The 115,343-nt window shown below is 41.4% G+C and carries 114 protein-coding genes, 4 tRNA genes, 1 other RNA gene, 13 pseudogenes and 1 other annotated feature (1 of these 133 running past the window's edge); of the genes and pseudogenes, 77 read left to right on the forward strand and 55 right to left on the reverse strand.

All coding sequences use genetic code 11. The features are described from left to right. Positions 1-199: 199 nt before the first annotated feature. From JCM19038_RS02805 to panD, 11 genes and pseudogenes are all read right to left on the reverse strand, one after another. Positions 200-469, reverse strand: coding sequence for a pro-sigmaK processing inhibitor BofA family protein (locus JCM19038_RS02805; RefSeq protein ID WP_042414393.1), 270 nt, complete (start codon positions 467-469; stop codon positions 200-202). Between the two features lie 104 nt (positions 470-573). Next, positions 574-771: a DUF2508 family protein gene (locus JCM19038_RS02810; protein ID WP_042414396.1), complete on the reverse strand. Its 198-nt coding sequence runs from the start codon at positions 769-771 to the stop codon at positions 574-576. After that, the gene (recR, locus tag JCM19038_RS02815) at positions 768-1,364 is read right to left on the reverse strand and encodes a recombination mediator RecR (RefSeq protein WP_042414398.1); all 597 of its coding nucleotides are present in this window, start codon (positions 1,362-1,364) and stop codon (positions 768-770) included. Before recR ends, JCM19038_RS02810 begins: the two co-directional genes overlap by 4 nt. 13 nt (positions 1,365-1,377) lie before the next feature. Beyond that, on the reverse strand, positions 1,378-1,689 hold the full coding sequence (locus JCM19038_RS02820; RefSeq protein WP_042358010.1) for a YbaB/EbfC family nucleoid-associated protein: 312 nt from the start codon (positions 1,687-1,689) through the stop codon (positions 1,378-1,380). A gap of 13 nt (positions 1,690-1,702) precedes the next feature. Then, positions 1,703-2,089: a hypothetical protein gene (locus JCM19038_RS24810; protein WP_307189934.1), complete on the reverse strand. Its 387-nt coding sequence runs from the start codon at positions 2,087-2,089 to the stop codon at positions 1,703-1,705. Further along, positions 2,077-2,457: a hypothetical protein gene (locus JCM19038_RS24815; RefSeq protein WP_307189935.1), complete on the reverse strand. Its 381-nt coding sequence runs from the start codon at positions 2,455-2,457 to the stop codon at positions 2,077-2,079. The genes JCM19038_RS24810 and JCM19038_RS24815 overlap by 13 nt, the downstream gene beginning before the upstream one ends. Continuing rightward, a complete protein-coding gene (gene dnaX, locus JCM19038_RS24820) occupies positions 2,412-3,434 on the reverse strand; it encodes a DNA polymerase III subunit gamma/tau (protein WP_307189936.1) in 1,023 nt (340 codons plus the stop codon). The genes JCM19038_RS24815 and dnaX overlap by 46 nt, the downstream gene beginning before the upstream one ends. A gap of 124 nt (positions 3,435-3,558) precedes the next feature. After that, an RNA gene (gene ffs, locus JCM19038_RS21560) (signal recognition particle sRNA large type) lies at positions 3,559-3,824 on the reverse strand. A gap of 26 nt (positions 3,825-3,850) precedes the next feature. Continuing rightward, a pseudogene (gene tadA / locus JCM19038_RS02830) lies at positions 3,851-4,341 on the reverse strand (tRNA adenosine(34) deaminase TadA). Between the two features lie 78 nt (positions 4,342-4,419). Continuing rightward, positions 4,420-4,512, reverse strand: a tRNA-Ser gene (locus JCM19038_RS02835). Between the two features lie 145 nt (positions 4,513-4,657). Further along, a complete protein-coding gene (panD, locus tag JCM19038_RS02840; protein ID WP_042415097.1) occupies positions 4,658-5,041 on the reverse strand; it encodes an aspartate 1-decarboxylase in 384 nt (127 codons plus the stop codon). A gap of 227 nt (positions 5,042-5,268) precedes the next feature. On the opposite strand from panD, the gene JCM19038_RS02845 reads away from it, so the two are divergent. The 3 genes and pseudogenes from JCM19038_RS02845 (at position 5,269) to JCM19038_RS25305 (ending at position 8,092) form a co-directional block, all read left to right on the forward strand. Next, entirely contained in the window at positions 5,269-5,790 is a 522-nt protein-coding gene (locus JCM19038_RS02845) for a hypothetical protein (RefSeq protein ID WP_042414401.1), read from the forward strand. 134 nt (positions 5,791-5,924) lie between these two features. Further along, positions 5,925-7,558, forward strand: a pseudogene (locus JCM19038_RS02850) (malate synthase G); the annotation flags it as partial. A gap of 6 nt (positions 7,559-7,564) precedes the next feature. Next, positions 7,565-8,092 carry a hypothetical protein gene (locus tag JCM19038_RS25305; protein WP_373902409.1) on the forward strand — a complete coding sequence of 176 codons (528 nt, stop codon included), beginning with the start codon at positions 7,565-7,567 and terminating at the stop codon, positions 8,090-8,092. 109 nt (positions 8,093-8,201) lie between these two features. Here JCM19038_RS25305 and opp4C read toward each other — a convergent pair whose 3' ends face one another. The 10 genes and pseudogenes from opp4C to guaB all read right to left on the reverse strand — a co-directional run bounded on the left by opp4C (position 8,202) and on the right by guaB (position 19,384). After that, complete coding sequence (opp4C, locus tag JCM19038_RS02855) at positions 8,202-9,089, reverse strand: oligopeptide ABC transporter permease (protein WP_042415100.1); 888 nt, start codon at positions 9,087-9,089, stop codon at positions 8,202-8,204. Positions 9,090-9,127: 38 nt separating this feature from the next. After that, positions 9,128-10,084, reverse strand: coding sequence for an ABC transporter permease (locus JCM19038_RS02860; protein WP_042414404.1), 957 nt, complete (start codon positions 10,082-10,084; stop codon positions 9,128-9,130). A gap of 66 nt (positions 10,085-10,150) precedes the next feature. Further along, positions 10,151-10,732, reverse strand: coding sequence for an ABC transporter substrate-binding protein (locus tag JCM19038_RS24195; protein ID WP_255343341.1), 582 nt, complete (start codon positions 10,730-10,732; stop codon positions 10,151-10,153). Beyond that, positions 10,618-11,856 carry an ABC transporter substrate-binding protein gene (locus JCM19038_RS02870; protein WP_042414410.1) on the reverse strand — a complete coding sequence of 413 codons (1,239 nt, stop codon included), beginning with the start codon at positions 11,854-11,856 and terminating at the stop codon, positions 10,618-10,620. Before JCM19038_RS02870 ends, JCM19038_RS24195 begins: the two co-directional genes overlap by 115 nt. A 92-nt stretch (positions 11,857-11,948) precedes the next feature. Continuing rightward, a complete protein-coding gene (locus JCM19038_RS02875; protein WP_042414416.1) occupies positions 11,949-12,968 on the reverse strand; it encodes an ABC transporter ATP-binding protein in 1,020 nt (339 codons plus the stop codon). After that, positions 12,931-13,968: an ABC transporter ATP-binding protein gene (locus JCM19038_RS02880; RefSeq protein WP_042414419.1), complete on the reverse strand. Its 1,038-nt coding sequence runs from the start codon at positions 13,966-13,968 to the stop codon at positions 12,931-12,933. Before JCM19038_RS02880 ends, JCM19038_RS02875 begins: the two co-directional genes overlap by 38 nt. A gap of 189 nt (positions 13,969-14,157) precedes the next feature. Further along, on the reverse strand, positions 14,158-14,607 hold the full coding sequence (locus tag JCM19038_RS02885) for an Lrp/AsnC family transcriptional regulator (RefSeq protein WP_042358023.1): 450 nt from the start codon (positions 14,605-14,607) through the stop codon (positions 14,158-14,160). 233 nt (positions 14,608-14,840) lie between these two features. Continuing rightward, positions 14,841-16,112 (reverse strand): serine--tRNA ligase, encoded by a 1,272-nt coding sequence (gene serS, locus JCM19038_RS02890; protein ID WP_042414422.1) that lies wholly within the window; start codon positions 16,110-16,112, stop codon positions 14,841-14,843. Positions 16,113-16,153: 41 nt separating this feature from the next. Then, positions 16,154-16,382 (reverse strand) — a binding site (T-box leader). A 53-nt stretch (positions 16,383-16,435) separates the two neighbouring features. Beyond that, complete coding sequence (locus JCM19038_RS02895) at positions 16,436-17,782, reverse strand: D-alanyl-D-alanine carboxypeptidase family protein (RefSeq protein ID WP_238554259.1); 1,347 nt, start codon at positions 17,780-17,782, stop codon at positions 16,436-16,438. A 145-nt stretch (positions 17,783-17,927) separates the two neighbouring features. Beyond that, a pseudogene (guaB, locus tag JCM19038_RS02900) lies at positions 17,928-19,384 on the reverse strand (IMP dehydrogenase). A gap of 166 nt (positions 19,385-19,550) precedes the next feature. Here guaB and JCM19038_RS02905 point away from each other — a divergent pair. Further along, complete coding sequence (locus JCM19038_RS02905; RefSeq protein ID WP_042414427.1) at positions 19,551-20,276, forward strand: YaaC family protein; 726 nt, start codon at positions 19,551-19,553, stop codon at positions 20,274-20,276. Positions 20,277-20,315: 39 nt separating this feature from the next. Here JCM19038_RS02905 and gyrA read toward each other — a convergent pair whose 3' ends face one another. The 7 genes from gyrA to dnaA form a co-directional block, all read right to left on the reverse strand. Then, positions 20,316-22,880: a DNA gyrase subunit A gene (gene gyrA, locus JCM19038_RS02910; RefSeq protein WP_042414429.1), complete on the reverse strand. Its 2,565-nt coding sequence runs from the start codon at positions 22,878-22,880 to the stop codon at positions 20,316-20,318. Between the two features lie 37 nt (positions 22,881-22,917). Continuing rightward, positions 22,918-24,825, reverse strand: a complete 1,908-nt coding sequence (gene gyrB, locus JCM19038_RS02915) for a DNA topoisomerase (ATP-hydrolyzing) subunit B (protein ID WP_042414432.1) — start codon at positions 24,823-24,825, stop codon at positions 22,918-22,920. Between the two features lie 93 nt (positions 24,826-24,918). Further along, positions 24,919-25,203, reverse strand: coding sequence for an extracellular matrix regulator RemB (remB, locus tag JCM19038_RS02920; RefSeq protein WP_042414434.1), 285 nt, complete (start codon positions 25,201-25,203; stop codon positions 24,919-24,921). A 32-nt stretch (positions 25,204-25,235) separates the two neighbouring features. Then, positions 25,236-26,351 carry a DNA replication/repair protein RecF gene (gene recF, locus JCM19038_RS02925; RefSeq protein ID WP_042414437.1) on the reverse strand — a complete coding sequence of 372 codons (1,116 nt, stop codon included), beginning with the start codon at positions 26,349-26,351 and terminating at the stop codon, positions 25,236-25,238. A 15-nt stretch (positions 26,352-26,366) separates the two neighbouring features. Further along, positions 26,367-26,597, reverse strand: a complete 231-nt coding sequence (yaaA, locus tag JCM19038_RS02930) for a S4 domain-containing protein YaaA (protein ID WP_042358313.1) — start codon at positions 26,595-26,597, stop codon at positions 26,367-26,369. A 160-nt stretch (positions 26,598-26,757) separates the two neighbouring features. After that, a complete protein-coding gene (dnaN, locus tag JCM19038_RS02935; protein WP_042414440.1) occupies positions 26,758-27,897 on the reverse strand; it encodes a DNA polymerase III subunit beta in 1,140 nt (379 codons plus the stop codon). 221 nt (positions 27,898-28,118) lie between these two features. Further along, positions 28,119-29,486, reverse strand: a complete 1,368-nt coding sequence (gene dnaA / locus JCM19038_RS02940) for a chromosomal replication initiator protein DnaA (protein ID WP_042414443.1) — start codon at positions 29,484-29,486, stop codon at positions 28,119-28,121. Positions 29,487-30,094: 608 nt separating this feature from the next. Between dnaA and rpmH the strand changes: the two genes are divergently transcribed. From rpmH to JCM19038_RS03005, 13 genes and pseudogenes are all read left to right on the forward strand, one after another. Next, positions 30,095-30,232: a 50S ribosomal protein L34 gene (gene rpmH, locus JCM19038_RS02945; RefSeq protein ID WP_042358041.1), complete on the forward strand. Its 138-nt coding sequence runs from the start codon at positions 30,095-30,097 to the stop codon at positions 30,230-30,232. A 98-nt stretch (positions 30,233-30,330) separates the two neighbouring features. After that, positions 30,331-30,675, forward strand: a complete 345-nt coding sequence (gene rnpA, locus JCM19038_RS02950) for a ribonuclease P protein component (protein WP_042415103.1) — start codon at positions 30,331-30,333, stop codon at positions 30,673-30,675. 69 nt (positions 30,676-30,744) lie between these two features. Then, on the forward strand, positions 30,745-31,515 hold the full coding sequence (gene spoIIIJ / locus JCM19038_RS02955; protein WP_042414445.1) for a YidC family membrane integrase SpoIIIJ: 771 nt from the start codon (positions 30,745-30,747) through the stop codon (positions 31,513-31,515). Beyond that, on the forward strand, positions 31,512-32,135 hold the full coding sequence (jag, locus tag JCM19038_RS02960; protein ID WP_042358045.1) for an RNA-binding cell elongation regulator Jag/EloR: 624 nt from the start codon (positions 31,512-31,514) through the stop codon (positions 32,133-32,135). The genes spoIIIJ and jag overlap by 4 nt, the downstream gene beginning before the upstream one ends. A gap of 641 nt (positions 32,136-32,776) precedes the next feature. After that, positions 32,777-34,153 carry a tRNA uridine-5-carboxymethylaminomethyl(34) synthesis GTPase MnmE gene (gene mnmE, locus JCM19038_RS02965; protein ID WP_042414448.1) on the forward strand — a complete coding sequence of 459 codons (1,377 nt, stop codon included), beginning with the start codon at positions 32,777-32,779 and terminating at the stop codon, positions 34,151-34,153. 14 nt (positions 34,154-34,167) lie between these two features. Further along, positions 34,168-36,047: pseudogene (mnmG, locus tag JCM19038_RS02970) on the forward strand (tRNA uridine-5-carboxymethylaminomethyl(34) synthesis enzyme MnmG). 57 nt (positions 36,048-36,104) lie between these two features. After that, positions 36,105-36,818 carry a 16S rRNA (guanine(527)-N(7))-methyltransferase RsmG gene (rsmG, locus tag JCM19038_RS02975; RefSeq protein ID WP_373902298.1) on the forward strand — a complete coding sequence of 238 codons (714 nt, stop codon included), beginning with the start codon at positions 36,105-36,107 and terminating at the stop codon, positions 36,816-36,818. Between the two features lie 80 nt (positions 36,819-36,898). Further along, positions 36,899-37,771: a nucleoid occlusion protein gene (noc, locus tag JCM19038_RS02980; protein ID WP_042414453.1), complete on the forward strand. Its 873-nt coding sequence runs from the start codon at positions 36,899-36,901 to the stop codon at positions 37,769-37,771. An 80-nt stretch (positions 37,772-37,851) separates the two neighbouring features. Next, positions 37,852-38,640: a ParA family protein gene (locus JCM19038_RS02985; protein WP_373902300.1), complete on the forward strand. Its 789-nt coding sequence runs from the start codon at positions 37,852-37,854 to the stop codon at positions 38,638-38,640. After that, the gene (locus JCM19038_RS02990; RefSeq protein WP_042414456.1) at positions 38,633-39,490 is read left to right on the forward strand and encodes a ParB/RepB/Spo0J family partition protein; all 858 of its coding nucleotides are present in this window, start codon (positions 38,633-38,635) and stop codon (positions 39,488-39,490) included. Before JCM19038_RS02985 ends, JCM19038_RS02990 begins: the two co-directional genes overlap by 8 nt. Before the next feature lie 48 nt (positions 39,491-39,538). Further along, positions 39,539-40,243: a DUF554 domain-containing protein gene (locus JCM19038_RS02995; RefSeq protein WP_042414458.1), complete on the forward strand. Its 705-nt coding sequence runs from the start codon at positions 39,539-39,541 to the stop codon at positions 40,241-40,243. Positions 40,244-40,471: 228 nt separating this feature from the next. After that, a complete protein-coding gene (locus JCM19038_RS03000) occupies positions 40,472-41,155 on the forward strand; it encodes a YitT family protein (RefSeq protein ID WP_238554260.1) in 684 nt (227 codons plus the stop codon). Between the two features lie 134 nt (positions 41,156-41,289). Continuing rightward, positions 41,290-42,612 (forward strand): aspartate aminotransferase family protein, encoded by a 1,323-nt coding sequence (locus JCM19038_RS03005; protein WP_042414460.1) that lies wholly within the window; start codon positions 41,290-41,292, stop codon positions 42,610-42,612. An 84-nt stretch (positions 42,613-42,696) separates the two neighbouring features. Here the strand turns inward: JCM19038_RS03005 and yyaC are convergent, their stop codons facing one another. Next, positions 42,697-43,341: a spore protease YyaC gene (gene yyaC, locus JCM19038_RS03010; protein ID WP_052361000.1), complete on the reverse strand. Its 645-nt coding sequence runs from the start codon at positions 43,339-43,341 to the stop codon at positions 42,697-42,699. A gap of 90 nt (positions 43,342-43,431) precedes the next feature. Here yyaC and JCM19038_RS03015 point away from each other — a divergent pair, with 90 nt between their 5' ends. From JCM19038_RS03015 to ychF, 3 genes are all read left to right on the forward strand, one after another. Then, positions 43,432-44,457, forward strand: a complete 1,026-nt coding sequence (locus JCM19038_RS03015) for a membrane protein (protein WP_042414463.1) — start codon at positions 43,432-43,434, stop codon at positions 44,455-44,457. 99 nt (positions 44,458-44,556) lie between these two features. Further along, on the forward strand, positions 44,557-44,751 hold the full coding sequence (locus JCM19038_RS03020; RefSeq protein WP_042358055.1) for a DUF951 domain-containing protein: 195 nt from the start codon (positions 44,557-44,559) through the stop codon (positions 44,749-44,751). Between the two features lie 16 nt (positions 44,752-44,767). Then, complete coding sequence (gene ychF / locus JCM19038_RS03025; RefSeq protein ID WP_042415114.1) at positions 44,768-45,868, forward strand: redox-regulated ATPase YchF; 1,101 nt, start codon at positions 44,768-44,770, stop codon at positions 45,866-45,868. Positions 45,869-45,921: 53 nt separating this feature from the next. On the opposite strand, the gene JCM19038_RS03030 is transcribed toward ychF, so the two are convergent. Together JCM19038_RS03030 and JCM19038_RS03035 are read right to left on the reverse strand one after the other, a co-directional pair. Beyond that, the gene (locus JCM19038_RS03030; protein ID WP_042414466.1) at positions 45,922-46,380 is read right to left on the reverse strand and encodes a DUF4188 domain-containing protein; all 459 of its coding nucleotides are present in this window, start codon (positions 46,378-46,380) and stop codon (positions 45,922-45,924) included. After that, complete coding sequence (locus JCM19038_RS03035; RefSeq protein WP_042414468.1) at positions 46,365-46,901, reverse strand: PadR family transcriptional regulator; 537 nt, start codon at positions 46,899-46,901, stop codon at positions 46,365-46,367. Before JCM19038_RS03035 ends, JCM19038_RS03030 begins: the two co-directional genes overlap by 16 nt. 472 nt (positions 46,902-47,373) lie before the next feature. Here JCM19038_RS03035 and JCM19038_RS03040 point away from each other — a divergent pair, with 472 nt between their 5' ends. The 10 genes and pseudogenes from JCM19038_RS03040 to JCM19038_RS03085 all read left to right on the forward strand — a co-directional run bounded on the left by JCM19038_RS03040 (position 47,374) and on the right by JCM19038_RS03085 (position 57,334). After that, entirely contained in the window at positions 47,374-47,946 is a 573-nt protein-coding gene (locus tag JCM19038_RS03040; RefSeq protein ID WP_042414471.1) for a hypothetical protein, read from the forward strand. 438 nt (positions 47,947-48,384) lie between these two features. After that, positions 48,385-48,672, forward strand: a complete 288-nt coding sequence (rpsF, locus tag JCM19038_RS03045; RefSeq protein WP_042358059.1) for a 30S ribosomal protein S6 — start codon at positions 48,385-48,387, stop codon at positions 48,670-48,672. Positions 48,673-48,698: 26 nt separating this feature from the next. Next, entirely contained in the window at positions 48,699-49,211 is a 513-nt protein-coding gene (gene ssb, locus JCM19038_RS03050; protein ID WP_042414474.1) for a single-stranded DNA-binding protein, read from the forward strand. A 20-nt stretch (positions 49,212-49,231) separates the two neighbouring features. Then, positions 49,232-49,459, forward strand: a complete 228-nt coding sequence (gene rpsR / locus JCM19038_RS03055) for a 30S ribosomal protein S18 (RefSeq protein WP_042358060.1) — start codon at positions 49,232-49,234, stop codon at positions 49,457-49,459. Between the two features lie 152 nt (positions 49,460-49,611). Next, complete coding sequence (locus tag JCM19038_RS03060) at positions 49,612-50,562, forward strand: YybS family protein (protein ID WP_042414476.1); 951 nt, start codon at positions 49,612-49,614, stop codon at positions 50,560-50,562. Between the two features lie 4 nt (positions 50,563-50,566). Further along, positions 50,567-52,534, forward strand: a complete 1,968-nt coding sequence (locus tag JCM19038_RS03065; protein ID WP_042414479.1) for a DHH family phosphoesterase — start codon at positions 50,567-50,569, stop codon at positions 52,532-52,534. Further along, positions 52,531-52,974, forward strand: coding sequence for a 50S ribosomal protein L9 (gene rplI / locus JCM19038_RS03070; protein ID WP_042414482.1), 444 nt, complete (start codon positions 52,531-52,533; stop codon positions 52,972-52,974). The genes JCM19038_RS03065 and rplI overlap by 4 nt, the downstream gene beginning before the upstream one ends. A gap of 20 nt (positions 52,975-52,994) precedes the next feature. Then, positions 52,995-54,355 (forward strand): annotated as a pseudogene (gene dnaB, locus JCM19038_RS03075) (replicative DNA helicase). A gap of 184 nt (positions 54,356-54,539) precedes the next feature. Further along, positions 54,540-55,828 (forward strand): annotated as a pseudogene (locus JCM19038_RS03080) (adenylosuccinate synthase). A 96-nt stretch (positions 55,829-55,924) separates the two neighbouring features. Further along, positions 55,925-57,334: an NAD-dependent succinate-semialdehyde dehydrogenase gene (locus tag JCM19038_RS03085; protein ID WP_042414485.1), complete on the forward strand. Its 1,410-nt coding sequence runs from the start codon at positions 55,925-55,927 to the stop codon at positions 57,332-57,334. A gap of 50 nt (positions 57,335-57,384) precedes the next feature. Here the strand turns inward: JCM19038_RS03085 and JCM19038_RS03090 are convergent, their stop codons facing one another. Continuing rightward, positions 57,385-57,879, reverse strand: coding sequence for a GNAT family N-acetyltransferase (locus tag JCM19038_RS03090; RefSeq protein WP_052361005.1), 495 nt, complete (start codon positions 57,877-57,879; stop codon positions 57,385-57,387). Positions 57,880-58,057: 178 nt separating this feature from the next. On the opposite strand from JCM19038_RS03090, the gene JCM19038_RS03095 reads away from it, so the two are divergent. The 19 genes and pseudogenes from JCM19038_RS03095 to JCM19038_RS03180 all read left to right on the forward strand — a co-directional run bounded on the left by JCM19038_RS03095 (position 58,058) and on the right by JCM19038_RS03180 (position 71,828). Next, complete coding sequence (locus JCM19038_RS03095; protein WP_042414488.1) at positions 58,058-58,534, forward strand: transcriptional regulator; 477 nt, start codon at positions 58,058-58,060, stop codon at positions 58,532-58,534. Positions 58,535-58,625: 91 nt separating this feature from the next. Then, on the forward strand, positions 58,626-59,174 hold the full coding sequence (locus tag JCM19038_RS24200) for an MFS transporter (protein WP_052361007.1): 549 nt from the start codon (positions 58,626-58,628) through the stop codon (positions 59,172-59,174). Then, positions 59,174-59,881, forward strand: a complete 708-nt coding sequence (locus tag JCM19038_RS24205; RefSeq protein ID WP_052361008.1) for an MFS transporter — start codon at positions 59,174-59,176, stop codon at positions 59,879-59,881. The genes JCM19038_RS24200 and JCM19038_RS24205 overlap by 1 nt, the downstream gene beginning before the upstream one ends. Positions 59,882-60,024: 143 nt before the next feature. After that, positions 60,025-60,100: transfer RNA gene (locus JCM19038_RS03105), tRNA-Lys, on the forward strand. Between the two features lie 110 nt (positions 60,101-60,210). After that, a tRNA-Asp gene (locus JCM19038_RS03110) sits at positions 60,211-60,286 on the forward strand. 8 nt (positions 60,287-60,294) lie between these two features. Next, positions 60,295-60,370 (forward strand) — tRNA-Phe (locus tag JCM19038_RS03115). 199 nt (positions 60,371-60,569) lie between these two features. Continuing rightward, entirely contained in the window at positions 60,570-61,274 is a 705-nt protein-coding gene (yycF, locus tag JCM19038_RS03120) for a response regulator YycF (protein ID WP_042414492.1), read from the forward strand. Positions 61,275-61,282: 8 nt separating this feature from the next. Then, positions 61,283-63,136: a cell wall metabolism sensor histidine kinase WalK gene (walK, locus tag JCM19038_RS03125; protein WP_042414495.1), complete on the forward strand. Its 1,854-nt coding sequence runs from the start codon at positions 61,283-61,285 to the stop codon at positions 63,134-63,136. Further along, complete coding sequence (locus JCM19038_RS03130) at positions 63,120-64,454, forward strand: YycH family regulatory protein (RefSeq protein WP_042414498.1); 1,335 nt, start codon at positions 63,120-63,122, stop codon at positions 64,452-64,454. The genes walK and JCM19038_RS03130 overlap by 17 nt, the downstream gene beginning before the upstream one ends. Continuing rightward, complete coding sequence (gene yycI, locus JCM19038_RS03135; protein WP_042414501.1) at positions 64,441-65,301, forward strand: two-component system regulatory protein YycI; 861 nt, start codon at positions 64,441-64,443, stop codon at positions 65,299-65,301. Before JCM19038_RS03130 ends, yycI begins: the two co-directional genes overlap by 14 nt. Before the next feature lie 9 nt (positions 65,302-65,310). Continuing rightward, entirely contained in the window at positions 65,311-66,108 is a 798-nt protein-coding gene (locus tag JCM19038_RS03140) for an MBL fold metallo-hydrolase (protein WP_042414504.1), read from the forward strand. Between the two features lie 222 nt (positions 66,109-66,330). Next, positions 66,331-67,550, forward strand: a pseudogene (locus tag JCM19038_RS03145) (S1C family serine protease). A gap of 153 nt (positions 67,551-67,703) precedes the next feature. Next, positions 67,704-68,183: a 23S rRNA (pseudouridine(1915)-N(3))-methyltransferase RlmH gene (gene rlmH / locus JCM19038_RS03150; RefSeq protein WP_042414507.1), complete on the forward strand. Its 480-nt coding sequence runs from the start codon at positions 67,704-67,706 to the stop codon at positions 68,181-68,183. A 14-nt stretch (positions 68,184-68,197) separates the two neighbouring features. Next, complete coding sequence (locus JCM19038_RS03155) at positions 68,198-69,004, forward strand: hypothetical protein (protein ID WP_042414511.1); 807 nt, start codon at positions 68,198-68,200, stop codon at positions 69,002-69,004. 32 nt (positions 69,005-69,036) lie between these two features. After that, complete coding sequence (locus JCM19038_RS03160) at positions 69,037-69,711, forward strand: uracil-DNA glycosylase (protein WP_042414513.1); 675 nt, start codon at positions 69,037-69,039, stop codon at positions 69,709-69,711. 18 nt (positions 69,712-69,729) lie between these two features. Beyond that, a complete protein-coding gene (locus JCM19038_RS03165) occupies positions 69,730-70,755 on the forward strand; it encodes an AbrB family transcriptional regulator (RefSeq protein ID WP_042414516.1) in 1,026 nt (341 codons plus the stop codon). Between the two features lie 65 nt (positions 70,756-70,820). After that, positions 70,821-71,012, forward strand: coding sequence for a hypothetical protein (locus tag JCM19038_RS03170; protein WP_042414520.1), 192 nt, complete (start codon positions 70,821-70,823; stop codon positions 71,010-71,012). A 136-nt stretch (positions 71,013-71,148) separates the two neighbouring features. Then, complete coding sequence (locus tag JCM19038_RS03175; protein WP_042414522.1) at positions 71,149-71,439, forward strand: DUF5327 family protein; 291 nt, start codon at positions 71,149-71,151, stop codon at positions 71,437-71,439. A 14-nt stretch (positions 71,440-71,453) separates the two neighbouring features. Continuing rightward, positions 71,454-71,828 (forward strand): DUF423 domain-containing protein, encoded by a 375-nt coding sequence (locus tag JCM19038_RS03180; protein WP_042414525.1) that lies wholly within the window; start codon positions 71,454-71,456, stop codon positions 71,826-71,828. A gap of 3 nt (positions 71,829-71,831) precedes the next feature. On the opposite strand, the gene JCM19038_RS03185 is transcribed toward JCM19038_RS03180, so the two are convergent. Next, positions 71,832-72,581, reverse strand: a complete 750-nt coding sequence (locus JCM19038_RS03185) for an STAS domain-containing protein (RefSeq protein WP_042414527.1) — start codon at positions 72,579-72,581, stop codon at positions 71,832-71,834. A gap of 162 nt (positions 72,582-72,743) precedes the next feature. Here JCM19038_RS03185 and JCM19038_RS03190 point away from each other — a divergent pair, with 162 nt between their 5' ends. Beyond that, entirely contained in the window at positions 72,744-73,061 is a 318-nt protein-coding gene (locus JCM19038_RS03190; RefSeq protein WP_238554261.1) for a helix-turn-helix domain-containing protein, read from the forward strand. Between the two features lie 41 nt (positions 73,062-73,102). Here JCM19038_RS03190 and JCM19038_RS20345 read toward each other — a convergent pair whose 3' ends face one another. Then, positions 73,103-73,681, reverse strand: a complete 579-nt coding sequence (locus JCM19038_RS20345; protein ID WP_052361010.1) for a small multi-drug export protein — start codon at positions 73,679-73,681, stop codon at positions 73,103-73,105. Positions 73,682-73,939: 258 nt separating this feature from the next. After that, positions 73,940-74,176 (reverse strand): ferredoxin family protein, encoded by a 237-nt coding sequence (locus JCM19038_RS03200; protein ID WP_042358088.1) that lies wholly within the window; start codon positions 74,174-74,176, stop codon positions 73,940-73,942. Positions 74,177-74,408: 232 nt separating this feature from the next. Between JCM19038_RS03200 and JCM19038_RS03205 the strand changes: the two genes are divergently transcribed. Continuing rightward, positions 74,409-74,987: an ATP-dependent Clp protease proteolytic subunit gene (locus JCM19038_RS03205; RefSeq protein WP_042414528.1), complete on the forward strand. Its 579-nt coding sequence runs from the start codon at positions 74,409-74,411 to the stop codon at positions 74,985-74,987. Between the two features lie 5 nt (positions 74,988-74,992). Further along, on the forward strand, positions 74,993-75,604 hold the full coding sequence (locus JCM19038_RS03210) for an RNA polymerase sigma factor (protein WP_042414530.1): 612 nt from the start codon (positions 74,993-74,995) through the stop codon (positions 75,602-75,604). On the opposite strand, the gene JCM19038_RS03215 is transcribed toward JCM19038_RS03210, so the two are convergent. The 8 genes and pseudogenes from JCM19038_RS03215 to JCM19038_RS03245 all read right to left on the reverse strand — a co-directional run bounded on the left by JCM19038_RS03215 (position 75,556) and on the right by JCM19038_RS03245 (position 83,424). Then, positions 75,556-77,334, reverse strand: coding sequence for an ABC transporter ATP-binding protein (locus JCM19038_RS03215; RefSeq protein WP_042414533.1), 1,779 nt, complete (start codon positions 77,332-77,334; stop codon positions 75,556-75,558). The genes JCM19038_RS03210 and JCM19038_RS03215 overlap by 49 nt on opposite strands. Positions 77,335-77,468: 134 nt before the next feature. Further along, positions 77,469-77,951 carry a spore coat protein GerQ gene (gene gerQ, locus JCM19038_RS03220; protein ID WP_238554262.1) on the reverse strand — a complete coding sequence of 161 codons (483 nt, stop codon included), beginning with the start codon at positions 77,949-77,951 and terminating at the stop codon, positions 77,469-77,471. A gap of 24 nt (positions 77,952-77,975) precedes the next feature. After that, on the reverse strand, positions 77,976-78,398 hold the full coding sequence (locus JCM19038_RS03225; protein WP_042358091.1) for a cell wall hydrolase: 423 nt from the start codon (positions 78,396-78,398) through the stop codon (positions 77,976-77,978). Between the two features lie 100 nt (positions 78,399-78,498). After that, positions 78,499-80,775: pseudogene (gene metE / locus JCM19038_RS03230) on the reverse strand (5-methyltetrahydropteroyltriglutamate--homocysteine S-methyltransferase). Between the two features lie 118 nt (positions 80,776-80,893). After that, positions 80,894-81,642 (reverse strand): annotated as a pseudogene (gene hemQ / locus JCM19038_RS03235) (hydrogen peroxide-dependent heme synthase). Positions 81,643-81,744: 102 nt separating this feature from the next. Continuing rightward, positions 81,745-81,870: a hypothetical protein gene (locus JCM19038_RS24210; RefSeq protein ID WP_255343333.1), complete on the reverse strand. Its 126-nt coding sequence runs from the start codon at positions 81,868-81,870 to the stop codon at positions 81,745-81,747. A 136-nt stretch (positions 81,871-82,006) separates the two neighbouring features. Continuing rightward, the gene (locus JCM19038_RS23285) at positions 82,007-82,495 is read right to left on the reverse strand and encodes an enoyl-CoA hydratase/isomerase family protein (protein WP_238554263.1); all 489 of its coding nucleotides are present in this window, start codon (positions 82,493-82,495) and stop codon (positions 82,007-82,009) included. Between the two features lie 98 nt (positions 82,496-82,593). Beyond that, on the reverse strand, positions 82,594-83,424 hold the full coding sequence (locus JCM19038_RS03245) for a lipoate--protein ligase family protein (protein ID WP_052361012.1): 831 nt from the start codon (positions 83,422-83,424) through the stop codon (positions 82,594-82,596). Between the two features lie 116 nt (positions 83,425-83,540). On the opposite strand from JCM19038_RS03245, the gene JCM19038_RS03250 reads away from it, so the two are divergent. The 5 genes and pseudogenes from JCM19038_RS03250 (at position 83,541) to JCM19038_RS03270 (ending at position 86,967) form a co-directional block, all read left to right on the forward strand. Further along, positions 83,541-83,771 carry a hypothetical protein gene (locus JCM19038_RS03250; RefSeq protein ID WP_042414541.1) on the forward strand — a complete coding sequence of 77 codons (231 nt, stop codon included), beginning with the start codon at positions 83,541-83,543 and terminating at the stop codon, positions 83,769-83,771. Then, complete coding sequence (locus tag JCM19038_RS03255) at positions 83,737-84,375, forward strand: pentapeptide repeat-containing protein (RefSeq protein WP_052361014.1); 639 nt, start codon at positions 83,737-83,739, stop codon at positions 84,373-84,375. Before JCM19038_RS03250 ends, JCM19038_RS03255 begins: the two co-directional genes overlap by 35 nt. A 110-nt stretch (positions 84,376-84,485) precedes the next feature. Further along, positions 84,486-85,774: pseudogene (locus tag JCM19038_RS03260) on the forward strand (HD domain-containing protein). A gap of 13 nt (positions 85,775-85,787) precedes the next feature. After that, positions 85,788-86,315 carry a YwgA family protein gene (locus JCM19038_RS03265; protein WP_042414543.1) on the forward strand — a complete coding sequence of 176 codons (528 nt, stop codon included), beginning with the start codon at positions 85,788-85,790 and terminating at the stop codon, positions 86,313-86,315. A 106-nt stretch (positions 86,316-86,421) separates the two neighbouring features. After that, positions 86,422-86,967, forward strand: a complete 546-nt coding sequence (locus tag JCM19038_RS03270; RefSeq protein WP_042414545.1) for a YwhD family protein — start codon at positions 86,422-86,424, stop codon at positions 86,965-86,967. A 145-nt stretch (positions 86,968-87,112) separates the two neighbouring features. Here JCM19038_RS03270 and JCM19038_RS24825 read toward each other — a convergent pair. The 4 genes and pseudogenes from JCM19038_RS24825 to JCM19038_RS23290 all read right to left on the reverse strand — a co-directional run. Then, positions 87,113-87,484 (reverse strand): annotated as a pseudogene (locus tag JCM19038_RS24825) (penicillin acylase family protein); the annotation flags it as partial. After that, entirely contained in the window at positions 87,451-89,520 is a 2,070-nt protein-coding gene (locus tag JCM19038_RS03275) for a penicillin acylase family protein (RefSeq protein WP_307189937.1), read from the reverse strand. The pseudogene JCM19038_RS24825 and the gene JCM19038_RS03275, both read right to left, overlap by 34 nt. Positions 89,521-89,649: 129 nt before the next feature. After that, entirely contained in the window at positions 89,650-91,032 is a 1,383-nt protein-coding gene (locus JCM19038_RS03280; RefSeq protein ID WP_238554264.1) for a transglycosylase domain-containing protein, read from the reverse strand. Continuing rightward, positions 91,029-91,745 (reverse strand): transglycosylase domain-containing protein, encoded by a 717-nt coding sequence (locus JCM19038_RS23290; RefSeq protein WP_238554265.1) that lies wholly within the window; start codon positions 91,743-91,745, stop codon positions 91,029-91,031. Before JCM19038_RS23290 ends, JCM19038_RS03280 begins: the two co-directional genes overlap by 4 nt. 198 nt (positions 91,746-91,943) lie before the next feature. On the opposite strand from JCM19038_RS23290, the gene JCM19038_RS23295 reads away from it, so the two are divergent. The 4 genes and pseudogenes from JCM19038_RS23295 to JCM19038_RS21570 all read left to right on the forward strand — a co-directional run bounded on the left by JCM19038_RS23295 (position 91,944) and on the right by JCM19038_RS21570 (position 93,612). After that, positions 91,944-92,084: a hypothetical protein gene (locus tag JCM19038_RS23295; RefSeq protein ID WP_238554266.1), complete on the forward strand. Its 141-nt coding sequence runs from the start codon at positions 91,944-91,946 to the stop codon at positions 92,082-92,084. After that, positions 92,039-92,299, forward strand: coding sequence for a rhodanese-like domain-containing protein (locus JCM19038_RS21565; protein WP_238554281.1), 261 nt, complete (start codon positions 92,039-92,041; stop codon positions 92,297-92,299). Before JCM19038_RS23295 ends, JCM19038_RS21565 begins: the two co-directional genes overlap by 46 nt. 97 nt (positions 92,300-92,396) lie before the next feature. After that, a complete protein-coding gene (locus JCM19038_RS03290; RefSeq protein WP_042414547.1) occupies positions 92,397-93,053 on the forward strand; it encodes a hypothetical protein in 657 nt (218 codons plus the stop codon). 179 nt (positions 93,054-93,232) lie between these two features. Next, a pseudogene (locus JCM19038_RS21570) lies at positions 93,233-93,612 on the forward strand (peroxiredoxin family protein). A 27-nt stretch (positions 93,613-93,639) separates the two neighbouring features. Here JCM19038_RS21570 and JCM19038_RS03300 read toward each other — a convergent pair. Further along, complete coding sequence (locus JCM19038_RS03300) at positions 93,640-94,176, reverse strand: shikimate kinase (RefSeq protein WP_042414549.1); 537 nt, start codon at positions 94,174-94,176, stop codon at positions 93,640-93,642. Between the two features lie 191 nt (positions 94,177-94,367). Between JCM19038_RS03300 and aroD the strand changes: the two genes are divergently transcribed. The 4 genes from aroD to JCM19038_RS22580 all read left to right on the forward strand — a co-directional run bounded on the left by aroD (position 94,368) and on the right by JCM19038_RS22580 (position 96,969). Beyond that, the gene (gene aroD / locus JCM19038_RS03305; protein WP_042414551.1) at positions 94,368-95,141 is read left to right on the forward strand and encodes a type I 3-dehydroquinate dehydratase; all 774 of its coding nucleotides are present in this window, start codon (positions 94,368-94,370) and stop codon (positions 95,139-95,141) included. A 221-nt stretch (positions 95,142-95,362) separates the two neighbouring features. Further along, the gene (locus JCM19038_RS03310) at positions 95,363-96,127 is read left to right on the forward strand and encodes a hypothetical protein (protein ID WP_152549325.1); all 765 of its coding nucleotides are present in this window, start codon (positions 95,363-95,365) and stop codon (positions 96,125-96,127) included. A 137-nt stretch (positions 96,128-96,264) separates the two neighbouring features. Then, positions 96,265-96,660, forward strand: a complete 396-nt coding sequence (locus JCM19038_RS03315; RefSeq protein WP_152549326.1) for a hypothetical protein — start codon at positions 96,265-96,267, stop codon at positions 96,658-96,660. A gap of 141 nt (positions 96,661-96,801) precedes the next feature. Further along, on the forward strand, positions 96,802-96,969 hold the full coding sequence (locus JCM19038_RS22580) for a hypothetical protein (RefSeq protein WP_193745024.1): 168 nt from the start codon (positions 96,802-96,804) through the stop codon (positions 96,967-96,969). Positions 96,970-97,093: 124 nt separating this feature from the next. Here JCM19038_RS22580 and JCM19038_RS03320 read toward each other — a convergent pair whose 3' ends face one another. From JCM19038_RS03320 to JCM19038_RS03335, 4 genes are all read right to left on the reverse strand, one after another. Continuing rightward, a complete protein-coding gene (locus JCM19038_RS03320) occupies positions 97,094-98,125 on the reverse strand; it encodes a ribonucleotide-diphosphate reductase subunit beta (protein ID WP_042358318.1) in 1,032 nt (343 codons plus the stop codon). 1 nt (position 98,126) lies between these two features. Continuing rightward, the gene (locus JCM19038_RS03325; RefSeq protein ID WP_042414560.1) at positions 98,127-98,564 is read right to left on the reverse strand and encodes a flavodoxin domain-containing protein; all 438 of its coding nucleotides are present in this window, start codon (positions 98,562-98,564) and stop codon (positions 98,127-98,129) included. Further along, the gene (locus JCM19038_RS03330) at positions 98,564-100,867 is read right to left on the reverse strand and encodes a ribonucleoside-diphosphate reductase subunit alpha (RefSeq protein WP_042414563.1); all 2,304 of its coding nucleotides are present in this window, start codon (positions 100,865-100,867) and stop codon (positions 98,564-98,566) included. The genes JCM19038_RS03325 and JCM19038_RS03330 overlap by 1 nt, the downstream gene beginning before the upstream one ends. Before the next feature lie 385 nt (positions 100,868-101,252). Then, on the reverse strand, positions 101,253-101,753 hold the full coding sequence (locus JCM19038_RS03335; protein WP_042414565.1) for a hypothetical protein: 501 nt from the start codon (positions 101,751-101,753) through the stop codon (positions 101,253-101,255). Between the two features lie 238 nt (positions 101,754-101,991). Here JCM19038_RS03335 and JCM19038_RS03340 point away from each other — a divergent pair, with 238 nt between their 5' ends. From JCM19038_RS03340 to JCM19038_RS21580, 8 genes are all read left to right on the forward strand, one after another. Then, positions 101,992-102,459, forward strand: a complete 468-nt coding sequence (locus JCM19038_RS03340; RefSeq protein WP_042414568.1) for a nucleoside deaminase — start codon at positions 101,992-101,994, stop codon at positions 102,457-102,459. Between the two features lie 154 nt (positions 102,460-102,613). Next, complete coding sequence (locus JCM19038_RS03345) at positions 102,614-103,054, forward strand: DUF1934 domain-containing protein (protein ID WP_042414570.1); 441 nt, start codon at positions 102,614-102,616, stop codon at positions 103,052-103,054. Between the two features lie 3 nt (positions 103,055-103,057). Then, entirely contained in the window at positions 103,058-104,731 is a 1,674-nt protein-coding gene (gene argS / locus JCM19038_RS03350; RefSeq protein WP_042414572.1) for an arginine--tRNA ligase, read from the forward strand. 121 nt (positions 104,732-104,852) lie between these two features. Beyond that, complete coding sequence (locus tag JCM19038_RS03355) at positions 104,853-105,626, forward strand: alpha/beta fold hydrolase (protein ID WP_042414574.1); 774 nt, start codon at positions 104,853-104,855, stop codon at positions 105,624-105,626. A gap of 140 nt (positions 105,627-105,766) precedes the next feature. Beyond that, the gene (locus JCM19038_RS22585) at positions 105,767-105,940 is read left to right on the forward strand and encodes a hypothetical protein (protein ID WP_193745025.1); all 174 of its coding nucleotides are present in this window, start codon (positions 105,767-105,769) and stop codon (positions 105,938-105,940) included. Positions 105,941-106,061: 121 nt separating this feature from the next. Continuing rightward, positions 106,062-106,844: an ABC transporter ATP-binding protein gene (locus tag JCM19038_RS03360; RefSeq protein ID WP_042414576.1), complete on the forward strand. Its 783-nt coding sequence runs from the start codon at positions 106,062-106,064 to the stop codon at positions 106,842-106,844. Between the two features lie 81 nt (positions 106,845-106,925). Then, positions 106,926-107,345, forward strand: a complete 420-nt coding sequence (locus tag JCM19038_RS21575) for an SDR family NAD(P)-dependent oxidoreductase (protein ID WP_238554282.1) — start codon at positions 106,926-106,928, stop codon at positions 107,343-107,345. A gap of 32 nt (positions 107,346-107,377) precedes the next feature. Beyond that, a complete protein-coding gene (locus JCM19038_RS21580) occupies positions 107,378-107,836 on the forward strand; it encodes a hypothetical protein (RefSeq protein ID WP_081831575.1) in 459 nt (152 codons plus the stop codon). A 25-nt stretch (positions 107,837-107,861) separates the two neighbouring features. Here the strand turns inward: JCM19038_RS21580 and JCM19038_RS03370 are convergent, their stop codons facing one another. Both JCM19038_RS03370 and JCM19038_RS03375 read right to left on the reverse strand, forming a co-directional pair. After that, the gene (locus tag JCM19038_RS03370; RefSeq protein ID WP_042414579.1) at positions 107,862-109,028 is read right to left on the reverse strand and encodes a M20 family metallopeptidase; all 1,167 of its coding nucleotides are present in this window, start codon (positions 109,026-109,028) and stop codon (positions 107,862-107,864) included. Then, positions 109,025-109,966 (reverse strand): LD-carboxypeptidase, encoded by a 942-nt coding sequence (locus JCM19038_RS03375; RefSeq protein WP_042414581.1) that lies wholly within the window; start codon positions 109,964-109,966, stop codon positions 109,025-109,027. Before JCM19038_RS03375 ends, JCM19038_RS03370 begins: the two co-directional genes overlap by 4 nt. An 84-nt stretch (positions 109,967-110,050) precedes the next feature. Between JCM19038_RS03375 and JCM19038_RS03380 the strand changes: the two genes are divergently transcribed. Then, positions 110,051-110,473: a pyridoxamine 5'-phosphate oxidase family protein gene (locus JCM19038_RS03380; RefSeq protein ID WP_042414583.1), complete on the forward strand. Its 423-nt coding sequence runs from the start codon at positions 110,051-110,053 to the stop codon at positions 110,471-110,473. Between the two features lie 44 nt (positions 110,474-110,517). Here the strand turns inward: JCM19038_RS03380 and JCM19038_RS03385 are convergent, their stop codons facing one another. Then, positions 110,518-111,720 (reverse strand): phosphatidylserine/phosphatidylglycerophosphate/cardiolipin synthase family protein, encoded by a 1,203-nt coding sequence (locus tag JCM19038_RS03385; protein WP_042414585.1) that lies wholly within the window; start codon positions 111,718-111,720, stop codon positions 110,518-110,520. A gap of 149 nt (positions 111,721-111,869) precedes the next feature. Between JCM19038_RS03385 and JCM19038_RS03390 the strand changes: the two are divergent. The 3 genes and pseudogenes from JCM19038_RS03390 to JCM19038_RS03400 all read left to right on the forward strand — a co-directional run. After that, positions 111,870-113,974 (forward strand): annotated as a pseudogene (locus tag JCM19038_RS03390) ((Fe-S)-binding protein). A gap of 60 nt (positions 113,975-114,034) precedes the next feature. Beyond that, positions 114,035-115,225 (forward strand): acetyl-CoA C-acetyltransferase, encoded by a 1,191-nt coding sequence (locus JCM19038_RS03395; RefSeq protein WP_042414589.1) that lies wholly within the window; start codon positions 114,035-114,037, stop codon positions 115,223-115,225. Positions 115,226-115,301: 76 nt separating this feature from the next. Then, positions 115,302-115,343 carry the beginning of an acyl-CoA dehydrogenase family protein gene (locus tag JCM19038_RS03400; protein WP_042414591.1) on the forward strand. It continues 1,095 nt past the right edge of the window, so 42 of the gene's 1,137 nt are visible here — the first part of the coding sequence; the start codon lies at positions 115,302-115,304; its stop codon lies off the right edge, out of view.

The following is a 115,343-nucleotide window of genomic DNA, read 5'->3' on the forward strand; positions in this document are numbered from 1 at the left end:
CTGTTGCTGTCGTTGTGACAGCGACTTTATTATCTTATCATCTCTTGCCGTCCGCGTCAATAACTTTTTTTAAAAAGTTTTCGTTGTGATCGTTTGTGTTTCGCGATCTCTTGCGGCGACTCTTAGTATATTATCAGGGTTCTATTAGACTGTCAACAAATCTAGTAATATTTTTTAAAAATATTTCGTGCTCCTATTTTTAAAATGGAAGCACGAAAAAATGAACGGCAAAAAGCATTAGAACTCCTGGTATACCAAGGAATCCAGCGATAGAGGCTGTGAACAAGTTGATAGGCATGTGAATGCCAGCTAAGTTTCCGAATAAGTTTATAAGAAACAAAGCAACTGCCCCTAATACCAATCGGATCGCTCCATTACCAATCCATTTCACTGGTTTTAACGAGACTCCTACAAACATTAATATAAAAACTGCCACTCCAATAATCGATACAAGTACAATGGGTTCCATCTTTATATCCCCTCTTTCTTTCTAGTTTTCACCATTGTATGCTTGTACTCGTTTAGACTTTCCTTGTTTCTAATAAAAAAGAAGAACCTTGGAATCGGCTCTTCTTACGTCATTCTTCTCGCTTCTTTTAAATATAAACGATACTTCGTTTCTTCTACTTTCACATACGTGAGTGCTTCATGACTTGGATCGATACTTTTCTCAATATGTTTCTTCTGTCTATGAAGTTTTTCTTTTTGTTGTTCAAGTAAATGGTAGATTCGTGCTTTTTCTCGTTTATAAACCTTTTTCTTTTGCTTCAAAGTTCTCGACGTCCTTCCACTGCTCTAGACAGTGTCACTTCATCTGCATACTCTAAATCTCCACCGACAGGTAAGCCATGCGCAAGTCTTGTTACACGTATTCCTGTTGGTTTAATCATTCTTGATAAATACATCGCTGTTGCTTCTCCTTCTATTGAAGGGTTTGTGGCAACCATAACTTCTTTAATCGTATCATCTTGCAGACGCTTAATTAATTCTGCCATGCGTATATCTTCAGGCCCAATACCATCCATTGGTGAAATGGCTCCATGTAAAACGTGGTATTGACCACGATACTCTTGCATTTTCTCAAGAGCCATCACATCTTTAGAGTCTTCGACAACACAGATGACTGAACGATCCCGCTGACTATCATCACAAATCAAGCAAGGGTCTTTATCTGTAATATAGTAACAAACAGAACAATGCGTGAGATCTCGCTTTGCATTGACGAGCGCCTTTGCAAATTCAAGAACATCGTCTTCTTTCATATTCAAAACATGAAACGCCAAGCGACTCGCCGTTTTCGGACCAATGCCTGGCAATTTCATAAATCCTTCGATTAACTTAGAAATCGGTGCAGGGTATTGCACGAATTCATTCCTCCTACATTAGGCCAGGAATATTCATTCCCTTCGTGAACTTACCTAAATCTTCCTCAACAAGCTTGTCTACTTGTTGCAAAGCGTCATTTGTTGCAGCAAGTACGAGGTCTTGTAGCATTTCTACGTCTTCAGGATCGACAACTTCCTCATCCATGATAACTTCCAAGATACGCTTATCCCCAGAAGCAACAACTTTAACAGCCCCGCCTCCAGCTGTTGCTTCAACAGTCTTTTCTTTTAGTTTCTCTTGCGCCTCAGCCATTTGCTTTTGCATTTTTTGCATTTGCTTCATCATGTTACCCATGTTTTTCATCGTAAAATCCTCCTTAAGAATTGGACGGCGAGTCGTCAATGACATGCACAAACTCTTCACCGACAAGTTTATGCGCCTCTGTAATTAGGCGATCTTCTTCCTCTTTCACTTCTGCTTGCTCTGTTTCTTGCGTCGAGTTCTGATCTTCATCAGATTGGTTAGATCTAAAGTTCGATTTGAGCTCTTCCCATTGATGATTTAAAAGCGTAATAATTTGGTAGCTATGATCATTATTAGATGCAATAGCCCTTTCCGTCAATGTTCGAAATTTGTCATCGATCATTCCACGATGCATTTCATTTTGAAAAACGAGAATCATTGCATCTGTACTAGCAGCTACCGGCTTTGCATCATTGATCCACGCAGAAGCAGGAACACTTTCTTGCTTTATCGTGCGCAAGACATCTGCCACTTGCTTTCAACTTTCGCTCGCTCTTCTTTTGATGCTTGTTGAAGCATTCGTGCGGCTTGTTTAACGGACGCCCCGTTTTGTGCCGTTGGCTGTGGCCTTCGTTTCGGAGGAGCTTTTTGATGTTGTTCTTCTCCAGAAGCTGCAGGTGATTGTGTTTTCACAGAATGAAGTTCTTTTTGCAACTGGGATAGTTGCTCTTTAAGTTGAGATACTTCACCTTGGTCAAACGCTGGTGCGGTTGTACTCCCGCCTGCTTTCGCTGCATGAATTAACGCCATCTCAAGAAAAATCTTCGGATGAGATGATCCTTTCATTTCACGTAACTCTCCGTGAAGACGTTCAATGCTATCATACACCATGTGCTCTCCACTCGCTCTGCCATCGATACAAATGCATCATCAGCTTGAACACGATCTAATAGTGTATTAAGAGACGGTGCGGTTTTATAAAGCATTAAATCACGTAAATAGTAAATTAAGTCTTCCATAAAACGAAGAGGATCTTTCCCCTCTCGAATTAATGCATCCGCAGCTTGAACAGCTTTTTCAGCATCTCCATCAATAATAGCCTCTACAGCGTCCGCCAAGAAACCTTGAGATACCGCTCCAGTAATTGCAAGCACATCTTCTGTACGAATCGTGTTATCTTCTGAAAATGATAATGCTTGATCAAGCAGACTCAATGCATCACGCATCCCGCCTTCTGCTACTCGAGAAATAAGGTGCAAAGCATCCTCTTCACATTCTGCTCCTACTTGTTCAAGAATGTAAGACATACGCTTGATTAATGTCTCCGGACCAATTCGCTTAAAATCAAATCGTTGTGTTCTTGAGATGATCGTCAACGGAATTTTATGAGATTCTGTTGTTGCTAAAATAAAGATCGCATGAGCTGGAGGCTCTTCGAGCGTTTTAAGTAATGCGTTAAATGCTCCTGTAGAGAGCATGTGAACCTCGTCAATAATATATACCTTATACTTTACATCTCGAGGTGCTGCGATGACATTATCACGAATGTAGCGAATTTCATCTACACCATTGTTCGACGCTGCATCAATTTCTATTACGTCAACGACCGCTCCACTCTGGATCCCTTTGCAAGCATCACACGTATCACATGGCTCAGCAACCGGCGCATGCTCACAGTTCACAGCTTTCGCCATAATTTTTGCAGCGCTCGTTTTCCCCGTTCCTCTCGGACCACTAAACAAGTAGGCGTGCGCTACCTTTTGTTGGATGAGGGCGTTTTGCAATGTTTTCGTGATGTGATTTTGACCCGCGACATCTTCAAGTCGCTTCGGTCTCCAAACGCGATATAATGCTTGATAGCTCATAGCTTCTGCCCCCTCCTTTCCAGTCCTTTGACGCTTTGTTTCTATTATACTGTTTTAAAGTGTCTTTTTCAAAATGAAAAAAGCCCCTCTAGTAAAGAGAGACTTCAATAGCTATGTTATGTAACCGCGCACCTTCCGTCGATCTATGCACCACAAGCGTTACCTAAGCAGTTGGCTCGATTCAGGCAACTCCACGGCACACGAAAGGTCATGCTTACTGCTGCTTCCTTCCGGACCTGACAGGGTTCACATGTTTCCGTTGCGTAGAACCCAAACGTCAACACTACTTACAAAGGGCAGACCTCGCAGCGCATAAACCTCGGGAAGGGATTCAGTCTTGCTATAGCGGATTGCAAGTACAGGGCACCGCTAATTCCCCACCTAGCACGGCATGTTAAAGTATATCTGATCAGTTACTAGAAATCAATGGACTTGTTTAATTTCTTTCTCATCCGAAGCTTTTTGAAAAAGTTCGTCAATAAATCGCTGCATTCATGACCAAGTACATCAGGCTTACAACGCACTGATGGTTTAAGCGTTCATCTTGAAGCACATTGCCGAGTGTCCCGGCGTAACCCGCCTTCGGATCTTTCGCTCCATAGACAACGCGAGGAATCCGCGCTTGCACAATCGCACCTGCACACATCGGACAAGGCTCTAACGTTACATACAACGTGCATTCTTCAAGACGCCAAGACCCAATTACACGATTCCCTTCCAAAATAGCCATACACTCTGCATGGGTAAACGTATGTTGATCATGTTCACGGCGATTATGAGCGCGACCAATGACCTCATCTTCATAAACGAGGACAGCACCAATCGGCACCTCATCAATCGCTTCCGCCTTTTTCGCTTCTTTAATCGCCAAACCCATAAAGTATTCGTCACGTTTTTGTTGTTCCATATGAAACAACTCTTTTCTTTTGAATTTAGACATAAAAAAAGACCACTTCATCATAAAGTAGGTCGTGTTTTAAAAATATGGCGGAGGAGGAGGGATTCGAACCCCCGCGGGGCGTTAACCCCCTGGCGGTTTTCAAGACCGCTCCCTTCAGCCGGACTTGGGTACTCCTCCGTGTGTGATACAACGTGTCCGACAAAAATTATAGTATCACGGACAGATAGAGAAATGCAATAGTTTTTAAGAATTTCTTTTGAAAAACTTTTTCTACTGCACATAACATCTCTGTTCTGCCCATTTTACCATAACGATATACTTCTTACTTAATTGTATGTGCAGGTTCAGTACCTGTTAGCTCAATAATCTTGTTTGATTCATCTAGTATAGCCACTTTTGGTTGATAACCTTTACATTCGGTTTGTTCAATCATTGTATACCCAATAACAATAATAACATCTCCAGGTTGAACAAGTCTTGCAGCAGCCCCATTTAAACAGAACACACCACTCCCGCGCTCACCAGCTATAATATACGTTTCTAGTCGCTCACCATTGTTATTGTTCACGACTTGTACTTTTTCATTTTCGACAAGATCAACGGCATCAAGTAAATCTTCATCGATTGTAATGCTGCCAACATAGTGCAGATTCGCTTCCGTAACGGTCGCTTTATGCAATTTGGCCTTCATCATATAACGGTACATCGCTTGCTCCTTTGAACGGTTTTCTCCATCATTAATGGTCCAAGTTAAATGTTTTTGGCCAAAGAAAAAACAATTCTTCACTAAAAGTACAACTCCTACTAAGGATGTTGTCTAAGCCTAGTATACATAACTGATCACACAGTTGTCATAAACGACTCGCATTTACATGTTTATAACTTCATTACGCGGGAACTATAGCACTATAATTAAAGAAAGGGGCTCATAAAATGGCCAAGAAAGACCTTGAGAATCAGTCGTTACTGTTTGTTAAATTCCCAGAACAAAGTCAAGCATATGAGGCACTATCTGAGCTAAAAAAGCGTTCCCAAGGCCCAGAACATCGCATTGTACAAGCTGCTGTCGTTGAAAAGAGCATTAATGACGATATGGTCTATAAAGATGGATTTACGACAGAACAAGAACATAGCAACGACTGGTTTAAAGGCGGAATGATCGGTGCCGTTGTTGGAATTCTAGGTGGCCCTTTTGGGGTTCTACTAGGTGGTGGAATCGGATCACTCATCGGTGCTGTTGTTACAGGAGACAAAATCAATGATCAAAGTAAAATCATTGATGGGAAATTAGATAGCATTGAAGCAGAAAATCCATTTATTATCGCTCTCATCGATGAAAATGATCAACGCTCATTAGATCAGACCTTTTATGAGATTGACGAACGAATCGTGATTCGTCGTAGCAAAGCTGAAGACGTTGCGAATGAAATTGCAGAGTCAGAAAGTAAGACATAACACATTTGTGTTATGTCTTACTTTACATCGACTATAACTAACAAGCATATTGTTCATTCCAAATATGTATTTCCGTTATTGAATAACAGACGATACACTAAAGGTACATACTTGAAGCTAAAGGAGAGGAAATTATGACGTACAAAGTAGTCGGAAATATAAAAATAGACGATCAACTTTACCGATTTGTAAATGAAGACGTAATTCCCGGAACTGGAATGACTGCTGAATACTTTTGGCAACAATACGATCTTTTACTCAGTGAGTACCAAGCTGAAAACAAAAGCTTACTGCAAGAGCGAGAAACATTACAACAGAAGATAAACGACTGGCACAAACAAAACTCCGGTAAAGAGCACTCCAGTGAATACGTCAATTTCCTTAAAGACATTGGCTACCTTGAAGAGCTAACTGCTCCTATTGAAATTACAACTAAAAATGTCGACACGGAAATTACAAACCAAGCTGGGCCACAGCTAGTCGTCCCTGTTAACAACGCTCGTTATGCGTTAAATGCTGCCAACGCTCGTTTTGGAAGCTTATATGATGCTCTTTATGGAAGCGATATTATCTCGGAAGAAAATGGGGCTACTCAAGGTTCTTCATATAATCCTGTACGAGGCGAGAAAGTCGTTGATTACGCAAAGTCATTCCTCGATCAAGCACTGCCTTTGCAAGATGGAAGCCATAAAGACGTTACATCTTACAGCATTTTAGAACAACAAGTCGTTGCTACGACGGCATCAAAACAAGTCCCGTTAAAGACACCATCACAGTTCATTGGGTTCAATGGAACAGAAGAAGACCCTTCTTCTCTATTATTCCTTAATAACAACAATCATCTTGAGCTTCAAATCGATCGAAATCATCCAATCGGAAAATCTGATTTATCTGGACTTAAAGATGTTATTTTGGAATCGGCAATTACGACGATTATCGACTGCGAAGATTCTGTAACCGCTGTAGATGCAGAAGATAAAGTACTCGTTTACCGCAACTGGCTCGGTCTAATGAAAGGTACTTTAGAGACGACATTTGAGAAAGACGGGAAATCGATCACTCGTAAGTTAAACAATGATCGGAATTATACGAGTCCAAATGGCGCAACGCTTTCATTGCACGGTCGTTCCTTATTATTTATTAGAAACGTCGGTCACCTCATGACAACTGACGCAATTTTAGATGAACATGACAATGAAACACCTGAAGGCATCATGGACGGAATGATTACGAGCCTTATTGCGCTCCATGATCTCAAAAAAACAAACGCTTTCCAAAACTCCAGAACTGGTTCGGTTTATATCGTAAAGCCGAAAATGCACGGATCAAAAGAAGTTGCCTTTACGAATAGCCTCTTTAATCGTATCGAAGATATTCTAAACTTAGATCGCTACACACTTAAAGTAGGGATTATGGATGAAGAACGTCGAACATCTTTGAATCTAAAAGCTTGTATTCAAGCTGCTAAAGAACGAACGGTCTTTATTAACACAGGTTTCCTAGATCGTACTGGAGATGAGATTCATACGTCGATGGAAGCAGGAGCTGTCATTCCAAAAGCCGCAATGAAAGGAAGCACATGGTTAAACTCGTATGAGAAATCAAACGTGCAACACGGGTTAAATAGTGGTTTCCAAGGAAAGGCCCAAATCGGCAAAGGAATGTGGCAATGCCCAACCTAATGAACGCGATGATCGAACAAAAAGGCGGTCAACTACGCGCAGGCGCAAATACAGCTTGGGTTCCTTCCCCTACTGCAGCTACGTTGCATGCGATGCATTACCATCAAATTGACGTTCAATCCATTCAAGAAATATTACTAGATGACCATACCGATTATCTAGAAGACATTTTACAAATCCCAACAACAAAAGAGACGTATAGCCAAGAAAACATTCAACAAGAACTGAACAACAACGCACAAGGTATTCTCGGTTATGTCGTCCGTTGGGTTGAACACGGTGTTGGCTGTTCTACTGTTCCAGACATTAATAATGTCGGTTTAATGGAAGACCGTGCGACACTTCGTATCTCTAGTCAGCACATGTGCAACTGGCTTTATCACGGCTTAACAAATGAAGAACAAGTAATGGAGACGATGAAGCGGATGGCCAAAGTCGTTGATGAACAAAATGCCGACGATCCAGCATACCGTAATATGGCACCAAACTTCGAAGACTCTGTTGCATTCCAGGCTGCATGTGATCTCGTCTTCAAAGGAAAAGAACAACCGAGCGGCTACACGGAACCAATTCTTCATCAACGAAGAAAAGAGGCCAAACAAAAATTAGCCGTCAAATAACAAAAACCCGTAACTAGTAGAGTTAGTTACGGGTTTTTATTTAGGGATTTAACCATATAAAAATCACTTACAACGCTTCTTTCAAAGCATTGTAAGTGAAAGATGGTGTTTATTTCTCAACAACACGAGGGTCTAGTGCATCTCGCAAACCGTCTCCAACAAAGTTAAAACTAAGAACGGTAAGGAAGATCATAAGACCAGGGAAAAGCGGGTACCACCATGCCGTTTGGAAAATCGTCAAGTTTTGTGCTGCAGTTAACATATTCCCCCACGTAGCCGTTGGTGGACTGATTCCAATACCAAGGAAACTTAGCGTTGATTCAGCAATAATAAATTGCCCTACAGCTAATGTCGCCGCAACAATTAATGGCCCAATGGCATTTGGCATGATGTGATTAAAAATGATGCGCCATTTCGAGATGCCTAGCGTTCTTGCAGCTAGTACGAATTCTCGTTTTTTAAGAGATAGCATTTCACCACGAATTAACCTTGCCGTACTCATCCACCCTAATACGGCAAAAGAGACAATCAGCCAAAAAGGGCTTGGACGGAACAATGCTACTAACGTAATCATAAGAAAGATATTCGGAAACGAAAATAGAATATCTACAATTCTCATGATAATGCTATCAATAATACCACCAAAATAACCAGCAATCGCCCCCATCGTTGCGCCAATAAATGTTGCACTTGCCATTGCAGCAAAACCAACAAGTAAGGACATTTGTCCAGCATATAATAATCGACTAAGTAAATCTCGCCCTAATTGATCTGCCCCGAGCGGATATTCAGCACTTGGTTCATGTAGACGAGCTACTAACGTTTGATAGTTTGGATCATGTGGCGCAAGTAATGGTGCAAATACTGCTGAACCGATAATGAGTAAGAGCATCACTAAGCCAAAGACCGCCAATTTATTTTGAAAAAACTTCACAACGAATATTCCAAGCATCGATCGATGTTTTCCGAGATTATCATGATTATTATTAGGGGTCATTGGTTCAGGTTTTCGATGTTGTAATTGGTCCATAGTCTTTAATCCTCCCTATACTCGATCCGTGGATCAACGATTGCATATAGAATGTCGGCAATAAGGTTACCGATAACAACAAGAACGGCTGTTAACATCGTAATAATCATAATAACTGGATAATCTCGTTGGTTAACACTCGTCATAAATAAATCTCCTAATCCTGGCCATGAAAACACGCTCTCTACGACAACAGATCCACCTATTAACGTCGGTAGCATAATTGCAATTAGCGTAATGAGTGGTAATAAGGCATTTCTAAGACCGTGCTTGAGTATTACTTTACTTTCCTTAAACCCTTTCGCTCTCGCTGTACGAATATAATCTTGATTTTTCACTTCTAACATACTCGTTCTCGTATACCGTGTGAGTTGTGCTGTATCGGCAGTGGCCAAAACAAGTGCAGGTAAAAATAAGTGATGCAATCGGTCCATAATATCAAAATCTGCATTGAGTGTTTGTACACCACCCACAGGAAACCACCCGAACTGAACACTTAAAAACATGATAAGCATTAAACCGATCCAAAAGTTCGGAACAGCTACTCCGGCAAATGAGACGAGTGTAATTGCATAATCAGTCTTTGTATATTGACGCACTGCTGAAATAATACCGATTGGTATTGCGATAACAATGGCTAATATCGTTGCCGCTGTCATCAAAATTAACGTATTCGGCAATCGTTCTAAAAGCATGTCGGAAACAGGTCGTTTCGTAATATAAGAATTACCGAAATCTCCTGTGACAACCCCGCTTATCCAACGGGCATATTGCACAGGTAAAGGTTCATTTAATCCCATAGCTTCGATTTGCGCCTCACGAGCCTCAGGTGGAACATTTGGATCAACGTCCAATACTGCCGGGCTCCCTGGTGCAAATTGCATGAGTGCAAACGTGATAATTGAAATTGCAATGAGCAGTGGAATTGTAATTAATAGTCTTCTAATAATATATGTAGTCATGATTCAAATCTCCTTTTATAAAAAAGTGAAGAGAGGCTTCCCCCTCTTCACTTCTTGAATGAAGATTTACTCCTCAATCCACCATTCTTGAACTCGGAATAGACCTGCTCTAGAGTTGTAGCTATGGTTTTGAATGTTGTCACGATACGCTTGGAATTCTGTTGGGTAATACATAAACGTATACACTTGATCTTCTGCTACTTGCATTGCTGCTTGTTGCAACGTTTCCATACGCTCATCAACGTCTAAGATTGCACGGTTATCTGTTGCTAACTCATCAAATTCTTCGCTCTCATAAGCGATGTTATTTTGACCTGATTCGATGTTACTAGAATGGAACAATGACTCCATGTTTGGATCAAGCGATAAACTCCAAGCACCAGCAATGGCATCGAAGTCCCAATTAGGAGGGTTAATACGATCCAAATAAGCACCAAATTCCATTGTTTCAGTCTCTACCTCGATACCAATTTCTCCAAGCATTTGTTGTACAGCTACAATCCAGTCTGTACGAACAAGCGCCTCAGAGTTTGTTAATAGACTAAATGCAAATACTTCACCATCACCATTAGCGAGTTGTCCACTATCATTTTGCTCCCAGCCTTCTTCTGCAAGGAGTTCAAGTGCTCCTTCTTGATCAAAAGGAATGGACTCGATTTCATCAGAATAAATTGGACCTTCTGGCTATGCGGGAACTCTGCTACGGTTCCGTGGCCATCCATAATTCCTTCAATAATTGCTTCACGATCAATGGCCATCGTTAAAGCACGACGAACATTTGCCGACTCGAACAATTCATTACGTTGGTTATAACCAATGTAGTTATAGCCGAATTGTGGCTCTTCTGCCAAATTGTAACCATCGATTGCTTCTACAGTCACAACATCTTGCGGTGCAGCATTCATAATATCAATTTCTCCAGCTTGTAGCATCGCAAGTTGAGCATCTGTATCCCCAATACGCCACGTAATATTTTGAATGTATGGTCCTTCATTGTGGTAATCATCACGTGCTTCATAGTTAATGTATTGACCTACTGTCCAGTCCGTCATTACGTAAGGACCTGCACCGATCACTGCATCAGTAGTACTCGCTTCATGCTCCTCGATCTCTGCATAAGTCTCGAGATCTCCTAGAATGTGCTCTGGCACAATTGGAGCTTGCTCTAAGTTAGCAGTTAGTGCTGCATCAGGTTCGCTCATCGTAAATGTTACTTCATACTCATCAGTTGCTTCTACATCCTCAACACGCTCAAAGAGAGTCGTCGATGTGCCTGCATAATCTTCCATAAGATAAATACCTACAGTAAAGACAACATCATCTGCAGTCACTTGTTCTCCGTCACTAAAAAACACATCATCACGTAGTTGAATAACTTGCTCTAAACCGTCTTCAGAAACTTCCGGTAAATCAACTGCAACGTCTGGCTCTACATCAAACCCCTCTACTGTTTGACGATAAAGAGCAGCATGTACAAGATCATGAGCATCACGCGAAGCTGTATCTGAAACCGTAGCAGGTGTTAAACCATTTGGTTCAGCATCTGAACCAACGATGATTTCGCCACCTTCAACTGGTTCCCCAGTTGCAGCGGAGTCTCCATCCTCACCGTCGCTGTCCTCTACATTGTCGCCATCTGTTTCTTCTGTATCAGGCTCAGTTCCTTCATCAGCGCCAGTTTCTGCGCCTTCATCACTACCTCCACAAGCGGCAAGCAACATCCCCATTGCGAAAATCATTACCAAAAACAACCATTGTGTTTTCTTCACCACTTAAAATCCCCCTTAAATTATCATAATAAGTTCTGAACGACCATACGACCTCACGTTGTTGAAAGATCCCCCTCATATGGAATAAAGCTTCATTAATGCAAATGACAAGCAACAAAATGATCTGGACGTACTTCTTTCATTTCTGGAATTACTTCTTTACAATGATCCATAACAAATGGACAACGTGTATGGAATACACAACCAGTCGGTGGATTAGCTGGACTAGGAATATCTCCTTTTAACAAAATACGTTCCTTTTTCACTTCCCTAGGATGTGAGCGTGGAACTGCCGATAATAATGCTTGAGTATATGGATGTAATGGTTCATCATATAAATCTTTTTTATTTGCAACCTCAGACATATTTCCGAGATACATCACACCAATTCGATCAGAAAAGTGCTTAACGACACTTAGATCATGTGCGATAAACAGATACGTAAGGTCGAATTCATCTTGTAAATCATTTAGTAAATTCAGAACTTGTGATTGGATTGACACATCAAGTGCCGATACAGGTTCGTCACCTACAATTAACTTTGGATTCAATACTAGTGAACGAGCGATACCAATACGTTGTCGCTGACCTCCTGAAAACTCGTGAGGATAACGATTGATAAACGATGGATTTAATCCCACTCTTTCTAGTATAGATTGTGCATACTCCCTACATTCTTTGTGTGTCTTATACATTCGATGTACTTTCAATGGCTCAATTAAGGTCGTCCCTACAGTTTTTCTAGGGTTTAACGATGAATAAGGGTCTTGAAAAACCATTTGCATATTCCGCCGTAAGTTGAACAAGTGTCTCTCTTTCTTTGAAGTAATATTTTCCCCTTCAAAAAATATTTCTCCTTCTGTTGGCTCGTACAGACGAGTTATTGTTCTTCCCGCAGTTGATTTACCACAACCAGACTCACCAACAAGACCGAAAGTTTCACCTTTTCTGATAAAAAAATCAATACCATCAACGGCTTTGATATAACCCTTAGTACGTTGAAGTACTCCTGCCTTTATTGGAAAATACTTTTTTAAATTCCTTACTTCAAGAATTTTTTCAGAATGCTGAATTTTTTCATTGGGTTTGTTTTGAGTGACGATTGATGTCCCCATCCTTACCGACTCCTTCCTCATGTAGAAAACAGCGTACTTTATGTCTCGTTTCTTTCTCTAGTAATGTTGGCTGTTCTTCCGTACACACTTGCATCGCGTATGGACAACGAGTCACAAAGCGGCATCCTTTGGGGAAGTTATCAGGCGTCGGTACCGAACCAGGAATCGATTGTAGACGAGTCTGCTCCTCGTTTAGTTTCGGCATAGAATTTAAAAGTCCTTCTGTATACGGGTGAAGAGGTTTGTCAAAAATTTCGTCAATCTTCGCCTCTTCAACCACTTGTCCCCCGTACATAACAACAACACGTTGTGCAAGTTCAGCGACGACACCGAGGTCGTGAGTTATGAGAATGATCGATGAATCGTAGTCTTTGGATAGCCCTCTCATTAAATCAAGAATTTGTGCTTGTACGGTTACATCCAATGCTGTCGTTGGCTCATCGGCAATGAGTAACTTAGGATTATTGCTCAGTGCCATCGCAATCATAACCCGTTGCCTCATTCCTCCTGATAAACGGTGCGGATATTCACGCATCATTTCCCGCGCTCTTGCAAAGCCCACAATCTCTAACATTTCAATTCCTTTTTCGTGCGCTTCACGTTTGGATAAAGGTTGATGATACATGAGTTGTTCTCGTAATTGTTCGCCAATTGTATAGACCGGATTTAACGACGACATCGGTTCTTGGAAGATCATCGAAATGTCGTTTCCCCGTACTTTATGCATGTCTTTTTTTGATTTCTTAAGTAAGTCTTCGCCATTAAAGATAATTTCTCCGTTCGTAACCTTCCCATTTGGTGCAGGAACGAGTTGCATAATTGAGAGCGACGTCATGCTCTTACCCGAGCCTGATTCCCCTACAATTGCTACTGTTTCTCCTTTTTCAACTGAAAAACTAACGCGGTCAACGACACTTAGTTCTTGTTTACGGCTGAAAAACGATGTCGTTACGTCTTTAAGTTCGATAACTGTTTCTTGCCCCAAAGCATGCACCCCCATTCAGTTAGATCTGTATGTATTTTTACACTTTATTGAATTGATAGATAATTATAAATGTGTAACAAGTGCCCTTGTATGAATGACAATGAAACTACTGAACATTATAAGGGCAGGATTTCAATGATGCAACGTTTTATTTAGTCTATTCTTAATATTTTTGAGATAATATTGTCACAATTCGTAACAATCTTAGCGATCAATATACGAAAACGTATCTTTATACTGCTTTAATTCAACGTTTACATCAACACTAATAATCCCTTCAATTTCTGATAGATCTTGGTTCACAAATGAGACGAGCTCATCGTTATTTTTGAAGTAAGCTTGGATGATTAGATCGTGTTTACCAGAAAACGCACCGATAAATCGAACAGAACCATGACCTTGCAATTGACAAGCAATTGAATCTTGCTTTCCTAATCGCGTCTCAAGTCCAATGATTGCTTGTACGTTTAAACCTACTTTGTTCGGATTCGTATGAATGATAAATTCAAACACATCCTCCTTTAGCATCTTATTGACACGAGAACGAACCGTCCCTTCGCTAACATCAAGAAGACGGGCAATTTCGCTATACGACTGCTTTCCATTTTGTTGTAAAAGAGCCAAAATCCTAAAATCCATTGTATCAAGTTCCATCTGCCCATCACATCGATTTCGTATATTATTTTAAATATTCACTACGCAATCGTTAGAAAAGAGTACTTCTTCTATTGAATTCGTAGAATAATTTAGACTTATTATACGGTGTGCTAGCCATCTATGCAATGGTTTTTTCATACAAGTATTTTCTTTAGAACGTGGCAATACTGATTATTAAACTACGACTTTTTTCATATTAAATAAGAGCACACTTTTGTGCGCTCTTACCGTTAAATCGTTTCTTTTCCACCCATATATGGAATTAATACGTTCGGAACACGAATCGTCCCGTCCTCTTGCTGATAGTTCTCAATAATTGCCGCAATCGTACGACCAACTGCAAGACCAGAACCATTTAACGTATGCACGTACTCTGCTTGAGCCTTTGGTTCTCGCTTAAATTTGATGTTTGCTCTTCTCGCTTGATAGTCTTCACAGTTACTACAAGAAGAGATTTCTTTATAGCTACCATAGCTCGGTAACCACACTTCAAGATCGTACGTTTTTGCAGCTGTAAAACCAATATCACCAGAACATAGATCTAACACACGGTAGGGAAGTTCGAGTTCTTGTAATACACGCTCTGCATGCCCCGTTAACTTCGTTAACGCTTCGTAAGAATCCTCAGGCTTCGTATACATAATGAGCTCGACTTTACTGAACTGATGCTGACGAATAATCCCACGTGTATCTCTTCCTGCAGAGCCTGCTTCAGCTCGGAAACATTGACTATAGGCAACATATTTAAGATCAAGGTCATCACCATGTAGAATTTCATTACGGTGAAGGTTTACGACCGGTACTTCTGCAGTTGGAATTAAATAATACGGTCCATCTTCGAGTGCAAACGCATCCTCTTCAAATTTCGGCAACTGTCCAGAACCAATCATGCTATCACGATGAACAATTTGCGGTGGTAGCGTTTCAATATACCCATGCTCATCTGCATGCAAGTCCATCATCCATTGCATAAGTGCACGCTCTAATCTTGCTCCACCACGTTTATAATACGCGAATCGGCTTCCCGTCGTACGCGCCGCTCGTTCAAAGTCAATAATATCAAGCTCTGTTGCTAAGTCCCAATGCGCCTTCGGTTCAAATTCGAACGTTTTAGGCTCTCCCCACGTTTTTACTTCTACGTTTTGTTCTTCACTTTCACCGATCGGTACAGTTTTATGAACGAGGTTCGGAATTGTTAGCAGTAAATGGTTAAGTTCTTCCTCGACGCCTCGCAGTTCTTCGTCAAATTGTTTCATTGCTTGACTAATTTCTTTTGTTGTTGCTATCAAATCATCCGCGCTTTCTTTCGCACGTTTTCTCTCTGCAACTTGCTTACTAATTTCGTTACGTCTTTGCTTTTGTTCCTCCGTTTTGACGATTAACTCTCGGCGTTTCTCATCAAGCGCAATGGTACGCTCAACTTCTTCTGGATTTCCACCTTGAGACTTGATGTTGGTTTTCACTTCTTCTACATGTTGACGAATGTATTTCATGTCTAACATAGTCATGCCTCCTTTAAAATATAAAAAACCGCCCCTGTAAAAACAGGGACGGTTAAACCGCGATGCCACCCTCGTTGTTGGTCCATAAAAGACCAACCAGCTCAAGCCCAATAACGTAGGGGATACGAAAGAACTTAGTTAAGAAGCAAACACTCCTCGTTCCGCTCTTCACTCAAGGCTGGATTCTTAATCGAATGTTTACCGGTTCGCAGCGACCACCGGCTCTCTGAGAAACTTCCGTTTAATACTATTGCCCGTCAACGTTTTTATTCATAGTGTAGACCATTTGTTCATGATTTACTCATTATAGCATGATTTTAAATTTACGAGAACCATCCACCAATCATGTCAGTTGTACGTCCCCAAAGCCCCGAGAAGAAATCACCGATGCCTCGCATGGAGAGTACGAACCAATTGGAACGTTCAACGTCTTGTTGTGTTACAACTGGTACTCGGTTTTGATTTTCTAATTTTTCATTAAGGTACTCAACGTCTTCTTCACCAGCATAAGAGATTGTTGCATACCCTACAGTTGTTCCTGCTTCAACAGGTGCATCTAACGTGCCGTCTTCATTAAGCACATCTGCTGCAATCGTAAATTCAACATTAAAATTCTCTTCATCTCCAGATGAGACGGGCACTACAATGTTAGAAGCCGTTGCGATCGCTACTTCTTGATCTCGTCCACTTGGAACTTCAATCGTTAACATTTCAGGATCCTGTTGACCCTCTTCTACAATTTCAGCCGTTTCATACGTATCAAACCCATAATCATAGAGCACTTTTGTTTGTTGGAAACGTGCTGAGTTATCTTCTGTTCGCATTACAACAGACAATAAACGAGTTCCGTCTTGCTCAACCGTTCCTGTAAATGCACTTCCTGCGCGCGAAGTTGAGCCTGTTTTTAACCCATCTACGCCTTCATACTCAAATAAATGCCCAGGTAACATCCAATTCCAGTTCGTCATTTCAACGTAATCATTCGTTCCTTCTCGGAACGGCAAGGAAGGAATGTTCGCTGTTTCTAGAATTTCGGGATACTCGGTAATCACGTGGTAAGCAAGTGTTGCCGTGTCTCTTGCTGACATTTCATTCTCAGCATTCTCATCAGTACCCTCAGGGTGAAATCCTTGCATACTCGAATTGTTTAACCCTGTTGAGTTGACAAAGTGTGTATTTGTAAGGCCTAACTCTTCAGCCGTTTCATTCATCAGATCAACAAAGGCTGCTTCACTACCTGCAACCGCTTCTGCTAATGCAATTGTTGAGCCGTTAGCTGAATAAATCGCCATCGCTTCATACATTTCTTCTACAGTATACGTCGTATCCGTACGTAAAAACACGTTTGATAAGGTTCTGTCTTGTGATAATAAGGCTACTTCATCGGTTACTGTTAACTCTTGATCCCACGATAATTCCCCTGCTTCAATCGCACGATTAACAAGGTATTCTGTCATCATCTTAGACATACTTGCCACTGGTAATTGCTCATCAATATTGTCTTCGTATAATAGTACGCCGCTTTCCATATCAACGAGAATTGATGCTTCTGCATCAATTGACGGTTCTTGTGCTGATGCTGGTGTAATAGCAACCGTAGCGAGTAAAGCTGCGGCGGTTAATGCAGTCATTGATTTATATGTATATCGTTTCATATAGGTACTTATCACGTTAACTAACACCCCTTGGTGATCTTGTCTAATCCAGACGTAATTTTACCACAGATGAACCGTAAAAAATAGATGCCTGTAGACAGTTCTTAATTTGTCCCTTTTTAATCAAAAAAAGACCCGGGAAATTTCCGGGAAATGAAAACTATACGCTATAATTCGGAGCTTCTTTCGTAATTTGAACATCATGTGGATGACTTTCTTTTAAAGAAGCACTCGTAATTTTGATGAACTGACCGTGTTCGTGAAGTGCTGCTAGGCTTTCTGTACCGCAGTAACCCATACCAGCACGCATTCCACCCGTCATTTGATAAAGGGTATCCGCTAGAGGACCTTTGTAAGCAATACGACCCTCGATCCCTTCTGGAACGAACTTTTTGTTTTCTTCTTGGAAGTAACGGTCGTTGCTTCCCTTTTCCATTGCTCCGAGTGAACCCATACCTCGGTATACTTTAAATTGACGACCTTGGTATATTTCTGTTTCTCCTGGACTCTCGCTTGTCCCTGCAAGCATGCTTCCGAGCATAACTGCTGAAGCGCCTGCTGCAAGTGCTTTAACGATATCTCCAGAGTATTTAATTCCACCATCAGCAATGATTGGTACGTCGTGTTTAGCGGCTTCTCTTGCACAATCGTAAACTGCTGTAATTTGTGGAACACCTACACCTGCGACGACACGAGTCGTACAGATTGATCCTGGTCCAATACCTACCTTAACAATATCAGCTCCAGCTTCAATAAGTCTTTCGTTCCTTCAGCCGTTGCAACATTACCGACAATCAAGGTGACATCCGGGTACTCATTACGGATCTCAGAAACCGTATCAAGAACTCCTTTAGAGTGACCGTGTGCCGTATCGATAACAAGTGCATCGACACTTGCTTCAACGAGAGCTTTAACACGAACGTTCGTATCTTTAGATACCCCAACAGCTGCAGCTACAAGCAAACGACCTTTTGAATCTTTCGCTGAGTGAGGGAATTCAATCGCTTTCTCAATATCTTTAATCGTAATAAGTCCCTTTAACGTCATATCTTCATCAACGAGAGGAAGCTTTTCAATTTTATGCTTTTGTAGAATTTGTTCTGCTTCATCAAGTGTCGTTCCAACTGGTGCTGTTACAAGGTTATCTTTCGTCATAACATCATCAATAAGAATCGCATAATCTTCGATAAAACGTAAATCACGATTCGTTAAAATCCCAACTAGCTTCTGATCTTCATCAACAATTGGAACACCAGAGATTCGGAATTTACCCATTAAGTGTTCTGCGTCAAACACTTGACGATCACGCGTCAGGAAAAATGGATCGGTAATTACACCGCTCTCCGAGCGTTTTACTCGGTCTACCATTTCTGCTTGTTCTTCGACACTCATGTTTTTGTGAATAACACCTAAACCGCCTTCACGAGCCATGGCAATCGCCATACCAGCTTCTGTAACTGTGTCCATTCCCGCACTAATAATCGGCACATTAAGTGGAAGCTTCTTCGTTAATTGTGTTGAAATGTTTACATTTCTCGGATGAATCTCCGATCTAGCCGGTACAAGCAAAACGTCATCGAACGTAAGTCCTTCTTTGGCAAACTTGTCTTCTCTCATCATTGAAGCTTCACCCTTTCTGGTCATTTCACGTGTATTCTTCGCTAAAACGGGGATAGTAATGCTAAAGATTGTAGAATGTATTTTTCCTATTTTATCACGTTTTTACGCAATGTTTAGGTGCGAACAAGAAGTTCTAACTTTCTAATAAATTGAAAGGAAAAACTTGTATGAACCGCTAAATGATGTCAGACCTTTTCTAGCAGTCGATCCTCTTCAGAAAAGTCTTCTTCGTTATTACATAAGAACTGGACATGAAGAGAAAAAGGCTAATTCCTTCGCTTATCAAAATACTCTACCGTTTCTTCATCGGTTCTTACAAGGAGAACGACTCTTAAATACGCAAGAATCTGCTGATCTTCACATTCAACCTTTGCTTCTTTATTATGGATTTACAGAGTTTCTAAAAGCGATTATATTGTTTTACCAACCTTCCTATCCAGAAACAACATCCGTGCTTGCGCATGGACTTAGTACGAGAAAACGAAAAAAGAAAGATTACCGTTTTATTGACGATGAAGTAAAAACACAACGCAACGGGCTTTTTCCGTTACTTTCTTCAAAAATGTTTCAGCTCACCATCGAAGAAGGAACACGTTTTAAAATGTCCGAGTTATTCATTCAACTACACGATATGGAATCAATCATTCGTCACGATGCACGAATGATCCCGCCGAAAAACATGACTATTGTTCCTGAATTACTTACACACCACATGCTGTTATATAACTTGAGCATGATTAGCCGTTATGAGAGTGAGTGGTGGGGTGAACTAATTACAAGTCGCTTGTCTCAAGACGTGCCTTTGATTGAATTGTATTTACAACAAGCAGGAAATCGTATTCGTACGTTAATTCGTGAAGAAACATTAAAGGGCCTCATAACAATGTAAAAGACCCTCAACTGTATGGTTGAGGGTCTAACTGGTTATTTAAGATTCGTTTTGATCGTTGGAGTCATTTGAATCAACATCACTTGATGTAGATTCGCCTTCTTCTGGTGATTCATTTGTTACTTCTTCTAATGTTTCATTCGAAGTCTCTTCGATCATTTCTTCTATTTCTTCGGCTTCTTCGTCTGGCTCAAAAGGTGCAACAGAGGACACTTCTTCATCATCCGCTACACGTATTAACGTAACACCTTGAGCATAACGACCGAGTGTTGAGATTTCGTCAGCTTTAATTCGAATCAAAACACCCTTAGCTGTGATTAACATTAAATCATAATCATCGGAGATGACACGGAGTGCAACAAGGTGCCCCGTTCGTTCCGTTAGCGTTGAAGCACGTAGCCCTTTTCCGCCTCGATTTTGAATACGGAATTCATCTTCATTCGTTCGTTTTCCGTATCCATTGTTCGACACAATCAGTACCTTTTGACCGGTTCCGACAATATCCATACCAACTACTTGATCGTTTTCATCAAGGTTAATGGCTTTTACACCACCAGCTGTACGTCCCATAGAACGGACATCTTCTTCCTCAAATCGAATCGCCATTGCATTTTTAGTACCGATAATAACATGATCGTCACCATTCGTTAATCGAACCCCATGAAGCTCATCATCATCACGAAGATTAATGGCAAAGAGTCCGCCTTTGCGAATGTTTGCGTATGCTGATAACGGTGTACGTTTTGCAATGCCTTTCTTCGTTAAGAAGAACAGGTAATTGTCGTCGCTAAATTCGTCGATCGGAATGACCGTACTAATTTCTTCGCCTTTTTCAATTTGAAGCAAATTTATGATTGGAATACCCTTAGCTGTACGACTAAGTTCTGGAATTTCGTATCCTTTTAAGCGATACACCTTCCCTTTATTCGTAAAGAAAAGGATTGTTTGGTGTGAATTCGTCGTAAAGAGATGCTCAACAAAGTCACCATCATTCGTTCCCATCCCCTGAATTCCACGACCACCACGACGTTGACTCTTGTATGTTGTAATCGGCAAGCGCTTAATGTATCCTTCATGCGTAACCGTAATAACAATGTTCTCTTGAGGAATTAAGTCTTCATCTTCAAGAACGTTCTCACTCGCATGAATCGCAGTACGTCGTTCATCATTATAACGTTCTCTTACCTCAGCAAGCTCTTCACGAATAAGCGTAAGTACTTTCTCATCATCCGCAAGAATCGCTTTTAACTCAGCAATTTTCGCGATTAACTCGTTATACTCTTGCTCAATCTTGTCTCGTTCAAGACCTGTTAATCGTTGAAGACGCATATCTAAAATCGCTTGAGCTTGTTCATAAGAAAGTTCATAGCTTTCCATTAAGCCATTACGTGCAATTTCAGTCGTCTCAGAACCACGAATGAGCGCGATAATGTCGTCAATATGATCAAGAGCAATTCGAAGTCCCTCGAGAATATGAGCTCTAGCTTCCGCTTTATTCAAATCAAACTGTGTACGACGACGAATGACTTCAATTTGGTGATCCAAGTAATGCTTTAGTGTCTCTTTTAAGTTCAACACTTTTGGCTGACCGCCAACGAGAGCTAGCATATTAATTCCAAACGTCGTTTGTAGTGACGTGAGCTTATAGAGATTGTTCAATAACACATTGGAATTGGTATCCTTACGAACTTCAATGACAATGCGCATACCTTGTCTAGCCGACTCATCACGAAGATCTGTAATTCCTTCGATCTTTTTCTCTCGTACAAGCTCTGCAATTTTTTCAACAAGGCGTGCTTTGTTCACTTGATAAGGAAGTTCCGTAACGATAATTTCTTCCTTACCACTCGGTTTAGTATCAATGTGAACGTTAGCACGAAGCGTAATCGATCCTCGACCTGTTTGATAAGCTTTACGGATTCCACTTCTACCCATAATTAAGCCAGCTGTAGGGAAATCAGGTCCTGGAATGTACTCCATTAATTCTTCAATCGTAATCTCCTCATCTTTGCTATAAGCAAGCAATCCGTCGATCACTTCTCCGAGTTGATGAGGAGGAATGTTCGTTGCCATACCTACGGCAATACCTGAAGCTCCGTTTACGAGTAAGTTCGGGAATCTTGCTGGTAACACGACTGGTTCACGTTCTGCACCATCATAGTTGTCTTGATAGTCGATCGTATCTTTACGAATATCACGAACGAGTTCAGTTGAAATCTTGGACATTTTGGCTTCTGTATACCGCATCGCTGCTGCAGAATCACCATCGACCGATCCAAAGTTTCCGTGTCCGTCAACGAGCATATAACGATAGCTGAAGTCTTGAGCCATACGAACCATCGCTTCGTATACAGCAGAGTCTCCGTGTGGATGGTATTTACCGATGACATCGCCGACAATACGTGCTGATTTCTTGTATGCCTTATCTGGTGTCATTCCTAATTCATTCATGGCGTAGAGAATACGTCGATGAACAGGTTTCATACCATCTCGAACGTCAGGAAGTGCACGGCTAACGATTACACTCATTGCGTAGTCAAGAAATGACGTTTGCATCTCTTGACTAATATTAATTTCATGAATTCTTGATTCCTGGTCTGCCATCCTCTTACCTCCAATTCCTTAAACGAACCAAACTGAATTACACGTCCAAGTTCTTTACATACTCCGCGTTCTCTTGGATAAATTCACGTCTTGGTTCTACACGATCTCCCATCAACGTCTCAAACACTTGGTCTGCAAGCATAGCGTCTTCCAATGTGACCTGTAATAGCGTCCGCTCATCAGGATCCATCGTTGTTTCCCAAAGTTGTTCAGCGTTCATTTCCCCAAGACCTTTGTAACGCTGCACATCTGGTTTTGGTGTTTCTGGCCATTCTTCTAAAGTCGCTTTTAATTGTTTATCAGAGTGCACATAGGCAATTTTTTTACCTTGCTTCACTTGGAACAATGGTGGCTGTGCAATGTACACATAGCCATGTTCGATCAGCGGCCTCATAAAGCGATAGAAAAACGTTAAAATCAATGTTCGGATGTGGGCACCATCGACGTCCGCATCTGTCATTAACATGATCTTATGGTAACGAGCCTTCTCAATGTTGAACTCATCAGCAATCCCTGTTCCTAATGCTGTAATGATCGTGCGAATTTCATTGTTCGCTAAAATCTTATCTAGTCTCGCTTTTTCAACGTTTAGGATTTTACCACGTAACGGCAAGATCGCTTGAAAGTGACGATCGCGTCCCATCTTCGCTGAACCACCAGCAGAGTCACCCTCGACGATGTAAAGCTCACTAATTGATGCATCCCTTGACGAGCAATCCGCCAATTTACCAGGGAGCGCCCCGACTTCTAATGCACTTTTACGGCGCGTTAGGTCTCGGGCTTTCTTCGCTGCTTCTCTTGCTCTTGAAGCTGTAATTCCCTTCTCAACAATCAGTCTTGCCGTGTCTGGATTTTCTGCCAAGAAACGTGCAAATAACAGACTAAACTGTTGATCAGTAGCCGTTCTAGCTTCACTGTTTCCAAGTTTTGTTTTCGTTTGACCTTCAAATTGAGGATCAGGAATCTTAACTGAGATAATAGCCGTTAAACCTTCGCGAACATCTTCACCGACAAGGTTAGGGTCGTTGTCTTTAAATAACTGGTGCTGACGCGCATAGTTATTTATTACACGTGTGAGTGCTGTTTTGAACCCCGACTCATGTGTTCCGCCTTCGTGCGTGTTGATGTTATTCGCAAACGAATAAATGCTACTCGTAAAGCTATCATTGTATTGAACCGCTACTTCAACGGTCATACCATCTTGTTCACTTTCAATAAAGATCGGCGGTTCATGTAACGCTTGTTTGGAACGGTTTATATATTCTACAAAAGAGCGAATACCACCCTCATAGAAATATTCATGTTTCTCTGGCTCATCTTCACGCATGTCTGTGAAAATAATACGTAAACCTTTGTTCAAAAAGGCGAGCTCGCGAATTCGCGTTTTTAAAGTCTCTGCATCATATTCTGTCGTTTCTGTGAAGATAAGTGGATCTGGCTTGAAATGAACACGTGTTCCTGTTAATTCCGTCTCACCAATCACTTCAATGTCATTTTGAATATTTCCTTGTTTAAATGACTGCATATGAACCTTGTTATCACGGTAAACATGAACTTCTAAGTGCTCGGATAAAGCGTTAACAACTGACGCACCTACCCCGTGCAAACCACCAGAAACCTTGTACCCTCCAGCACCAAATTTACCTCCAGCATGAAGAACCGTCATAATAACTTCAAGCGCAGGTCTTCCTGTCTTCTCTTGAATATCTACTGGAATACCACGGCCGTTATCGGTAACCGTAATGCTATTATCTTCTTCGAGTACAATGTTAATCTCATCTGCATAGCCAGCCATCGCCTCGTCGATACTGTTATCAACAATTTCCCATACGAGGTGGTGCAATCCCTTCGGTCCAGTTGAACCAATGTACATGCCTGGACGTTTACGGACTGGATCTAATCCTTCTAGTACTTGTATTTGACTTGCATCGTAAGAGTGTTCCATCGACAATCTGTTCACCTTCACTTCTGTCGGGTTTTTCTACCTAAACCGATCAACGTTCAATCAGTTTCTTAAATTTAAGCCTCGTTCAATAACCTAAGTGTTCGTTGAACCCTCACTTGGCTCATCGTCTTGTAAAGCTTCTAATTCTGTAAGGGAACGTCTCATCAGTGTCATGGAGGAGATCGGTGAATAATAGACTTTGTCATTCGTAACGACGATCGCTTTCGTTGCTTCGTCATTAATATGTGAGACGTACTCAGTAACAGCCTGAGCAAGAAACTCCTCGGTATATGTTGAAGATTCATTCCCGTCATAATTAAGAATTGCAATAACATCTTTGGAGCGTATGACGGTATCTCCGCCTAGATGAAGAAACAAACAATCACCTCCATTAAGTTCGAAAACTACCGTTATGGTTCTGTTCGCACTTTTCCACTGTTTACGTAGAATCGTTTTGCCTGATTTAGCGTCTCGTGTTCAATTCCGGAAACGTTTGTTGTCGTAACAAAGGTCTGAACTTTACCTTGAATCGCGTTTAATAAATGCGATTGGCGAAAATCGTCCAACTCTGACAATACATCATCAAGTAGTAAGATCGGTGGATCAGCCGTTGCCTCTGTAATTAAATCAATCTCTGCCAGTTTCAAAGATAAAGCAGCTGTTCGCTGCTGTCCTTGAGAACCATACACTTGAATTTCTCGTTCATTAACAAAAATAGCAAAGTCCTCACGATGGGGACCGACTAAACTAAGACCTCTGCGAATTTCTTGCTCTTCTTTTTTATGAAAAGCTTCTCTGTATCTTTCTTCTATTGTCGACAAATCTGAGGTTTGAGATACCTCAGCAGTAGAAACATAGTCGAGCCGTAGATCTTCAAGACCTCGACTAATCTGTTCATGTATAGGTGCTGCCCATGATTGTAGTTTATCTAAAAATACAAAACGTCTAGACACTACTTTTGCAGCTGCTGCAATCAATTGCTCTGTTAAAACTTCAAGCATTATTGGGTCTTTTTTTGACCAATAATCTTTCAGCAACTGATTTCGTTGTTTGAGTGTTTTATAGTATTGGGAAAGATCATGTAGGTAAACATTACTAATCTGCCCAATTTCCATGTCGATAAACCGTCTACGCTCTTTTGGACCGCCTTTTACGAGGTTTAAATCTTCTGGAGCAAATAAAACGACATTAAGAGCACCGATATATTGACTAATCCGTTCTTGCTCAAGGCCATTAAGCTTTGCTCGTTTACTGCCTTGCTTTGCAAATTGAACGTCTAACGTTAACGAACTTGTACGCTTTTCAATTTCTCCATGAATGCGTGCATGTTCTTCTCCCCATGCAATGAGTTCACGATCTTTGGATGTTCGATGAGACTTAGCAAAACCGAGCATATACAGCGATTCGATCAAGTTCGTTTTCCCTTGAGCATTCTCGCCGAGAAAAAGTATGACGCTGTTATCAAAAGTGAGCGTTAACGGTTCAAGATTTCGATACCCATTCAAAGAGAGCTTTTGAACGTGCAATCTTCATCGCCCCTTTTACTCGGTGTTATGGTCGTGTTCAATTTGAAACTGGCCAACTTCCTCTACTTCGATCACGTCGCCATCATAAAGCTTCTTTCCTCTTCGAGATTCCAGTTCTCCATTAACAAACACGTCGTATTCAGCTAGGATCATTTTCACCATGCCGCCCGTACTTGCAATAGTAGTCACCTTTAGCAATTGGCCCAATGTGATAAATTCTGTCGATATCTTCACGATTTCTTTCATAATATGAACACTCCCACATAACTTCCTCTCTACGAACATTTCATTCCTCTCTTTATTTTACTAGAAAAAAACGTCTAGCGCCAATCCGTTCAAGTACAACGAATAGTCTTATTAAAAAAAGAGAAGCTCTCAAGAACAAAATGTCCTTGTAGAGCTTTTCCTAGTTTGTTCGTACAGGAGAAAACAAGTGCGTCATTTGATCATGATCGGTTGGTCTGACAACAAATGGACTCATTGAACCTGTGAACATAATCGAGATTGTTTCGCTGTCGATGACTTTTAACGCATCGGAGATATTTTTTCCGTTAAAGGCAATTCGTAGTTCTTCGCCTTCAAAATGATTCGCATGTAATTGCTCTTGTACTTTTCCAGCCTCAGCGGACACGGACGTAATTTCAACTTGTCCACCTGTGGATGCTTTCATGTGAATGACGTTGTTTTTTGCTTCTCGTGACAGCAACATTGCACGATCGAGCGCTTGATTTAATTTTTTTGTGGATAACTCCATCGTTGTTTTACCATTCGTAGGAATCATGTTGTTTGTTAACGGGAACTTCCCATCAAGTAGTCTAGAGAAGAACAAAAGGTTTTCCATCTTAAATAAAACTTGAGTACTCGTTATGACGATTGTTACCGGTGTCTCGTCATCTTTAAGAATTCGACTTAGTTCTACAAGACTCTTACCTGGAATAATAATATTCGTAAATGAAAGTTCTTCATCCCCATCAAAGGTTGCACTTCTAAGCGCCAAACGATGACTGTCTGTTGCTGTTGCTGTTAGTTTTAAGTGCTCAACATCAAAGTTTACTCCTGTTAAAACAGGTCTCGTTTCTTGGTTTGATACAGCAAAAACCGTTTGACGGATCATATCTTTAAGTAAATGTTGTGGAAGAATTAACTGATCCTCTTCAGGAAGTTCAGGGAGCTTTGGATAATCATCTGGATCGTACCCATTTAAATTAAAAACGACTGTATCAGACTCAATTGTAGCTGCCATCTGTCCGTCACGTTGAATTGTTAAGGTTTCACCAGGCATTTTTTTGACGATATCTGTAAAATATCGTTCTTGAAGTACGAGTTGTCCTTCTTCGAAAACTGTCATAAATTCACGTTCTTCATTCCCAAGTGGAATAAACGTTTCAATCGAGATATCAGAATCACTACCTGTTAATGTAACGCCCTCTTGAGTAGCAACGATTTTAATCCCTGTCAAAATTGGAATTGTGGTCCTCGAAGAGACGGCTTTACTTACATATTGAACCGCAGTTACAAATTTATCTGTTTCAATTGAGATATGCATGAAGGGGTTCCTCCTGTGTAGAAGAAAAAAGCAGCATCGCTTACGCTGCTCCTTCCTTTTTATCATGAATTCTAATTTAGTAATTATAAATAAAAGTTCGTAGTAGTAGTATAGGGTGTGTATAATGTGGATAAATCAATAAAGCCTTTGGAGTTACTAGGTTTTGCACATGTGGATAAGCATGTGAATAAATGGGATGTTAAACACGCAGTTATACACAGCTATTGTTTTAATTTGTCGGTCAGTTCATTAATCTGAGCTTGTACTTGCGTATCATTCGCGAAGAGTTTTGATATTTTTTCATGAGCATGAATGACTGTTGTATGATCACGGCCCCCAAATTTCTCACCGATTTTAGGTAAAGATGAGTCGGTCATTTCTCGAGACAAATACATCGCGATTTGTCTAGCATGAGCAATCGATTTGGTTCGTTTCTTCGCTTTAAGCTCTTCAACTTTAAGTTGAAAATAAGCTGCGACATGAGATTGGATATCTTCAATGCCGATCATTCGAGGTTTTGCGCTTGGGATGATGTCTTTTAAAGCTTCCGCTGCTAAGTCTGCATTCATATCTTCATTAATGAGCGATGAATACGCGACTACCCGTATGAGGGCCCCTTCTAATTCCCGGATGTTCGTATCAATTTGATTCGCAATGTAAAGCATAACTTCATTAGGAATATCTAACATATCTGCTTTTGCTTTTTTACGAAGAATTGCGATTCGAGTTTCTAAATCTGGTGGAGTAATGTCCGTAATTAATCCCCATTCAAATCGTGATCGCAGACGGTCTTCAAGTGTTGGAATTTCTTTTGGAGGTCGATCACTTGAGATAACAATTTGCTTAGAATCCTCATGCAAAGCATTGAACGTATGGAAAAATTCTTCTTGAGTCTGTTCTTTTCCAGCTAAAAATTGAATATCATCGATCAGTAAGACATCGACATTTCGATATTTATTTCGAAAGTTGTCACCGCGATTGTCACGAATGGCATTAATGAACTCATTCGTAAATTTTTCAGATGACAAATAAACGACTCGTGCGCCTGGGTTGTGCTCAATAACGTAATGACCAATTGCATGCATTAAGTGGGTCTTTCCAAGACCTACTCCCCCGTAAATAAACAGAGGGTTATAAGCTTTTGCAGGTGCTTCTGCAACAGCTAACGATGCTGCATGAGCAAAACGGTTCCCTGAACCGATAACAAACGTATTAAATGTATATTTCTCATTTAAAGGCGCATCTTCTCGAACCATTTGTTTAGAATCATTTTGTTCAGTTTGTTTCACAGATGGTTGCTTTGTTTCTTGCTCTTTAGGTGTCGAATCTTCATAAACTTGTTCACTTGGAATCACAAATTTAACACTATACGAAGTCCCCGTAATTTCTTCAACCGTATTGGCAATAATGTCGGAATACCGATCTTCCAACCAATCTTTTGCAAACTCATTTGGAGCTGCAATTAAGAGTGTATCGTTTTCTAAACGCATTGGCTCTGTGGCTTTTAACCACGTCTCATAGCTTGGTTTACTTACACGTTCTTTAACCGTTTGTAACGTTTTTTCCCATAGGTCTGCCAGTTGCTCCAATGTTAACCGTCCCCTCCCTTACGTACGTTCACTGCGAACCCCACTATAATAAAAAAGCTTCCCACGACAAACAAAGTAGATGAGGCGAAGGAAGCATAAAAATAACGTCAATCATGTATCATTCATCCACAGGTCTAGATGAATGAAGATAACAGCTTTTACAACAATTATCAACACCCTTCACAAAGATGTGCATAAAGTTGTTCAAGGCTGTGGAATGTTATCCACACAGTTATACACAGGCTGTGGATGGAGCATATTTCGTTTCCGGACTTTTCAAGAAAACATGTTAATCATATCAAAAAAAAACAAGCGTAGCAACGGTGAGTAGAAAGGTTATCCACAAAAATAGAAATGAAGTGCACAAGCTGTTGTCCACAGAGTGGTATATGTGGAAAAGCTGTCAGTAACATTGTCGAAAAAACCAACGTGTTGTCGAAGTTATTTTTTAGGGCTGTGGATAACAGAAATCTGCAAACGAGCACAAAACGAATGCTTCGAGAATAAAAAAAGAAGGATTTTTGCGGAGCTTGACATATTCGTCTGTATGTCTGTATACTTTTTTAGAATGCCTGAATAAGGATTTGATTTTGAGGAGGTGGCTTACGATGTCAAAGAAAACATTTCAACCGAATAATCGTAAGCGGAAGAAAGTTCACGGTTTTCGTTCTCGCATGAGCACGAAAAACGGTCGTCTCGTTCTTAAGCGTAGACGTCAAAAGGGACGCAAAGTTCTTTCCGCATAAGGCCACTGGATTTCAGTGGTCTTTTTTCTCATTTGAAGAAAGGGCTTCTCAAATTACATAGATTAGGATCAAACTGATAAAGAGGTTTTGTGATCGTTATGAAAAAAGCTTATCGAATCAAAGACCGCGACGAGTTCGCGATGATCTTTAAACAAGGGAAAACATCAGCAAACCGTCAATTTGTCGTTTACGTATTAGACAAGCCAGAACAGGAACATTTCCGAGTTGGATTTACGGTTGGAAAAAAAGTAGGCAATGCGGTAACGAGGAATCGTCTAAAAAGACAGATGCGAGAACTGATCCGCTTGAATACAACAAAGATTTCCCAAGATAAAGATTATGTCATTATTGCTCGAAAAGCTTTGCTTGATTCAGACTTTATCAGCGCAGAAAAAAGTTTAATCCACGTGCTAAAAAGAGCAAATGTGTGGAGAAACAGTTAACACCATTGCAAGTACGAAGATTTATTTATATCTTAAGAGATAGAGTATTTAGCAAGGAGGATGTGCACGGTGCGAAAGAAATTGACGCTGGCAGCAATGTTGATTGCGGTTACAGCTCTAATGACGGGTTGTTTTAGCCTTGACCAGCCGATGGACGGAAATCCAGATGGAATTTGGGACACATTTTTCGTATTTCCCCTCTATTGGCTCATCATAAACATTGCAGGGGCGACTGGTGAGAATTACGGTTTAGCGATTATCGTCGTTACATTAATTTTACGCTTGTTAATCTTGCCACTCATGATTAAACAAACAAAAAGTACGAAGGCAATGCAGGAAATTCAACCTGAATTGCTGAAGCTAAGAGAGAAATACAGTGCGAAAGACCAAAAGACCCAACAAAAACTGCAACAAGAAACGATGAATTTGTTTACAGAGAACAGCATCAACCCGTTAGCAGGTTGTTTGCCTCTATTTATACAAATGCCGATTCTGATTGCTTTTTATCACGCGATCATGCGTACACATGAAATTCGTTTGCACGATTTTCTTTGGTTCCAACTCGGTGAGCCAGACTTTATTCTACCGATTATCGCTGCAATTACGACATTCTTACAACAGAAGATGATGATGGTTAATAACATGAACCCGCAAATGCAAATTTTGCTGTACATGATGCCAATCATGATCGGGGTCTTTGCCTTCTTCTTCCCGTCAGCTCTTGCATTGTACTGGGTAGTCGGTAACATCTTTATGATCGTTCAGACGTATTTCATTACAGGACCTTCAGCGCAAAGGAAAAAAGAAGAAAAGAAAGCGGGAGGAGCTAAAAAATCGTGAAAACCATTTCGGTGTCAGGGAAAACGATTGAAGAAGCGTTAGAAAATGGGCTTACACAATTAGACGTTAATCGTGAGCAAGTTAATTACGTGGAGATCCAGTCACCGACGAAAGGTTTTTTAGGTCTTTTTAGTAAGCCGGCAATACTAGAAATTACTGTAAAGCCGGATCCGTTTAAAGAAGCCAAAACGTTTTTAGAAGACGTTCTTAAATCGATGAATGTGACATTGACGGTAACTGTCGAGAAACACAAAAGCCAAGAAGCGACCTTTGACATTCAAGGAAAAGATGTTGGAGTTATTATTGGAAAACGTGGCCAAACACTGGAATCATTACAGTATTTGACGAACTTAGCGGCAAATCGACATTCATCGAAATACGTCAGAATAACACTTGATGCAGAGAACTATCGTGAACGTAGACAACAAACGTTAGAGAACTTAGCATTACGACTTGCCCACAAAGCGAAGAAAACAAAACGAAAAGTTGTTCTTGAGCCGATGCAAGCGAAAGAGCGTAAGCTTATTCACCAAACGCTCCAAAAAGACAGAGCGATTGAGACCACTTCAGACGGTAAAGAGCCTCATCGCCATGTTATTATTGCGCCTAAAGTTCGCTAGTTTAAAAGACCATACCAAACGGTGTGGTCTTTTTTTATGGTTATACAACGGACATGGATCGGTTTCGCCTTAGAATCTGGAATTGAGTAATCAAAACAGCAAATCAATGAATCATTTTAAACTTAACGATAAAAAGCTGCATTTTCCACGATTATTGGGCTTTATAGTGAATTTATAGCGTCTAAAGCTTCTGACATTTCGTCAATACTAAAGAAATCGGCAAACAATAATCAGCCTTTAGGAAAACGTTCATGAGGGCATAATCTATGGCAGTGAAACGAAGCGCAATAGCTGCTAGTAGACTACATTGCGACTGAGCATTAGAATTTGCTCACCAGTACACCACATATCGGGGTACTCTTTGACATGACTTGTACTTGAAAGTGGTGCAGTGACGGATCAAATCATACTGCCCTTCCAAATCCTTTGTTGACTGAGACATTTTGTGACATTCCTAAAGAAAGTCGTTGGTCTATTTCGACAAGAACCTTTATTTGGGGATAACTGTAACAAGCAGGAGGGATTCCCCACATGTGGATAACTCCGTATCGGAAAGTTGTCCACACAAGGATAGAGATTTACGCGCTCCTATGGTATCCTTAGGAGATGTGAATAACTATTTTTTCACGGAGGTGGAATGGATGGAATTTGATACAATTGCAGCAATATCAACGCCTCCTGGTGAAGGTGCAATTGCAATTATTCGAGTTAGTGGTGATCAAGCAGTAGAGATTGGCGATCGTTTGTATCGTGGGAAAAACAAGTTACAAGCAGTTGAATCTCATACAATTCATTATGGTCACCTTTACCAACCAGAACAAGACGTAAAAATCGAGGAAGTAATGGTGAGCGTTCTTCGTGCACCGCGAACTTTTACTCGTGAAGATATGATTGAAATTAACGTACACGGCGGAGTCGTATCCGCAGATCGTATATTACAGCTCGTTTTAAGCCAAGGAGCGAGATTAGCTGAGCCTGGTGAATTTACGAAGCGAGCGTTTTTAAATGGGCGCATCGATTTGTCACAAGCAGAAGGCGTTATGGACATGATTCGTGCTAAAACAGACCGAGCGATGAATGTCGCGATGAAACAAGTCGAAGGACGTTTAGCCGGTCAGATTAAACGCCTACGACAACAACTGTTAGAAGGAATTGCAAGTGTTGAAGTGAACATCGACTATCCAGAATATGACGCGGATGCAGTGACATTACAACATTTGCTTGAACAAATTCATGCTGTTGATCGTGAGATTGATGAGCTGTTGCAAACCGCAAAACAAGGGAGAATACTACGTGAAGGTCTCGCAACGGCAATTATTGGCCGTCCAAATGTCGGGAAGTCCTCCCTTTTAAATACTCTCGTCCAAGATGCAAGGGCAATTGTAACAGATATTCCAGGAACGACTCGGGATGTGCTTGAAGAGTATGTCAACGTAAACGGTGTGCCGTTACGTTTAATCGATACAGCAGGAATTAGAGAGACAGAAGATGTTGTTGAACGTATTGGTGTGGAACGTTCACGTCAGGCGTTGCAAGATGCAGAGTTAATTTTACTTGTGTTTAATGCAAATGAACCGCTAACGAAAGAAGATCAAGCATTAATTGAAGCGAGTCGTGGATTTGAGACGATTGTCGTTCTTAATAAAATGGATTTGGAACGCCGTCTTGACCGAGAGCAACTGACAGAATGGATTGGTGACGTACCCGTTATTACGACATCATTTCTTCAAGAAGAAGGAATTAATGAGCTAGAACAAGCGATCAGTCAACGCTTTTTCCATGAAGGTGTCGAGGCCGTTGAGATGAATTATGTTTCAAATACACGGCACATTGCTTTGTTAAATCAAGCAAAAGCATCCATTGCAGAAGCCAAATCAGCAGCTGAAGCAATGATGCCTGTAGACATGGTACAAATTGACGTAACAAGGGCTTGGGAACAGCTCGGTGAAATCGTAGGTGAGACAGCGCCAGATCAATTAATTGATCAGTTGTTTTCACAATTTTGTTTGGGGAAATAAGGAGGTAGAAATCAGTGGCTTTTGAACAACAATATGATGTTGTTGTCATTGGTGCAGGGCATGCCGGCGTTGAAGCTGGACTTGCAGCTGCTCGAATGGGTGCATCAACATTAATGTTAACGTTAAACTTAGATGCAGTCGCTTATATGCCATGTAACCCGTCAGTCGGAGGACCTGCTAAGGCATCGTCGTTCGCGAGATTGATGCTCTCGGTGGTGAAATGGCTAGAAATATTGATAAAACACACATTCAAATGAGAATGTTAAATACCGGTAAGGGTCCTGCCGTACGCGCTCTGCGTGCACAAGCAGATAAATTTGAGTATCAGCACGAAATGAAGAATACTCTTGAAAACACAGAGAATTTAACGCTCCGTCAAGGGCTTGTTGAGCGTCTTATTGTTGAAGATGGTGAATGTAAAGGGGTCGTCACGAACACAGGCGCCCATTACCTTGCGAAGTCGGTCATCGTAACGACAGGAACGTATTTACGAGGCAAAATCATTATCGGGGACCTTGCGTATGAAAGCGGACCGAATAATATGCAACCGTCGATTCAACTATCCTATCACTTGCAGGAACTAGGGTTTGATATGGTTCGATTTAAGACGGGGACGCCACCACGAATCAACGGTGATACGATTGATTACTCGATGACTGAGATTCAACCTGGAGATAATGTTCCACGGGCATTTTCGTATGAGACGACAAAGTATATTACCGATCAATTGCCTTGTTGGCTTACGTATACGAACTTAACGACGCACGGATTAATTAATGACAACCTGACTCGTTCACCGATGTACTCAGGAATGATTGAAGGGACAGGACCAAGATATTGTCCATCCATTGAAGATAAGATCGTTCGTTTCCATGATAAAGATAAGCATCAAATCTTTTTAGAGCCAGAAGGCAGGAATACGAATGAAGTCTATGTACAAGGGTTATCAACATCGTTACCTGAAGATGTGCAATATGACATGTTGAAGACGATTAAGGGACTTGAAAATGCGCGGTTAATGCGACCGGGATATGCAATTGAGTACGATGCAATTGTCCCAACACAATTGTGGCCAACACTTGAGACGAAAAAAATTAGTGGCCTGTTTACAGCGGGTCAAATTAACGGAACATCTGGCTATGAAGAAGCTGCAGGTCAAGGATTAATGGCAGGAATTAATGCAACAAGACGTGTGCAAGATAAAGAAGGAATTATTTTAGGTCGCTCAGATGCCTATATTGGCGTGTTAATTGATGATCTCGTTACAAAAGGAACGAATGAACCATACCGTTTGTTAACGTCAAGAGCAGAGTATCGTTTGTTGCTACGACATGATAATGCTGACTTACGATTAACAGATGTTGGCCATGAAATTGGATTAATCTCCGATGAGCGTTTTGAGCGTCTACAAAACAAAAAAGAACAGATTGCAAATGAACGCAAACGACTGTCAAAAACGATTATTAAGCCGAGTGAAAAAGTTGAAGTTGTTCTTCAAAATAAAGGTTCGACAACGATGAAAGAAGCATTATCTGCAGATCATCTGTTGAAGCGACCACAACTTGCTTATGAAGATATTGAAGCGATTCTCGGAGTTGATGAAATTCTTGATGCAGACGTGAAAGAACAAGTAGAAATTCAAACGAAGTATGAAGGCTATATTAAGAAGCAACTCGAACAAGTGGATCGTCTTAAAAAGATGGAACGTAAGCGAATCCCTGAGTGGATTGATTATGATGACATTCAAGGGATTGCAATGGAAGCTCGTCAAAAGCTTAAAGAAGTACGCCCATTATCAGTCGGTCAAGCGTCTCGTGTTTCAGGTGTAAACCCTGCTGATATTTCAATTTTACTCGTTTATTTAGAGCAAGGAAGGCAAAAGCGCACGTCGTAATTACGAGGCAGGCTGTATTGAACGGCCTGCCTGTTTTGCCTAAAAAGGAGGATGTTTATGAATCAGTGGAAAAAATGGTTGAAAGAACTTAATCTGACGCTTTCAAAAGAACAAGAACAGCAATTTGAAACTTATGCTCATGAGCTCGTCGAGTACAATAAAAACGTTAATTTAACGCGAATTACCGATAAAGATGAGATTTATGAAAAGCATTTTTACGATTCACTGTTAGCAAGTCAATGTTATGAATTTGACCAAGTTGAAACGATGATTGATGTTGGTGGTGGAGCAGGATTTCCAGGGATGCCTTTAAAGATTGCTTACCCAAACATTAAGCTCACTGTACTTGATTCGTCTAAAAAGCGTATCCAATTTCTAGAGCATTTAGCTGACGTATTGAACATAGACGGTGTTTCATTTGTTCACGCAAGGGCAGAAGATGGTGCAAGAGACGTTAACCATCGAGACCAGTATGACGTTGCAATTGCCCGTGCAGTTGCTCGGATGCCAGTGCTTGCAGAATATTGTCTACCCTTCGTTAAACCACAAGGTGTTTGGGTTGCATTAAAAGGAAAAAGTGGTGAAGAAGAAGCTGAGGAAGCACAAGAGGCGATTCGTTTATTACAAGGAAGTGTCACGGACCACCATTACTTTGAATTGCCTTCAGAATCTAGCGAACGAAGAATATATGTCGTTGGAAAAAAAGACGTAACTCCAAGAACCTATCCGCGTAAAGCCGGCACAATTACAAAAAAACCTCTTGGATTGTAATCAGTTCGACACAAAACGTGTGAACAATTTGAGTTTGCATGGTAAAATGAAATGAGATGAACAGCGTGAGGGGGGAGACGGTGAAAAGTTCTATTCAGCGTTTTTTCGGTTTTGGTGAAGAGTCTAAAAGCAGCGAAATAGAAATAAAGGATGAGAAAGGGCACCATGAAGAGGTCCGTCTTATTCCAGTCACTGATATCGTACCGAATCCGTTCCAACCTCGTACGATTTTTTCTGACGAGAAGATTGAAGAGCTTGCAAGAACGATCCATACCCATGGAATCTTGCAACCAATTGTTGTGCGAGAGCGAGAGGGCAAGTTTGAACTCATTGCCGGTGAAAGACGTTGGCGTGCAGTACAATCATTAGAATGGACCGAGATTCCGGCACTCGTTAAAGAGTTTAACGATGCACAGACGGCATCACTTGCCTTAATTGAGAACTTGCAGCGTGAAGAATTAACCGTCATTGAAGAAGCGAGAGCATATAAACAATTAATTGATTGGCATTCGCTTACTCAAGAAAGCCTTGCCCAACGATTAGGGAAAGGTCAATCAACGATTGCGAATAAATTGCGACTGTTGTCGTTGCCAGAATCTGTACAACAAGCACTATTAAACCGTCAGATTAGTGAGCGCCATGCCCGGGCATTGATCCGTTTAAAAGAAGATCCTGTTCTTCAAGAACAATTGCTTCAAGAAGTTGTGGAGCATGGTTACAATGTGAAACAAACGGAAGAGGCAGCGGTTCGGTTACTTGAAGCAAAAGAACCTTCGGACGAGCCTAAGAAAAAACGCGCCCGAAAGCAACATTTTCCTAAAGACATGAGAATTGCTATGAATACGATTCGTGAGTCACTTTCAATGGTTGAGAAATCAGGAATGAATGTTGATAGTTCCGAAGAGGAACACGATGAATATTATCAATTTACGATCAGAATTCCCAAGAAGTAATCTATCATTATCTGTAATGGTAGGTTGCTTTTTTATTCGGTTTCTTGCGCTTTTCTTGTTCAATGCTAGAATAAAAGAAAATGATCTCTTTTGTGGAGGGTGGTGGGCAGTTTGGCGAAGGTAATTGCGATTGCGAACAAGGCGGTGTTGGTAAGACAACAAGCTCGGTTAATCTGAGTGCTTGCCTTGCTTATATAGGAAAGCGTGTACTTCTCGTCGATATTGATCCTCAAGGAAATGCGACGAGTGGAACTGGGATTGAAAAAGGCGACCTTGATTATTGTGTCTACAATTTACTAGTAGACGATCATGATGTACAAACGCTCATTCACCCGACAGTCGTTGAGAATTTATTCGTTATTCCTGCAACGATTCAGCTGTCCGGCGCTGAAATTGAACTTGTTCCGACAATTTCTCGAGAAGTTCGTTTGAAAAAGGGGTTAGCTCCTATTGCGAACCAATTTGATTATATTATTGTTGATTGCCCACCATCATTAGGATTATTAACCATTAACGCATTGACCGCAGCTGATGCAGTACTTATTCCTGTGCAGTGTGAGTACTACGCTTTGGAAGGTTTAAGTCAGTTATTAAACACGGTACGTCTCGTACAAAAGCATTTAAATTCTTCACTAGAAATTGAAGGCGTACTACTAACAATGCTTGATGCGAGAACGAATCTTGGCTTACAAGTGATTGAAGAAGTAAAGAAATACTTTCAAGATAAGGTGTTTAAGACGATTGTGCCAAGAACGGTACGCTTAGGCGAAGCACCAAGTCACGGAATGCCAATTATATTATATGATCCGAAGTCACGTGGAGCCGATGTTTATTTAGAACTTGCAAAGGAAGTGGTTACAGGTGCCTAAAGGTTTGGGACGAGGTTTGCAGGCTCTTTTTCCGAATGAAGAACAAGACGTCGATCTTGAACAAGTACAACGTGTACCGATTAAGGAGTTACGAGCAAACCCTTATCAACCACGGTCGTCTTTTCATGATGAAACGATTGAAGAATTGTCCCAATCGATTCGAGAGCATGGCATTGTTCAACCATTAATCGTCCGACAAGGTATTAAAGGATATGACATCGTTGCAGGAGAACGACGATTTCGAGCGGCAAAACGCTTGGACATGCAACATGTTCCTGTCATCGTTAAGGAATTAAGCGATGAAGACATGATGGAAATTGCGCTGATTGAGAACTTACAACGAGAAGATCTTAATCCTTTAGAAGAAGCCATTGCTTATAAGAAGCTAATTGAGCAACTTGGCATGACGCAAGAGAAGTTAGGGCAAAGAGTCGGGAAAAGTCGTCCTTACATTGCGAACCATATGCGCTTGCTTCAACTTCCAAATGGTGTGCAAGAACTCATACGTGAACGTAAGCTTTCCATGGGACATGGTCGAGCTTTGCTCGGAATGAATCTTAAAGAGCACATTCAAGAAGCGGCAGCGATCGTTATACGAGATGAGTTAAATGTTCGAAATACGGAAAAGCTTGTTCAAGAATTTAACGAACGTGGTACGATAAATAAATCCCCTGAAAAAGAACAAAAGAAGCCGTTTCATATTGAGAAAACGGAACGTGAGTTACAAACGTACTTTGGAACGTCTGTTTCGATTAAAAAGGGGAAACATAAAGGAAAAATAGAAATCGAATTTCTCACTGACGATGATTTGTCGAGAATTCTTTCGTTACTCGGTGAGGAAACTGATTAGCCATCGATCTCGATGGTTTCTTTTTTTTTTTAGAATGGAGAACAGAGTATGGTACTTATTGGGACGTTAGTAAACGGTGCAGCCATCTTAGTCGGTTCACTAATCGGGTTAATGTTAAAGAAAATCCCAGAGCGCATGAAGACAATTGTCATGCAAGCGCTCGGTTTGGCCATTGTTATACTTGGCATTTCGATGGCTCTTGAAGGCGAGCAATTTCTAATTACGGTCGGTTGCTTAGTCATCGGTGCAATATTAGGGGAGTGGTGGCAGATTGAGCAACGTCTCAATGATGCTGGAGATTGGATTGAACGAAAAGTCGGTCCAAAAGGCGGGGAGTCACAGTTTGCTAAAGGATTTGTAACTGCATCTCTCGTCTACGTCGTTGGAGCCATGGCCGTTCTTGGGGCACTCGATAGTGGATTGCGCTTAGATCATAGTTTACTTTATACAAAGGCGATGCTAGATGGTTTTACAGCGGTGCTCTTTTCTTCAATCTTTGGGATCGGTGTCCTCTTCTCACTCGTGCCGGTTGTCATGTATCAGGGGGGGATTGCATTGTTAGCCGGTCAAATTGATCGTGTCGTTCCTGCTGAAATGCTTGATCATTTTATTCTTGAAATGACGGCTGTTGGCGGCATTATGATTATTGCAATCGGGCTTAGAATTCTAGGTTTACTTCATATTAAGGTTGCGAATTTACTGCCAGCGTTGCCGATTGTTTTTCTCTGTGTTGCGGTGTTGTATTACGTATAAAAATCATTTTGGTTTACCTGGTCATTACAAAAGATTCCTTTTAGGAATCTTTTGTCGCAACTGTGATGGAATACCCGTATTGAAGATTACTACAATGAGGCGTATACTAATAAATAGAATGACTGAGTGTTTTGATTGCAAGAAGGTTTTTTGAACGGATAGCTCTCTTTTGGAGAGTTATTTTATTTTTGTTTTATAGCAAGGGGAAGAGAGAAAGAAGGATTAGTTATGGGGAAACTCATCGCAGATTATTCGATGTATGGGAGAACATATTTTTTTAAACGTCTCGGTTTATTTTTGGCAGGGCTACTTGTGATGGCACTTGGAGGCAGTTTGATGATCCAATCATCCATGGGGACAGCTACGTGGGACGTGTTACACATTGGACTTACGAACTTAACGCCACTTAGTATTGGTGCTTGGGTTCAAATCATTGGAATTATTATGATTGCGATTGCTTGTTGGATGGAACGGGAGTGGCCACAAGTCGGAAGTATTTTAAATATTATTCTAGTCGGACTTTTTCTTGATATGTGGCTGTTATTGCCAATTGCTGAGTGGATGAGTGCAACTTGGCAGCTTGTCATTTTGTTATTTATCGGTATTGTGTTGATCGGGCTAGGATCAGGAATGTATGTGTCAACGCGTCTTGGTGCGGGTCCTCGTGACGGTGTGACGCTAGCGGTTGCGAAACGTTCAGGTTGGTCGATCCGCTCCGTACGAACAATATTGGAAGGTTGTGCCCTCCTTCTCGGTTGGTTAATTGGTGGACCTGTTGCATTCGGTACATTTTTGTCGGTCTTTCTAATTGGTCCAGTTATGCAATCGTCATTATTTTTTTGGCGAAAGCAAGTGGCAGGTTGGCAAGATCATGCAACATCAATTCGACAGGAAGCTACACCAATTGCCTAACGACTACATGATTCGTGTAGTTGTTATCTTTATTGAAAGCGTTAACAACACTATCCTTACGGTAAAAAGGATGATAAACTAATAAAGATGATTAAAATAATCTTACTTTTCGTAACTTTGGGAGTGATTGGGGAATGGCGCATAAAGCATTGCACACTGACAAAGATTTGTTGAAGAAAGATCAAAAGCATTTTCTACATCCGACTTCGAATCCGAAACAACAAGCGAAATCTGGGGCATCGATTGTTTTGCGTCGTGGTCAAGGCATTTACCTTGAGGATATTGAAGGCAAGCGTTACATCGACGGGCTTTCAAGCTTGTGGAATGTTAACGTTGGACATGGGAATAAGGAATTGGCACAAACAGCTTTTGAACAAATGGAAACACTCGCTTATACATCATCGTTCAAAGGTTACTCAAATCCTTCAGCAATTAACCTTTCTGAGAAGTTAGCAGAAGTTGCACCAAACGGATTAAATTCGGTGTTCTTTACTTCTGGGGGCTCAGAATCAAATGATACAGCATTTAAACTTTCCCGTTTCTACTGGGAACAAGTTGGCAAACCAGAAAAGAAAAAAATAATCGCCTTAGAACGCTCCTATCATGGTGTGACGATTGGTGCGCAGTCGGCGACGCATTTACCTGCGTTTCATGCATTTTCAGGGTCTCACATGAATGATGTGTATCATGCAGTGCCACACCTTACGGATTGTGAGCGAGGCAACAAAGATGCGGATCATTATGAGCGAAGCATTCGAGGTGTTATCGAACGTGAAGGAAAAGACACCGTTGCTGCCGTAATTATTGAACCGATCCAAGGTGCTGGAGGTATTTACGTGCCACCTTCTGGTTATTTGGAAGCAGTGCGTAAGCTTTGTAATGAGTTTGATATTCATTTTATTGCCGATGAAGTGATTTGTGGTTTCGGACGTACTGGAAGCATGTTTGCTGTCGAGCATTGGGATGTTGTTCCTGATTTCATGTCAGTTGCTAAAGGCATTACAAGCGGTTATGCTCAGCTTGGTGGTGTCTTAATTCACGACAAAATTCGCAAAGTGATTAATGATTTTGATGGCGTACTGGCACATGGATTTACGTATAGCGGTCATGCAATGGCTTGTGCAGTAGGCCTTAAAAACATCGAAATTATTGAACGCGACGGACTTGTTGATCGTGCGAAAGAGATGGGCGAGTATTTCGGTGATCGTTTAGAAGAATTAGTCACTAAACATACATCTGTCGGTCTTACGAGAGGGATGGGTCTTCTACGTTCAATTGAACTGTTCAAAGATTCGAAGTCATTTGAGCGCTTTGACCCTCAAGATAATGCAGCTGAGAAATTGTACCAACATTGCTTCGATCGAGGCCTGCTCGTTCGAACCTCTGGAGGGAACGGCATTAACATTATCCCGTTAGCTCCACCATTAATCATTACTCAGCCTGAAATTGATGACTGATAGAACGCTTTAGCGCAGGCATTACAGCGTTTGAAGCTGAGCTTTAAGAGTAAGTAAACGCCTCAACATTGAATGTTGAGCGTTTTAGTGTTGGTTTGTGCTTGATGTTAATAACTGTGAAGCTTCTGTAGTAAAGACGGTACGTGTTGGTCTTGTCGTGTGGGTATGGAGAAGTCTGTCCATCGTAAGCAACGCATTGGCAGCCCATTCGGCCATCTGCATCACAAAGTACAATCGAGTATTCTGTAGCGTTACATGTTCCATCATACCGCTTACATTGACTGTCCCCGTCATATGCATATCACCCGCTTCAGGTAGACGTTTGTGTACTGCACTACCGGGATGAAGCGGACCAGAAGCAAACGTAACCCGTCCGACGTTTTCTGCTCTTCCCATGCTCGCATCGATCGCAATGAGCAAAGCAAGAGGGTGTTTTTTTTCGATGTCTTCAAGGGTTTCTTTAAGGTTTAGCGCATGAACAGGATTTTCTAGTGTCCCGTATACGTGCATACGTCGTTCGCTGTTCTCTTTAATAATTGTGCCAACTAGAGGTCCGAACGCATCTCCTGTGGAACGATCAGTACCAATACAAAGAAGGACAATCGTATGTCGTTTTGTAGAGCATAGAATTTCCTCACACATCAGATGTGCCAATGAATCACTAGACGGATGCTCTTCAAAGTAAAATGGATAAGAAAACATCTTTTCTTTAAAAAATGATAGCTTCATGGACATACCTCTTTCTCCCAAAACATACTAGTCCCAGTATAGGAACTTTTTTCAAAGACTATACAACGGGTTGAATAAGGGGAGAATAGTATGATCGGTCGTGGAATAAAGTGGATGCTTTTATTAACAGGAACGATGATCGGTGCAGGGTACGCTTCTGGTCGAGAAATATGGCAATTTTTCGGCGCAGATAGCGTCGTTGCAATCCTATTATTCAGCGGACTGTTCATGATCTGCTCGTATGTAATCTTAAAGCTAAGCATTTCTTTGAAAGCGGAAAACTACGTCGTTGTTTTAGAAGCATTGCTCGGAAAACGGCTTGCAAAAGCGTATGACAAGCTCATTATCTTGTATCTGTTCCTTACGACTGGAATTATGATCTCTGGTGGAGGTGCAACACTTCAGACGTTCGAACTTCCCTATTGGTTTGGAATTGGCCTCATGTGCATTTTACTTGTCATATTGTTTATCTGGGACTTGGACGGGTTAACGTCTGTGAACAATTTTTTGACGCCAATGCTGATCATCTGCCTTGTTGTTATTTTGATTATCTTTCAATCGACGAGCGAAGGCGGCTTTTCATTGGAATGGGGCGCACAAAGCAACTGGCCATCGGCTTTAACGTTTACAGCTCTTAATTTACTTCCCGTTGTCGCTGTACTATCAGCGATTGGAACGAAGATTGAACATAAAGGTGAGGTATGGATTGCTACGATTGGTAGCGGTTTAATTTTAGGAGGAGTGTCATTAATTTATAATCAATCGTTACTTAGGGTAGCGGATGATTTACTGCTATATGAAATTCCGTTATTCTCAATTTTAAGTTCCTATCCGTCGATTTTAATTTTTGCAATGACGATCCTTTTATGGACAGCCATCTTCACAACGGCTGCTGCCAACATCTTAGGTTTAATTAGTCGCTTTAAAAATTTGTTTACTGCACCTGGGTGGCTGTTAACGTTCGTCATTGTCACTGCTTTGATCCCGATGACAACGTTCGGATTCTCAACATTGGTTGGTTTTTTGTATCCTCTTTATGGGATGCTGAATTTATACTTGTTAGGCTCCGTTTTGCTCTTCCCTTTTCTCCAAGATGACCAACCGAAACTGCGCTAGAACGAAGGTTACAAGTTATGGTATAATACGAAAGGCTTCCGATCTTCGGAAGCTTTTCTATATGTATGTAATGATTCTTTAATAGAGGGGGCGAATGCCTTGACGGAGACTGATTTTCAACTGAAAGACATTGTGGAAATGAAAAAACCTCATCCGTGTGGGACGAACCGTTGGAAGATTATTCGTATGGGAATGGACATTCGCATTAAATGTGAAGGTTGTGATCATAGCGTCATGATCCCGAGAAAGACATTCGCCCGTAAAATGAAAAAGGTGCTTGAACGAGCAGAGTAAAGGAAGTGACTATACGATGGCTTTAACAACAGGAATTGTTGGCCTACCAAACGTCGGTAAGTCAACGCTTTTTAATGCAATTACCCAAGCAGGTGCTGAAGCAGCGAACTACCCATTCGCAACAATCGACCCGAACGTCGGAATCGTTGAAGTACCTGATCACCGTTTACAAGTTCTTACTGAACTTGTAAATCCAAAGAAAACAGTCCCAACGACATTTGAATTCACGGACATTGCTGGAATTGTAGAAGGTGCTAGCAAGGGTGAAGGACTTGGGAATAAATTTTTATCCCATATTCGTGAAGTTGATGCGATTACTCACGTTGTCCGTTGTTTTGATAACGATGACATCACCCACGTTTCGGGAAGTGTTGATCCTCTAAGAGACATGGAAGTGATTAACTTAGAGCTGATTCTTGCTGACCTTGAAACAATTTCAAAACGTCTTGAAAAAGTAAACAAGCTCGCCAAAACGAAGGACAAAACAGCGATTGCTGAGCAATCTGTTCTCCAAAAAATCGTCGATGCACTTGAGGCTGAAAAGCCAGCACGTTCAGTCGATCTTGACGACGAGGAGCATAAGCTTGCTAAAGGTTTTCAACTGTTAACGTTGAAACCAGTCCTTTATGTCGCAAATGTTAGCGAAGAAGATCTCTTGTCTGACGAAGATAACGAGTACGTCGCTCGAGTTCGTACCCGTGCAACGGAAGAAAACGCAGAAGTAATTACAATTTGTGCAAGCATTGAAGCTGAAGTTGCTGAACTAGAAGGCGACGATCGCCAAAGCTTCCTCGCTGATCTTGGCATTGAAGAAGCAGGACTCGATCGCTTAATTCGTGCAGCTTACGCTCTTTTAGGTCTCTCCACATACTTCACTGCTGGAGAACAAGAAGTTCGCGCGTGGACGATTCGTAAAGGCACAAAGGCACCACAAGCCGCAGGCGTCATCCATACCGACTTTGAGCGAGGATTCATCCGTGCCGAAGTGGTCGCATACGAAGACCTTAAAGAACTCGGTTCAATGACGAATGCAAAAGAAGCTGGTAAAGTCCGTCTTGAAGGAAAAGACTACGTCGTGCTTGATGGCGATGTTATTCACTTTAGGTTTAATGTGTAGAAGCTCCCGTGTGGGAGCTTTTTTTATAATAACGACTCGTGCGGTAATGAGTTTTAAGGATGAGTTAGGCGACTCTTAGCTGTAGAGTCATCAGTCAATGCTTGCGCTTCTCTTGCTTTTAAAATGCCTCTTGGCTTGTTCATTCGCGAATAAACGGATTCATAAGCACCGGCTTTCACCTCATATGTTTCGTGGAAAATGCCAACGGCTTCGCTTTTTGCTGACTTTTTGTAGAAATTGATCCACGCTTCTTTATGGGTTTTACCGTGTGCATAATCGAGGAGCTGATCGATGCTTTCCCAATATTGCGTCAGGACAATCGTGCGACCGCCAAGTGTAGTGTCTTGTGACAAGAAGCCTGTACTTTTATCTGCATACAGCTCTTGAAGCATCGGTCTCATGGCCATAAATACTGGCCACCAATTTTTTACGTTCCACCATTTGTTAATTCTCATTCCGATGATGAATACGACAAGGTCTTGATCGTTATGCGTACTTATTCGCTTTTGCATTGAATACTCTCCTTTGTTTTTTGGCACCAACGTAGTTCGGCTTGAGCAATTTCTTTGCCATAATTAAGTGTGTACAGCCAAAATTCAGAATCATTATGGGTTTGGATGTTCTCTTCAATGGTGTGATAGACTTCGAGCTTTTCACTTAGCATTTGTTCTTGTTTATCTAGGTGCGCGAGCGCTTGTTCTCTTTGCATCTCCAACCCGAAAAATAATTTCACAAGCAATTCATTACGCATAACAACAGTTTCATTTACAGGAGTAGTAAGCCATTCTTTGAGCTTCTTTTTTCCGGCGGTAGTGATCGTATACTCTTTGCGTTCAGGTGTTCCATCAGCTTTAATGACAGATTGCGTAGCGTATCCATCTTCCACTAACGTTTTCAGCGCAGGATAAATTTGACCGTAACTCATTTTCCAAAAGTGACTAAAACTGGCATCAATTAAGTTTTTGATGTCATATCCGGTTTTGCACTCGGACGTGATAATCCCTAAAATGATCCATTTTGTTTCTGTTTTCATTCTACACCTCTATATCTTTATGATATGTATCTTAAAGATATATACTAATGTCTGAAAAGTCAATATTATTTCGGGTTACGGCAGGTTTTCATCGTTTGATGTCGAAAACTTGTTCATAAGAAGGAGGGACCTATGCATTGATTGACTATGTAAAGGAGTTGCGCACGCCTGAACAGGTTTGGTTGTTTGAAGCGTTACCCCGTCGGTTACCGCAAGAGAATAACGGGATAATCCTTGAGGTTGAAGATAGGCTGCGACGGCACACGCAGGTTATACCGGTGAAAGGCAACTTGGAATTCACCTCAAAAGTTTAGACAGCCAACCGGAGCCTAATCTAGTACTCCACAACACTCGCCTCGTAAGTGAATCGGTGTTTCAACTCGATTTTTTGGTGTTTACATTAAGTTAAATACTCATTCTTTAAGTCAAACACATTCATGGATGTGTTCATTTCGGAGACTATGATTATTTCATGCGTGTAGACACGAATATTGTGATGTTTCCAAATCCTCTTGAGCAATGTCTTCGACGAAAACGCTTGTTAAAAACATTCCTTCAGCATTACAACTTACCTGAACATTTACCCGTATTCAGTCGTATTATTTTTACGTCACATGTAACGATTTTAAGTGTATCTGAGTCTTATAAAGAAATGGTTCTAGAACGAGTTTGGCGGAGGGAAGCTGTCGTGTCTAAAATTGAGAGCTTAAATCGTCAACACAGCCAGTGTCTAATAACAGTGAAAGAAATGTATCGCTTCGCTCGAATCGTTGCAAATCATCATTTACCAGCATGGTTTAGCCCATTAAAGTCGTTTGGTCTCGAATTTGGGAATCTTCGAAGTGGAATGTATTGTGAACGTTGTTTTGGATCTACACTTCACAAAGAAAAGTGGCACGCGTATTGGACGTGCTATCACTGTGGAGAAAAGACACGTAAGAATTACGTTATAAGCTTGCAGGACTATCCAATGTTGAACAAGGTGACGATAACGAATGCTGAGGCACGAACGTTTTTAGAAGTAGACGATCGTTATTATGTGTGAGAAATGAACGAGTTGCTTCAGAAAGGCAGCTTTGTAAACAAAGGCAGACAAAGTATAAGTTGAAGATGCCACTAACGTGAGAATTTTAGCTCCATGTGGGGATTTTAAACGTTTTATTACAAGATGAAAGTTTAAATCCCCGCATAAACCTTCAAAATCGCAACAAAAGTCGTTTTTTGAGGGGATTTACCCTTAAAATGATACTGAAATTATGAAAATCCCCACATAGCTGAAATTTTATTGCCCCGAACCAATTAAACCGCGCCCCCCAACCTCGCTCGAACACTTCTTACCTATATAAAAATTCCAACTTGTGATTGCACACGTTTCCTGATAGAATTGATTGTTGTGAGTATAGAAATGGGATAACCCGTTTTATTGCTCCTTGCTCTTACTTAATTAAGTGAGGGCCGTTTAGACCAAAGGGAGGTGACTAGAATGCGTAAATATGAAATTCTTTACATTCTTAGCCCACAGTTGGACGAGGAGTCAGTGAAAGCTGCTAATGAGCGTTTCCAAAAGATCCTTACAGACAACGGTGCTGAAATCACATCAGTTGATGAAAAAGGAAGACGTCGTCTTGCTTACGAAATCAACGATTTCAAAGAAGGCTACTATGTAATTACAAAAGTTAATGCTAACGCAGCAGCGGTAAACGAGTTTGACCGTCGTGTTAAGCTAACTGATGATGTTATTCGTACACTTGTCGTTCGCGAAGACGACTAATTGATAGATAAAAGGGAGGGTTACGCATGATTAATCGCGTTGTGCTTGTCGGCCGGCTCACCCATGACCCGGAGCTTCGTTACACGCCGAATGGAGTTGCAGTTGCAAACTTTAGTATTGCTGTGAATCGACCGTTTACGAACCAGCAAGGAGAGCGTGAAGCGGACTTTTTCAGCTGTGTTGTGTGGAGGAAGCAGGCAGAAAACGTGGCAAACTACTTGAAAAAAGGAAGTTTGGCAGGGATTGATGGCCGCTTACAAAGCCGCAGCTTTGAAAACCAAGAAGGCAAGCGCGTGAAAGTTGTGGAAGTTCAGGCTGAAAGCGTTCAGTTCCTCGAACCGAGAAACTCCCAAGGGAGCGGTGGAGGCGGCGGTGGTTTCCAACAAGGCGGAGGTTACGGCCAAAGCGGTGGAGGCTACAGCCAGAATGGTTCTTACTCTCAAGAACCACCACAACGTCAATCATCGAACCTGAACGACGATCCATTTTCTAATGATGGAAAACCGATCGATATATCGGACGACGATTTACCATTTTAAATTGAAAGGAGCGAGACCACATGGCACGTCGTAGAGGCAAGCGTAGAAAGGTATGTTATTTCACGGTAAATAAGATCAAGCGCATCGACTACAAAGATCTTGATCTTCTCCGTAAGTTTATCTCAGAGCGAGGAAAAATTCTTCCTCGTCGTGTGACTGGTACTTCTGCGAAGTATCAACGCAAATTGACGATCGCGATCAAGCGTTCACGTCAAGCAGCACTTCTTCCATACGCGAAAGAAGTTTAAGAATGTGTTCAAGGAAGCCGTCATCTCATTAGTAGATGGCGGCTTTTTTCACGTATACTTAAAGAGCATTACCTTTCAATTTACGTGTGAATGGGCTACAATAGATCAGTGTAAGATATGTATGAAGCCTAAGATTGGTGGTTATTTTCTGAATGAATCAGTCACGTAGAATTACCGAAGGAGCCGTCGTTGTTGCTCTGTTTACCATACTTATGGTTATGACACTATATATCCCTGTTGTAGCGCTTTTGACGATTTGGTTATTGCCGCTACCGATGATGGTTTATACGATCCGTCACGGAATGAAGCCGGGGGCTCTCGTATTAGTAGTTGCAACGCTTATAACCTTTCTGCTTGCCACAGCTTTAGCATTGCCAATTATTCTGTTGTTTGGAATTGGCGGTTTTGTAATGGGTGTGAGCTATTCAAAAGGTAGAGGGGCATTTCAGACCTTATTTACAGGTAGTGTAAGTTACGTTCTAGCAATTTTTGTGCTCTTTGTATTTTCGAATGTTGTGATGGGAATCCATCCTTTTGAAGCGATTCGCACAGGTATGATCGAATCGATGAACTCGGCAGAACAATTGATGCAGAACTTTGGTGCAGAAACGGACGAAGAAGCGATTACTGCATACCGGGAATTAGCAAATATGATTCCGCAAATGTCTGCGATGCTTATGATTTTTACAGGTGTGATGTACGCGTTTATCACGCAAGTCATTGCGCATCCGATTTTAAGAAGATTGTTGAATAAGCCGTTCGGTTTTCCACCTCTTAGAGAGTGGTCATTGCCGACATTTTTTATCTGGATTTATTTACTCGGTATTATCGTTAGCCTTGTTGGGGTAAGCGACCCAGGATCAGCACTTTCAATTTTCATGATGAATGTTACACCTTTACTTGAGATTGCGATGATTGTCCAAGGTGCAGCGGTTATGTTTTATTTTGCCCATGTGAAGAAGATCTCAAAGGCGCTACCGATCATCATCTTGTTCTCAGCACTTGTGATACCGATTATTACGTTTTTTGTACGAATCTTAGGGATCATTGATCTTGGTTTTGATTTAAGAAGCCGGATTAAGCCTGATTCAAATAGGGGTTGATGGAATGCCCGAAATAACAAAACAACATTGGTATTTATATCCGATGATCTTTATGTTTACAGTCACAACAGCGAGTGTGACAGTATTGCTTTTTTATAATTGGATGCTTGCTGTTGTAGGTTATGTGACACTCATTGTCATCGGTGTTGTTTTTTTCTATGCGCGTTCGAATTTCCAACAAGAGTTAAGCCAATACATTACAACACTCTCCCACCGTGTCAATCGAGCAGGTGAAGAAGCGGTTACGAATTTACCAGTCGGAATTGTGTTGTATGACCAGAACTTTGAAATTCAATGGGCGAACCCTTATATTCGTGATCTTCTCGGAGAAGATTATTTAGGGAAGTCGTTGTCGATCATTTCATCAGATCTTCCGATCTATATTGAAGATAAAAAAACCGAGCATCGCTTGAAACTTGGCGATCTTGAGCATTACGTGTATGAACGACCAGATGAGCGATTGCTTTATTTCTTTGATATGACGGAAACGATTGAAACGAAAGAGCGATATCGTGAGGAACAAACGGTTATTGGCTTTATTTATTTAGATAACTATGATGATGTTACACAGACCTTAGATGACGAAGTGACGAGTAGTCTCCGAAACAAAGTCGTAACGATGTTAAACAAATGGGCAAATGAGCATGACATTTTACTTCGGAGCATTGATGATGACCGTTTTATGGCCGTTTTTAACCATCGGGCTCTTCAAGAAGTGGAAATGAATCGTTTCCAAATTGTTGATGATATTCGTGAAGAGTCATCCAAGGATCGCGTAGCGATTACGCTAAGTATTGGAATTGGAACCGGAGAGAAAACGCTCCGTGATCTCGGATCCCTCGCACAGTCTTCACTCGATCTTGCTTTAGGTCGTGGTGGGGATCAAGTAGCAATTAAAGAGAAAAGCGGGCAAGTACGTTTTTATGGCGGAAAGACGAACGCGGTAGAAAAGCGAACACGTGTAAGAGCACGGGTTATTTCTCATGCTTTAAGGGATTTTGTAAGAGAGAGTAATCAAGTGATCGTTATGGGGCATAAAACGCCTGATATGGATGCGATTGGAGCAAGTATCGGCGTATTAAAAGTCGCAGAAGTGAACAACAAAGATGCGTATATCGTTCTTGATCCTGATCAAGTGAGTCCTGACGTTCAGAAGCTTATGGATGAAGTTGAACATCATGAGCATTTATGGTCGAGGTTTATTTCGCCTACTGAAGCGTTGGAACAATTAACGAAGCAGACACTTCTCGTTGTTGTCGATACCCACAAACCGTCACTTGTTATTGAGCCGAAGCTTCTTGATCGTGTGCACCGAGTCGTTGTACTTGATCATCATCGTCGTGGGGAAGAGTTTATTGATAATGCTGCGCTCGTGTATATGGAACCGTATGCTTCTTCAGCGTCAGAGCTAGTAACGGAGTTGTTAGAGTACCAACCGAATAAAGTGAAAATGGAATCGCTAGAAGCAACGGCGATGCTTGCGGGTATGATGGTCGATACGAAGCATTTTAGCATTCGCACAGGTTCAAGAACGTTTGATGCGGCTTCCTACTTAAAAGCAAATGGAGCCGATACAACAGCGGTACAGTTGCTTCTAAAAGAAGACCTTGATAACTATATTGAACGATCAAGAATTATCGGACGTGCGACGGTTTACGGCAGTGGAATGGCCATTGCGCGTGGTGAAGAAGGTCGAACCTATCATCCTGTTCTTATTGCACAGGCAGCGGATACGTTACTTACGATGAATGACGTTAAGGCTTCGTTCGTCATATCGAAGCGGGATGACGGTCGGGTGAGTGTGAGTGCCCGTTCTTTAGGTGATATCAATGTTCAAGTAATAATGGAAAAGTTGGGTGGTGGCGGACATTTATCAAACGCTGCTGCTCAGTTTGATGACCTGACTATTGAACAAGTTGAAGAACAACTAAAAGAAGCAATGGATCAATCTATGGGAGGTCAGTCTACATGAAAGTAATTTTTAAGCAAGATGTTAAAGGTAAAGGTAAAAAAGGTGAAGTGAAAGACGTGTCTGAAGGATACGCACGTAACTATTTGTTGAAGAACGATTTAGCGGTAGAAGCATCAACCGGTAACATGAAAGATTTGCAAGCGAAGCAAAAAAGTGATGATAAAAAGCTTCAAGAAGAACGTGAAGCAGCAGCAAAAACAAAAGCCGAATTAGAAAGTACAGACGTTGAAATGAATGCTAAAGCAGGTGAAGGCGGTAAGTTATTCGGAGCCGTGTCCACAAAGCAAATTCATGAAGCGCTCAAGAAAAAAGGCTTTAAGGTTGATAAACGCAAAATTGAACTTAGCGAGCCAATTCGTACACTTGGAGTTACGAAAGTGCCTGTGAAGATTCACCCTGAAGTAACAGCGACAGTTAACATTCACGTAAAAGAACAATAAGCAAATGAGGTGAGGGTACGGTGACAGAAGGATGGCAAGAGGATCGACTTCCTCCACAAAATATCGAAGCAGAGCAAGCAGTATTAGGTCCATTTTCTTGCAAGAGGAATCCCTCGTTTCTGCGACCGAGCGTTTGCGCCCTGAAGACTTTTATCGTGCTTCTCATCAACGAATTTTTAGTGCGATGGTTGAGCTCTCTGAGAAAGGCGAGCCTGTAGACCTCGTCACAGTCACCTCTGAGCTTCAAAATCGCCAGTGGCTTGAAGAAGCAGGTGGCGTTGCTTATTTAACCGATTTAGCGAACGCTGTGCCGACTGCATCAAACGTTCAGCACTATGCGAGAACGGTCGAAGAAAAATCATTGCTTCGTCGATTAATTCGAACGGCAACGACGATTGCAACAGATGGATTTGAGGCGGAGCAAGAAGTCGATGACGTATTAAGTGATGCAGAGCGCATGATTCTAGAAGTCTCGAATCGTCGTTCTTCAGGTGCATTCGTGTCCATCAAAGACGTGTTAATGGAGACGTATGACAACATTGAAATGTTACAAGGTCGTGGCGACGCACTGACGGGCGTTTCAAGCGGCTTTCAAGAGCTTGATCGAATGACAGCAGGGTTTCAACGCAGTGACTTAATTATCGTTGCTGCACGTCCATCTATGGGAAAGACGGCGTTTGCGTTAAACATCGCACAAAACATCGCAACAAAAAGTGATGAAAATGTTGCGATCTTTAGTCTTGAGATGGGAGCATCGCAACTTGTGCAACGAATGCTCTGTGCCGAAGGCAATATCGACGGTACACGCCTTCGTACAGGACAGTTGATTGAAGAAGATTGGGAAAAGCTTGCAATGGCGATGGGAACGTTGTCCAGAGCAGGCATTTATATCGATGACTCGCCTGGAATTCGTGTTGCTGACATTCGTGCGAAGTGTAGAAGACTTAAGCAGGAAAAAGGGTTAGGCATGATCTTAATCGATTATCTTCAACTCATTCAAGGGCGAGGAACAGATAGTCGTCAACAAGAAGTCTCTGAGATTTCTCGTAACTTAAAAGGGATTGCACGTGAGCTTGACGTACCGGTCATTGCCTTGTCTCAGCTCTCGCGTAGTGTAGAGTCGCGTCAAGATAAGCGTCCGATGATGAGTGACTTGCGTGAGTCAGGAAGTATTGAGCAAGATGCGGACATCGTTTCGTTTTTGTTCCGTGAAGATTATTATGATCATGATGCTGAAAACCAGAACATGATTGAAATTATTATTGCGAAACAACGTAACGGTCCAGTCGGTAGTGTTGAACTTGCATTTATAAAAGAATACAACAAGTTCGTCAACCTTGATCGAAGGCATGATGAGAACATGGCGCCACCTGGTGCGTAGCGTAAGCGAAGGGATAATTCCCTTCGCTTTTTTGTTAGCAAAGATAACAATAAGGCGAATGAATATCCTTTTTTTGATATAAATGTTCGGTTTATTTTGACCTGTAGTCTTTCTTTTGATAGAATTGACTACGGTAAAGAGATAAATAATGAACGATTTAATTATATCGGAAGAGGTGAGTCTTTTGTCATCCATCGTAATTGTAGGTACACAATGGGGAGACGAAGGCAAGGGGAAGATTACAGATTACTTATCAGAAAACGCGGAAGTCGTTGCTCGTTATCAAGGTGGCAACAACGCAGGGCATACGATTAAATTTGGTGGAGAAACGTATAAGCTTCACCTAGTACCGTCAGGGATTTTCTATGATGATAAGATTTGTGTAATTGGAAACGGCATGGTCATCGATCCTAAAGCATTAGTAGAAGAGTTAACTGGATTACAAGAACGTGGCATTGATACGAGCAATTTGCGTATTAGCAACCGTGCGCATGTGATCCTTCCTTATCATATAAAACAAGATATTGTGGAAGAAGAGAGTAAAGGCGCAAGCAAAATCGGCACGACGAAAAAAGGTATCGGTCCAGCTTATATGGACAAAGCTGCTCGGATCGGTATTCGCATTGCTGATCTTCTAGAGAAGACGGAATTCGAGAGTAAGCTTTCACGTAACTTGATCGAGAAAAACCGTCTATTGGAAAAACTCTATGAGACTAACGGATTTACAGTAGAAGAGATTCTTGAAGAATACTTTGATTATGGTCAAAAGTTAAAACAATACGTTTGTGATACGTCTGTCGTATTGAATGATGCGATTGATCAAGGTCGACGTGTATTATTCGAGGGTGCCCAAGGTGTTATGCTTGATATTGATCAAGGAACGTATCCATTCGTTACATCATCAAACCCTATTGCCGGTGGTGTTGCGATCGGTTCAGGTGTTGGACCGTCTAAAATTCAGAAAGTTGTTGGGGTTTCAAAAGCATATACGACTCGTGTTGGAGACGGTCCATTCCCGACAGAGCTTATGGATGAAATAGGTGATCGCATTCGTAAGATTGGTAACGAATATGGAACGACTACAGGCGACCAAGACGTGTCGGTTGGTTTGATTCCGTCGTTGTACGCCACGCACGTCGCGTAAGTGGGATTACAGATCTCTCCCTCAACTGTTTAGACGTGCTTTCTGGTCTTGAGACGGTGAAGATTTGTACGGCTTATGAGTACCAAGGGGAACGCCTTGAAGAATTCCCAGCTAGTCTTAATGTGTTAGCGGAATGTAAACCAGTGTATGAAGAAATGCCAGGGTGGAGCGAGGACATTACAGGAGCGAAATCATTAAGTGATCTTCCTGAAAATGCGCGTCACTATGCGGAACGAGTTTCCCAATTAACGAACATTCCACTATCAATTTTCTCTGTAGGACCTGATCGTACACAAACAAATGAAGTACGCGGTGTTTGGGGCGTATGATGATGAATGGCCTTCGCTTTTGCGAAGGTCGTTTTTCTTTTGTTTCATGTGAAACTAGCGTTATACTCTACGTATGATGTAGAGAGGAGAGATAAGATGAAGCATTTAATTAATGGCGAATGGACAGGAGCAGACCTTGAACAAATTGATGTAACCAACCCTGCAAATGGGACGATTGTAGACACCGTTCCAAAGGGTGGCAAAAATGAGGCAAAGCAAGCGGTTGATGCAGCATACGAGGCATTTCGCCCGTGGTCAAAGTTAACCGCAGCTGAACGTTCAGAGAAGCTTGAAAAGTGGCATAATCTTATCGATAAACATCAAGAAGAATTAGCAACGACGATGACGAAGGAACAAGGCAAGCCAATGAAAGAATCCCGTGGTGAGATTGGCTATGCAAATTCATTTATTAAATGGTACGCAGAAGAAGGAAAACGTGTTTATGGTGAAACGATTCCAGCGTCAGCTGAGAACAAGCGCATTTTCGTAACGAAACAAGCCGTTGGGGTTGTGGCCGTCATTACTCCGTGGAACTTCCCAGCTGCAATGATCACAAGAAAGGTTGCACCAGCACTTGCTGTAGGTTGTACAGTCGTCATTAAACCAGCAACTCAAACGCCATTGACGGCTTTGAAACTTGCTGAACTGGCAGTTGAAGCAGGGATTCCTAAAGGTGTAATCAATGTTATCACTGGTAAGTCGAGTGAAATCTCTGAAGTATGGCAAGATGACACGCGCGTACGTAAATTAACGTTTACAGGTTCTACAGAAGTTGGCCGTACGTTAATGGAGGGCGCGTCAAAGAACATTAAGAAAATCTCATTAGAGCTCGGTGGTCATGCCCCGCTCATCGTTTTGGAAGACGCTGACTTAGATAATGCAGCTGAACAAGCGGTTGCGTCGAAGTTCCGTAACGCTGGTCAGACGTGTGTATGTGCAAACCGTATTTACGTTGCAGAGTCCGTCGAGAAAGAATTTACTGAAAAACTAAAAGTGCTCGTTGAACAACTAAAAGTTGGTGACGGTCTTGATGATGAGACGGATATCGGACCACTCATTGACTCAGATGCTGTTGATAAAGTGCTATCGCAAATTGAAGATGCAAAGTCACAAGGAGCGAAGGTCATTACTGGCGGTGAGAAAATCGGTAAGTTATTCTTAACACCAACAGTTATGACAGGGATAACAGAAGAGATGGCTTGTATGAACGACGAAACGTTCGGGCCACTCGCCCCGATTGCTACATTTAAGACCGATGAAGAAGCAATCCAAAGAGCGAACGATACTATTTATGGTCTTGCAGCGTATTTATTTACAAGTGATATCGGTAAGGCGGTACGTTTAAGTGAGGACCTTGAATATGGAATTGTCGGTTTAAACGATGGTGGTCCATCCACTGCTCAGGCACCTTTTGGAGGATGGAAACAGAGTGGTATTGGTCGTGAAGGCGGACATCACGGATTAGAAGAATATATAGAAACAAAGTACATCTCTCTAAAAATTTAATGAATGGATGAGAGAAAACTCACTCGCCTAGAAAAAGGCGGGTGAGTTTTTTAGATCGCTTTTTCATAGTAGAAGAACGGCTCTTCTCGTGCTTCTGTTTGGAGTTCTCCTACTTGAGAATAACCAAGTTTTTGGAAAAGCTTCTGTGCTTTTGTATTTAATGAATACGTATCGATTTTGATTGATTTTAGCTGTTGATTTAACGCTTCTGTTTCTGCAAAACGAAAGAGTGTTTCAGCAATACCTTTGTTGCGTACTGTTGGGTTAACCGCGAGGCGATGTAGCGTAATAGAGTCTGTATCAAGATGGCGCCACGAAAGTTGATGGTACTCTTTGGCAAACTCTTGATTGATAACGATAAACCCTTCAATTCGTTCTTCGACGTAAACATAAAGCGACTTCTTCTTTATATCCTGTGCAAAATGGTGAAGTGTAGGGTACTCTTCATTCCATTGGTCGCTTCCTTCTTCATTCATTAGCTTTGTTGCTTTTTTGGCTATCGCAACAACACCAGAGAGGTCTTCCATTCCTGCAAGTCTAATCATGATGTGCACTCCCCATTTGAAAACTACGTACAAGTATAGCGCGGAAAAAAGCGATTGACGAGAGAAAAATATCGGCACGTAAAATTGAATTTTTTTGAAAAGTGTTGACAAATGCTTTGTCACTCGCATAAAATACAGTCAGATAAAGTTGACCGAGTAAGAAAGGCGTGATGTGTAAATGAAAGAAATATTTGTAATGACGACGTATGAGCAAGTACGTGCCGTTAGTGATTCGTTCCGTAGTCGAATGTTAGTGAACTTCGGTACACAACCATTGACGGGGCAACAATTAGCGGAGAAATTAGACATCTCACGTTCCAAAATCCATTATCACTTAAATGAACTCGAAAAGAATGGGATTATTGAAATTGTGCGTCGAGAAGAGAAAAATGGCATTATGCAGAAGTTTTATCAACCAGTCGCAAAATCGTACATCGTTGACGATAAGCTTTTAGACTTTTTCGGGGGGAGTGATTTGCGATCTAAAGGAAGTATGACGAATACGTTTAGAGGTGACCAAGAAACATTCGAGAAATTTATGAAACGCGTGAACGATGATTTTCAAAATGCGTTAGGTGAATATTCTACTGATGATCCTTATTTATCCGAATACGTTTTACATGTTGATTGGTATAAAAAAGACAACAACTCCTGAAAGCCTATGTTCGTGCATAGGCATTTGTTTTAGCCCAACGGTCAATAAAAATGAACGGTGTAAATAAATAAAAACGAGAGAGGTTATTCACATGAAAAATATTCTTACTAATTTTAATTTTATGATTTTATTGTTGAGCCGATGTGCTTCGAATGCTGGGAGCAGTCTGTATTCAATCGCTGCGATGTGGCTCGTATATGAATTGAGTGGCTCGTCAATGTACTCGGGTCTTGCATTATTTTTAACGCAAATGCCAGCGCTACTACAAATTGTACTTGGACCAGTCATTGATCGTTTTCAACTCAAGAAATTACTCGTATTCACTCAATGCATTCAAGTGTTTATGCTACTCGTCTTACCGCTCGCGTATGCTTTTGGTTTTTTAACGGTTGCACTTGTTTTGACTGTGATGCCAGTCGTCTCTCTTTGTAATCAGTTCCTCTATCCTGCACAATTGACCTTACTTCCGAAGATTTTAAAGAAAGACCAACTTACGACGGGCAACTCGTTGTTCTCAGTCGCCTATCAAGGGACAGACGTATTGTTTACCGCGTTTGCAGGAATCATTATTGCAGTTGTTGGCGGTGTGGCAATATTCTATGTAAACAGTGCAACGTTTTATTCTCTGCGTTGTTGTTAATGCAATTACGCTTACCAAAGCAAAAGCAACGAGATAAAAACGATGAACAGCGGACAGTTAAACAGCTAGTAAAAGGGTATGGTGAACAATTAGGGGAAGGTTTACGTGTACTAAAACAATCGTTCTTTAGCCGCCTACTTATCGGAATTCTCGTCGTAAACTTTGCGATTGCAGGTGTGTTTGCGATTCTTCCTGGATTTAGTTCTACGTATGGTAACGTTGATTTCTATGGTATGCTGCTCGCAGCTAGTGGGCTAGGAACAATTATTGGAGCGGCATGTGTGTCACTCTTCAAGTTGCAACGAGTACCAATTGCAATTTTATATGCAACACTTCTTAGTGTGACTGGTCTATGTTTTATTGCGATGGCGATCGGTGGCCATCCAGCTGTCGTATTGCTATTGTTTGTGTTCGCATTCATTCCTGCTGGTAGCATAAACGTCATTGCTTTTGTGATGATCCAATCGGCTGTAGAAGAACATTTACTTGGAAGAGTTATGGCTGCGGTCATGGGAATTGCTGCGGGTATTGCCCCACTCGGTTCTTTAATTGGCGGTGCTATTGGATCTTGGTTTAGCTATGGTGTGGTCATTGTAACTTCAGGATTGTTGCTACTCAGTGTCGCCCTATATTGGATTTTAAGCAAAAAAATGCGACGTCTACCGGCGACCCAAGAATTATCGACAGATCTGTTCCAAGCTGGATAAGTCCCTTAGCATTTGGTTATAATGATAGTGGTGAGAAGGGCAATCTCTCTTATAACAAAGTTCTACAAAGAACTTCAAAAAAAGCATTGCATAAATTTATTTGGCGTGCTAAGATAAGTCTTGTCCTTCGATAGGAAGTAGTTGAGCCATTAGCTCAGTTGGTAGAGCATCTGACTTTTAATCAGAGGGTCGGAGGTTCGAGTCCTCCATGGCTCACCATTTACATATTGTAAACAGATCAGCTACGAGAAGGAAAGAGTAAGTGTATTACCAAGTACACAACTCGAACGAAGCAGTTGAAGAGATTCGACACTTATTTTTTGAAATATGGGCCTGTGGTGTAGCGGTTAACATGCCTGCCTGTCACGCAGGAGATCGCGGGTTCGATTCCCGTCAGGCCCGCCATTTTAATTGGCTCGATAGCTCAGTTGGTAGAGCAGTAGACTGAAAATCTACGTGTCGGCGGTTCGATTCCGTCTCGAGCCACCATTTGATTGTCTGTCATTCGTATATTCAATCAAATCACTTACGACAACTTATGAAGCAGTATTAAGCTAGACCCCGAATGTATAATTCGGGGTTTTTTCTTATTTGAATTGAAGCGCTATGGTACAATAGAAGCGCGAAACATTTATACCAATCGTACTTGTATAGTATGACTACAATTGAAAGAATAGAGGCGATCATAATGAACGAAAAAATACTCGTTGTTGATGATGAAAAGCCAATTGCGGATATATTAGAGTTCTCTTTGAAAAAAGAAGGATTTGAAGTTGAAGTGGCTTACGACGGTGACGAAGCCCTACAAAAAGTACATGATTTTCAACCAGAATTGATTTTATTAGATATTATGCTTCCAAACCGTGATGGGATGGAAGTTTGTCGGGAAGTTCGTAAAGATTACGACATGCCAATCATTATGCTTACTGCTAAAGATTCAGAGATCGACAAAGTACTTGGGCTTGAACTAGGTGCCGATGATTATGTAACGAAACCATTTAGTACACGTGAGCTTCTCGCGCGCGTGAAGGCGAACATTCGTCGCCTCCAAGCGGTTCCTCAAAACGATAAGCAAAAGAGTGGCGAAATGGAAATCGGTGGTCTAACGATTGATCCAGAAGCGTACCTCGTACGAAAACGAGGAGAGCCAATTGAACTTACGCACCGAGAGTTTGAATTAATTCATTACCTCGCTCGTCATCTTGGACAAGTAATGACTCGTGAACATCTGCTCCAGTCAGTATGGGGATATGATTATTTTGGAGATGTTCGTACGGTTGACGTTACCGTTCGAAGATTAAGAGAGAAAGTTGAAGACAACCCTAGCTATCCACTTTGGATAATTACGAGAAGGGGAGTCGGTTACTATTTGCGTCACCCTGAACAGGAGTAGTGTAGTGGATGGAGAAGTTCCGGAACTTTTTTAAGTCGTTCCAATTCAAGCTGATTGCGATTTATGTGTTGCTTCTTCTTATTGCAACGCAAATTATTGGCGCGACTTTCATGACGACTTTAGAGAGTCAAACGATACAGAATTACAATGATTATCTTGAAGATCGTGCAAGTTTGCTTGCAAACAATGCAGCTGAGATTCTAACAGAGCCTCGCTCTGATGAAGATGGGGATGTGCAGCTGCAAATCCGTCAAGAAATGAACGACCAAGTCAATTTATTGTTTAGCGATATTAATGAGTTCGTTGAAATTGTGGACAATAACTACACGATTATTACCTCTCATGATTCTGACCTTGTTGGGCGTTTGAACAACAACATTCAGATTTACCGAGCGATGGCAGGTTATGAGCAAGCGCCAGAAACGTTTCAAAACCCTGATACCGGCGACCGAACGAGGGTCATCATTGAGAAGATAGAAGGCAACAATGATGAGATCATCGGCATTGCTCATATTCGTGCATCGCTTGAGGGTACGTATGAAGAAGTAACTGAAATTAGTAGTATCTTTACGTGGAGTGCGGTCATTGCACTCATCATTACTGCAATTATTGGTATTTTGCTTTCACGAACGATTACAAGACCGGTACTTGATATGCAAAAACAAGCAAGTCGTATGAGTGAAGGTGACTTTAGCCGACAAGTGCGTGTGTATGGAAGTGACGAAATCGGAAAATTAGCCACTTCATTTAATACACTAACACTCAGTTTAAAAGAGGCCAACGCAACGACTGAAGGCGAACGAAGGAAGCTTAGTTCGGTGTTGTCACATATGACAGATGGCGTTATTGCGACGGATGAACTTGGAAGGATTATCTTGCTTAATCGACAAGCAGAGATTTTATTAAGCATGTCGAGTGAGGAAGCAATGGGTCAATCACTTCCAGAGATCTTGAAGTTATCTGAGCATTTAACACCAAGTAAACTCTATGACTACTCGGAGTCAATGATCTTAGATTTCAGTGATGGGGATGGAAGTTACTTGCTTGAAGCGAACTTTTCGGTCATTCGTCATGAGGATGGACCGATTACTGGGTTGATTACCGTTCTTCACGATGTAACAGAACAAGAGAAAATTGCACAAGAACGACGTGAATTCGTTGCAAACGTATCTCATGAACTGCGTACACCACTAACCACATTAAAGAGCTACATGGAGGCACTCGAAGACGGTGCGCTACATGATCAAGAGTTGGCTCCTCGGTTTTTAGGTGTCGCTCAAACGGAAACTGAGCGAATGATTCGTCTCGTTAATGACCTTCTACAGCTTTCTAAGATGGATCGTGACGATGTGAGATTAAACAAACACCATTACAACTTAATTGCTTGGTTGCATGAAGTTCTCGATCGCTTTGAAATGATGGTAAAAGACAAGAATATTGAGTTCGTACGTAAGTTGCCAACATACCCAGTGCGAATTGAAATCGATCGCGACAAAATGACACAAGTGATCGACAATATTATTTCTAATGCTATTAAATACTCACCAGACGGTGGAACCATTACTGTTGGGACCGATTTACATGAAGACGGTGCCACGATCTTCGTAAAAGATGAAGGAATGGGAATTCCTCGAGAAAATCAACATAAGATTTTCCAACGTTTTTATCGAGTCGATAAAGCTCGTGCAAGAAACCTTGGTGGAACAGGACTGGGCTTAGCAATTGCAAAGGAAATGGTAGAAGCTCATGGAGGTACAATCGGCGTATCGAGCGAATTGCGCCAAGGTACAATGATTACCATCAACTTCCTTATACGAGTATCTATGAGGAAAGTAGGTGGGAAGAGTGACAGAGCGAATTAAATCGTTGGTTCTAATCGTGTTGATTGCCACGAGCCTTATACTTACGTGGCAATTGTGGACATACCAACCGAATTTAGAAGAGTTGGATGAAGCAAGTAGCACGACGGAAAGTATCGGTGACACCATTCAACTTGAAGACGTTGTACGCCCTTCCAACCTCATGTATAGCGTTGGTGATGAGAAGCGTATGTCGTACGGAAATGCAGATGATTTAACGGAAGAAGTCGTTGATGATCTGTACAACTTAGATTTATGGAATTTCGTGCTTGTTGATGAAGTGTATGATCAAGAAGATGTCTATCCTGGTCAAGATTACATTGAATTGATTTACCCCGCAGGTATTCCAGCAGAGTTGTTGCAGTCGTTTGTTGGCCGAGAAGAAGAGCTAGACCTTGTTGATCTTTCAACAGAATTTGATCGAATTCTTCTTTTTGCTAGTGGAGATGAAGTTGTTGCCAGATTCGTATCGTTTCAACCTCAATTGTACTTGGAAGCTTATGTTGATTTGAATATGAATGTGTTTATTAATGATTATTTACTAAGCAATCATCATGAGGATACATTTTCGGTATATAGCGAAATGGTCGCTCCACACGGCAGTCGATTAGAAAAGCCGATTTATTTGCCATTAGAGCAAGTTGACTTTATGCGTCGTAGCTATGAAATTGATGGTAGTAATTATATTGCTCCAAGTGCGTTTGAAGAATTGCTTTTTGAAGATGAGACGATTCAGGTCGATCGTGAGAATTACATTGCCAGCTCTGAACAGATGAGTGTAACAAATAATTTATTTATGGAGTATATTAATGCCACTTCTCCAGCTTCCGTGCGGGAGAACCCTGAACACGTGACGTTACAGGCTTTTAATTACGTCAATTCCCACGGTGGTTTTACAGATAATTACCAACTATATCGTTTCACGACGAATAACCCTACTTTAGATGAAGCGGTTCGTTTCCATCTTGTTGAGAACGGTGTTCCTGTACTCGGTTCGGGCAACCATGGAGTGATTGAAGTGACGAGAAGTCACCAACAAGTGATCTCGAACTATACGAGACCGCTTTATACGCTTGGAACTGATGTGGAATTTAGTGCTTCTGAAACACTTCCGGAAGGTGAAGTCGTATGGGATGCAGTTACAGAGGACTACGATGTCGATGAGGTTGTTGATGTTCGTATAGGGTACGACATGAGCCACGAGCAAGAAGTTACAGAGCTCATTACATTTACACCCGCATGGTACGTGCAGACAACGACTGGTGCATGGCATCGTGTAGAGCTCTTTCAGTCAGAGGGGGATTACAATGGATTGGAGTAGAACGAAGACAATCTTTATCGTTACCTTCTTTCTGTTAAACGCGTTTTTAACGTACCAGCTAATTGCTAAACAATCCTTTGAAAGCTATGCAAGCGAACAAGGTAGTCTTGAGCAAAGCTTTGAGGACATTGTTGAAGCTGAGAACATTATCGTTGATACGCAACTACCAGAATATCGTGATCTTCCTCGTCTGAACATAGAAACCGAAGTGATTCCTTTTGAAGAAGTAAGTAGTTTCTACAACAGTAACGATTATTTTCAATCTGTGGATCAAGTCGCTGAAGATCAACAAGAGTTAATTTTATTGTTAAGTTCTCCTTACAATTTAGACGCTGGAAGCCCTTTGTCTAGCATCCGTGAATTTATTGACCAGAACATCTATGAAGGAACCGAATATGTTTTTGGTGGAGAAGTTGTGAGTAGTGATAGTGATCAAATGGAGTTTCACTACTTCAAGAATTATGAAGGACTTACGTTGTATGGAAGTGGTGGCGATGCTCACCTCGTTGTGACGGTAAATGACGGGGAAATTACGATTATTGAGCAACAATTTATTGAAATCAAGCCACATGAGGAAGACATTGAAGTTATGTCACCAGAAGACGCGATTCTTGCTTTGCGAGAAGCACAAGTCATTACAAGGAACGCAACCATTCATCGTATTGAACTCGCGTATCACAGTCATATTACTGACGGTGAGTACGCAAGGTACATTCCGGCCTATCGCATTCATGCAAGTAACCAATCGTTTAGCGATGAAGAAGAAATGCCTCCATATTGGGAAACGCCGGCTTATATTGTTAATGCGGATCGTGGGAACGTTTACGCACTTAGCAATGAATCTTAAAAAGGATGATTGAACATGAGATTTAGTGTTCTGGCCAGTGGTAGCACTGGGAATGCAATGTACGTTGAATCAGAACGAACCAAGTTGCTAATCGATGCAGGATTAAGCGGAAAAAAGATGGAAGAGTTGTTCCAAACGATCGGACGATCATTATCAGAGGTCGATGCCATCCTCGTCAGTCACGAACATAGTGATCATATTAAAGGGGTTGGCATTGTTGCTCGTAAATACAATATACCAATCTATGCAAATGAGAAGACATGGAAAGCGATGGAGACGTCAATTGGACCGGTTCAAACCGATCAGCGTTTTCACCTTGAAACGGGTTCGAATGTGTCGTTTCAAGATTTAACAGTTGAAACTTTTGGAGTTTCTCATGATGCAGCTGATCCGATGTTTTTTGTTTTTCACGAGAATAATCGCAAGCTAGCGTTAGCAACCGATATGGGCTATGTAAGTGATCGAATTAAAGGAACACTAAAAGAAGCGAATGCGCTCGTATTTGAATCGAATCACGACATTAACATGTTACGTATGGGTCGGTATCCTTGGAACGTTAAGCGGCGGATTTTAGGGGATATGGGACACGTATCAAACGAGGATGCTGCACTTGCACTAGCGGACATCATTACAGATAAAACAAGGCATATTTATCTTGCTCATTTGAGCTTAGATAATAACATGAAAGAGCTTGCTAAAATGACAGCAGAGCAAGTGCTTCTTGAAGAAGGAGTTACGTGTGGAACCGGCGGTGTGCTTCTTCATGATACCGATCCTTATCACCCTACATCACTACAGACTGTATAAATGGCTCAATAATGGTTGAAAGATGGGAAATGTGGGTAGTTTAACATTGTAGCAACGACGTTGGACTAAAAAACTGGACGAAAAGAGATTTTATTCGTAAACTAATGGTAAATCTATGCAACGACATGTCGCTTTCTCCTAACTATGTTGTGGACAATCCTGGGGGGCAGGTACTCACAACATTCTGTTCATCGTCAACACAGAAAGAAAGGTGGAGCAACAATGGGTTTCTACGACGATCATTACTCTTCAAGAGGCCGTAAAAGCAAATCAAGAAAACCAATATTTCTTGGAGTCATTATTGGGGCTGTACTCGTACTTGGTATAATAAGTGTCGGTCAGATGATGAATCTGGATGGATCGGCTGCGCAAGAGGAAGCCGAAACGAATCAACAAGAAGATGAGCAATTTTTTGCATCGGAATCAGAGACCATCGATTTAGATGTTACGACAGACGTAACGCATGTCGTCGATGCAGTTAGTGATGCTGTTGTTGGCGTGTTTAATTTACAAAATACTAGTTTTTGGGGCGGTGCAGCTGGTCAACAAGAAGAAGGCGTTGAAGCGGGCACTGGCTCAGGAGTGATTTATAAGGTTGAAGGAGACCGTGCATTTGTTGTCACGAACGAGCACGTTATCCAAGGTTCAGACGAACTCGAAGTAAGTTTAAGTGAGGGACAAAGAGTGCCTGCAGAACTTGTTGGCTCAGATATTTGGACGGACTTGGCAGTTTTGACAATTGATGCTGAGAACGTCGATACGGTTGCTGATTTTGGTAATTCAGACAATCTAAGAGCTGGGGAACCAGCGATTGCAATTGGAAACCCATTGGGACCTCGCTTTGCACGCACAGTTACATTAGGAATTATTAGTGCGACTGAAAGAAGTGTACCGGTTGACCTCACGGGTGATGGGCAAATTGATTGGAATGCAGAAGTGTTGCAAACAGATGCAGCCATTAACCTGGTAATAGCGGTGGGGCTCTCTTAAATATTCAAAGTGAAGTGATTGGGATTAACTCAATGAAGCTTGCTCAAGGTGAAGGAATTGGATTTGCAATTCCGACGACAATCGTTTTACCTGTAATTCAAGATATTGAGCAATATGGAGAAGTAAGACGCCCTGAAATGGGAGTGATCATCGGTTCTCTCGAAGAAATTCCAAGTTATCACTGGCAAGAAACGCTGAACTTACCACCAGAGATTGTAACAGGTGTGTTTATCCATGAAATCGTACCGAATTCACCTGCAGCAGATGCTGGGTTGGAACAATATGATGTTATTACAGCACTAGATGGAGAAGATGTTGAAGCGGCTCATGATCTGAGACGTCACCTGTATACCGACGTGGACATTGGTGATGAAATGGAAGTGACGTTCTATCGAAATGGTGAACAGATGCAAACGACAGTCACGCTCGATGAACAACAGGAAACGATGTAACGTCTGATTTGAGAGGGAAATCATAACCGATTTCCCTCTTTCTCGTTTGTGAATAAAGAGTTATAAACAGTGGATAACGAGTGGAACTAGGCATTTACTCAAAATGAAGCTGTGAATATGTGGATAACTTCTGTGGATAAAGGGGTGGATAACATGAAAGTTAGCATCATTGCAGTCGGGAAAATTAAAGAAAAGTACATTCAATCGGGTATTGATGAGTTTTCGAAGCGTCTTCGTACCGACGTGAAATTTGAAGTGATTGAGGTACCAGATGAAAAAGCACCGGAGCGGTTGAGCGAAAAAGAGATGGAACAAATCAAACAAAAAGAGGGAGAACGAATTGATAAGAAAATTAAAGCAGGCGACTATGTAATCGTACTTGAGCGCCAAGGCAAGATGTTAAGTTCTGAACAGCTTGCAGAACGGTTTGAAACATTACCTACATATGGAACGAGTGCAATTACGTTTATTATAGGTGGTTCACTCGGTATGAGTCAGGAACTATTGCAACGTGCAGATTTAAAATGGTCGTTTTCAGCGTTAACATTTCCCCATCAACTTATGAGGCTCATGTTAACCGAGCAAATTTATCGAGCTATGCAAATTAATAAAGGTTCTCCGTATCATAAGTAAGGAGTGAAAGTCAGATGTTAAAGACGATGTATAAGAGGAGAATTTATCTCTCTTATATCTTTACTTTTGCTCTTTTAACGAGCATTACCACTTTTCTCATCGTTGATTGGCCAATAACGACAGAAGAATGGTTTGAGTATCTTTTATTTTATTTTATTACTTTGGCAATCGCCATTATGATTCCTATATCTCATGTAAAGTACAATAAAGTAAAAAATCTAGAAGTTCCGAAAGCGGATAAACACCTTATTCATTTGGATCACCTTGTCATTCAATCAAATGTGTCGTACATAAAGGAATTATTGTTGTTTACGAAGAAAGGTCAATATGTAGGCAAGGCGAAAGTAAGTAAGATTTCTTGGTTTATGTGGCCGTTTACGGTTTTGTTTAAAAACGACTTACTTACATTTATCCCTTGGACGTATACAATTTATGATCATCTGGATCAAAAATGTATGGCAATTAAACGGACAGGTTGGGGGATTAAGTCGACGCTAACGATTAAAGATGAGAAAGGCAGCCATATCGGTACATACGTGCAAGACGATTTACGGATGTTTAACATTCGCGGTAATTTATTAGATGAAGACGGGCAATTAGTATTGCCAATTAAGGCAGACTTGACGGGGAGCTTCCGTTTTGAGAATCAATTCGGTGATGTTGTGGCTGAGTATTATCAAGGTCGATTTCCACATGAATATACTACGTTGTTTCGTGACATGGAGAATCATATCGTTTATTTTCGTCGTGATCTGTCAAAGAGAGAACAGAAACGCCTCTATGGTGTGTTAATCTTTTTGTTTTTGCAACTAAAAACATAGGTCGTTTCACGTGAAACAAGGGAGAGAACATCATGAAAAACGTAACAATTGGTAATGATTGGGATTATTTACTAGAAGATGAATTTCAAAAGTCTTACTTTACTTCGTTGCAAGCCTTTTTAGAAACAGCGTATAGTCAAAAAGCGATTTTTCCGCCGAGAGAAGATATTTTCCGTGCGTTAGAATTGACCTCTTATCAGCAAGCGAATGTTGTATTGCTCGGGCAAGACCCGTATCATGGGTTCGGACAAGCACAAGGTTTAAGTTTTTCCGTGTCAAAAAGTGTGGCGATTCCACCATCGCTACGGAATATGTATAAAGAACTTAAAGAAGATCTTCAATGTAACATTCCATCCCATGGAGATTTAACTGCTTGGGCAAGTCAAGGTGTACTTCTATTAAATACGGTATTAACGGTTGAAGAAGGGGAAGCAAACTCCCACCGTCAGAAAGGTTGGGAACAGTTTACAGATTCAATCATTTCGTTACTCAATCAGAAAGAAGAGCCGATCGTGTTCCTTTTGTGGGGGAAAGACGCGCAAAAAAAAGCCACGATGATTGACGATCGACACTGTAAGGTAATGAGTACACATCCAAGTCCTCTCGCGGCTTATCGTGGTTTCTTTGGGAGTCGTCCTTTTTCTAAAACGAATACTTTCCTAATAGAGCAAGGAAGATCACCGGTTCGGTGGTGTTTGGATGAGTGATAAAGGTGTGAGCATCGTATGTGGCTAAATAAAATTGCATTTCTAATGATTGCGTTTGTTGTTGGTGCAACATTCCAAGCCATTGGAATACCAGCAGGATGGTTACTCGGTGCAATCTTCACTGGAATTGTTTATGGATTGTTTGTTACGAGTTACTCATTTAATGGTTGGCCATTCCAAGTCGCATTGATCCTTGTCGGTGCAAATATTGGTGTGATGATGGAACCACAATTATTTCTTCATCTGCATCAATACATTCTCCCATTAATTGTGACGCTCTGCATTACACTCTTAGGTGGATTGTTATTTGGCATTCTGCTAGATCGTTGGACGAGCCTAGACCGTAAGACCGCCTTTTTCTGTACTGTGCCTGGTGGTGCTTCAGAAGTGATCGCATTATCGAGTCATTATGGGGCGGATGAGCGGATTGTCGCTTCTTTTCATACAGCGAGGATTACGATGTTCGTGTTACTCATTCCTTTTGGAGTTGGAATGGTTTATGGGCAAGGGTCTTCAGAAACATTTACAACTTCAGCAAGTGGTTTAGAAGTCCAGCATGTGCTTTATTTTAGTGTTATTCTAATTCTTACGATGTTGTTAACGAAATGGCTTAACTTTGCCGGTGCCACCCTGATTTATGCAATTATGATTGGGTTTGTAGCGAGTGAGTTTGTCTTTACATTCGGAGCATTACCTTCATATATTCCTGGCATTGGACAAGTGTTGATTGGTGCTATGGTTGGGATTCGTTTTGAACGTTCCACGTTAGAGCGATTGCGTGAAATTGGCATAGCGAGTGCTAAAATTCTCGGATTATATATGGTCATGGCGATTTGTATTGCTTTCATTTTCTATCTATTCACACCAATGAGTTATTTGATGAGTTTACTTAGTACCGTACCAGCAGGCGCACCAGAGATGTCTTCAACGGCATTATCTTTAAAGATGGACCCATCATTAGTCGCCAGTCTTCACATTATTCGTATGGTCGTTGTGTTACTCGTTTTGCCACACTTTCTTAAATGGATGTTAAAGAAATCGTAACATAAAGATTGGTTTATGAGCATGAACGTCGGGGAAAATAAACACTACTTGGAGGTGTTTGTTAAATGATTATCATTGATGACTTACAAATTATGGCTCAGCGTTATGATAATGAAGAAGATGCGAAGAATGCCTTAAAAAAAGACGAAGTAGTTGTTAAAGATACGGAGAATAATTACTGGATCATTGATAGTGAAAACTATGAGAAGATTGAAGCTTATGGATACACAAAAATAGAAGAAGGTACGAGTAATTAAAGAGCGAACCATCGGGTTTGCTCTTTTTAGAATCATAAGTGTCGCCTCACTTTCTAACGCAGTCGTAATCTATGGTAAGATGAATAATGAGTTAACAAAAGTGGAAAACGAAAGTTAGAAAAGGAAGGGCGATTACATGGCAGTTCAATTATCAACGATTCTTAAGAAATTACATCAAGCTGTCGAAGACTTGCAATCCCTTCATGCAAGTGGGGCTTCTTCGTTGGTCATTCAAAAACAAGCGAGCATTGTACGAGTTTACAGTGAGCTTATTGAAGAAAGCAGTTCAATAGATGATGATGTTAAGGCTACAGGGGTAAAACCACAAGTTACCCAGACGCAGCAACCAAGATATACACAAGTGCCAGTAACTCAGTCTATACCATCTACCAATCAACAAATCGAAGGAAATCTTTTAGATTTCTAATGAGGGGTATAAAGATGAAAAATCAATGGATCGCTACAGGAGCAATTTTAGCGATGCTAGCCGTTGCCATTGGCGCTTTTGGCGCACATGGTTTAGAAGGTTCTATTACGGATAATATGTTAGAGAACTATCAAACTGGTGTTCAGTATCATATGTTTCATTCACTAGGTATTTTGGTAATTGGAATCGTAATCAGTATGACTGGACCTTCGAAGTTGCTTCAAGTCTCTGCTTCACTTTTAGTCATTGGTATCGTGATATTCTCGGGCAGTCTCTATGTAATGGCGCTCACCGGTATGACGTGGCTTGGGGCGATTACACCAATTGGTGGTGTTTCGTTTATTAGCGGTTGGTTGTGCCTGACCATTGCAACGTTAAGAGGGCGATGACCGTTACTCATCGCCTTTTTGTAGCTCTAGCAACGCAATTTGTAGGCTTGGGAAAATCTTAAATCGATCAACGAGGTGATCTTGATCGTAGAGAACGAGCGACTCGGAAACGTTTGGCAAAATGCCAGTAAGACAAATCTCTACACCAATTAATTGTGCTGTAACTAACTGATCAATGAATTGTTTTGTTGCTGTGGCACTTAATTGGTTAACAGCCGTTAAGTCGATGATTAGATCGTGAACTCTACGTCTCTTTACCTCCTGTAGAACGGAGAACAGTGCAGAGTTATGATTCGTTTGATAATAAAGGTCTTGAATTGGCCAAACGGCAATCGTTTTATCAAGCGAGAGTAGTGTTGAATTCTGATGATGGAGATACGAATCTAATTCTAATTGATACTGTTCTGCATACGTATGCTCGTACAGTTCAATCTGTTCAAAAATCGTTTGATTAATGCTTTTATTCGAGTACCCCTCGTCAAGCTCCCCTACTAATGCTTCCATTATCATTCGATACAACGATTGACGACGTTTATAGAACGTTGTGTGTTGACGAAATGTTTTTAGACGCTCTACGTGGTACTTGGCAAGTGAAGTGATGTCCTTCTTTGCCTCTAATACGGATGGTTCCTTTTCAACATAGAATTGAAGTTGCTTTATGTAGGCAGCCAAGCAGTCCATAACGTTACAATGTGGACGATGTGCTTTGGTTTTCTTAAATTCTTGTTGAAGAAGGTCGTGTAACAAGGTCATAAGCGGTATTCCACCCCCTTTTCAGTCGTGAGTGGAAAAATTTTGTAGTTTATGAGATAGTATGGTTGTGATTAATACTTCCTGCCTACTATTATTTTAAAGCTGTTCGTAAAATTGTGAAGAAGTATATTTAAATATACTTTGGGTGAGGAGAACATAACATTGAAAGTAGAAACAATGAACAATATTAAAACAACACTTAAAGTTGTATGTGGGAAATGGAAAGGGATTATTCTGATTGAATTGTTTGATGATTCATTGCGATTTAGTGAGATTAAAAAACGTATTCCTGAGATTCATCATCAAACGTTAATCAAACAATTAAAAGAACTAGAAGAAGACCAGTTAATATCCCGATATGAACATGCTGTTGTCCCACCAAAAGTAGAGTATTCGATTACAGAGTACGGGCGTTCTATTTTTCCCCTCTTAAAAGAGATGGAACAATGGGGAAAGCATCATCGCGTTAATGTAGAATGAGAATAAAAAAACGCTCAAGTCCTGGACTTGAGCGTTTTTTGTTATTCGAAGAACGTAATCACCCCGAAATGAATTAAGCCACCTAAAAGCACAGACCATAGAACAATACTTATAATCATCCAAAGCGATAACTTGGCACGATTGGCACCGAATGAGCACGCAAGCAAAGCAGTTAAGTGACTGCTGAGTAAACCCGTACCTAGGATTGATAGTCCAGCTAAGCCGAAACGATCCCAGTAGCGTTTTGCACGAACACGTTGCTTTTCAAAACGTGATGGATTTGAGGGTTCTTCCATTTTGTTTGCTTCTGCCTGATCTGCTTCTACAGTTGAATCGTGCAAAGCGTCGTTTTGTTCAGGCTGTGTAGTGTTCACAGTAGTGTCTAATTCATCTTTAACAGGTTCAGGTTCTTCGGTTTTGCTCATAATCCAACCTCGTACTTTTTCTACAAGTATAATGAGTAGAATGACGGTAATAACATTTCCAATGATTGAAGCGACAATAACTGACGTTGTTGGAATTGGCATAATAAGAATTCCGACAGGAATCGCCACCATGTATTCAAGGAAAGGTATTGCAGCCATGATTAACAAAATAAGAAAATAAATGATTGTTTCCACGTGCTCGGATCACCTACTGATGAGTTAATTGAACGTGTATAGTACACATTAAGGTTATCGGTATAGATAGACAAAGTTCAAGAGTGCGATCTAAAGTGCTGAAAAATAGTCAAAATGTTATCTTCTCTTTATAACATGGCAGTACAAAAAAATCTAATACAGCAAGTTATGAAGGTAACTATTTAAATATTATATCAATTCACCCTAAAAACGTAGACGCCATTCGATCTGAACAACGCTACGTTTTTGTAAGTAATGCTACTGATTAAAATATTGAGCATTAAGTTCAATATATTGAGCTTCCTCTTCTGGGACCTCATCATCCGGGTAAATCGCTTCGACTGGACATACAGGTTCACAAGCTCCGCAATCTATGCAAATATCCGGGTCAATGTAGAACATGTCCTTTCCTTCTTCGATACAATCGACTGGACAAACTTCTACACAAGAACCGTTTTTCTCCTCTTTGCAGGCAGACGTAATGACAAATGGCATTTTTTCACCTCCCTATAAGAATCATTATAACGAAATATTTTTTTGTGTATAAGGGGATGTACTAAAAAAATCTAGATAATGGGAAGCGTAGTAACTGTCATGTATTGTAACATATTCTCGCACGTATAGGCGTTTGTATGCTCTGCAATATTTTTATTTTTCCACCCGTATCGTAATGCATTCGATATACGTTTAGGAAATTGAGAAAATCATTAACCGAGGAGGTAATGTTATGCAAACGATACCTTATGTGATTGAACAAACTGCTACTTCAGAACGTTCCTACGATATTTATTCCCGACTTTTAAAAGATCGAATCATTTTTATTGGTACGGAAATTCATGACCAAATGGCGAATGCTGTCGTTGCCCAGCTTCTTTTTTTAGCATCTGAAGATGAGAAGAAAGACATTTCGCTATACATTCAATCTCCAGGTGGTTCAATTTCTGCAGGCTTCTCGATCATTGACACGATGAATGTTATAAAGCCAGACGTTGCGACACTGTGTACAGGTATGGCAGCTTCAATGGGAGCACAAATCTTGGCCATGGGAGCAAAAGGAAAGAGGTATGCGCTCCCGAATGCAGAAATAATGATACATCAACCTTCAGGTGGTACAAAAGGGCAAGCTTCTGACATGTTAATCTATGCGAAACGCATTGAAAGGCACCGAGCGTTAATTCAAAAGCAATTGGCTGAGCGAACGGGCCAAACAGAAGAACAAGTGGCTAAAGATATTAACCGTGATCATTTCATGAATGCATTTGAAGCAAAGGAATATGGATTAATTGATCACATTTATGGAGGGTAGCTGCAATGGAATGGCAGGAAACGTATGAATCTTTATTAAAATATTGCCAAACGCTTCAAAAAGGCGATAAAGGAAAAGACCTTGCACAAGAGGCAGTTGCAAAAATTATCGCTACAAACCCGAAAGAAATTACGAAAGCATATGCAAAACGTACTGCAAAGACGATATGGATTGATGCGTATCGTAAAGATCAAAAATCTCCTAAGAAAACGACCGAAGAGCCTGTATCATTTGCCCGATTTCAAGCGTTAATGATTGCTGAGACACTCGTTCATACTCTTACAAAGAAACAACAAGTCGTGTATTTGCTAAAAGAAGGGTTTTGTTACCGTGATCAAGAAATTGCAGAACTTTTAGCATGTAATGTTACAACAGTTAAGGCATTACTTCGTCGTGCAAGAGCAGCCATTCATCATGAGCGGGACCGCCATGGCATACCGGTTCCTGTAGGAATGAACAAGGCAAAACGAATTCAATACTTGACGATGATGATCCAAAATGAAGACGTTAGAAACATAAAACAATTGTTTCATGAGGAAGACCCAAGCTTATTGCTTGTGGTCTTTTTTTATATGGTTGCTAGTGCTTCATGTTGTAGTGAATGGAGCTTTTCATAATACCCTTTTTGAGCAAGTAATTGTTCGTGAGTTCCTTCTTCAACGACATGACCGTTATCTAAGACAACGATGTGGTTCGCGTTTTGAATCGTTGAAAGGCGATGGGCAATAATTAAGGCCGTACGATTTCGTAACAAGTCGTCGAGCCCTTCTTGAATCGCCTTCTCAGATGCCGTATCTAGAGCTGAAGTTGCTTCATCTAATAAAATAATTCGTGGATTTTTTAATATTGCCCGGGCAATACTGATGCGTTGCTTTTGTCCACCAGACAATTTAATTCCTCGTTCTCCTACGGATGTATCATAGCCTTCAGTTAGTTCCTCAATGAATTCATCTGCTTTTGCAATCGCTGCAGCTTTTTTTACAGCAAGGTCATCGATCTCGGGTGTACCATAAGCAATGTTCTCTCTAATCGTACCGTTAACTAGATAAATATCTTGGGAAACGACAGAGATCTGCGAACGCAAAGATTCTAAAGTAACGTGATCAATCGGAGTGTCATCAATTGAAATTGTCCCGTGATCGGGTGAATAGAATCGCGTTAACAAGTTCGTGATTGTCGTCTTGCCTGAGCCGGACTTGCCGACGAGTGCAGTCGTTTTCCCTCCTGCAAGCTTAAAGTTCACCTGTTTTAGGGCTTCTTTGTCATCGTTATATGAGAACGTAACGTGATCGAATGAAATGTCACCTTTTGTCACGTTTAAGGTTGCTGCATCAGGTTTTGAGACAATCTTTGGTCGCTCTGAAAGAACAGATTGAATACGGTCATACGCTGCAGCTGCTTGTTGAATGGTGTTCATTAATCGACTTACACGTCGAATTGGGTTTTGGAGTAATCGTAGGTAGATGAGGAATGTAGCGATCATACCGATCGTCATCTCACCACCGATCGTTTGCCATGCACCGAATGCAACGACAATAGCTAAGCCAAAGTAATTAATAAAGCTTACAATTGGACCGAATAAAGAGAAGTTCCTAGCTGCATTAAGGTTCGCTTCTTGATTAATCTTATTCCGTTTTTGAAAACGTTCGCTCTCAAAGTTTTCCATTGCAAATGATTTGACGAGACGAATTCCAGAAAAAGAGTCTTGTAAATGATTGTTGATTTCAGCAAGACTAGCTTGTACGTTACGAAAGGCACTTCGAATACGACGGGCAAAAAAACGTGTTACGAAAAACAAAATAGGAAATGTGAGCAAGATAAGTAAAGCAAGTTGCCAATTAACATAAAACATATAAAGACTAATAGCCAAAAAGATGAATAGATCAGAAAGTAATGTTAAAAGTCCTGAAGAAAGTAACTGTTGTAACATGTTAACGTCGTTCGTAAGGCGAGACATTAAATCGCCAGTACGGTTGCGGTCAAAAAAAGCAACATCGAGGTTTTGCAAGTGATCGTATAATTCATTTCTTAAATCGTACAGCGCTCGTTGACCGACAATGGCCATTAAAAAGCTTCCGAGAAATTGAAAGCCGATGAGCATGAGGGCTGCAAGAATTACGAGCACGAACACCCAAATTAACTGATCTACCAGCTGCTGTGGAATAATTACGTCAATTGTATATTGAATCGCTTGAGGAATAAAAAACTCAATCATTGCAACGATAAAAACAGCAAAAATAGCAAGTACAATAAATAATCGACTTCGTTTTACGCGCTGCAAGAGGTCGCGAAACATCGTACGGATGCTTTGTTTTGGCGGTTGTTCATGTAGTTGTGATTGATGCATCGCGTTGGCCCCTTTTTAAGCTATTGTGTGCGAGTTCACCTTCTATAAAGCATACTGAATGGAATTTGAACCTGTCAAAACAAACCGATTGCGTTAAAAATACCCAAGGTCGATTGACCTTGGGTATGAACGGATTATCTAGGGGAATACGTTCCCATATTAGCCCCGCCAAAAGGATACTCATATTCAATCGGTTCATTAAAGACAATGTAATCTAAATAAACCATGAGTAATAAATAATGCTGGCCCGTTGACGTATCATGCAAGATAATGTGATCACGCCCCGCCTCTTGAATAACCCCTTCAAACACTTGCACTTGCTGATTCGTTCCACTTCCAAATGTCATGTAAACGGTAGCTTCCTTGCCTGAATTGAGGCGTAGAATATTTTCAATATAAGATTGCTCAATTGGAAGCATTTGCCCATCTTGATTTCCGTTAAATGGTGGTTGCGTTCGATACATTGGTGGTGGCGCAAATGTATAAGATTGAGGTTCAGCGTGTTCCTCTTGATCATCACCACGTTCTTCTTGTTCATATTGTTGAGGATAATAGTATTGTTGAGGGTACACCGGTTGCATGAACTGAGGATGACCGTAATAAGGGTTTCTAAACAACGACAATCACTCCTTTATTAATAATCACCAGACACTTGGGCATTCGTTGTAAGTAGGATTGTAGAAGCAGTGAGCTTTAAATTGACCAGCAAGTGGCTGACCAAACCATTCTCCTGGACACGGTGCGTCTGGGCGGAAGAACCAAAGTGCCCGTTCACCAGGATGAATTAGCTCACCACGGATGAGTCGTCTTGCAAGTTCGATCTCTTGATCCCTCGCTCTTTGATAAAAATAACCTTTCTGAACGGCTTCAAAGCCACCTGGGGATTGAAATGCCATTTGTGGAATCGTTCGGACGTCTGTAAAGTCAGAGCAATCATATCGAACTCGATTTACCATGACATTTCCGGCATTTAACATGCCTTGCTTTCCTTCACCTTCAGCTTCTGCGCGAATTAACCGGGCCAAGATTTGAACATCTTCATCCGTTGCAGCTATAACTGCCATCTGCGCACCTCCTATACATACTCCTTCATCATCTTATGACCAGCCATTTAGGGTTATGACAGAATAAAAAAACCTCTGCAATCAATGCAGAGGTTTTCGTTTACGATGAAGTTGTTGCTACTTGCTTTCGTGCGTGTTTGGCAGCGTTCACCATTAATTTTAGTGCAGCGATAGTTTCTTCTTCTTTTCTCGTTTTTAACCCGCAATCAGGGTTTACCCAAAAACGTTCAACAGGCAATACTTTTAGCGCGCGGTTTAAAATGGTCGACATCTCTTCTTCAGAAGGAACACGTGGACTGTGAATGTCATACACGCCGAGTCCAATGCCTAATTCATACGTATTCTCCTCAAATGTTGAAAGAATATCTCCTTGACTACGAGACGTTTCAATTGAGATCACGTCAGCATCAAGTGCGCGAATGGCGTCAATGATATCTTGGAACTCGCTATAGCACATATGCGTGTGAATTTGCGTCGTATCTTGGACGTGGGAAGAGCTAAGTCGAAACGCATGTACAGCCCAATCCAAGTAGGTCTTCCAATCTTGCTCCTTTAGAGGGAGACCTTCCCGAAGCGCAGGTTCATCGATTTGAATCATTTCAATTCCTGCGTTCTCAAGCGCACTCACTTCTTCTTTAATCGCTTCAGCAATTTGGAAAGCGACTTGGAATTTTGGTAAATCATCACGTTCAAATGACCAGTTTAAAATGGTGACAGGTCCAGTTAACATGCCCTTTACTGGTTTTGACGTTAATGTTTGAGCATACACGGTTTCTTCTACAGTCATCGGTTGTTTAAAGCGAACATCCCCATAAATAATTGGTGGTTTTACGCCTCGTGAACCGTAAGATTGTACCCAAGCATTCTTCGTGAATGCAAATCCTTCTAAGCGCTCTCCGAAAAATTCTACCATGTCATTACGTTCAAATTCTCCGTGAACGAGAACATCGAGCCCGATCTCTTCTTGGTGCGTAATCCATGTCGAAATGTAGTCGTTAATTTGAGTTTTATAGTCTTCTTCAGTAATCGAGCCTTTTTTTAACTTGTGCACGTAATCGCCGTACTTCTTTCGTTTGTGGGAAGGAGCCGATCGTTGTAGTTGGTAGGATTGGCAAATTCCATTTCTCAAGTTGTTTCGGTCGTCTTTGTTCATAAGAAGCCGTACGAGATACTTCTGAGAAAGGTTCAGTATTTGGTTCTTGTTTGCGCCATCCAGTCGCTTCAATGTCTTTGAATAATTGTTGATTTTCGCGAATGGCTGTATGATCAGCTGATTGATCGGAATAAAGAAGTTCTTTTAGTGTAACAACTTCAATTAGTTTTTCATCGGCAAACGATAATGCGCGTTTTAATACCGAGTCTAGTTCTGGTTCATTTTGTACGGTAACAGGCGTATGAAGCAAGCTTGAGGAAGGTTGAATCCATAACTGTTCAGGAGTCTTTACAACTTGTTTAACTTGCTCAAGCAATGCGAGTTTATCGACGACTTTTGCTTTCCAAATGTTGCGACCGTCAATGACGCCAGCCGCAAGAACTTTGTCTCCAGGGAATCCTTTCGTTTGAATGGCGTGCAAGTTCTTTCCGCCATCATGAACGAAGTCTAGTCCTATTCCTGCAACAGGAAGCTCGACGACTTGGTCATAGTTTTCGACTGCATCAAAGTACGTTTGTACGATAATTTGTAAGTTTGGTACATCCGCATGCAGCGTTTCGTAAATGTCTTTGACGTACGCCATTTCCTCATCAGTTACATTTGTGACGAGTGAAGGCTCATCAAGTTGTACCCATAGTACACCTGCTTCTTCTAGCTCACGCAATACTTGACTGTACACAACAGTTAATTGTTTTAACCAGTCTTCTGTTTGTGATAAGTCGTAATGTTTTGCTAATTTAAGGAACGAGTAAGGACCGATTAGTACAGGTTTACCCTCAATGCCAAGCTCGTCTTTTGCTTCTTTATAAAGAGTAACCAGTCGGTTCTCAGTGACAGTCGGTGTCGCATCTTGGAGTTCAGGTACGATATAGTGATAATTCGTGTTATACCATTTTGTCATTTCACAGGCAGGAGCTCGGCATTTCCACGTGCCATGGCAAAATACGTATCAATTGAAACAGGGCCACCTGAATAGTCATATCGCTTAGGAATTAGCCCGAACATTACACTAGCATCTAGGATGTGATCGTAGTAGGTGAAATCACCAACAGGGATCACGTCAATGCCTGCTTTTTTCTGTTTACGCAGATGATTCAGACGAATTTCTTTGAGCTGTGCATGTAAATCGTCTTCAGAAATTGAGTTTGACCAATACGCTTCTAATGCTTTTTTCCACTCTCTTTGCTCTCCAATTCTTGGATAACCTAATGACGAAGTTGTCACAAGATCGGCCTCCTATCTTTATGTGAAATGTAAATGTTTCTTCCATTAAGGGTACTGCACTCTTGAAAAGAAATAAAGGATATTTTGTTGATTTTCATCAACAAAATATCCTAACGGTTTATCTAGCTTTGAAATAGAAGTCAACATCTTCGAGTGTTAACACATTTCCAACGTAGAAAGATCCAAAATCAGCAAAACGGGCGGATACTTCATCAAAACGCATTTCATAAACGAGTTTCTTAAATTGAAGTACGTCGTGGGCAAATAGCGTTACGCCCCACTCCCAATCATCGAAACCTACAGAACCGGTAATCACTTGTTTCACTTTGCCAGCGTACTTACGGCCAACCATACCGTGTGAATACATCATTTGCCCGCGTTCTTTCGCTGGAGTCATGTACCAGTTATCGTCGCCTTCGCGCTTTTATCCATTGGATAAAAGCAAATGTGCTCCCATTTGGGAAGAACAGGGAAAACACGCTCACGAATTCCTGGATCATCTAATGGGTCTCCATCGCCACGGTACATGTACTTTCCAAGTTCAACAACCGAGACGTAAGAATAAGACGGAATCGTAAATTCTGCAAAACGCGTTTGGTTAAACGCATTTTCAATTTCATTTAGTTCTTGCATTGTAGGACGAAGAAGCATAAACATAATGTCAGCCTTTTGACCAACAATGGAGTAAAGAGCATAGCTACCTTCTCCTCGTTCCTCATTATGCATCCAATCCTCGATCATTTCCTTAAATTCTGCTACGATTTGCCCGCGTTCCTCGGCAGGTACGCGCTTCCACGCTGCCCAATCGAAGGTACGAAAGTCGTGCAGACTATACCAACCATCAATCGTTTCTGCTGGTTCAGCCATGAGACATGCTCCTTTCTCTCTTACACACTACAATCATTCTTCCTTATCATAGCATAAGCAATACCTAGATTTGAAATGCAGAGAAAAGGCGTCACAAAGCCGTCAAGAACGTTTCGTTAAGAACTTTTGAACAGCTTTTGCATGATCTTCTGTTTGACCCGCTAAACGTTGGGCCTGGACTTCTTTTTCTAGGATTTCAGAGAGAGAATGCTCATAACTTTCTCGCATTGTTGCCTTCATCAACCAAAAGCTTCGAGTGGAGTTTCTGTGAGTTGTTTTGCAAGTTCTTCAGGTGTACCGATTTGGTTGATTAAGTTGATGCGATACGCTTCTTCAGCAGAAATCATTTGCCCCATCCCGAGTTCTAGGCTTTTGCATAGCCGACAATCCTCGGTAAAAAGTAAGAGGCACCAGCGTCTGGAACAAGTCCGATGTTGAGGAAGCTAAGAGCCATTTTTGCGTCGTAAGCTGCAACACGGAAGTCGCAAGCGAGCGCAATGCTTAACCCAGCACCAACGGCAATCCCATTGATGTGAGCAACAATAGGTTTTTGAATTTGCGTAATTGTAAGAATTAATCGGTTGTAAGTATCTCGCAATGAATCTCCATAGTCGAATGCAGTTCGATCATTCAAAGAAGCACTTTTTAAATCTGCACCAGAACAAAAAGCATCTCCTGCTCCTTGAAGAACAATGACAGAGACGTCAGAGTCACGCTCCGCTTCTTTAAAAGACTCGAAAAGCTCGTGGTGCATTTCATCGTTTAAAGCATTTTTGACGTTTGGGCGATTTAACGTGATGGTTGCAATCTGATTGTTAACGTCATAAAGAACCGTTTCTTGTTTCAGTTCCATAGAGAACCCTCCATCTTTTATGAATTATACGTAGTGTATCACAAAATGAATGAATATTCATTTTAACAAAAAACCCATACGCAACACTTGCGCACGGGTCAGCTTTTATAGAGAATCTTATCGTTTCGCTCATAGACCATTTTCAGTCGTTTAGTCAAACGTTGCTGTTCATCACCGGAAATCTCTTTGGGTTGCAATGTCTTTCCTAGCATGTCAAATGTGTTAATTAAACGGTTTTCTCCGTCTTGAACAGTTAACGGCTGCCCATAAAGTTCCGATAGAGATGCCATTGTGGACGGATCAATCGTCATCGTTTTTTCGCTCGATGTTTGTTCAGCTAGTGAATAAAACTGTTGAATTGTAGTGGCACGTTCAGAACCACTGCCTGTAATGGCTAAGTAAATTTGCACAGCAGTTCCATTGCGTAATCTGCGCTGGCTAATTCCTGCAAATTTCTTCCCTTGCATGCTCAAATCATAATTTCCCGGGCAATAAGATCCGACAATTTCTTTTGCTTCTATAGGATAAGGTGCGTCAGAATACATCTGGTGAATAAGATTGAACATCAGCTCGTATGTCGGATCAATGCTGAGAGATTTTTGGTCTTTAAAGATAAGCGAAATGTTCAAAACACCTGAATCGAGCATAACTGCTAGCCCTCCAGAGTTACGAACAATAATCGTATATCCTGCTTTTTCTAGGTGTTCTTTCGCAAAGAAGACATCTTGGAGTCGCGTGTCTTGAGTACCAAGTACAATTGTTGGTTGATGAACCCATGTATGGACAATAGGGTCAGATTCTAATACACCAACTGCTTCACAAAAAGTATCATCATATGCAAATGAGGATAAGGCATTTTCATTTTGACCGCTTTGAATGCGGTTCATATAACGCCATGCCTCATGTTTAATTTCAGTTAGTCCAGTCATCGTTTTACTCCTATTCATCAGGCAATAAACTCTTGCAATTATAGCATATCTACGTGTTTATGATGATTGATTCAGAGGTATAGAACATAAAAGATATTCTTATGGAGGCGTTACTTATGAATCGAATGACAAAGCGAATTCTGGCAGTAGCACTCACAATTTTCATTGCCCAATTTATCATTGTCGCTGGCTATCAAGCGCTCGTCGCAGGTCAAGTGAACTGGACGTACATTATCATTTCCACGCTAATTATGTTACTACTAGTAGGAACAACCGCGATTGCAAACCGACGTTTGGAGATGATTCAAGAAAATGAAGAAAAGAACACTGCAATCCCCAAAGATTAAGGAACCGCTTGAAGAAACTATTCATCTGGAGCGAGAAGAGCGATATGAACGGATTGTCGTTAGGAAACAGACATTTGAACAACAGGACTTACGCGATTGCCGGTTTGAAGCGGCCGTTTTTGAACAATGCTTTTTCTTAGGAGCTTCGTTACAGCAAACAGAATGGGTCGACTGTGAATTTTACAAATGTGATTTATCAAATGTTGACTTGACGCAAGTGACGATGCACCGCGTCAAGTTTTTTGAGTGCAAATTAAGTGGTGCTGTCTGCTTTGATAGTTTCTATCAAGATGTGAGTTTTGAGGATACACAACTTCCTTATAGTAACTTTAGCCACAGTTCATTAAAGCATGTGCGCTTTCAGTCTTCTTTACTCAATCATGCAGACTTTGTTGAGGTAAACTTTGCGAATGTTACGTTTGATGATGTGAGCTTAAACGATGTACAATTTACAAACACGAGTCTAAAGGAGATCGATTTGAGCACATCAAGGTTTGACCAACTAACCGTCTCAGCAGAAGAGTTAATCGGCTGTACAATCTCTGAAGATCAAGCTACTGCTTTCGTACGAGCATTTGGCATGAAAGTAAAAGGAATTGACTAAGAACACATGTTCGATTATGATAGAGGTAATTTAAGTTGCTCTTGTCCTCTTTTTAATAAACCGATGAAACGGTATAATGAATGAAAACCTAAAGAAGGGCAGGATTTGAGATGCAAGGCAATGAAATCATGCAAGAAGAGAAAGTATTCAAAGATCCTGTCCATCGCTATATCCATGTGCGTGATCAATTAATTTGGGACTTAATTGGGACAAAAGAGTTTCAACGTCTAAGAAGAATTCGGCAATTAGGCACGACGTTTTTAACGTTTCATGGAGCAGAGCATACCCGATTTAACCATTCCCTTGGGGTCTATGAAATCATGCGTCGAATGGTCAATGTATTTGAAGGTCGCCAACATTGGAACGATGAGAACCGACTATTATGTTTAACAGCGGCACTTTTGCACGATATTGGTCATGGACCATTCTCACATTCTTTTGAGAAAGTGTTTGATACGGATCATGAGGAATGGACACGAGCAATTATTATGGGAGATACAGAAGTCCATGCTGTATTAAAGAGAATGGGCGATCATTTTCCAAAAGAAGTATCAGAGGTCATTGAGAAAACGCATCCGAACAAACTAGTCGTTAGCATGATCTCGAGTCAAATTGATGCGGATCGTATGGATTATTTACAACGAGATGCTTTTTACACGGGAGTAAGTTATGGCCACTTTGATATGGAACGTATTCTACGGGTAATGAGACCAACTGAAGATCAAGTCGTCATTAAACAAACAGGCATGCACGCGGTGGAAGATTATATTATGAGTCGATACCAAATGTACTGGCAAGTGTACTTTCACCCGGTTACTCGTTCTGCGGAAGTGATTCTGAATAAGATTTTACGAAGGGCGAAAGTGCTTTATCTTGAAGGATATCAGTTTACGCAACCGCCTCATCACTTTACCCCATTCTTTAATAATAATATGAACACCCAAGACTATTTGAAATTAGACGAGTCCATTATTTACTACTATTTTCAAGTATGGAAGATGAGCAAGATGTGATTCTTGCCGATTTATGTCGTCGTTTTTTACATAGAGACCTTTTCCAGTATGTTGAATTTGACCAGAATTTTATTTTAAACGAATGGTCCGACTTACAAGAACGTTTCCGTCGAATTGGACTTGACCCTGATTACTATCTTGTCATTGATTTTTCGTCTGACTTGCCTTATGATTTTTATCGGCCTGGCGAAGAAGAAGAGAGGCTACCGATTCATCTTTTAAATCGCAATGGCAGATTACGAGAACTTTCTAGAGAATCAGATGTTGTTGAAGCTATTTCAGGAAAGAAAAGAACGGATCATAAATTGTATTATCCAAAAGATGTGTTAGACGCTCCTGGTTTTTCTGAAGAAAAGCGGGCGATCATTAAGATTTTACACGGTTGAGGAGGATGCTTGCATGTTGACGGAACATGTCCATATTATGTCGCTTTTAGGAACTGCTGAGGAAATTGTTGGTCGCAAGAAATTCCAGAAAGTCGTATACATAGGAAAACAGCTTGGCATGCCGTTCCATGAAAAGTATGGATTTCATATGTATGGTCCGTATTCTGAGGAACTAACCATACGACTCGACGAGTTGAAGCAATTCGGATTCATACGTGAAACTCATGAGGAATGTTCAGGATATAGCCAATATCGCTATCAATTGGCGGAATCAGGCAGAGAATATTTAACGAAAACTGCGCGTTCTTGGACGTGCCATGATGAGAAAGTCGTCGTTGATGAGCTTAATGCCTGTACGTCCAAGTTTTTGGAGTTAACGGCAACGATCCTCTACTTGCAGCCCGCAAGTAAAGAAGAAGTGATAGAGCGGGTTTGGACACTTAAGAAGACACAAAACTACTCACTTGAAGACATTAATGAGGCATACGCTTTAATTGCTCGTTGGAAGCAATCAATTGCCGAATCAACGTTTACTCATTAACCGGATGATTTTCATCCGGTTTTTTCGTTTAGGACTCGAAACTGTTTAGATCCCTAAGGCTTGTGATACACTGTAAGAAGTGTATTGGTGGAAAAGGAGTGATCACATGGACTTATTTAATAAAAACACTGGGAAGAAGCAAGGCTCAGGTTTTAATATTCTAAGTGGAGATTCCACAGACGGTCATGGCGGTTTTGGTGTTGGGTCTCTGAGTCTAGACAATCTTACACCTGTTATTATCGATCCAGTAGAAGAGCGTGTCTTTATTGATATGGGTGCCATTCATGCCCGTTCAGAGATTGAGAAAAAAGTAAAATTGCTCGATCAGCTCGAAGAGCTAAATGACCCGAAGCTTTATTGGATGGTTTGGGTGACGACTGCTCATACAGATCAAGGATCACCAAAGTACTTTGGAGTTGGCGCATGCCGCTTTTACCGTGAGGAAGAGGCGCCAGAAGGCAGCCGATTTAAACGAGGATTTAAGAGCATGCCAGAACATGTGAATAACATGGATAAGGCATTAAAAGGCCGCGTTATCGTAAAAGGTATGGACGACAAAAGCTTATATATGCTAAGAGAGTATTTAAAAGGCTTTAGTGAAGATTATTGGAATCATTCAAGTTCAGAACTTCGTTCAGCACTCGGGGAATAAATGAACGATTTGTGAACAAGAATTGTCAATGGTTGTACTTTTATTCGATAATGTGTAGGCTGAATGTAAACCTTATTATAAGGCTAAGACACTAAAGTGCGCAGAGGAATGCAGAACCTCTGCGCGTTTTAGTGTCTTTTTTCTTTTAAGGAGAAGCCGGCAAAAGTTGCAGATGGTCACCAGATTGATAGACTTCAGGTTGTAATGACGTTGTATGAAAATCCCCGTGTACCCAATCGAGTAGTTGATCGCCATAATGTTCACTTCGAACGTGACCAGATTGTCCTGGACCGACAATATGATAACTCTCTGTTAGGTCAGCTAAATCCATGACTCCTCTCCAACCAGCCCCGTGGTTTGTAGCTCCTGTTTCATCATTATAGCCGGCTGCCATTACCGTAATCCGACTTCCGTCAACAGGTGTCGGTGTTGGATTAAATAGCAAATCGAGTGGTGACATCACGCCTAACGGGTGAGCGAATGTCACTTGATGATACTCTCCCCAAGACCATTCCTCCGGTTTATTTCCTTGTAATTCACTTGCTTGATCAACGGCTCGTTTGAACTTTCCGTTAAGAGAGCTTCTAGACTACCAGCGTGTTCAACCCAAGGACCAGGTTCACCTTCGAGCGCATCTCGAAGCAACTGATCAATAATGGATGTACGCCCTTCAAACATTGCCATCATTTCTTCTGGAATCGTATCTTCAAAAAGTACACTAGAAATAGCATGGAACCATAAATGAAAAATAAGCGGACCACCTTCATCGACAACGTCCTCATAGTTCCATTGTTGAATGACCGCAATGGCAGAATGATCGATCTCTCGTAGTCCATCTTGTAAAAGTAGAGGAACGATTTCAGGCAAGAACTCTTTTGCATGTAAGTTATACGCATCCATTTGCATGAGCATCATGTCTTCTTTTGTTAATGGCTCATCTTGGTCGAGCAATTGTAAAATTCGCTCATGACGATAAGGCTGTGCCCAGGTATGTGAAAGGTGATAAGGATAGTCGTCCGTCACAATTTTATTGTTTGCAGTAGAAATCATCCCTGAATCAGGATTATAGAGTGTTGGCAGTTCATCAAAAGGAATATAACGTTCCCAATCATGTTCTCCCGTCCAGCCTTCAACAGGGAGCAGGGCATCGCTGTGTTCCCGTATTGGAATCTTTCCATTAGCACGGTAACCGATGTTACCATCACGGTCTGCATAGACGAAGTTTTGAGCAGGTGCTGAAAAGGATTCTAAAGCATGTAAAAAAGATTCCCAATTGGATGCTTTATTAATCTCCAGTATCGCTTCAAGCTCTTTTGTAGGGTCATGGGCGGTCCAACGCAAGGCCATCGCCACATCTTCTTGCTGTAATGGATCACTATATTCTGAAAGGAGTGGTCCGTGTCGTGTGACAACGACTTCATGTTGAACGGGCTCATCATACCCATCAACGACAATTTCTTCCATGACTACATCGGCATCGTACCATTCATCTTCATACAGAAATTGATAAGGGTCGTCAGGATTTCGTTTTTCTAAATAAAGTTCTTGTACATCGGGCCCGACATTTGTGACCCCCCAAGCAATCTCGTCGTTGTGTCCTAGAATGATTCCAGGTACCCCTGCAAATATCACTCCATTTACATCGACACCAGGTCCACGTAAATGCGTTTCATACCAAATTGAAGGTGTGGCGAGGCCGAGGTGTGGATCATCTGCTAAAAGTGGTGCACCGCTTTGTGTGTGGTCGCCAGATATGACCCAATTATTGCTCCCGTTAAATGGTTCTGGTAAGTACGCGGCCACGTCCTCGAATGCGCTCAAGACATCTACATCAGTGTTTTTGGCGACGTCCATAATGATGGGTCCGTCTTCTTTGTATGTGGGCATTAAGTCGATGGCTTTTTCTTCAGAAACGTTGTTTACTAGCCAGTAACGAAACGCTTGTCCTTGCCACGTCCCTCCTAAATCATAAGCCATGTATTTTCCGATCGTTAATGAATCAAGCGGTTCCCACGGTTCAGGCAAATAACCGAGTAACCGAAATTCAACTGGAATGTCTCCGCTTTCATTCATTTGCGCTAAATACGCATTAACTCCATCGGCATACGCATGCAGTATTTCTTGTGCATCTTCACCGTATTCATCATAGGACGCATCCGCGGCTCTTCGTAAGCCAAATGTTCGAAAGTAGCGGTCAGTATCGAGTGCGCTCTCACCAATGACTTCACTGAGCATTCCTGATGCTTGCCTACGACTCAAATCCATTTGAAACATACGATCTTGTGCGGTTACAAACCCTTGGGCATAATAAAGATCGTATTCTGATTCGGCTTCGATATGAGGCACTCCGTAATCATCACGATAAATATTTACTTCATTACTAATTTCGTTGAACTCGTATTGGCCTTGTGTCGTTGGGACGCCAGCGCCGATTTGCGACCAACCCCAAGCGACAACCGCAATAAGCAACACAACAACGATGGCAAACCCTATACCGATATAACGCCACAAACGTTTCTTTCTCTTTTTTGAAATATCAACTGCAGAACTCACATGAATCCCCCCGTTACGATGACTTTATGTGTTAGACATTCGCCCCATTTCATGGGTAGTCCTGCTTTTAGTACCATAAAGAAAAGGACCCCAACGTTTTATTGGAATCCTTTTAAAGAGTGAAATGAATTATCCGTCAATTTCGTTACTCGAGAACCATCGCTTTAAACGATCGAACAGTTTTTCTTTTTCTTTGCTAATCTCTTCTTTTGCTTCTTCTGCATTTAGTTCATCATTTTCCAAGTACTCGGTACACGATTCAGTTGGTGCTGTGTTACGAACAAAAGCTGCAGTGTAGGCATTCCCGCAAGCTTCATCAGCGAGTAAACCGGTCGCAAGATCGATGTCGACATTCTCAACACCGGGAGGCATCTGAAATTCATGTTTCAGCTCACCTTCGAGACTTTTTTCTAACGTTTTAACCCAGATTTTCTTGGCGATTTGACCGTGTTTTCGGTGGTCGAGAGGTGTATTATCATCATAGCCGACCCATACACCAGTGACGAGGTTTGGAGTATAGCCGATCATCCAATTGTCGTTCGGTGTACTTCCACTCTTACCTGCCATCGGTCTTGTAATGAGATGTGAAATGGAATTTCCTGTTACGGATGTGTAATCATTTAATTCACTATTAAACATATGACGCATCATCTCAGTCATCATGTACGTCTGTCGCTCATCAAAGGCTTGTTCAACTTCTGGTTCTGTGTCAATTAAAACGTTGCCTTCAGCATCTTCGACACGCTCAATTAATCTCGGCTCAACACGAGCCCCACCATTGGCAAAGGGACTATAAGCTGCCGTTAGCTCTAATACCCCAACGTCTGAAGCGCCGAGTGCAAGTGATAAGTTCGGTGATAGCGTACTTTCAATACCTGCAGCTTGAGCGGTTTCAATTAGACTTTCAGGCTCTTGTAAAACGTGCGTTTTTACAGCGTAAATATTGTCTGAATAGGCGAGTGCTTGGGTCATCGTAATAAAGTCATTGGCGTAAATTTCACCGTAATTGCCAGGCTCATAATAATCGCCTTCTTCGTTAAGTGGAAATGATGTCGGTTCACTACGTAAAAGTGTTGCAGGTGTGAAGCCATTTTTTAAGGCTGCATAATATAAAAACGGTTTGAACGTAGATCCTGGCGAACGTCTCGCATCGTATGCACGGTTAAAAGGACTTTCATCATAATGCACGCCTCCGACCATGGCCTTTACATCACCTGTCGTTGGATCAACACTAACAACCGCCGTTTGTAGAGGTTCATCTGCAGGCATTTCTTGCTCTACGTACGTTTCAGCCGCTTTTTGCAAGTCCGCATCGAGCGTTGTGAACACTTTCAGCCCACCAGCTTCAACAATTGCAGGGTCGAGGTCGTAACGCTCTAACAATTCACGTTCAACTACGTCTTGGAAATACGGTGCGACACGTTCTTGGCTTTGCTGAGTTTCGGAGAATTCAATATCAGTCGCGAGTGCCTCTTCGTACTGTTCAGCGGTGATTTTACCTTGGTCTTTCATCTCAGAAGGATGAGTTCTTGACGATCTTTTGCTCGTTCTGGATGGTTATATGGTGAATAATAAGACGGTCCTCGTGGCAAGCCAGCGAGTAAGGCAGCCTGTTCGAGGGAAAGTTCTTTTGCTGATACTCCAAAATACAGATGTGCCGCTCGTTCTATTCCGTAAGCGCCATGTCCAAAATTAATCGTATTTACATAACCTTCTAAGATATCATCTTTCGGGACGTGCCACTCTAGTCGCAGTGCATAGAGTGCTTCCCTTGCTTTACGATCCCACGTCTTCTCATGATTTAAAAACAAATTGCGGGCATATTGTTGGGTAATCGTACTCGCCCCTTGGCTACGAGACATCGTTTGTACGTTTTTTAATACCGCAGCCCCAATACGCATGTAATCAAAGCCGTGATGATCATAGAATTTGCGATCTTCAATAGCAACAAAGGCATCCAAAACAAAAGGCGATACATCATCAATGTTCGTCCAGTTTCGTTGATGTCCTTGCTGAGTTTCATTTACAACATTGCCATCATCATCATAAATATACGTTGATTGTGCTACTTGCATCGGTGGAGGACCTAGTAAATAGGAATATGAAAAAATACAAAGAAGTGCAAGAACCGATAGAATGGCGATAACCATTGTAGAACGGAAGGTAAATCGGAACCAAAACCTACGTCGTTTTTTTCTTTGGCTACGTCTCGTTGCGACTTCCACGTCGAGCACCTCATTTGGTAAATTATAGTTATAAACAGTGTCGGTAGAAATGACAGAATTTAAACCTCGCTGTTAGGAAAAATTTACAATGGGATGTCGCTCGTTTACATACCCTTGTGGGTATTTGTATAATGGTATAGAAAACGCAAGAAATGAAAAATGGTTTACGAGATTTTAAAGTGGTCGATGGAGGTAACTATGTCTATTGTCGTAATACTAATCTTTGCAATTGTGATCATGTATGTTATTAAGCAAATGAGTCCAGGAAACATCCGCCAAATTACAACAGAAGAATTAAAAGCAAAGCTTCAAACAAAGATCTACGACTCGTTGATGTAAGAACAGAAGGCGAGTTTTCAAATCATAGCATTCGAGGAGCAATCAATATCCCACTTCACACGTTGAGTAACCGTATGGACAAACTAGAACACGATAAAGAGATTGCTGTGATCTGTCAGAGTGGCATGCGTAGCTTAAAAGCTTCAAAACAATTAAAGAAAAATCAGTTTACGAATGTCGTGAATGTTCGTGGTGGGATGAATAGCTGGAAGTAGAAACGTTTAACCGATAGATTGTAAGATGAAGTTAAGGCCGGCAAGGCGTGAAAAGCATGAAACACGCGGCAACAAGTAGATGTTTGTGGAGGTTAAAATGTTTCAACTAGGACCATTTGTCATCCAATATGAAATGCTCCTCGTGCTTATTTCTGTAGCACTAGGCGTTAGTTTCTTACGCTATTTCTCTCCAATGCAACACCGTGACGACAAAGCAATTCGGGAGGTCATATACAATGGTTTGTTAACATTGTTTGTGACGATGCAATTTGGAACGCTTGTTATGAGGCCAGAATTGCTCGTGACAGATCCGTTATCTGCAATTGCTTATCCTAGTGGTAGGCAAGAGTTATGGTTAGCAACCATCATTGTTATGGTTTATTTTCTCTATGCATCATGGCGTCATCAACATGCGTTACAGCGCATATTCATAGGGTTATTACTCGTCTTAATTCCTGCAGAAATGGTCTATGTTACGGTGCAATCCACGGGCGTTGAAACGCTCGTTTATTTAAGTGGATTTGCCCTGATTTTATGGATGATTTTTCAACATATACAGAAACGATGGACCGGATGGATTGGACTCGGTTTATGGGGATTCCTCCAGCTTTTTGCCATTGTAGGTTTTCAAAATCCTTTCTTGTTTCACGTTGTCATCCATTGGAGTTTTCCTGTAGCAATGATTGGGTTTGTGATCGTGATGATAATGGTTGACGTTGTGAAGTCGTCGCGAAAAGAAATGAAAGGGGGCTGATCATGAAACGTTGGGTATTAATTACGGTTTTAGTCGGGATGGTTGCTTGGGTTATGTACGATACGTTTCGTGCACAAGAAGATTCGTATGTGATTATAGACCAAGGAGAAGAAGCGGGTGAAGACCTTGAGACTGGCTTAAGTCCAGGAGATCAAGCCCCTAACTTTGAGCTAGAGACGATGAGTGGTGAAACCATTCGATTATCGGATTACCGTGGGGAGAGAGTGATCTTGAATTTCTGGGCAACATGGTGCCACCGTGCCGTGCAGAAATGCCTGATATGCAGGAGATTCATGAAGATGCAGAAGCGGATGTAGAAGTTATTGCAGTGAATACGACAAGTAGTGAGACGAGCATAGAGAACGTAGAAGAGTTCGTCGATGAGTTGCAATTAACGTTTCCGATCCCACTTGATACAAGTGCAGAGGTCGCAAATGAATACCTTGTGCAAGTGATGCCAACGACTTATTTCATTGATCGAGAAGGACGAGTCGATCGTGTCGCTTACGGAGCGCTTAATCATGATCTGTTCCTACAACGAGTTGAAGAGATGGAGTAAGGCCATCAGCCTTTACCCCATCACTTTTTAACTATATAAATCCCAAGACGTCTTCAACGACTCAATGAGATAATCACTCACTTCATCAATGTCTAAGTGGTCCGTCGTAAACTTTGAGTTATGGTCGGCATAGATGCCTTGTCGTTTGTAGAAAAGCTCTTCAATTTCTTCAATTGATTTCCCTTGTAGCACTGGACGGCTTGGCAATAATAATGTCAATCGCTCTTTCCAGGCATCAAACGAAAGATCAAGGAAAAAGACGATGCAATTTTGTAAACAGACTTCACGTATTTCTTCGTTCATAAACGCACCGCCACCGACAGAGATAATCTTTAATGGTCGCTCACAGTATCTTTTAATAAGCTCTTTTTCTTTTGAACGAAAGGCTTCTTCACCGTGAACTTTAAAAATATCAGTAACGGGCATGCCATATTCTTTTTCAATTTCTTCGTCAATGTCGACAAAGTCACGATAAAGTTTCTTAGCGACTTGTTCCCCGATTGTGGTTTTACCAGAACCCATGAACCCAATGAACACAATGCTTTTTTCTCGATAAGAACTCATAAGTAATTACTGCCCCTCTGTTCGTTAATGTCGGTCGTTCTTTACTTCTGTATTGTAACAAAAGAATACAATAGATGTGCAGTGTTGTAAAAGGAGCTCGACATGTATACTAGTAGTTGATTATAGATGGACGTATTCGTTTAATGACTACTTATAGAAGAACTCTACAACTCTACAGAAGGAGACATTTGATGAAAAATTCACGACAACTAACACCGATTAATAAAGATGAGCAACGTCGACCTTTAATCGTAACACCACTCGTAGGAAAAGATCGTTATGAATTACTGGCTCAACTTGATGAGATCGTTAACAAAAAACCTAATGTTATCGAATGGCGTATTGATTTTTTTACTGATTTGCATGATACAACAGGCGTATTGCAAGTTACTAAAGAAATTCATGAGCGCGCAGCGGACATCCCGCTTCTGTTTACACGTCGGTCGAGTCGTGAAGGTGGAGAAAACATCACACTAACGGAACAAGAAGTATTCGACCTTTATGAAGCTGTCGTTCAGACGGGCTTCATATGGGCGATTGATGTAGAATTAAGCTCAGAACAAGCGAATATCGACCGTGTGGTGGAGTTCGGGAAGGTGTATGGTGTTCAAGTACTGATGTCTTACCATAACTTTGAACGAACACCATCAAAACAAGAAATTGTGCAAAAGCTAACCGAAGCGAAAGAAAAAGGTGCTCATATTGGTAAAGTAGCCGTGATGCCTACATCTGTAGAAGATGTGCTAACGCTCATGCAAGCAACACAAGAAGCAGCGGCAGGTTTACCCATTCCAATCGTTACAATGTCTATGGGACGATTAGGTGCATTGTCTCGTATGATGGGCGGGGCATGTGGATCAGCGATGACGTTTGCTGTTGGTAGTGAGAGTTCAGCTCCGGGTCAAATTCCAATGGAAGAGCTACAAACTGTTCTTGATGTGGTAGAGCGCGTAATGGAAGAATGAAACTGTAGCTGTGAGAATGTACAGCTGCAGTTTTTTTATTTGTGCGAGGTGGAAAGAAGTTATTCAAACAAAATTACACAATTAACTGAAAAAAAGGTGATATAATAAAACGATTATCATCGATTACGATATAGGAGATCGCACTTAAAAAGTAGGTGAAAGCGATTTTTATTTTATACTTCATGATTGTTTTGCTCTATATGCTTAATGAGATTTTTGCTATGTCACTTGTAAAGACGTTTATTGGAGTTATTGCCCTTCTTATTATTATTCTAAATGTTACGAAAGCCAGCCGACTTTATAAATGGGCTGGTCTTTCTTTCTTCGTGCTCGGATTAGTATTTTATTTTGTTTCTGTTCCACAAGAAGTAAATTTCTTTCATTTGTTTGGTTCGATGACGGGCTTGCTAGCGTTATTGTTTGTATTGCCGTTTATGAGTACGATCATTAAAGTAGGGAAATATGATTTGGCATTGAGTAAAATGATCAGCATGCCGCCCAGACCAAACTTAGTACGATTGTATAAACGCACGTCGATTATGTCGTACTTATTGACGTTATTTTTAAATGTGGCGACGGTACCCGTTGTTGTAGCCACGGTCAAAAACAAGTTAACGAAGTTCGGCAAAGGAGTTATTGAGCGTTTTTTTGCGCACAGCATTCTAAGAGCGTATGCACTCGTCTTATTATGGAGCCCCACAGAGATTCTTGTTGCATCAACCATTGATATGACTGGCACAAATTACTTGTTATTGTTACCGACACTTCTAACGATTAGCTTTATCTTTATTAGTGTCGATTGGTTTTTACATAGTCGTCAATTAAAAGGTCGAGATTTGAACATCATTCAAGAAACAGAAGATTATGGGGAGACGCTTCGGAAAAAACTACTACAATTAGGGATTGCTATTACGTGTTTCATTGTTGTTTTGCTTACGTTTAATGGGTTTATCCTCAATCGTTTTTGTTTACAGTCACGATTTTAATTGTGCCTTTCACCTTTTTATGGTCATTGTCGATTGGACGATTAAAACGGTTTAAAAAACTAAGTTTTACGTATTTACGAGGTAACACAACGCAACTCCACGGGTTGTTTTTCTTGTTTTTATCGGCGGGTTTTTTCGTGGAAGTGTTTCCATACACCATTTGGTTCGATTACATGAACTCGTTGTTCGTATTTACGTATACAGAAGGCGTATTAATCGTTTTTTATTTGCTCGTAGCGGTTTGTATTTTTAGTCTTGCACTCGTTGGCTTCCATCCTTTGATCTCAATTGCCCTAATTTCACCGTTTTTAACGGAGGCCATTGCACATCACCCGTATGGGATGAGCATTTTATTGATTGGAGTTGGAATGGGGACGGTCATGATTGGTCCGTTTAACGTTACTCCAACGATATTAGCGATGCAGCTTCAAGCGAACCCATACAGCATCATTCGCAGGAATTTAGTGTTTGCAAGTTGTTATTTTCTTTTTATCGTCATCATTGCAACACTATTTAGTTATTGGTTAAGGTGATGATGTTCAAAGCCACCTCTCAAAAAATTCGAGGGTGGTTTTTTAATTTCAGCAAAAGCGGAGGACAGGGCATAGGTAAGCGTCGTGACAGGCAATACTCGTTCGCAATACAATAGAGTAGTACTGGAGGTGAGATGCATCATGGTAAGCAACTATTGTGGATGTTCAAGAGGTCCTCGTCGTCGCCCTCAACCACAGCCACCTGTTGAAGAATGTGGCTGTGGCGAAATCGTAATCAACAATAACTTAATTAACGGTCCTGGGGTCGTTACGAACCCTGCGAACAATACAAGCGGAAGACGTTTTTAGTAGTCCAAACCAGTATGCTCTTCTTCTGTAAACTCAAATCATCCTCGATTTTCCTTCAAAATATGAACGTAAAATAACCCCCTGATGTGGAATCGCAGGGGGTTTTATAACGACATGATTTGTTTTAGAGTTCGTCAAAGCCGTTATCAGCATCAACTTTTTCATAACTACGATTTCTCGCTTCAAAGAAATCGGTTTTTGTTTCATCAAAGTTATCGACAAAAGCTTTAATCCATGGCATGCCATTGTCATGAGCATCTTCATAGATCGGATCAATTCCAAGTGTTTTTAGCATTTTGTTGGCACGGTACTTAATGTAGGTGCTCATCTCATCAAGGTCAATCCCGACAAGTCCTTGTAAAACCTCTTCTGACCACTCAATCTCAGATTCAACAGCATATTGGAATTCTTGCTCGATAAATGTTGTTAATTCTTCTGTGTTTAAGTGAGGGTTTTCACCGAGTACAGCACGTAAAAGTTCAGACATAAACTTGCCGTGTACGAGCTCATCACGGTTAATAAAGCTAATAATTTGAGCTGTTGCGTTCATTTTCTGTTGGCGTGCAAGGTTGTAGAAATATGCAAACCCACTGTAGAAGAAAATACCTTCAAGAATAATTGAATAGATAATAACTTTCACGAGGTTTTGTTCTGTTGGGTTTTTAAGAAATTCATCGTATGCGGCCATAACACGCTCATTACGTTGAATGATTGTTTTGTTTTGGCGTGCATCGTCAAAGATTTGTTTTTGCTCTTCATAACTAAATAGGGAAGAAAGAGCATAAGAATAGCTTTCATTGTGTACAACTTCTTGTTGCGCGATGACTGCTGCAATTGCATGTACACTATCGTCACTTACGTACTCACTTACACCATGAATGAGGCGAGCTTGAGGAGTATCAAGCGTTGCAAGTAGACCGATTGTTAATTTGTATGCACGTAATTCTTCTTCTGTTAAGTCAACGATTGACTTTGAATCCGGGCTCATGTTGACTTCTTGCGGAATCCAGAAATTAGACATTAATTCTCGATACGTTCGGTAAAAAGAAGGATACGCAATGTCGTTCCAATTGAGAATTCCACTTGAACGGCCATTTATAATTCCTGTTGAACGAACAGGGTTGGTCGGTTCCATTATTGCTACTTTTTGCATCATATTATTCACTACCAATCGCCTCCAGCCATTCAATAATTGTTTCAAGGTCAGTTTTTGCAGGCATTTGTTCAATTTTTAGTACAGGGTCTTTTGATTGAGATTCTTTAGCAACGACATCGGCTGCATAGCAGTAGCTGTCTCCCCACTGAGTGTCTCCGGTGCCAAAAGTTGCTACATTATACTCGGTTAAGTCGTACGTTTCGAGTAGCTCTTCAATCAGTTCAGGAGGTTGATGAGAATCATCAGTGTACGTGCCAATGAGTACTTTATCATACTGCTCAAGCTGCATTTGTGTACGCGCTTTAGGCTCATTTAAAAAGGTGCGAAGCGATTGTACGTCGACAATCGCTTCTCGTTGTTTAAGAAGTTCAGCTACAAGGTCCGCAAGACGTTTCGTGTTGCCACTTAACGATTCATGTAGCACTAAAACATGCTTCATTAACTCGCACACCATTCACATTCTTGAATGTTAATCTTACTGCTTCGTACGTAGTACGTCGTTTTAAGTCCTGCTTTCCAAGCAGAAATGTGTAGGTCAAGTAACGTTTTTGCCTTAATTGAAGCTGGTACATAAAGGTTAAACGACTGAGATTGATCTACGTGCTTTTGACGAGCAGCGTTATGAGCAATGCTTGCAAATTGATCTTGTTGGAAGGCTGTTTTCTCATAGTATTTATAGTTTTCGCCTGTAATATCAGGTGCAGTTACTGTAATTCGATAATTTTTCTTCTCTTCCACGTAGCTTGGACCAAATGTTGGGTCAATACCTGCAGTACTACCCGCAATCGTGGCCGTGGAACTGTTCGGTGCTACAGCCATTAAATAGCCGTTACGAATTCCTGTTTCTTGTACTTGCTTTGCAAGTTTTTGCCAACGCTCATAGTGGGAGTAGGCTTTATCTTCGTCAACTTCAGTGTAGCCATGACGTTCAAAGTATTTCCCGTCGCTCCACTCAGATCCTTCATAGGCAGGGTAACTTCCCTTTTCTTCTGCGAGTTGTGCACTTGCTTGAATCGTACGATAAGCAATTTCCTCATACAATTCATCGGCCAATTGCACGGCTTTAGGATCATCCCATGAAAGTTCCTTTTGAACGAGTAGGTGATGCCAACCGAACGTTCCTAACCCAATTGCACGGTATTTCTTGTTCGTAATCTGTGCTTGGAGTACAGGCAGGTTGTTAATATCGATTACATTATCAAGCATACGCACTTGAATCGGGATCAAGCGTGATAACACATCAGAACGTACGGCACGTCCTAAGTTAATTGAAGAAAGGTTACAGACGACAAAGTCACCTGGCTTTTTGCGAACGACGATCTCTCCGTCGGCTTCAATTTGTTCAATAACAACCGTTTCTGACATGTTCTGCATAATTTCTGTACAAAGGTTTGAGCTATAAACAATACCTTCATGTTTGTTCGCATTCATACGGTTTACTTCATCACGATAGAACATATATGGCGTTCCAGTCTCAAGCTGTGATTGCATGATTCGCTTCATGACATCAATTGCTTTGACTTTCTTGCGACTCGTAAGTTCTGTTGATTGTACACACATCTCATAACGATCGCGGAACGTCCCTTTACCAGGTTCTTCATCGTAACTATCTTCGAGTGACCAACCAAATACTCGGCGTACTTCGTGTGGGTCGAATAAATACCAGTCACCGCGTGACTCAACAGCTTCCATGAAAATATCAGGCAAGTTAACCCCTGTAAAAATGTCATGTGCACGTTTACGCTCATCACCGTTATTTAGTCTAAGGTCGAGAAATTCAAAGATGTCTGCATGCCACACATCTAAATAGACGGCAACAGCTCCTGCACGTGTTCCAAGTTGGTCGACACTAACTGCTGTGTTGTTAATTTGACGGATCCATGGCACGACACCAGAAGAAGTGTTTTTGTAGCCACGAATATCAGAGTTTGCAGCACGTACTTTTCCGATATAAACCCCAACACCGCCACCGTACTTACTTACGTTTGCAATGTCTGTATTCGAATCATAAATGCCTTGAAGACTGTCATCAATCGTATCAATAAAGCAGCTTGAAAGTTGGCCTGCTTTCTTTCCAGCGTTCGCGAGTGTTGGTGTTGCAACGGTCATGTAGAGGTTGGAGAGCGCCCAATAAGCTTCTTTTACGAGCGATAAACGTTTGGAGCGGTCTTCTTGAGACATGAGAGTCATTGCGATTGTCAACCAGCGTTCTTGTGGTAACTCATAGACTTCCTTACCGTCATAGCCTTTCGCTAAGTAACGATCACTTAATGTTCTTAGTCCAGCATAAGTAAGTAAGTAGTCGCGATCAGGCTCGATAAACTTCGCAGCTTCTTCAATTTCATCTTGTGTGTAATCGCGTAAAATCGTTACATCATAAATGCCGAGTTGACCAAGACGCTTTTGGAGGCCATAGAAGCTTCCGTATCGTTGTTTTGCATCATAACTACGGTTATATGCTGCTTTTTTGTAGAGGTCACGAAGGAAGATTTTCGATGCAACATATGTCCATTCAGGCACAGCGATGTCATTGTTCTCAGCGGCAGTTAAAAGTAAGAGTTGGGTGATGTCCGCTGCTGCATATTCTTCTTTTGCTTCGATGGTTTTTACGATTTTCTCTTTATATTGATCAACGTATTTAGTAATACGAATGTCGGTTGTTACTTCATCAATAAACGCAAACAAGCGCTCTTTGTCAAAAGGCATCTTACGAGCGCCATCATGCTTCATTATGATCGTCATGTATTGCCACTTCCAATCCTCTTTGTTAACTCTATCTTAGCATTATTTACCCTGAAAATCTACGCCTAAACCACAACTTGTTGTGTCGAAAATAAAAGCAAACCACTATAAGTTGTGGTTTGTCATATTTGTGTATAATGTTCGAATTTGAAACAATAACCGTGTTGACATTGGAAGTATCTAGTCCTTCCTATCAACCATTGATTTCGTTTCACAATGTAACCATTTAGTTATAGATGGTCATTATTGTCGAATAACGAGATTTAAAAATCGACTCCGTTCGTAATTATAATGGATGTTTCGGTTCATTGTAAGAGGAGAAATTATGAAAAAAACCGACACAAATTAGAAAAGCGATGAAACCACATGTTTCATCGCAAAAAAATTATTCTACGTCATACGTTTCCATTAATTCATTTAACAATTGATCAAATTCCATTAATTTTTCGTCAGCAAGATCATAATAATCGTCTCGTTCATCAAAAAGCTCATCAGCACTTTCTTCGTTTTCAAGAACGATCCGATACGCTTCTTCTTCGGCAAGCACAGCTTCTTGGTTGTAGTTCGTTTCTTCAATAAGCAGTTCATTTAATGCTTCGATGTCAGCCTCTTCAAAAGAAAGCGACATTAAATGATCGTACATCTCATCGTATTGAGGAATTAAATCTGTTTGAATAATCTCAAGAACTTGTTCATCGTCACCTTGCGAACCAGCGTCTTCATAATCATCATACATATAGCTAAGTTCATCATACATATCTAGAAACTCATCATAAGGACCATTTAAGTAGTCTAGAAGTTCTTCTTGGGCGGAATCTTGACCACATGCGGTCAGGAGTCCAATTGTAAGTATTCCCGGTATAAGTGAAGCCTTCGATACGTTCATACAGCCGCCGCCTCTCTCTCCTTCACTGAAATTTAATAATACAAAGAAAAGGAGAGGTTTACAAGTAAACTGTACGTGATTTCTAGGTTAGAAATCACAAATAATCAGGAACAAAGTGGTAAGGAACATAGTTCTTCAATCCGTTTTTCAATTTATATGCAGGAACGATCGTGATTTTTGACGAAGAGAGTGACCCTACAAAGATCACAACATATAGAGAGACTGGAGAGTGTAATCAATGACAAACCATTCGAGATTTCTTAAAGAAGCGATAAATGCTGCTTGTGAAAACTTAGAAAGCGGTGGCGGACCGTTCGGAGCCATTGTCGTAAAAGACGGGAGCATTGTAGGTCGAGGCGGAAATGTCGTAACGAAAGACAATGATCCGACGGCTCATGCTGAAGTAACCGCCATTCGCGATGCGTGTAAAAACTTAGGGACTTTCCAGCTGGACGGGTGCATTATCTATTCAAGCTGTGAACCGTGTCCAATGTGTTTAGGGGCGATCTATTGGGCACGCCCAACACATGTGTACTATGCGATGAACAAAGACGATGCCGCAAAGATCGGTTTTGACGACGCGTTCATTTATGATGAAATTGCTAAAGTTGAAAATGAACGACTGATCCCGTTCGTTCGACTCGATTTAAATGATCAGCGGCCGTTTGAACAATGGAAAAGTAAAATTGATAAAGTGGAATACTAAACAAACGCGGGGGATTGAATTCCTCCGCGTTTTTCGATGTCTTTAGACAAAGTTAGAGACGGGGATTTCTGAAGAAAGGGCGAATGTTACTGTAGAGCAATTGCAGAGCAAAGTCAGATTGGATACACTCATTAATAGGAAAGGGGAGGCCGAAATGAGTGAACAAGGCATTCCAGTATTTGTTACAATGGAGACGAACGTAGAACAAGCGGGCGAAAAGAAAGAGATCTCAGTTAGTGGCTCTGGACAACTCGTCAAAAAGAGTCAAAGCACGTTTGTGACGTGGAACGAACAACTTGAGGACATCGGTGAAGTTAAGACGGTGCTTAAGATTCAGCCGGACAGTCTAACGGTGCTTCGGCAAGGAGCCGTATCAATGCGCCAAGAATATACACCAGGTAAAGAAACCGAGGGGTCTTATAAAACCGCGTACGCAACTTTTCAAACGTTAGCAAAAACGGAAGACCTCCAAATAAAATGGTTTAAAGAGGAAGCATTGCTCGGTCAATTGGCCTTTACGTATGATTTAGAGTTGCAAGGACAATTGGCGGGGCATTATGATGTAAAGATAAAAATCAAGGAGGAGCAACAGTAAACAATGAACATCTTGGACCAAGCGAAGGAACAAATGAAAGAAGCCATTCAAGCAGCCGTGGTTTCTTCAGGGCTTGCAAGTAGTGAACAAGTACCTGACATCATATTAGAAACGCCAAAAGACAAAAACCATGGGGATTTTGCAACGAATGTGGCCATGCAATTAACGAAAATTGCGAAGCGAAACCCCCGCGAGATTGCACAAGCGATTTTGGATCATTTAGATCATGATAAAGCCTATGTAAAGCAAGCGGATATTGCAGGACCTGGTTTTATCAACTTGTTCCTTGATTTACGCTTTCTCCGCGATGTGTTACCTGCTGTTCTTACAGAGAATCATGAGTACGGAAGGTCAAATGCAGGAAAAGGGACGTCTGTGTTGCTCGAATTTGTTTCAGCAAATCCGACAGGTACGCTTCACCTTGGCCATGCTCGTGGAGCAGCGGTTGGAGATGCGCTTAGTAACATTTTAGATATGGCAGGATATCAGGTCGAGCGAGAATACTACATTAACGATGCAGGTAATCAAATTGATAACCTAGCGAAGTCTGTAGAGGTTCGGTACCTACAAGCACAAGGTCAAGAAGCTGAAATTCCTGAAGACGGTTACCAAGGTGCGGATATTGTCGAAATTGGAAACCGTATTTCTGAACAATACGGTTCAGAATTTGTCGAGATGGATGAATCTGAACGTCTACGGAAATTTCGAGAGCTCGGACTACAAGAACTTTTAGAAAAGCTAAAACAAGATTTAGCCGATTTTAGAGTTCGCTTTGATACGTGGTTCTCTGAGACATCACTCTATACGTCGGGCAAAGTCGTTGAGACACTTGAAACACTTCGTGAGAACGGAGAAGCTTTCGACCAAGACGGCGCAACTTGGTTTAAGTCATCGGCTTACGGTGATGATAAAGACCGTGTACTCGTCAAACAAGATGGAACGTATACGTATCTACTTCCAGACATCGCTTACCATAAAGATAAGCTAGATCGTGGATTTGATCATCTCGTTGACTTGTTTGGTGCAGATCATCATGGATACATTCCTCGTATGCAAGCAGCCGTACAAGCTCTTGGCTACCCGAAAGACAAGCTCTCTTTCCAAATTGGTCAAAACGTGAATCTAATGCGTAGCGGTGAGCGTGTAAAGATGAGTAAGCGTACGGGTAACGCAGTAACAATGCGAGAGCTATGGGAAGAAGTTGGACTTGATGCGACTCGGTATTTCTTCGCGATGCGTAGCGTTGATACACATTTAGATTTTGATATGGATCTTGCAGAGCAACAGTCTAATGAAAACCCAGTGTACTACGTCCAATATGCACATGCCCGTGTTAGTAGCTTGTTTAAACAAGCTGAAGAAAAAGGCATTACCTACGATGAACAATCTCTTAATTTAGAGCTGATTGATTCAGACAAAGCTTATGAGCTTCTTAAAAAGATTGGGGAGTTCCCAAGTGTGATTGCAGGTGCGGCAGATCAATACGCACAGCACCGAATTCCGAACTATTTACACGAACTCGCCTCCACGTTCCATAGTTACTACAATGCGGAACGAATTGTAGATGAGTCGAACAAAGAATTAACGAACGTACGATTGGCACTCGTTAAAGCAGCCCAGACTGTTTTACGAAACGGACTTGCATTAATTGGTGTACACGCACCAGAGAAAATGTAAATAAAAAAGAAGCCTTGGAAGTTAAGCTGATTACTTTGCTTAGCGCCAAGGCTTTTTTGTATAGATTGGCATTACTAAGCTGATTAAATTGCGGGCATCGTAAGTGTAAGAGGTGGAAGAGATGAAACGAATAAAAACAGAAGATGGCACATGGTTGCACTATTTTACTCTTGGAGAAGGCGTACCTATTTATTTTTTCCATCCACCTGCACTCGGAGCAGCGGTGTTCAGAGAGCAAAAACCATTAGCGAATGGACACAAGCTTGTAGCGCTCAATGCACGAGGACATGGATTAAGTGAGGTCGGTAAAGTCCCACTTACGATTAAAAGATGGGCAGCGGATGCATACGACGTTACAACCGTTGAAAAAGACCACTCAGTTGTCTTGTGCGGGTATTCTTACGGTGGATTGCCAGCACTTGAATTTGCACTATCCTACCCAAACCGTACAAAAGCGATCATTTTAATCGGTGGTTTCCCGGTCGTTGATACGTTGTTATTAGAGAGAGAATTTCAGCTTGGTGTTTTTGCGGCTAGTCACCATTGGCAGTCTTTAATGGCATACGTGTTGTCCCACTCTCATACGAAACATCATATAACGCGTAAAAAAATCCAAGCGACCGTTAGAAGTGTACGATCTGATGTGTTACGAACGTGGTATTCAGCAGGAAAACAAACGGACTTTACTAGGCGCTTGCACCAGTTGGAAGTCCCGCTGTTGCTTATTTATGGCGTTCATGATCGCTACGTTCAAGGGTACCAAATTAACTTTTATGAGCAGGTTGCAAAGGGTGAAGTTCACACCGCATACATTGATGATGTTGGTCACCAAGTACCGACAAGACGTTCAAAAGAATTGAACCATATCATTCAACGATTTACAGAGCGTTTGTGAGTAGAAGCTTAGGGACGTTTGTATGATTTATGCTTAATAAATCATACAAATGGTTGATGAACCATAGATTGGGTTAGTGAAGGGTTAATTTAGGGCGATGCAACAACGAGTCAACGTCATAAGCAGGGGACACGGTCTATTTGTCTAAATACATGATTGACCATGGAAAGTATGTGATTCACCGTACGCGATTCGTGACGGATCAGTGTGAACATAAACAAATTGTCATAGAGAATCAGCAATTCCTCGTGAGTACGGCGGAGTATGAAGGGTTAATCGCGTTAGGCTACAATCTTTGTATGCATTGTCATTGAGAAAATCGAATAGATTCGTGAAAAAGCTAACGACAATCTGACAACGTTAGCTTTTTCGTTATGCCCTCACTTTTTTTACTATTCTAATTACTATAATATAGAAGAAAAGGAGTGTGAACGAATGATTACGCTAGAAAACGTTAGTTTCAAACGAGATAAAGTCATTTTAGATTCGATTAATTGGCAAGTAGCACGGGGAGAACATTGGGCAATTCTCGGAATGAATGGGGCTGGAAAAACAGCGCTATTAAACATTATATGTGGATATCAATTTCCATCTAGTGGTGAAGTTTATTTATTTGGAAAGCAGTTCGGTCAGTACCCTTGGCAAGAGCTTCGAAAAAGAATCGGGCTCGTCAGCTTTTCGTTTTCAGAAAAGATGCATGATCAACTCCAAAATTACGGCATTGAAGTCGTGTTAAGTGGGCTGCATGCAAGCATTGGCTTACATACATATCCAAGCGAACGTCAAATGCATAAAGCTAATAAAATCTTAAGTGATTTAGGGATCGATTACCTTGAACGGCAGCCGTATGAGCAAATGTCACAAGGAGAGAAACAGCGCGTTTTAATCGGACGAGCGCTCATGGCAGAACCAGAAATACTCATGCTCGATGAACCGTGCAATGGACTGGATTTCTTTTCAAAAGCGCAGCTGCTTGAGAACGTAAAGAAATTAGCAGAAGAGCAAAAAACTACGATTCTCTACATTACACATCAAGTTGACGAGATCCTACCCGCATTCAAATCGACCCTTTTATTGCGAGAGGGGAGGGTGTTTAGAGCAGGGAAAACAGAACAACTGCTAACATCTGAACAGCTCTCTGAGTTTTGTCGTCATCCGGTAACTATTCAAAAAGAGAACGAGCAATATCAATTAAAAATCGATGAATATACCAAATAGAACCAAAAAGAACTCTAAAATAAATAGTTAATCAATATCTAAGAATCCTTTCCGGATCCAAAGGAGGGTGAGGTGCAATTTATGAGCAATGAGCTTAAGGGAAAGACGGTCATTGTAACAGGTGGGAGCAGTGGTCTTGGCTTAGAAACTGCGCGTACACTTGCAAAAGAGCAACAAGCAAACGTAATTATTGCCGTTCGAAATGTCGACAAAGGGAAAAAAGTAGTTAGACAGCTCCAAGAGGATAAACGTACCAATCCGATCGATGTCATGCATCTGAACCTTGCAAGCCTCAAAAGTGTAAAAGAGTTTGCGGAAGCATTTCAAAAAAAGTACGAGTCACTAAGTCTTCTAATCAATAATGCCGGTGTGATGATGCCACCTCATAAGTTAACCGAAGATCGGTTTGAACTGCAATTTGGTGTGAACCATCTAGGGCATTTTGCACTGACTGGGCAGTTGTTGCCAATGCTAAAAACGAGCCACATGCAAGGGTCGTAACGGTTAGTAGTCTTGCAGCACACAAAAAAACGATGTTTTTTGAGGATCTTCAAGGAGCGAAGCATTATCGTCCGTTTCAATATTATCGCCAGAGTAAGTATGCTAATTTACTATTTGCACTCCGCTTGCAGAAGTTATTTGAAGATAACAATTGGGCCGTTAAGAGTGTTGCTTGCCACCCCGGGATTACGAAGTCAAATTTATTGTCACGGGGAGAGGAGCGTTCAGCCAAAGGGCTTATCTATTTGATGCAAGAGCGTTTTGCACAATCAACGCAAAGGGGAGCAAAATCAATTTTGTTTGCGGCATTACATCCGTCGATTCATGGTGGAGAATATGTCGGTCCTCACTCAAAACGACGACGAATCGGGGATCCGTTTATTGATTCGATTGGAGACGAGTTATATGACGAGGCAAGTGCAATACGTTTGTTTGAGGTTTCTGAGCATTTGACGGGTGTTTTCTATCCAAAATCGAAATCTAACGCTTAGCATAAGAGCTAAGCGTTAGGAAAGTTTAGTCATTTAAAAATTGTCGTACCGCTTCGACTTGAATGGCAGCACCAATGGCTAGAGCAGCTTCATCAACATCAAAACGATTCGTATGCCCGCCATGAATAATTCCACGAGTATCATTGCGAACACCTAGACGATAGAAGGCACCTGGTACTTCTGCTGCGAAAAAGGCAAAGTCTTCAACGCCTAAACTTGGTTTCTCAATCTTCTGTAGATAATCGTTTCCGAGGAGTGTTGTGACCGATTTTTTGACGTGGTCAATCATCGTGTCATCGTTAATAAGCGCACGATAGCCTGGTTCATGATTAATCGTTGCGCTGGCTCCAAATCCTTTTGCAACGTGCTCAACGGTCTCTTTAATGCGAGAGACGACATAGTCACGTGTTTCTGGAAGTAGCGTTCGTAACGTCCCTTCAAACGTAACCGAGTCCGCGATCACATTTCGGGCGTTCCCTCCTTGAATCATTCCAAATGATAGTACAGCGCTATCACGAGCATCAACATTGCGGCTTACGATCGTTTGAAGAGCAGTAATGACATAACTTGCAACGACAATCGCATCAACACTTGAAGAAGGGTAAGCTGCATGTGAACTATTACCGTGAATGGTGATATAAAAAGCATCGGAGGCGGCGTTCATTTGTCCGTAGCGCACACCGACGTTGCCGACTGGAATCTCTGGTGCTACGTGCAAACCAAAAATGCCGTCTACGTTTTCGAGTGCACCTTCTTCAATCATCGGTAATGCCCCACCTACGGTTTCTTCTGCTGGTTGGAATAACAGTTTAATCGTACCATTTAAGTGGTTGCGCTCATCTTGTAATAACTTTGCTGCCCCAAGTTGGACGGTCATATGTGCATCATGACCGCATGCATGCATGACCCCATCGTTTTTTGAGCGATAAGGAACATCATTTTGTTCGTGAATCGGTAAGGCATCCATGTCTGCGCGAAGTGCAACAACGGGATGTTCCTTTGCTCCTTGAATGGTGGCAACCACTCCTGTATTAAAAATTCCTTTTTCATATGGAATGGCAAGTTCATCTAAGTAATGACAAATGCGGTCCATCGTTCGAAACTCTTGTGTACTTAATTCGGGATGTTCATGAAAATCCCGTCGAATCGCAGTGAGCCAAGGAAGCAACTCGTTTGCTCGTTTTAACGTCATGAAGGAAGCACCACCTGTTCTAAAACATAAATGTGTTGAGCTGTTGCATCGATTCTTACTCGGGATCCGAGTGGGAGAGTCAATTGAAGTCGGCTATGGCCAGCTTGTAAATTAGAAAGCATCGGTTTCTTATACGGTGTAAGAATACGTGTAAGAACGTCATCGACGGTATCTCCATCTTTGTAATCTTCAGACTCACAACCTTCCCACGTTCCGATTAGAAAGCCACTCACATCGTGCAGTTTCCCTGATAAATGCAATTGCGTTAACATTCGGTCAATCGCATACGGTTCTTCACCAACGTCTTCAAGAAATAAGATCTTTCCTCGTAAATCCAATTCATATGGCGTCCCAATTAAGCTCGTTAAAACCGATAAGTTTCCACCTACTAATTCACCTTCTGCAATCCCAGGCATCATCGTTGTTAATGGTAAATTCTCTGGGTTCATAATCCTCCCAGGATACGTTTCAGCTTTAAGTGAAGCTAGGAGATGATTAACGGATGATTGTGGTGCCTTAAGTAGATCAGAAGTTGCCATTGGTGAATGGAAGGTGATCATTTTCGCTTTTTGCCAAAGGGCGATATGCAAAGCAGTTACATCGCTATATCCTAAGAACGGTTTGTGATGCCTAGCAATTAAATCAAAGTCTAAATAGGGAAGGAGCGATGCACTTCCGTATCCACCACGTAATGAAAGGATTGCATCAACATCAGGGTCGACGAATAGTGTGTGCAACTCTTCAACTCGCTCTTCAATTGACCCAGCTAAATAGCCAGGGTATTCACGAAAAGGACGAGCTGTCGTGACATTAAACCCTAAATTTTGCAAAAGCGCAGTTGCTTTGTTGAAACTTTCTTGCTTCGTGGGACCTGATGGACTAATCAAACCGATCGTACTCCCCTGTAAAACGGAGAATGGTTTGCGTTTTTTCTTCATAAAAACACACCTTTATTGTAAGAGTAAAAATCGGACATGCAGGGAATGGTAACTATGAAATGAAACCATAGGAGGTTACTGCGGATGTCAAATCACGAACAATTAAAAGATCATGTGATCGAGGTGCTAAAAGAAAATCGAATTGGCGTACTTTCTACGATGAAGGATGATCGTCCATACGCTCGTTATATGACCTTTTATCATGATGGATTAATGCTCTATACACCTACAGGCAGACATACGCATAAAGTCGAGGACATTGAAGAAAACGCCCATGTTCATATTTTACTCGGTTATGACGAAAAAAACGACAGCTTTGTTGAAATTGAAGCGACCGCTACGATTGTAACGGACGCCACAGAAAAACAAAAAGCATGGTCAGAAAAAGTAGCAGAAAAGTACTCAGGTCCTGAAGATGAGGAATTTGTAGTTCTTGCCTTAAAACCGAGCGTGATCCGCTACAAAAATGACGAAGAGTTTGACACACCTCAAGAACTTCGACTTTAGTAATTAGAATAAAAAGATGCTGTCTAATGGCAGCATCTTTTTATTTAGAGAAATTCAGAAATCATAACGGCAATCTTAGTTTTAATTTTGTTTAAAACACTACGGTTTTTGACGTCTTCAAGGGTTAGAGGGACAGCCCCTGCAATATCTTTTCGAAGTGTCTTTGCGATCGTTTGCACAAAAGATCCACCAGGAACAACAAGGTCAAGCTCATCGTTTAAATGAAAGCTACGTTTATCAAAATTTGCAGAACCAATTTGGGCTTCTTTTCCATCAATGACAATCGCTTTTCCGTGATAAAACCCGTCTGTGTAACGATAGAATTTGCAACCTGCTTCCATTAGAGAAGGCAAGTAAGCATAGGCTGCTGATTTCACGAACGGATGGTCCTCAATATCTGGAATGAGTATTTTAACCGAAATACCTTTACGTGCTTTGCTCATAAGCGTATGGTGCAAGACTTTGCTTGGGATAAAATAAGGGGTAACAATGGTAATGGAATGTTCAGCACGATTAAACCATTCATTTAATTTGTCGATTACCCCTTTGCCTTCCGAATAAAAAAGCTGGAAGACCTCCTTCCCTACTTTGTCACTAGGTGTTGTTGTGAGATTTGGTTTAGGTGCTCTCGCTCCTTCCCAGTCGTCTAAAAATCGTTGTTGAATGTCATCTAAAATGGTTCCTTCGATGCGAATGTGTAAATCGCGCCAGAACCCATATTTCGGATTTTTGCCAATGTATTCATCGCCCACATTAAAGCCACCTATATAAGCTGTTCGTTGGTCAATCACCGCAATTTTGCGGTGGTAACGTCGATTCGCATTATAAAACCAATGTGGGAATTTAGGTGAATGTGTGTAGGCGAAAACAACACCAGACTGTTCGACTCTTGTTTTAACTTGCTTTGTAATCGCACTTCCTAATCGATCAACGAGAATGAGGACTTGCACACCGTCTCTTGCTTTACGTTCACAAAGTGCGAGCAGTTGTTCACCGATCCGACCTTCCTTCCAAATAAAAAACGACAAATGAACATGGTCGTGAGCAGTTTCAATATCTCGGAATAATGTATTAAAAAAAACTTGTCCATCATCAATCAATTCGGCTTTTCCATTGCGTTTCGAAGTAATCACGGCATCTGTAGCTTGTGCTTGATGTTTGGAGCGACCGCCACGAAAATCGAGGACGACCAAGATGACGAATAAGATGAAAAGGAAAAAAATAGAAAAGAAAATCGTTAAAGCCATATCAGTCACTCCTTTTACTGTTACTTTGCCCGAAGTGAGTGGAATCATGAATGAAATTTACAAATGAATAGTCATTCAGTCGCTTTTTTGTTATACTAATTGTTAATAGTAGAAAGAAAATTCATAGGTTTTGGAAAGGAGAGTCATTCGTGGAGGTCTTTCACTGGATTCATGTAATCGCTTTCTTGTTAGTGACAGCGTATGCCGTATTTTTATTCGCAAAATTAGTAACAACGCGAATCGGTTTTATTAAGCTTGGGCAAGAAGCAAAGTTTATTCTTACGTCAAAAGAAAGACGCGATGCAGTACTTACGAATGTTTTTGGGCAAAAGAAATTACTGAAAGATAAGAAGAGTGGTATCATTCATGTAATTTTCTTTTACGGATTTCTAATTGTTCAATTTAGTGCAATTGATGTGATTTGGAAAGGGTTAAATCCGGGAAGTCATCTTCCGTTAGGACCGCTTTACCCGTGGTTTACACTTTCGCAAGAACTCGTTGTAGTTATGATTTTATTCGGGGTTGTTTGGGCGTTTTACCGTCGTTATATTGAGAAGATTGTGAGATTGAAGCGCAATTGGAAAGCAGGCCTTGTACTCATCTTCTTGTCAGGCGTTATGGTCTTTAAGTTGATGACTAAAGGGATGGATCAAATTGTACAAGGGTACGCAAGCTGGTCTGTATTTGAACCTGCATCCTCCGCTATTGCTCAAGGGATGGCATTTGTAGGTCCAGATGTCGCAACTGCACTGTTCTACGTATTCTGGTGGTTGCACTTACTCTTCTTGCTTTCGTTCTTAGTGTACGTTCCACAATCGAAGCATGCTCACTTAATTGCAGGACCTGCAAATGTATGGCTTGGACCAACGAAGCCTACAGGCAAGCTCGAGTCGATCGATTTCGAAGATGAAAGCAAAGAAGTATTCGGTAAAGGAAAGATTGAAGATTTCGATCAAAAGCAACTTCTTGATTTATACGCCTGTGTAGAGTGCGGTCGTTGTACGAATATGTGTCCGGCAACAGGAAGCGGGAAGATGCTTTCGCCAATGGACCTTCTATTAAAGATGCGCGATCACCTTACAGAAAAAGGTGCAGCTGTTACTTCACAAAGCCCTTGGCTACCGGCTTATGCATTTAGCGGTGCAACTGCAAACCAGCTTGCAGCTAAAGGTAGTGAGGAAGCTGCAGCGAGTTATGATGTGAACTTGATTGGTGATGTCATTACAGAAGAAGAGCTTTGGGCTTGTACGACGTGCCGTAATTGTGAGGATCAATGTCCAGTTATGAACGAACACGTCGACAAAATCATCGACATGCGTCGTTACCTTGTTTTAACTGAAGGGAAAATGAACCCAGATGCTCAACGTGCGATGACGAACATTGAGCGACAAGGTAATCCGTGGGGATTAACCGGAAAGAACGTGAAAACTGGCGTGATAGTCGTGAAGATATCGATGCACCGACAGTGAAAGAAATGAAGAAGCGCGATGAAGAGTTCGAATACTTGTTCTTTGTCGGAAGTATGGGTTCATACGATAAGAGAAGTCAGAAGATCGCTGCATCGTTTGCGAAGTTAATGAATGAAGCTGACGTGAAGTTCGCAATTTTAGGGAACAAAGAAAAGAACTCTGGAGATACACCACGTCGAATTGGGAATGAATTTTTATTCCAAGAGCTTGCAACAGCGAATATCGCTGAGTTCCAAAAGAATGACGTGAAGAAAATCGTCACGATCGACCCGCATGCTTATAATATTTTCAAAAACGAGTATGGGGAATTCGGGCTTGAAGACGTCGAAGTGTATCACCATACAGAGTTACTCATGGACTTAGTGAAAGACGGGAGACTTAATCCAAGTCATGAATTAGATGAAACGATTACGTACCATGACTCCTGTTATTTAGGACGTTATAACGGAGTTTATGATCCACCACGCGAAATTCTACGTGCGATTCCAGGACTTAAAGTTGTAGAAATGGATCGCAACCGTGAAGACGGTATGTGTTGTGGAGCCGGTGGCGGTATGATGTGGATGGAAGAAGAAGCTGGGCAACGAGTTAACGTCTCACGTACGGAGCAAGCACTTGCTGTGGATCCAACGATGATTGGTAGTGCTTGTCCGTATTGCTTAACGATGCTAAGTGACGGTACGAAAGACAAAGAAGTCGAAGAATCCGTTGAAACATTAGATATCGTTGAAATTCTAGAACGTTCAGTTATTGGCGTGAAACAAAACGAAACTGTATCTGCATAACTTGTTCATCCCGAACGGCTTTGGCTGTTCGGGAATCCTTAGGATAAGAGGGTGAGTAAGTTGAAAAAGTCGTTCATTATGGAAGGTGCAAGAACACCGTTTGGTCGCATGGGCGGGGCGTTACACACGATGAGTGCAATGGAACTTGGCGGCAGTGCGATGGCAGAAGCATTGCGTCGAAGTGAGCTTCGTGCAGATGAAGTTGATGAAGTGATTGTCGGCCATGTATTACAAGGCGGACAAGGTCAACTCACATCAAGGCAAGCAGCTAGAGTTGCACTCATTCCATGGGAAGTGAAGACAGAGACGATTAACAAAGTATGTGCCTCTGGCATGAGAAGCATTACACTTGCTGACCAAATTATTCGAAGCGGTGATGGCTCTAAAATCGTGGCCGCTGGAATGGAATCGATGAGTCAAGCGCCTCATTTTACAAAGAGTGTACGTTTTGGTCAGAAGATGGGCGACATATCGCTCATTGATAGTATGGTTCATGATGGACTTACGTGTTCTTTTGAAAGCGTTCACATGGGTGTGTATGGAAACGAAAGTGCTACGAAATTTGGGATTGGTAGAGAAGAACAAGATCGATTTGCGTATGAATCTCACAAGCGTGCGAAGAACGCGCAAGAAGCAGGCAAGTTTGCGGAGGAAATTGTAAAGGTCACTGTGAAATCAAGACGTGGCGATGTTGTTGTGAAAGAAGATGAAGCCATCCGTCATGACATTCAGCTTGAAGCATTAGAGAAGCTTTCACCTGTCTTTGGAAAAGACGGAACGATTACAGCAGGTAATGCTCCTGGTGTTAATGATGGAGCGAGTGCTGTTGTGGTAATGGATGAGGCGTCCGTTAAAGCAAGTGGGAAGAAGCCTTTAGCTGAGATTATTGGACATACAGCAATTGCTGTTGAAACAGAACGTTTCCCAGAAACTCCAGGTTTAATCATTGAGAAGTTATGCGAGAAAACTGGCATCAACGTAGAGCAAGTCGATTTGTTTGAATTAAATGAAGCTTTTTCGATGGTCGCTCTTGTTGGTAAGCAACTTGGTGGAATTCCAGAAGATAAACTCAATGTAAACGGTGGGGCGGTTGCGCTTGGTCATCCAATTGGAGCGAGTGGGAATCGAATCGTATTAACCCTAGCTTATGAACTGCGAAGACGTGGTGGTGGCATTGGAATTGCTGCAATTTGTAGTGGAGGCGGTCAAGGTGACGCCATCATGATCAAAGTTCCATCGTCGTCATACTAACTGATATAAACGTTACCTTTCTTTGGAGCGAGAATGAGCGATCGCTCAGAATTTTACGTATAAGGAGTGGCGCCGAGTGGATTTAAGAGTGAAAGAACAAGATGCTTTATTGAAACAA

The organism is Geomicrobium sp. JCM 19038, assembly GCF_000698125.1.
Lineage (GTDB): Bacteria > Bacillota > Bacilli > Bacillales > Marinococcaceae > Geomicrobium_A.

What these genes read in the sequence shown, in the direction of transcription:
- ssb (WP_042414474.1), top strand. Translation starts at nt 48,699, where the DNA reads ATGATTAATCGCGTTGTGCTTGTCGGCCGGCTCACCCATGACCCGGAG.
- JCM19038_RS02805 (WP_042414393.1), bottom strand. Translation starts at nt 469, where the DNA reads ATGGAACCCATTGTACTTGTATCGATTATTGGAGTGGCAGTTTTTATA.
- JCM19038_RS03270 (WP_042414545.1), top strand. Translation starts at nt 86,422, where the DNA reads ATGGACTTATTTAATAAAAACACTGGGAAGAAGCAAGGCTCAGGTTTT.
- JCM19038_RS03090 (WP_052361005.1), bottom strand. Translation starts at nt 57,879, where the DNA reads ATGATTAGACTTGCAGGAATGGAAGACCTCTCTGGTGTTGTTGCGATA.
- JCM19038_RS03290 (WP_042414547.1), top strand. Translation starts at nt 92,397, where the DNA reads ATGTTTCAACTAGGACCATTTGTCATCCAATATGAAATGCTCCTCGTG.
- JCM19038_RS03310 (WP_152549325.1), top strand. Translation starts at nt 95,363, where the DNA reads ATGTCACTTGTAAAGACGTTTATTGGAGTTATTGCCCTTCTTATTATT.
- JCM19038_RS03345 (WP_042414570.1), top strand. Translation starts at nt 102,614, where the DNA reads ATGAGTGAACAAGGCATTCCAGTATTTGTTACAATGGAGACGAACGTA.
- rsmG (WP_373902298.1), top strand. Translation starts at nt 36,105, where the DNA reads ATGAATCAGTGGAAAAAATGGTTGAAAGAACTTAATCTGACGCTTTCA.
- panD (WP_042415097.1), bottom strand. Translation starts at nt 5,041, where the DNA reads ATGTACCGTTATATGATGAAGGCCAAATTGCATAAAGCGACCGTTACG.
- JCM19038_RS22580 (WP_193745024.1), top strand. Translation starts at nt 96,802, where the DNA reads ATGGTAAGCAACTATTGTGGATGTTCAAGAGGTCCTCGTCGTCGCCCT.
- JCM19038_RS24205 (WP_052361008.1), top strand. Translation starts at nt 59,174, where the DNA reads ATGCAATTACGCTTACCAAAGCAAAAGCAACGAGATAAAAACGATGAA.
- JCM19038_RS03255 (WP_052361014.1), top strand. Translation starts at nt 83,737, where the DNA reads ATGAAGAAAAGAACACTGCAATCCCCAAAGATTAAGGAACCGCTTGAA.
- rnpA (WP_042415103.1), top strand. Translation starts at nt 30,331, where the DNA reads ATGAAAAAAGCTTATCGAATCAAAGACCGCGACGAGTTCGCGATGATC.
- JCM19038_RS02985 (WP_373902300.1), top strand. Translation starts at nt 37,852, where the DNA reads ATGATCTCTTTTGTGGAGGGTGGTGGGCAGTTTGGCGAAGGTAATTGC.
- JCM19038_RS03155 (WP_042414511.1), top strand. Translation starts at nt 68,198, where the DNA reads ATGTTAAAGACGATGTATAAGAGGAGAATTTATCTCTCTTATATCTTT.
- JCM19038_RS03000 (WP_238554260.1), top strand. Translation starts at nt 40,472, where the DNA reads ATGGGGAAACTCATCGCAGATTATTCGATGTATGGGAGAACATATTTT.
- JCM19038_RS23285 (WP_238554263.1), bottom strand. Translation starts at nt 82,495, where the DNA reads ATGGAACTGAAACAAGAAACGGTTCTTTATGACGTTAACAATCAGATT.
- JCM19038_RS03165 (WP_042414516.1), top strand. Translation starts at nt 69,730, where the DNA reads ATGTGGCTAAATAAAATTGCATTTCTAATGATTGCGTTTGTTGTTGGT.
- JCM19038_RS03060 (WP_042414476.1), top strand. Translation starts at nt 49,612, where the DNA reads ATGAATCAGTCACGTAGAATTACCGAAGGAGCCGTCGTTGTTGCTCTG.
- JCM19038_RS03340 (WP_042414568.1), top strand. Translation starts at nt 101,992, where the DNA reads ATGACAAACCATTCGAGATTTCTTAAAGAAGCGATAAATGCTGCTTGT.
- JCM19038_RS03160 (WP_042414513.1), top strand. Translation starts at nt 69,037, where the DNA reads ATGAAAAACGTAACAATTGGTAATGATTGGGATTATTTACTAGAAGAT.
- JCM19038_RS03170 (WP_042414520.1), top strand. Translation starts at nt 70,821, where the DNA reads ATGATTATCATTGATGACTTACAAATTATGGCTCAGCGTTATGATAAT.
- JCM19038_RS02845 (WP_042414401.1), top strand. Translation starts at nt 5,269, where the DNA reads ATGGCCAAGAAAGACCTTGAGAATCAGTCGTTACTGTTTGTTAAATTC.
- opp4C (WP_042415100.1), bottom strand. Translation starts at nt 9,089, where the DNA reads ATGACCCCTAATAATAATCATGATAATCTCGGAAAACATCGATCGATG.
- JCM19038_RS03385 (WP_042414585.1), bottom strand. Translation starts at nt 111,720, where the DNA reads ATGGCTTTAACGATTTTCTTTTCTATTTTTTTCCTTTTCATCTTATTC.
- JCM19038_RS03065 (WP_042414479.1), top strand. Translation starts at nt 50,567, where the DNA reads ATGCCCGAAATAACAAAACAACATTGGTATTTATATCCGATGATCTTT.
- JCM19038_RS03015 (WP_042414463.1), top strand. Translation starts at nt 43,432, where the DNA reads ATGATCGGTCGTGGAATAAAGTGGATGCTTTTATTAACAGGAACGATG.
- JCM19038_RS23295 (WP_238554266.1), top strand. Translation starts at nt 91,944, where the DNA reads ATGTCTATTGTCGTAATACTAATCTTTGCAATTGTGATCATGTATGTT.
- JCM19038_RS03180 (WP_042414525.1), top strand. Translation starts at nt 71,454, where the DNA reads ATGAAAAATCAATGGATCGCTACAGGAGCAATTTTAGCGATGCTAGCC.
- JCM19038_RS03325 (WP_042414560.1), bottom strand. Translation starts at nt 98,564, where the DNA reads ATGAAGCATGTTTTAGTGCTACATGAATCGTTAAGTGGCAACACGAAA.
- JCM19038_RS03205 (WP_042414528.1), top strand. Translation starts at nt 74,409, where the DNA reads ATGCAAACGATACCTTATGTGATTGAACAAACTGCTACTTCAGAACGT.
- JCM19038_RS24210 (WP_255343333.1), bottom strand. Translation starts at nt 81,870, where the DNA reads ATGCGAGAAAGTTATGAGCATTCTCTCTCTGAAATCCTAGAAAAAGAA.
- JCM19038_RS03085 (WP_042414485.1), top strand. Translation starts at nt 55,925, where the DNA reads ATGAAGCATTTAATTAATGGCGAATGGACAGGAGCAGACCTTGAACAA.
- JCM19038_RS03210 (WP_042414530.1), top strand. Translation starts at nt 74,993, where the DNA reads ATGGAATGGCAGGAAACGTATGAATCTTTATTAAAATATTGCCAAACG.
- JCM19038_RS21580 (WP_081831575.1), top strand. Translation starts at nt 107,378, where the DNA reads ATGTTTTTTGAGGATCTTCAAGGAGCGAAGCATTATCGTCCGTTTCAA.
- JCM19038_RS03030 (WP_042414466.1), bottom strand. Translation starts at nt 46,380, where the DNA reads ATGCAAAAGCGAATAAGTACGCATAACGATCAAGACCTTGTCGTATTC.
- yycF (WP_042414492.1), top strand. Translation starts at nt 60,570, where the DNA reads ATGAACGAAAAAATACTCGTTGTTGATGATGAAAAGCCAATTGCGGAT.
- JCM19038_RS03185 (WP_042414527.1), bottom strand. Translation starts at nt 72,581, where the DNA reads ATGACCTTGTTACACGACCTTCTTCAACAAGAATTTAAGAAAACCAAA.
- rpsR (WP_042358060.1), top strand. Translation starts at nt 49,232, where the DNA reads ATGGCACGTCGTAGAGGCAAGCGTAGAAAGGTATGTTATTTCACGGTA.
- yyaC (WP_052361000.1), bottom strand. Translation starts at nt 43,341, where the DNA reads ATGAAGCTATCATTTTTTAAAGAAAAGATGTTTTCTTATCCATTTTAC.
- dnaN (WP_042414440.1), bottom strand. Translation starts at nt 27,897, where the DNA reads ATGCATATCTCAATTGAAACAGATAAATTTGTAACTGCGGTTCAATAT.
- JCM19038_RS02820 (WP_042358010.1), bottom strand. Translation starts at nt 1,689, where the DNA reads ATGAAAAACATGGGTAACATGATGAAGCAAATGCAAAAAATGCAAAAG.
- serS (WP_042414422.1), bottom strand. Translation starts at nt 16,112, where the DNA reads ATGTTAGACATGAAATACATTCGTCAACATGTAGAAGAAGTGAAAACC.
- mnmE (WP_042414448.1), top strand. Translation starts at nt 32,777, where the DNA reads ATGGAATTTGATACAATTGCAGCAATATCAACGCCTCCTGGTGAAGGT.
- JCM19038_RS03375 (WP_042414581.1), bottom strand. Translation starts at nt 109,966, where the DNA reads ATGAAGAAAAAACGCAAACCATTCTCCGTTTTACAGGGGAGTACGATC.
- JCM19038_RS03035 (WP_042414468.1), bottom strand. Translation starts at nt 46,901, where the DNA reads ATGAAAACAGAAACAAAATGGATCATTTTAGGGATTATCACGTCCGAG.
- JCM19038_RS02995 (WP_042414458.1), top strand. Translation starts at nt 39,539, where the DNA reads ATGGTACTTATTGGGACGTTAGTAAACGGTGCAGCCATCTTAGTCGGT.
- argS (WP_042414572.1), top strand. Translation starts at nt 103,058, where the DNA reads ATGAACATCTTGGACCAAGCGAAGGAACAAATGAAAGAAGCCATTCAA.
- walK (WP_042414495.1), top strand. Translation starts at nt 61,283, where the DNA reads ATGGAGAAGTTCCGGAACTTTTTTAAGTCGTTCCAATTCAAGCTGATT.
- JCM19038_RS02875 (WP_042414416.1), bottom strand. Translation starts at nt 12,968, where the DNA reads ATGGGGACATCAATCGTCACTCAAAACAAACCCAATGAAAAAATTCAG.
- yaaA (WP_042358313.1), bottom strand. Translation starts at nt 26,597, where the DNA reads ATGAAAGAAATCGTGAAGATATCGACAGAATTTATCACATTGGGCCAA.
- JCM19038_RS03095 (WP_042414488.1), top strand. Translation starts at nt 58,058, where the DNA reads ATGAAAGAAATATTTGTAATGACGACGTATGAGCAAGTACGTGCCGTT.
- JCM19038_RS03280 (WP_238554264.1), bottom strand. Translation starts at nt 91,032, where the DNA reads ATGAAAGACCAAGGTAAAATCACCGCTGAACAGTACGAAGAGGCACTC.
- JCM19038_RS03355 (WP_042414574.1), top strand. Translation starts at nt 104,853, where the DNA reads ATGAAACGAATAAAAACAGAAGATGGCACATGGTTGCACTATTTTACT.
- JCM19038_RS03200 (WP_042358088.1), bottom strand. Translation starts at nt 74,176, where the DNA reads ATGCCATTTGTCATTACGTCTGCCTGCAAAGAGGAGAAAAACGGTTCT.
- JCM19038_RS03225 (WP_042358091.1), bottom strand. Translation starts at nt 78,398, where the DNA reads ATGGCAGTTATAGCTGCAACGGATGAAGATGTTCAAATCTTGGCCCGG.
- ychF (WP_042415114.1), top strand. Translation starts at nt 44,768, where the DNA reads ATGGCTTTAACAACAGGAATTGTTGGCCTACCAAACGTCGGTAAGTCA.
- JCM19038_RS03175 (WP_042414522.1), top strand. Translation starts at nt 71,149, where the DNA reads ATGGCAGTTCAATTATCAACGATTCTTAAGAAATTACATCAAGCTGTC.
- JCM19038_RS03250 (WP_042414541.1), top strand. Translation starts at nt 83,541, where the DNA reads ATGAATCGAATGACAAAGCGAATTCTGGCAGTAGCACTCACAATTTTC.
- JCM19038_RS03335 (WP_042414565.1), bottom strand. Translation starts at nt 101,753, where the DNA reads ATGAACGTATCGAAGGCTTCACTTATACCGGGAATACTTACAATTGGA.
- dnaX (WP_307189936.1), bottom strand. Translation starts at nt 3,434, where the DNA reads ATGAGCTATCAAGCATTATATCGCGTTTGGAGACCGAAGCGACTTGAA.
- yycI (WP_042414501.1), top strand. Translation starts at nt 64,441, where the DNA reads ATGGATTGGAGTAGAACGAAGACAATCTTTATCGTTACCTTCTTTCTG.
- JCM19038_RS24200 (WP_052361007.1), top strand. Translation starts at nt 58,626, where the DNA reads ATGAAAAATATTCTTACTAATTTTAATTTTATGATTTTATTGTTGAGC.
- JCM19038_RS03300 (WP_042414549.1), bottom strand. Translation starts at nt 94,176, where the DNA reads ATGAGTTCTTATCGAGAAAAAAGCATTGTGTTCATTGGGTTCATGGGT.
- JCM19038_RS02885 (WP_042358023.1), bottom strand. Translation starts at nt 14,607, where the DNA reads ATGGAACTTGATACAATGGATTTTAGGATTTTGGCTCTTTTACAACAA.
- JCM19038_RS02880 (WP_042414419.1), bottom strand. Translation starts at nt 13,968, where the DNA reads ATGGGGGTGCATGCTTTGGGGCAAGAAACAGTTATCGAACTTAAAGAC.
- rpmH (WP_042358041.1), top strand. Translation starts at nt 30,095, where the DNA reads ATGTCAAAGAAAACATTTCAACCGAATAATCGTAAGCGGAAGAAAGTT.
- JCM19038_RS21575 (WP_238554282.1), top strand. Translation starts at nt 106,926, where the DNA reads ATGAGCAATGAGCTTAAGGGAAAGACGGTCATTGTAACAGGTGGGAGC.
- JCM19038_RS03360 (WP_042414576.1), top strand. Translation starts at nt 106,062, where the DNA reads ATGATTACGCTAGAAAACGTTAGTTTCAAACGAGATAAAGTCATTTTA.
- JCM19038_RS03040 (WP_042414471.1), top strand. Translation starts at nt 47,374, where the DNA reads ATGCGTGTAGACACGAATATTGTGATGTTTCCAAATCCTCTTGAGCAA.
- JCM19038_RS03380 (WP_042414583.1), top strand. Translation starts at nt 110,051, where the DNA reads ATGTCAAATCACGAACAATTAAAAGATCATGTGATCGAGGTGCTAAAA.
- JCM19038_RS03330 (WP_042414563.1), bottom strand. Translation starts at nt 100,867, where the DNA reads ATGACGATCATAATGAAGCATGATGGCGCTCGTAAGATGCCTTTTGAC.
- JCM19038_RS03320 (WP_042358318.1), bottom strand. Translation starts at nt 98,125, where the DNA reads ATGATGCAAAAAGTAGCAATAATGGAACCGACCAACCCTGTTCGTTCA.
- JCM19038_RS03370 (WP_042414579.1), bottom strand. Translation starts at nt 109,028, where the DNA reads ATGACGTTAAAACGAGCAAACGAGTTGCTTCCTTGGCTCACTGCGATT.
- aroD (WP_042414551.1), top strand. Translation starts at nt 94,368, where the DNA reads ATGAAAAATTCACGACAACTAACACCGATTAATAAAGATGAGCAACGT.
- gyrB (WP_042414432.1), bottom strand. Translation starts at nt 24,825, where the DNA reads ATGGAACACTCTTACGATGCAAGTCAAATACAAGTACTAGAAGGATTA.
- JCM19038_RS02860 (WP_042414404.1), bottom strand. Translation starts at nt 10,084, where the DNA reads ATGACTACATATATTATTAGAAGACTATTAATTACAATTCCACTGCTC.
- JCM19038_RS03265 (WP_042414543.1), top strand. Translation starts at nt 85,788, where the DNA reads ATGTTGACGGAACATGTCCATATTATGTCGCTTTTAGGAACTGCTGAG.
- JCM19038_RS03215 (WP_042414533.1), bottom strand. Translation starts at nt 77,334, where the DNA reads ATGCATCAATCACAACTACATGAACAACCGCCAAAACAAAGCATCCGT.
- JCM19038_RS03005 (WP_042414460.1), top strand. Translation starts at nt 41,290, where the DNA reads ATGGCGCATAAAGCATTGCACACTGACAAAGATTTGTTGAAGAAAGAT.
- rpsF (WP_042358059.1), top strand. Translation starts at nt 48,385, where the DNA reads ATGCGTAAATATGAAATTCTTTACATTCTTAGCCCACAGTTGGACGAG.
- rlmH (WP_042414507.1), top strand. Translation starts at nt 67,704, where the DNA reads ATGAAAGTTAGCATCATTGCAGTCGGGAAAATTAAAGAAAAGTACATT.
- JCM19038_RS03245 (WP_052361012.1), bottom strand. Translation starts at nt 83,424, where the DNA reads ATGACTGGACTAACTGAAATTAAACATGAGGCATGGCGTTATATGAAC.
- rplI (WP_042414482.1), top strand. Translation starts at nt 52,531, where the DNA reads ATGAAAGTAATTTTTAAGCAAGATGTTAAAGGTAAAGGTAAAAAAGGT.
- gyrA (WP_042414429.1), bottom strand. Translation starts at nt 22,880, where the DNA reads ATGGCAGACCAGGAATCAAGAATTCATGAAATTAATATTAGTCAAGAG.
- JCM19038_RS25305 (WP_373902409.1), top strand. Translation starts at nt 7,565, where the DNA reads ATGCATTACCATCAAATTGACGTTCAATCCATTCAAGAAATATTACTA.